At 62.0% G+C, this 115,343-nt stretch carries 93 protein-coding genes, 2 pseudogenes and 1 riboswitch (2 of these 96 only partly in view); of the genes and pseudogenes, 59 read left to right on the top strand and 36 right to left on the bottom strand.

Translation table 11 applies throughout. The annotated features are described in order from the left end of the window. The 7 genes from ACLH0H_RS06805 to ACLH0H_RS06775 form a co-directional block, all read right to left on the bottom strand. On the bottom strand, window positions 1-562 hold the 5' portion of the coding sequence (locus ACLH0H_RS06805) for a glycosyltransferase family 2 protein (RefSeq protein ID WP_411381454.1). 173 nt of this gene lie to the left of the window's left edge; only the first 562 of its 735 coding nucleotides appear in the window; its start codon is at window positions 560-562; its stop codon lies off the left edge, out of view. A 63-nt stretch (window positions 563-625) separates the two neighbouring features. Then, window positions 626-2,293, bottom strand: a complete 1,668-nt coding sequence (locus ACLH0H_RS06800; protein ID WP_411381453.1) for an AMP-binding protein — start codon at window positions 2,291-2,293, stop codon at window positions 626-628. Then, window positions 2,290-2,835, bottom strand: a complete 546-nt coding sequence (locus tag ACLH0H_RS06795) for a hypothetical protein (protein ID WP_411381452.1) — start codon at window positions 2,833-2,835, stop codon at window positions 2,290-2,292. Before ACLH0H_RS06795 ends, ACLH0H_RS06800 begins: the two co-directional genes overlap by 4 nt. Beyond that, complete coding sequence (locus ACLH0H_RS06790; RefSeq protein WP_005784088.1) at window positions 2,832-3,086, bottom strand: acyl carrier protein; 255 nt, start codon at window positions 3,084-3,086, stop codon at window positions 2,832-2,834. The genes ACLH0H_RS06795 and ACLH0H_RS06790 overlap by 4 nt, the downstream gene beginning before the upstream one ends. A 9-nt stretch (window positions 3,087-3,095) precedes the next feature. Next, window positions 3,096-3,365 carry a phosphopantetheine-binding protein gene (locus tag ACLH0H_RS06785; RefSeq protein ID WP_076951775.1) on the bottom strand — a complete coding sequence of 90 codons (270 nt, stop codon included), beginning with the start codon at window positions 3,363-3,365 and terminating at the stop codon, window positions 3,096-3,098. Continuing rightward, window positions 3,343-4,155, bottom strand: a complete 813-nt coding sequence (locus ACLH0H_RS06780) for a lysophospholipid acyltransferase family protein (protein WP_411381451.1) — start codon at window positions 4,153-4,155, stop codon at window positions 3,343-3,345. Before ACLH0H_RS06780 ends, ACLH0H_RS06785 begins: the two co-directional genes overlap by 23 nt. Beyond that, window positions 4,131-4,850 carry a beta-ketoacyl synthase chain length factor gene (locus ACLH0H_RS06775; protein ID WP_411381450.1) on the bottom strand — a complete coding sequence of 240 codons (720 nt, stop codon included), beginning with the start codon at window positions 4,848-4,850 and terminating at the stop codon, window positions 4,131-4,133. Before ACLH0H_RS06775 ends, ACLH0H_RS06780 begins: the two co-directional genes overlap by 25 nt. Window positions 4,851-5,198: 348 nt before the next feature. Between ACLH0H_RS06775 and ACLH0H_RS06770 the strand changes: the two genes are divergently transcribed. Both ACLH0H_RS06770 and ACLH0H_RS06765 read left to right on the top strand, forming a co-directional pair. Further along, window positions 5,199-5,969, top strand: a complete 771-nt coding sequence (locus tag ACLH0H_RS06770) for a ParA family protein (RefSeq protein ID WP_411381449.1) — start codon at window positions 5,199-5,201, stop codon at window positions 5,967-5,969. A 287-nt stretch (window positions 5,970-6,256) separates the two neighbouring features. Continuing rightward, a pseudogene (locus ACLH0H_RS06765) lies at window positions 6,257-6,476 on the top strand (DUF6124 family protein). Between the two features lie 123 nt (window positions 6,477-6,599). Here ACLH0H_RS06765 and trxC read toward each other — a convergent pair. The 6 genes and pseudogenes from trxC to ACLH0H_RS06735 all read right to left on the bottom strand — a co-directional run. Then, the gene (gene trxC / locus ACLH0H_RS06760) at window positions 6,600-7,034 is read right to left on the bottom strand and encodes a thioredoxin TrxC (protein WP_076951780.1); all 435 of its coding nucleotides are present in this window, start codon (window positions 7,032-7,034) and stop codon (window positions 6,600-6,602) included. Window positions 7,035-7,215: 181 nt separating this feature from the next. Then, window positions 7,216-8,679 (bottom strand): protein adenylyltransferase SelO, encoded by a 1,464-nt coding sequence (selO, locus tag ACLH0H_RS06755; protein ID WP_411381448.1) that lies wholly within the window; start codon window positions 8,677-8,679, stop codon window positions 7,216-7,218. Between the two features lie 50 nt (window positions 8,680-8,729). After that, window positions 8,730-12,116 carry a mechanosensitive channel MscK gene (mscK, locus tag ACLH0H_RS06750; RefSeq protein ID WP_411381447.1) on the bottom strand — a complete coding sequence of 1,129 codons (3,387 nt, stop codon included), beginning with the start codon at window positions 12,114-12,116 and terminating at the stop codon, window positions 8,730-8,732. A gap of 49 nt (window positions 12,117-12,165) precedes the next feature. Next, window positions 12,166-13,908 (bottom strand): potassium/proton antiporter, encoded by a 1,743-nt coding sequence (locus ACLH0H_RS06745; protein WP_169375950.1) that lies wholly within the window; start codon window positions 13,906-13,908, stop codon window positions 12,166-12,168. A 245-nt stretch (window positions 13,909-14,153) separates the two neighbouring features. Beyond that, window positions 14,154-15,017 (bottom strand): methyl-accepting chemotaxis protein, encoded by an 864-nt coding sequence (locus tag ACLH0H_RS06740; RefSeq protein ID WP_411382377.1) that lies wholly within the window; start codon window positions 15,015-15,017, stop codon window positions 14,154-14,156. After that, window positions 15,009-15,764: pseudogene (locus tag ACLH0H_RS06735) on the bottom strand (MCP four helix bundle domain-containing protein); the annotation flags it as partial. The pseudogene ACLH0H_RS06735 and the gene ACLH0H_RS06740, both read right to left, overlap by 9 nt. A 294-nt stretch (window positions 15,765-16,058) precedes the next feature. Between ACLH0H_RS06735 and ACLH0H_RS06730 the strand changes: the two are divergent. Further along, entirely contained in the window at window positions 16,059-16,289 is a 231-nt protein-coding gene (locus ACLH0H_RS06730) for a hypothetical protein (protein ID WP_076951786.1), read from the top strand. Then, complete coding sequence (locus ACLH0H_RS06725) at window positions 16,286-16,579, top strand: cell division protein ZapA (protein ID WP_076951787.1); 294 nt, start codon at window positions 16,286-16,288, stop codon at window positions 16,577-16,579. Before ACLH0H_RS06730 ends, ACLH0H_RS06725 begins: the two co-directional genes overlap by 4 nt. A 4-nt stretch (window positions 16,580-16,583) precedes the next feature. Here the strand turns inward: ACLH0H_RS06725 and ACLH0H_RS06720 are convergent, their stop codons facing one another. Then, on the bottom strand, window positions 16,584-18,386 hold the full coding sequence (locus tag ACLH0H_RS06720; protein ID WP_411381446.1) for an acyl-CoA dehydrogenase: 1,803 nt from the start codon (window positions 18,384-18,386) through the stop codon (window positions 16,584-16,586). A gap of 210 nt (window positions 18,387-18,596) precedes the next feature. After that, a complete protein-coding gene (gene putA / locus ACLH0H_RS06715; RefSeq protein ID WP_411381445.1) occupies window positions 18,597-22,550 on the bottom strand; it encodes a trifunctional transcriptional regulator/proline dehydrogenase/L-glutamate gamma-semialdehyde dehydrogenase in 3,954 nt (1,317 codons plus the stop codon). 459 nt (window positions 22,551-23,009) lie between these two features. Here putA and putP point away from each other — a divergent pair, with 459 nt between their 5' ends. The 3 genes from putP (at window position 23,010) to ACLH0H_RS06700 (ending at window position 27,404) form a co-directional block, all read left to right on the top strand. Continuing rightward, window positions 23,010-24,494 carry a sodium/proline symporter PutP gene (putP, locus tag ACLH0H_RS06710; protein ID WP_411381444.1) on the top strand — a complete coding sequence of 495 codons (1,485 nt, stop codon included), beginning with the start codon at window positions 23,010-23,012 and terminating at the stop codon, window positions 24,492-24,494. A 204-nt stretch (window positions 24,495-24,698) separates the two neighbouring features. Next, the gene (locus ACLH0H_RS06705) at window positions 24,699-26,699 is read left to right on the top strand and encodes a type VI secretion system tip protein VgrG (protein WP_411381443.1); all 2,001 of its coding nucleotides are present in this window, start codon (window positions 24,699-24,701) and stop codon (window positions 26,697-26,699) included. A gap of 15 nt (window positions 26,700-26,714) precedes the next feature. Next, complete coding sequence (locus ACLH0H_RS06700) at window positions 26,715-27,404, top strand: DUF4123 domain-containing protein (protein ID WP_411381442.1); 690 nt, start codon at window positions 26,715-26,717, stop codon at window positions 27,402-27,404. On the opposite strand, the gene ACLH0H_RS06695 is transcribed toward ACLH0H_RS06700, so the two are convergent. Next, window positions 27,390-28,667, bottom strand: coding sequence for an O-acetylhomoserine aminocarboxypropyltransferase/cysteine synthase family protein (locus tag ACLH0H_RS06695; protein ID WP_411381441.1), 1,278 nt, complete (start codon window positions 28,665-28,667; stop codon window positions 27,390-27,392). The two genes, ACLH0H_RS06700 and ACLH0H_RS06695, sit on opposite strands and share 15 nt — an antisense overlap. Window positions 28,668-28,915: 248 nt before the next feature. Here ACLH0H_RS06695 and ACLH0H_RS06690 point away from each other — a divergent pair, with 248 nt between their 5' ends. Next, the gene (locus ACLH0H_RS06690; RefSeq protein WP_411381440.1) at window positions 28,916-29,752 is read left to right on the top strand and encodes a 23S rRNA (adenine(2030)-N(6))-methyltransferase RlmJ; all 837 of its coding nucleotides are present in this window, start codon (window positions 28,916-28,918) and stop codon (window positions 29,750-29,752) included. Window positions 29,753-29,920: 168 nt separating this feature from the next. On the opposite strand, the gene msrA is transcribed toward ACLH0H_RS06690, so the two are convergent. From msrA to aceE, 4 genes are all read right to left on the bottom strand, one after another. Then, window positions 29,921-30,568: a peptide-methionine (S)-S-oxide reductase MsrA gene (gene msrA, locus ACLH0H_RS06685; RefSeq protein ID WP_411381439.1), complete on the bottom strand. Its 648-nt coding sequence runs from the start codon at window positions 30,566-30,568 to the stop codon at window positions 29,921-29,923. A gap of 73 nt (window positions 30,569-30,641) precedes the next feature. Beyond that, the gene (locus tag ACLH0H_RS06680; RefSeq protein WP_411381438.1) at window positions 30,642-33,326 is read right to left on the bottom strand and encodes a putative bifunctional diguanylate cyclase/phosphodiesterase; all 2,685 of its coding nucleotides are present in this window, start codon (window positions 33,324-33,326) and stop codon (window positions 30,642-30,644) included. Window positions 33,327-33,642: 316 nt separating this feature from the next. Further along, a complete protein-coding gene (aceF, locus tag ACLH0H_RS06675) occupies window positions 33,643-35,292 on the bottom strand; it encodes a dihydrolipoyllysine-residue acetyltransferase (protein ID WP_411381437.1) in 1,650 nt (549 codons plus the stop codon). Between the two features lie 11 nt (window positions 35,293-35,303). Then, on the bottom strand, window positions 35,304-37,949 hold the full coding sequence (gene aceE / locus ACLH0H_RS06670) for a pyruvate dehydrogenase (acetyl-transferring), homodimeric type (RefSeq protein WP_411381436.1): 2,646 nt from the start codon (window positions 37,947-37,949) through the stop codon (window positions 35,304-35,306). A 383-nt stretch (window positions 37,950-38,332) separates the two neighbouring features. On the opposite strand from aceE, the gene glnE reads away from it, so the two are divergent. From glnE to ACLH0H_RS06610, 12 genes are all read left to right on the top strand, one after another. Then, on the top strand, window positions 38,333-41,272 hold the full coding sequence (gene glnE, locus ACLH0H_RS06665; protein WP_411381435.1) for a bifunctional [glutamate--ammonia ligase]-adenylyl-L-tyrosine phosphorylase/[glutamate--ammonia-ligase] adenylyltransferase: 2,940 nt from the start codon (window positions 38,333-38,335) through the stop codon (window positions 41,270-41,272). Window positions 41,273-41,492: 220 nt separating this feature from the next. Continuing rightward, complete coding sequence (waaF, locus tag ACLH0H_RS06660; RefSeq protein ID WP_411381434.1) at window positions 41,493-42,527, top strand: lipopolysaccharide heptosyltransferase II; 1,035 nt, start codon at window positions 41,493-41,495, stop codon at window positions 42,525-42,527. A gap of 1 nt (window position 42,528) precedes the next feature. Next, the gene (gene waaC, locus ACLH0H_RS06655) at window positions 42,529-43,590 is read left to right on the top strand and encodes a lipopolysaccharide heptosyltransferase I (RefSeq protein ID WP_411381433.1); all 1,062 of its coding nucleotides are present in this window, start codon (window positions 42,529-42,531) and stop codon (window positions 43,588-43,590) included. Beyond that, a complete protein-coding gene (locus ACLH0H_RS06650; RefSeq protein WP_411381432.1) occupies window positions 43,590-44,714 on the top strand; it encodes a glycosyltransferase family 4 protein in 1,125 nt (374 codons plus the stop codon). The genes waaC and ACLH0H_RS06650 overlap by 1 nt, the downstream gene beginning before the upstream one ends. Beyond that, entirely contained in the window at window positions 44,711-45,517 is an 807-nt protein-coding gene (gene rfaP, locus ACLH0H_RS06645) for a lipopolysaccharide core heptose(I) kinase RfaP (protein WP_411381431.1), read from the top strand. Before ACLH0H_RS06650 ends, rfaP begins: the two co-directional genes overlap by 4 nt. Beyond that, entirely contained in the window at window positions 45,517-46,251 is a 735-nt protein-coding gene (locus ACLH0H_RS06640) for a lipopolysaccharide kinase InaA family protein (protein WP_411381430.1), read from the top strand. The genes rfaP and ACLH0H_RS06640 overlap by 1 nt, the downstream gene beginning before the upstream one ends. After that, on the top strand, window positions 46,248-47,003 hold the full coding sequence (locus ACLH0H_RS06635; RefSeq protein WP_411381429.1) for a lipopolysaccharide kinase InaA family protein: 756 nt from the start codon (window positions 46,248-46,250) through the stop codon (window positions 47,001-47,003). Before ACLH0H_RS06640 ends, ACLH0H_RS06635 begins: the two co-directional genes overlap by 4 nt. Continuing rightward, on the top strand, window positions 47,003-48,445 hold the full coding sequence (locus ACLH0H_RS06630) for a lipopolysaccharide kinase InaA family protein (RefSeq protein WP_411381428.1): 1,443 nt from the start codon (window positions 47,003-47,005) through the stop codon (window positions 48,443-48,445). Before ACLH0H_RS06635 ends, ACLH0H_RS06630 begins: the two co-directional genes overlap by 1 nt. A 162-nt stretch (window positions 48,446-48,607) precedes the next feature. Continuing rightward, window positions 48,608-49,588, top strand: coding sequence for a sugar ABC transporter substrate-binding protein (locus ACLH0H_RS06625; protein WP_411381427.1), 981 nt, complete (start codon window positions 48,608-48,610; stop codon window positions 49,586-49,588). Next, on the top strand, window positions 49,588-51,111 hold the full coding sequence (locus tag ACLH0H_RS06620) for a sugar ABC transporter ATP-binding protein (RefSeq protein WP_411381426.1): 1,524 nt from the start codon (window positions 49,588-49,590) through the stop codon (window positions 51,109-51,111). The genes ACLH0H_RS06625 and ACLH0H_RS06620 overlap by 1 nt, the downstream gene beginning before the upstream one ends. Next, complete coding sequence (locus ACLH0H_RS06615) at window positions 51,104-52,054, top strand: ABC transporter permease (RefSeq protein WP_411381425.1); 951 nt, start codon at window positions 51,104-51,106, stop codon at window positions 52,052-52,054. The genes ACLH0H_RS06620 and ACLH0H_RS06615 overlap by 8 nt, the downstream gene beginning before the upstream one ends. Continuing rightward, window positions 52,051-52,977: an ABC transporter permease gene (locus ACLH0H_RS06610; RefSeq protein ID WP_411381424.1), complete on the top strand. Its 927-nt coding sequence runs from the start codon at window positions 52,051-52,053 to the stop codon at window positions 52,975-52,977. The genes ACLH0H_RS06615 and ACLH0H_RS06610 overlap by 4 nt, the downstream gene beginning before the upstream one ends. 6 nt (window positions 52,978-52,983) lie before the next feature. Here ACLH0H_RS06610 and ACLH0H_RS06605 read toward each other — a convergent pair whose 3' ends face one another. Continuing rightward, window positions 52,984-54,372 carry a hypothetical protein gene (locus ACLH0H_RS06605; RefSeq protein ID WP_411381423.1) on the bottom strand — a complete coding sequence of 463 codons (1,389 nt, stop codon included), beginning with the start codon at window positions 54,370-54,372 and terminating at the stop codon, window positions 52,984-52,986. A 75-nt stretch (window positions 54,373-54,447) separates the two neighbouring features. Next, window positions 54,448-56,532, bottom strand: a complete 2,085-nt coding sequence (locus ACLH0H_RS06600; protein ID WP_411381422.1) for a TonB-dependent receptor family protein — start codon at window positions 56,530-56,532, stop codon at window positions 54,448-54,450. Between the two features lie 176 nt (window positions 56,533-56,708). Between ACLH0H_RS06600 and ACLH0H_RS06595 the strand changes: the two genes are divergently transcribed. From ACLH0H_RS06595 to ACLH0H_RS06560, 8 genes are all read left to right on the top strand, one after another. Next, a complete protein-coding gene (locus ACLH0H_RS06595; protein ID WP_411381421.1) occupies window positions 56,709-57,029 on the top strand; it encodes a YceK/YidQ family lipoprotein in 321 nt (106 codons plus the stop codon). Between the two features lie 151 nt (window positions 57,030-57,180). Further along, complete coding sequence (locus ACLH0H_RS06590) at window positions 57,181-58,938, top strand: carbamoyltransferase (protein WP_076951814.1); 1,758 nt, start codon at window positions 57,181-57,183, stop codon at window positions 58,936-58,938. After that, window positions 58,922-60,052, top strand: a complete 1,131-nt coding sequence (locus tag ACLH0H_RS06585) for a glycosyltransferase (RefSeq protein WP_411381420.1) — start codon at window positions 58,922-58,924, stop codon at window positions 60,050-60,052. Before ACLH0H_RS06590 ends, ACLH0H_RS06585 begins: the two co-directional genes overlap by 17 nt. After that, a complete protein-coding gene (locus ACLH0H_RS06580; RefSeq protein WP_411381419.1) occupies window positions 60,052-60,948 on the top strand; it encodes a GNAT family N-acetyltransferase in 897 nt (298 codons plus the stop codon). The genes ACLH0H_RS06585 and ACLH0H_RS06580 overlap by 1 nt, the downstream gene beginning before the upstream one ends. Further along, the gene (locus ACLH0H_RS06575; RefSeq protein WP_411381418.1) at window positions 60,945-62,336 is read left to right on the top strand and encodes a PIG-L deacetylase family protein; all 1,392 of its coding nucleotides are present in this window, start codon (window positions 60,945-60,947) and stop codon (window positions 62,334-62,336) included. The genes ACLH0H_RS06580 and ACLH0H_RS06575 overlap by 4 nt, the downstream gene beginning before the upstream one ends. A 13-nt stretch (window positions 62,337-62,349) precedes the next feature. Then, window positions 62,350-63,306, top strand: a complete 957-nt coding sequence (locus ACLH0H_RS06570) for a glycosyltransferase (RefSeq protein ID WP_411381417.1) — start codon at window positions 62,350-62,352, stop codon at window positions 63,304-63,306. A gap of 51 nt (window positions 63,307-63,357) precedes the next feature. Beyond that, window positions 63,358-64,119, top strand: a complete 762-nt coding sequence (locus tag ACLH0H_RS06565; protein ID WP_411381416.1) for a glycosyltransferase family 2 protein — start codon at window positions 63,358-63,360, stop codon at window positions 64,117-64,119. Window positions 64,120-64,165: 46 nt separating this feature from the next. Continuing rightward, entirely contained in the window at window positions 64,166-65,251 is a 1,086-nt protein-coding gene (locus ACLH0H_RS06560) for a glycosyltransferase (protein WP_411381415.1), read from the top strand. On the opposite strand, the gene ACLH0H_RS06555 is transcribed toward ACLH0H_RS06560, so the two are convergent. Further along, a complete protein-coding gene (locus ACLH0H_RS06555) occupies window positions 65,240-65,806 on the bottom strand; it encodes a toluene tolerance protein (protein WP_411382376.1) in 567 nt (188 codons plus the stop codon). The two genes, ACLH0H_RS06560 and ACLH0H_RS06555, sit on opposite strands and share 12 nt — an antisense overlap. 149 nt (window positions 65,807-65,955) lie before the next feature. On the opposite strand from ACLH0H_RS06555, the gene ACLH0H_RS06550 reads away from it, so the two are divergent. From ACLH0H_RS06550 to ACLH0H_RS06525, 6 genes are all read left to right on the top strand, one after another. Next, window positions 65,956-67,134, top strand: coding sequence for an O-antigen ligase family protein (locus tag ACLH0H_RS06550; protein WP_411381414.1), 1,179 nt, complete (start codon window positions 65,956-65,958; stop codon window positions 67,132-67,134). Window positions 67,135-67,143: 9 nt separating this feature from the next. After that, window positions 67,144-68,952, top strand: coding sequence for a lipid A export permease/ATP-binding protein MsbA (gene msbA, locus ACLH0H_RS06545; protein WP_411381413.1), 1,809 nt, complete (start codon window positions 67,144-67,146; stop codon window positions 68,950-68,952). Between the two features lie 152 nt (window positions 68,953-69,104). Next, a complete protein-coding gene (locus ACLH0H_RS06540; RefSeq protein ID WP_411381412.1) occupies window positions 69,105-69,806 on the top strand; it encodes a sulfotransferase family 2 domain-containing protein in 702 nt (233 codons plus the stop codon). After that, complete coding sequence (gene cysC / locus ACLH0H_RS06535) at window positions 69,799-70,407, top strand: adenylyl-sulfate kinase (protein WP_411381411.1); 609 nt, start codon at window positions 69,799-69,801, stop codon at window positions 70,405-70,407. The genes ACLH0H_RS06540 and cysC overlap by 8 nt, the downstream gene beginning before the upstream one ends. Before the next feature lie 103 nt (window positions 70,408-70,510). Beyond that, the gene (hldE, locus tag ACLH0H_RS06530; protein WP_411381410.1) at window positions 70,511-71,935 is read left to right on the top strand and encodes a bifunctional D-glycero-beta-D-manno-heptose-7-phosphate kinase/D-glycero-beta-D-manno-heptose 1-phosphate adenylyltransferase HldE; all 1,425 of its coding nucleotides are present in this window, start codon (window positions 70,511-70,513) and stop codon (window positions 71,933-71,935) included. Continuing rightward, the gene (locus tag ACLH0H_RS06525; protein ID WP_411381409.1) at window positions 71,928-72,854 is read left to right on the top strand and encodes an NAD-dependent epimerase/dehydratase family protein; all 927 of its coding nucleotides are present in this window, start codon (window positions 71,928-71,930) and stop codon (window positions 72,852-72,854) included. Before hldE ends, ACLH0H_RS06525 begins: the two co-directional genes overlap by 8 nt. Before the next feature lie 137 nt (window positions 72,855-72,991). Here ACLH0H_RS06525 and ACLH0H_RS06520 read toward each other — a convergent pair whose 3' ends face one another. From ACLH0H_RS06520 to ACLH0H_RS06505, 4 genes are read right to left on the bottom strand one after another with little or no spacing between them, the layout of a single operon-like run. Continuing rightward, window positions 72,992-73,951, bottom strand: coding sequence for a metal ABC transporter ATPase (locus ACLH0H_RS06520; RefSeq protein ID WP_411381408.1), 960 nt, complete (start codon window positions 73,949-73,951; stop codon window positions 72,992-72,994). Between the two features lie 41 nt (window positions 73,952-73,992). Beyond that, window positions 73,993-74,805: an aldo/keto reductase gene (locus ACLH0H_RS06515; protein WP_411381407.1), complete on the bottom strand. Its 813-nt coding sequence runs from the start codon at window positions 74,803-74,805 to the stop codon at window positions 73,993-73,995. Next, window positions 74,802-75,977, bottom strand: a complete 1,176-nt coding sequence (locus ACLH0H_RS06510; protein WP_411381406.1) for an NAD(P)/FAD-dependent oxidoreductase — start codon at window positions 75,975-75,977, stop codon at window positions 74,802-74,804. The genes ACLH0H_RS06515 and ACLH0H_RS06510 overlap by 4 nt, the downstream gene beginning before the upstream one ends. Before the next feature lie 55 nt (window positions 75,978-76,032). Then, window positions 76,033-76,368, bottom strand: a complete 336-nt coding sequence (locus ACLH0H_RS06505; RefSeq protein WP_076951831.1) for a DMT family transporter — start codon at window positions 76,366-76,368, stop codon at window positions 76,033-76,035. Between the two features lie 103 nt (window positions 76,369-76,471). On the opposite strand from ACLH0H_RS06505, the gene ACLH0H_RS06500 reads away from it, so the two are divergent. Both ACLH0H_RS06500 and waaA read left to right on the top strand, forming a co-directional pair. Beyond that, window positions 76,472-77,362: a LysR family transcriptional regulator gene (locus tag ACLH0H_RS06500; protein WP_411381405.1), complete on the top strand. Its 891-nt coding sequence runs from the start codon at window positions 76,472-76,474 to the stop codon at window positions 77,360-77,362. A 23-nt stretch (window positions 77,363-77,385) separates the two neighbouring features. Next, the gene (waaA, locus tag ACLH0H_RS06495) at window positions 77,386-78,663 is read left to right on the top strand and encodes a lipid IV(A) 3-deoxy-D-manno-octulosonic acid transferase (protein ID WP_411381404.1); all 1,278 of its coding nucleotides are present in this window, start codon (window positions 77,386-77,388) and stop codon (window positions 78,661-78,663) included. Between the two features lie 54 nt (window positions 78,664-78,717). Here waaA and ACLH0H_RS06490 read toward each other — a convergent pair whose 3' ends face one another. After that, window positions 78,718-80,157, bottom strand: coding sequence for a TolC family outer membrane protein (locus ACLH0H_RS06490; protein ID WP_411381403.1), 1,440 nt, complete (start codon window positions 80,155-80,157; stop codon window positions 78,718-78,720). 195 nt (window positions 80,158-80,352) lie between these two features. Then, window positions 80,353-80,458, top strand: a riboswitch (TPP riboswitch). A gap of 148 nt (window positions 80,459-80,606) precedes the next feature. On the opposite strand from ACLH0H_RS06490, the gene thiC reads away from it, so the two are divergent. Next, window positions 80,607-82,511 carry a phosphomethylpyrimidine synthase ThiC gene (gene thiC, locus ACLH0H_RS06485; protein WP_411381402.1) on the top strand — a complete coding sequence of 635 codons (1,905 nt, stop codon included), beginning with the start codon at window positions 80,607-80,609 and terminating at the stop codon, window positions 82,509-82,511. A 133-nt stretch (window positions 82,512-82,644) separates the two neighbouring features. Then, window positions 82,645-83,934 (top strand): putative hydroxymethylpyrimidine transporter CytX, encoded by a 1,290-nt coding sequence (gene cytX, locus ACLH0H_RS06480; protein ID WP_411381401.1) that lies wholly within the window; start codon window positions 82,645-82,647, stop codon window positions 83,932-83,934. On the opposite strand, the gene ACLH0H_RS06475 is transcribed toward cytX, so the two are convergent. Next, window positions 83,903-84,649 (bottom strand): RsiV family protein, encoded by a 747-nt coding sequence (locus tag ACLH0H_RS06475; protein ID WP_076951837.1) that lies wholly within the window; start codon window positions 84,647-84,649, stop codon window positions 83,903-83,905. The genes cytX and ACLH0H_RS06475 overlap by 32 nt on opposite strands. A gap of 192 nt (window positions 84,650-84,841) precedes the next feature. On the opposite strand from ACLH0H_RS06475, the gene ACLH0H_RS06470 reads away from it, so the two are divergent. From ACLH0H_RS06470 to ACLH0H_RS06435, 8 genes are all read left to right on the top strand, one after another. Then, window positions 84,842-85,459, top strand: a complete 618-nt coding sequence (locus tag ACLH0H_RS06470) for an NUDIX domain-containing protein (RefSeq protein ID WP_411381400.1) — start codon at window positions 84,842-84,844, stop codon at window positions 85,457-85,459. Next, on the top strand, window positions 85,450-85,899 hold the full coding sequence (locus ACLH0H_RS06465; RefSeq protein ID WP_012721893.1) for a DUF1249 domain-containing protein: 450 nt from the start codon (window positions 85,450-85,452) through the stop codon (window positions 85,897-85,899). The genes ACLH0H_RS06470 and ACLH0H_RS06465 overlap by 10 nt, the downstream gene beginning before the upstream one ends. A gap of 97 nt (window positions 85,900-85,996) precedes the next feature. Next, window positions 85,997-86,812: a 3',5'-cyclic-AMP phosphodiesterase gene (cpdA, locus tag ACLH0H_RS06460; RefSeq protein WP_411381399.1), complete on the top strand. Its 816-nt coding sequence runs from the start codon at window positions 85,997-85,999 to the stop codon at window positions 86,810-86,812. Between the two features lie 671 nt (window positions 86,813-87,483). Further along, window positions 87,484-88,092 carry a YqiA/YcfP family alpha/beta fold hydrolase gene (locus ACLH0H_RS06455; RefSeq protein WP_411381398.1) on the top strand — a complete coding sequence of 203 codons (609 nt, stop codon included), beginning with the start codon at window positions 87,484-87,486 and terminating at the stop codon, window positions 88,090-88,092. Between the two features lie 45 nt (window positions 88,093-88,137). Continuing rightward, window positions 88,138-90,042, top strand: a complete 1,905-nt coding sequence (parE, locus tag ACLH0H_RS06450; protein ID WP_411381397.1) for a DNA topoisomerase IV subunit B — start codon at window positions 88,138-88,140, stop codon at window positions 90,040-90,042. Next, window positions 90,042-91,037, top strand: a complete 996-nt coding sequence (locus ACLH0H_RS06445) for an esterase-like activity of phytase family protein (protein ID WP_411381396.1) — start codon at window positions 90,042-90,044, stop codon at window positions 91,035-91,037. The genes parE and ACLH0H_RS06445 overlap by 1 nt, the downstream gene beginning before the upstream one ends. A 73-nt stretch (window positions 91,038-91,110) precedes the next feature. Beyond that, window positions 91,111-93,375 (top strand): DNA topoisomerase IV subunit A, encoded by a 2,265-nt coding sequence (gene parC / locus ACLH0H_RS06440; protein ID WP_411381395.1) that lies wholly within the window; start codon window positions 91,111-91,113, stop codon window positions 93,373-93,375. 176 nt (window positions 93,376-93,551) lie between these two features. Beyond that, window positions 93,552-94,262: a membrane integrity-associated transporter subunit PqiC gene (locus ACLH0H_RS06435; RefSeq protein WP_411381394.1), complete on the top strand. Its 711-nt coding sequence runs from the start codon at window positions 93,552-93,554 to the stop codon at window positions 94,260-94,262. A 206-nt stretch (window positions 94,263-94,468) separates the two neighbouring features. Here the strand turns inward: ACLH0H_RS06435 and ACLH0H_RS06430 are convergent, their stop codons facing one another. Next, window positions 94,469-95,974, bottom strand: coding sequence for an AhpA/YtjB family protein (locus ACLH0H_RS06430; RefSeq protein WP_411381393.1), 1,506 nt, complete (start codon window positions 95,972-95,974; stop codon window positions 94,469-94,471). A 133-nt stretch (window positions 95,975-96,107) separates the two neighbouring features. On the opposite strand from ACLH0H_RS06430, the gene serB reads away from it, so the two are divergent. Next, the gene (serB, locus tag ACLH0H_RS06425) at window positions 96,108-97,322 is read left to right on the top strand and encodes a phosphoserine phosphatase SerB (RefSeq protein WP_411381392.1); all 1,215 of its coding nucleotides are present in this window, start codon (window positions 96,108-96,110) and stop codon (window positions 97,320-97,322) included. Between the two features lie 128 nt (window positions 97,323-97,450). Here the strand turns inward: serB and asd are convergent, their stop codons facing one another. From asd to ACLH0H_RS06410, 3 genes are read right to left on the bottom strand one after another with little or no spacing between them, the layout of a single operon-like run. Beyond that, window positions 97,451-98,311 carry an archaetidylserine decarboxylase gene (gene asd / locus ACLH0H_RS06420; protein ID WP_411381391.1) on the bottom strand — a complete coding sequence of 287 codons (861 nt, stop codon included), beginning with the start codon at window positions 98,309-98,311 and terminating at the stop codon, window positions 97,451-97,453. Window positions 98,312-98,326: 15 nt separating this feature from the next. Then, a complete protein-coding gene (rhdA, locus tag ACLH0H_RS06415) occupies window positions 98,327-99,142 on the bottom strand; it encodes a thiosulfate sulfurtransferase (RefSeq protein ID WP_411381390.1) in 816 nt (271 codons plus the stop codon). A 58-nt stretch (window positions 99,143-99,200) separates the two neighbouring features. Continuing rightward, entirely contained in the window at window positions 99,201-100,736 is a 1,536-nt protein-coding gene (locus ACLH0H_RS06410; RefSeq protein WP_411381389.1) for an HDOD domain-containing protein, read from the bottom strand. Between the two features lie 166 nt (window positions 100,737-100,902). Between ACLH0H_RS06410 and motA the strand changes: the two genes are divergently transcribed. Then, a complete protein-coding gene (gene motA, locus ACLH0H_RS06405) occupies window positions 100,903-101,754 on the top strand; it encodes a flagellar motor stator protein MotA (protein ID WP_016976894.1) in 852 nt (283 codons plus the stop codon). A gap of 3 nt (window positions 101,755-101,757) precedes the next feature. Further along, window positions 101,758-102,774: a flagellar motor protein MotB gene (gene motB / locus ACLH0H_RS06400; protein WP_411381388.1), complete on the top strand. Its 1,017-nt coding sequence runs from the start codon at window positions 101,758-101,760 to the stop codon at window positions 102,772-102,774. A 60-nt stretch (window positions 102,775-102,834) separates the two neighbouring features. Here the strand turns inward: motB and ACLH0H_RS06395 are convergent, their stop codons facing one another. Beyond that, window positions 102,835-103,197 carry a type II toxin-antitoxin system PemK/MazF family toxin gene (locus tag ACLH0H_RS06395; RefSeq protein WP_411382375.1) on the bottom strand — a complete coding sequence of 121 codons (363 nt, stop codon included), beginning with the start codon at window positions 103,195-103,197 and terminating at the stop codon, window positions 102,835-102,837. Between the two features lie 319 nt (window positions 103,198-103,516). Then, window positions 103,517-104,548, bottom strand: a complete 1,032-nt coding sequence (gene rsgA / locus ACLH0H_RS06390) for a small ribosomal subunit biogenesis GTPase RsgA (protein WP_411381387.1) — start codon at window positions 104,546-104,548, stop codon at window positions 103,517-103,519. 109 nt (window positions 104,549-104,657) lie between these two features. On the opposite strand from rsgA, the gene orn reads away from it, so the two are divergent. Both orn and ACLH0H_RS06380 read left to right on the top strand, forming a co-directional pair. Beyond that, window positions 104,658-105,200, top strand: coding sequence for an oligoribonuclease (gene orn, locus ACLH0H_RS06385; protein ID WP_076951854.1), 543 nt, complete (start codon window positions 104,658-104,660; stop codon window positions 105,198-105,200). 174 nt (window positions 105,201-105,374) lie between these two features. Beyond that, a complete protein-coding gene (locus ACLH0H_RS06380) occupies window positions 105,375-105,989 on the top strand; it encodes a trimeric intracellular cation channel family protein (RefSeq protein WP_076951855.1) in 615 nt (204 codons plus the stop codon). On the opposite strand, the gene queG is transcribed toward ACLH0H_RS06380, so the two are convergent. Continuing rightward, the gene (gene queG / locus ACLH0H_RS06375) at window positions 105,983-107,050 is read right to left on the bottom strand and encodes a tRNA epoxyqueuosine(34) reductase QueG (RefSeq protein ID WP_411381386.1); all 1,068 of its coding nucleotides are present in this window, start codon (window positions 107,048-107,050) and stop codon (window positions 105,983-105,985) included. The genes ACLH0H_RS06380 and queG overlap by 7 nt on opposite strands. A 63-nt stretch (window positions 107,051-107,113) precedes the next feature. Between queG and ACLH0H_RS06370 the strand changes: the two genes are divergently transcribed. The 8 genes from ACLH0H_RS06370 to hflK form a co-directional block, all read left to right on the top strand. After that, window positions 107,114-107,974 (top strand): NAD(P)H-hydrate dehydratase, encoded by an 861-nt coding sequence (locus ACLH0H_RS06370; protein ID WP_411381385.1) that lies wholly within the window; start codon window positions 107,114-107,116, stop codon window positions 107,972-107,974. Next, window positions 107,962-108,432 carry a tRNA (adenosine(37)-N6)-threonylcarbamoyltransferase complex ATPase subunit type 1 TsaE gene (tsaE, locus tag ACLH0H_RS06365; protein WP_411381384.1) on the top strand — a complete coding sequence of 157 codons (471 nt, stop codon included), beginning with the start codon at window positions 107,962-107,964 and terminating at the stop codon, window positions 108,430-108,432. Before ACLH0H_RS06370 ends, tsaE begins: the two co-directional genes overlap by 13 nt. A 15-nt stretch (window positions 108,433-108,447) precedes the next feature. Next, a complete protein-coding gene (locus ACLH0H_RS06360) occupies window positions 108,448-109,869 on the top strand; it encodes an N-acetylmuramoyl-L-alanine amidase (RefSeq protein WP_411381383.1) in 1,422 nt (473 codons plus the stop codon). Beyond that, window positions 109,869-111,785, top strand: coding sequence for a DNA mismatch repair endonuclease MutL (gene mutL, locus ACLH0H_RS06355; RefSeq protein WP_411381382.1), 1,917 nt, complete (start codon window positions 109,869-109,871; stop codon window positions 111,783-111,785). The genes ACLH0H_RS06360 and mutL overlap by 1 nt, the downstream gene beginning before the upstream one ends. After that, complete coding sequence (miaA, locus tag ACLH0H_RS06350; protein WP_411381381.1) at window positions 111,785-112,756, top strand: tRNA (adenosine(37)-N6)-dimethylallyltransferase MiaA; 972 nt, start codon at window positions 111,785-111,787, stop codon at window positions 112,754-112,756. Before mutL ends, miaA begins: the two co-directional genes overlap by 1 nt. 94 nt (window positions 112,757-112,850) lie before the next feature. Then, window positions 112,851-113,111, top strand: coding sequence for an RNA chaperone Hfq (gene hfq, locus ACLH0H_RS06345; protein ID WP_016976904.1), 261 nt, complete (start codon window positions 112,851-112,853; stop codon window positions 113,109-113,111). Window positions 113,112-113,123: 12 nt separating this feature from the next. Beyond that, the gene (hflX, locus tag ACLH0H_RS06340) at window positions 113,124-114,425 is read left to right on the top strand and encodes a ribosome rescue GTPase HflX (RefSeq protein ID WP_307387388.1); all 1,302 of its coding nucleotides are present in this window, start codon (window positions 113,124-113,126) and stop codon (window positions 114,423-114,425) included. Window positions 114,426-114,521: 96 nt separating this feature from the next. Beyond that, a protein-coding gene (gene hflK / locus ACLH0H_RS06335) for an FtsH protease activity modulator HflK (protein WP_076951863.1) crosses the window boundary here: on the top strand, window positions 114,522-115,343 show its 5' portion. The gene runs 354 nt beyond the window's last position; 822 of the gene's 1,176 nt are visible here — the first part of the coding sequence; the start codon lies at window positions 114,522-114,524; the stop codon falls past the right edge of the window.

Genomic DNA, 115,343 nt, shown 5'->3' with positions numbered 1-115,343 from the left:
AGGCCAGGCGCACCAGGATATCGGAGTCAAAATCCATGCGCGTGCCAATGTAGGCCGAGTCCATCAGTGCCAGCACCGGCGCCAGCGGGTACACGCGAAAGCCGCACATCGAGTCGCGAATCTGCAGCGACAGGGTGTTGATCCACACCCACACGTGGGTCAGGTAGCGCGCGTACAGGCGGCCTTTGGGCACGCTGTCGTCGTATTCAGGGTAGCCGCAGATCACCGCGTCGGGATGCCTGCGCGAGAGGTCGAGGAACGTCTCGACTTCGCGCAGGTCGTGCTGGCCGTCGGCGTCCACTTGCAGGGTATGGGTATAGCCCAGGCGTGCGGCTTCGCGGAAACCGGCCATCACCGCGCCGCCTTTGCCCTGGTTGCTGGGCAGGTGCAGCAGGGTGACGTTGTCGAGCGTCGCCAGTTGCGCCAATACCGCTGCGCAGGCCGGGCTGCTGCCGTCGTCGACCAACAGGCAGGGCAGGCCATTGTTCAACAGGCGGTGGACCACGGCGGGTACGGCGGCTTCGTGGTTGTAGACCGGGATCAGGGCGCAGGGGTTATGCATGGCGGCCCTCACTGACAGGACCAGCATATGTGCCGAGCGGGCCCGCTTGCCACAAAAGCTTATTCACTTGGCCTCTCCCAGCACTATCCGGCCGCTTGAGCAGGCTGCAACGCAGTTGCGATAAGCGAAGTACAGCTTGCTGCGTTCCGGGTCAAAGCGCAGGTGCAATTCGATGTGATCACCCGGGCGCACCAATTGCTGAAACTTGAGCACTTCCATGCCGGCAAAGGTCGGCGGCAAATCGAGCAGTTGCTGGCCCAGGTTGAATGCCCATTCCACCTGCACCACCCCCGGCAGCACCGGCGTGACCGGGAAGTGCCCGCTGAAGTAGGCGAGGTCCGGCGGGACGCTCAGTTGCAAGGTCCATTCGCCGTCGGCTTCGGCTTGTTCCAGTACTTCGGGCGCTTTCGGCCTGGAGGCCAGCAGCAGCGCCTCGACGTCGGCCTGGGGCAGCTTGCCTTGGCTGTTCAGCGGCAATTGCCGCAGCAAACGCCAGCGCCGCGGCAGCGCCAGTGCTTCGCAATGTTGGCTCAAATGTTGGCGCAGTGTCTGGGTGAGTGCGCGCCGACCCTGATTGCGCAGGGCATGCAAGCCCTCGGCGCTCAGCACCACCAGGGCGCCGAGGGAGGCGCGGTTTTCCTGCACCACCCCCAGACGGGTTTCCGCGACCCATGGGTGGGCCACCAGTGCCTGCTCCAGCATGGGCAGGGAGATGCGTTTTTCTTCCAGCTTGACGATTCGGTCCAGACGCCCGAGCAGCTCGAAACGGCCATCGGCATGGATGCGCGCGGCGTCGGCGGTGTGTTCGATATGCCCGGCGGGCAGGTAGGGCGAAGCGATGCGCAGGGCGCCGTCGGCGTCCTGGCTCAGTTGCACATCCGCGAAAGGCTGCCAGGGCTGCGCGCCTTGGCGCCAGGCGATGCCACCGGTTTCCGAGCTGCCGAGGATTTCGGTCGGCCATTGCTGCAAACGGTCGTACAGGCTGCCGGCGGCTTCCACGGGCAACGCGCCGCCGGACGAAAACACCCGCGACACCTGGCTCAGCGCGGGCCAGTCGAGGTTGTCGCCCATGCGCTTGAGCAGCGCCGGGCTGGCGACCCAGGCAAAGCGTGTGTGCTCGCGGCTGGCGCGCTGCAAATCCTCGGGGAAGGCCAGTTGCTTGCGCACAAACGTGCGACCGGCGCACAGCGGCCATAGCACGCGGAACAGCAAGCCGTAGATATGCTGGGTGGCGACGCTGCCAATGATGCAGGCGTCTTTAAGGTCCGCGCCCCACAGCGTTTCCAGGGCTTCGACTTCGTTGGCCAGCTGGCGCAGGGTCTTGTCGATGCGCTTGGGTTCGCCACTGGAGCCGGAGGTGCACAGGCTCAGTTGGCAGGCATCCAAGTCGAGCACGGCAGCGCTCAGCGGCGCTTGATACAGCGCGTCCAGGTGGGCCGCTTCGGTCAGCCAGGCATCGACTACCGCGTCCCAGCGTTGGCGGGTCTGGGGTTGCAGGTCGGCGGGCAGCAGCACGCTGACCCCGGCGCGCCAGGCGCCCAGCAGGGCAATCGCCAGCAGGCCTGCATCTTCCAGGTGCACGGCCAGACGCCGAATACCCCGCGCCTGCAGCCCCGCCGCCAGGCTCAGGGCCTGCTCCCACAGCTGTGCGTGGCTCATTTGAGGTGCGGTGGTCACCCAACGCTGTTGCAGCGGCTCAAGCAACAAGTGCTCAAGTTTCAACCCATTCATACGCGGCCTCGAACCCTTTGTCGTACCAGCCATTCCACGGCAAACAACAGCCCCATCAACCCATAGGCGATCAGGCCGTTGTACAACGTCCACCAGCTCAGCGGCGCCCACAGGGTAAGGGCGGCGGCGAGCAGGCCATTACACAAAAAAAATACGCTCCACACCACGGTCACCTGGCGGGTATACACCACGGCGTGGGGCGGCAACACCGGATCGGTCATGCGCGCCAGGCGCTCGACCATCGGCGGGCCGTACCTGAGGCTCAAGCCAAACAACGCCAACATGAATGCGCTGACCAGGCTCGGGTACCAGCGCAGCAGCTGCGGGCTGTCGAACCAGGCCAGCGCCAGGCAGAACACGATCACCGCCGATGCCATCCAACGGCTGCCGGGGCGTCGTGCGGCGGTCAGCGCGCGCAGCAGCCACAGGCCGCCCAACAACAGGCCGAACTGCCATGGCGCAAAGTGCTCGGTGCCGAAATACACCGCAAAGGGGTACAGCAGCCCCGCCAGCAACAGGCCAAGGCCAATCAGCCGGCTCATGCGGCCGGTTGGACCAGGCGGTACACCGCCTCAACCACGTCGTTCACGGTACGCACCGCCTTGAATTCTTCGGCGGCGATCTTCTTGCCGGTCTGGCGCTTGATATGGTCGATCAAGTCCACGGCGTCGATGCTGTCGATTTCCAGGTCCTGGTACAGGTTGGCGTCAAGGGTGACGCGGGCAGGCTCCAGTTCAAACAGTTCCACCAAGGCGTCGCGCAGGGTGTTGAAAATATCGTCACGAGTTTGCATGGTCCGGTCTCAAGCTGCCTGTCTGGCTGTGACGAACGCCGCAAGGCAGGCCACGTTGGTGAAGTGATTGCGGGTGTCCTTGGCGTCGGCATCGATTTTGATGCCGTACTTTTTCTGGATCGCCAGGCCCAGTTCCAGGGCGTCTACCGAATCCAGGCCGAGGCCTTCGCCGAACAGGGTTTGCTCGCTGTCGATGTCGTCGACACTGATGTCTTCCAGGCCCAGGGCCTCGATGATCAGCATCTTTATGTCGTGCTCAAGGCGGTGTTGGTCGCTCATCTTCGGCGAGCTCCTTAATAAAATAGTCATGCAGGTAATCGTTGAGCTTGCGTGAGGCCTGGGGCGCGGGCCCCCGTGTTGCGAACGCCTGTGGTTCTATATCGGCACCTACGCGCAAACTGAAGTGAAAACGGCGCTTGGGGATGCGATACCAGGGTTCGGCCTTGGTCAAGGTGGTGGGACTGACCTTGATCACCACGGGGGTGATGATTGTCGCACCCCGCAGCGCAATGGCGGCGGCACCGCGATGAAAGGCGGGTGTGGCGCCGGGCGTGGTGCGGGTGCCTTCGGGAAAGATGATCAGGGTCTGGCCCGCGCGCAGGGCGTCGGCGGCGGCGTCGAGCATGTCCGCGCTGCCATCATTGCTGATGTAGCCGGCGTCCCGTACCGGGCCTCGGGTGAACGGGTTTTGAAACAGGCTCTGCTTGACCACGCAGTTGGTTTGACGCATCAGGCCGATCAGGAACACCACGTCGATCAGCGAGGGGTGGTTGGCGACAATCATCTGGCCGGGACGGCCGAGTTTTTCGGCGCCTTCGATACTGAAGGTCAGCACGCCGGCGCGCTGCATCAGGCGGATAAAGAACCAGAACAGTTTACTGATGGTATGGCGGGCGCGGCGCTGGTGTTTTTCGGCGCTGCCCGGCAGGCAACCGAGCAACGGGAATACCAGCAGGCGCAGGCACAGCCCGCCGACGCCGAACAGCGTGAAGCTGGCGGCGGTGGCGAACAGGCGCCAGTAATAGGCGTCCCGTGGTTTGTCGGTCACGACTTGCGTTGCCAGTTCCATACGCGGTTCTTCCAGGCGTGTTGGCAGGCGACCTGTTCGGTGAGCAGGGTGCGCAGCAGGTTCAGGGCGTGGGGCCACTGGGTTTGAGTGAGTTGGACCGCGCTGCCATTCAGTTCCATTTGCCACTCGTCGCCAGGTGTGAGCAGCAGGCCAACGGCGTAGGGGAAGGGCACATCAACGATCCAGCTGGCATAGGCGTCGGGCGCCTGTTCTTCGGTAATTACCAGCAATACCGCCGGAGCGCCTTCGTTGAGCAGCGCGGCGGCTTCGAGTATGCCGTGCTCCAGACCATCGCCGGCGGCCGCGAGGGCAGTCATTTCGCTGGTCTCATTGCGCAGAATCGACCACAAGCCAATCACCGCGTTGTGCACCGACAGGCTGAACTGGGTTGGCGACAGCGGCTGGTCGTTGGCCAGGTCGCTGAGGATGTCGAGGGTGCGCGGGGTTTCGCCGTGCCGGGACACAAACACCAGGGGCAGCTCCTCAAGGCCCTCGGCCAACGGCCAGCCTACGCTGAACGCCATGCGCGCCAGGCGGCTCAGGCGGCGGCGCTGCATGGCCGGCAGGAAAGACACGTCGGGGGATGCCTGGCTTACGGGCAGCAACACCGGGGCGTGGCACCATGCATGCCAGTCGTCCACGCTATCGAGCCCTGGGGCCCAGGCGCGCCATTGCGCGATGTTGAAAGTGATCACTGAGAAGGTATCCCGCCCCTGCGGGCTTCCATGTGCAGCCGTTGGCCCCCGATACAGGGACAGGGAACGATAGCCGAATGGCGCGCATTATCCCGGTGCCGTGGGGTTCTAGCAAACATTGGTAATGAATTGTGCACGGCTGATTACAAAATAGTCGGAAGAATTCACCGATTGTCCTTTACGTCTCGCTGCATACGTTGTCGGACCGTTCTTTATACCTTGTCGGCTGCGTATGACACTCTGGCCGGCAATGGTTCCGTGAGGCAGTCATGCGTGGAGGAACAAGGTAGCTAACAGTCGCTTTTGCCCTCTACACTCGGACATTCATTGATACACAGAGGTTTTCCCATGCGGCGTGTGGTGTTCAATCAGAAAGGCGGCGTCGGCAAGTCCAGCATCGCCTGCAACCTGGCGGCAGTCAGTGCCAGTGAAGGCTATCGAACCCTGTTGGTGGACCTCGATGCACAGGCCAACTCAACCCAGTACCTCACCGGGCTGACCGGCGACGACATTCCTATGGGGATCGCGGATTTTTTCAAGCAGACCCTGTCTTCCGGGCCGTTTTCGAAGAAGAACAAGGTGGATATCTACGAAACGCCGTTCGACAACCTGCATGTCATCACCGCGACCGCAGAGTTGGCGGACCTGCAGCCGAAGCTCGAGGCCAAGCATAAGATCAACAAGTTGCGAAAGCTGCTGGATGAGTTGAGCGAAGATTATGACCGGATCTACCTGGATACGCCGCCGGCACTCAATTTTTACGCGGTTTCAGCGTTGATCGCGGCTGATCGCGTGCTGATTCCGTTCGATTGCGACAGCTTCTCGCGTCAGGCACTGTATGGTTTGCTGGCTGAAATCGAAGAGCTCAAGGAAGACCACAACGAAGGCCTGGAAGTCGAAGGCATCGTGGTCAACCAGTTCCAGGCCCGTGCGAGTTTGCCGCAGCAAATGCTTGATGAGTTGATTGCCGAAGGCTTGCCGGTATTGCCGGTGTACCTGGCCAGCTCCGTGCGCATGCGCGAGTCGCACCAACAGAACAAACCGCTGATACATCTCGACCCGCGTCACAAATTAACGCAGCAGTTTGTGGAGTTGCATAACCTGCTGGAAAGCGCGTGACCTTACAGGCGCAACAGAACTCCATGTGGGAGCGGGCTTGCTTGCGAAAGCGGTGGATCAGTACCCAATGTGCTGACTGACACACCGCATTCGCGAGCAAGCCCGCTCCCACATTTGGACTGCATTCATGCAAGGAAATAGTCGTATTGCGCAGTTGCCTTCAGCTGCCTCGGAATCCGCTGGCTTGTGCGTTTGGATGGGCTTCTCTTAAGGTTCACGGGCCGCTGAATGTTCAGTGGTCGGGTTTAGTAGCCCGTGGTGAGACGTCCCCTACTCGGAGACGATCCATGCTTAACCTTTATACCGTTGCGCCCAACCTCCCCACCGACCCTCGTCCTCAACAGCTACGAAACCTTCTCTTCCGTGCGCACCTTGCTACTCAACCTGTCCAACGACCTCACCGGCGAGCACCGCGACGTGGCTTTGGCCATCCACCAATTGAGCGAACTCGGCGTACTGCTGGTCGGCCAGATGATGGACCGCGAGGCTCCACTAACCTCACTCTGAAATGCAATCAATGTGGGAGCTGGCTTGCCTGCGATGCAGGCACCTCGGTGATCAGGCGCACCGATTTGGCGCCATCGCAGCGGTGCGGCGGTCCGACAAGCCAGCTCCCACATTTTGACCGAGTTACACGCCTTGGCTACGCAACCAGTTCATCAACTGCGGCAGCGGGAACGCCCCGCTCTGGCGCGCCACTTCCCGGCCATTCTTGAACAGGATCAAACTGGGAATCGAGCGAATCCCCAACTGCGCCGACAACTGCTGGTTGGCCTCGCTGTCCAGCTTGGCCAACCGGCACTTGCCTTCCAATTGCCCGGCCGCCTGCTCAAACACCGGCGCGAACGATTTGCACGGCCCGCACCAATCGGCCCACACATCCACCAGCAACGGCAGGTCGCCCTTGATCTGGCTGGCGTAGTCGCCCTGTTTCAATTCAAAGGGTTTGTTCAACAAAACCGGCTGCTTGCAACGCCCGCACTTGGGCGCGTCACCCAGGCGCTCAGCGGGGATCCGGTTGAGGCCGTTGCAATGCGGGCAGGGTATTACAAGAGGTTCGGACATCGGGGGCTCCTAAGGCGTGGCCAATGGGTTCAATCTGGAGCCGGCAATGCGGTTTATCAAGATCAGATAGAAGGACAACCTATGAACGACGGTCTGAAACTCACGATTGAGCACTGGCCGTTTGTCTCATCGCTACTGACCAAGCCTCAATCCGAGGCGGACTATGACGTCCTGGCGGCGCTCACGACGAACAACTGATCTCCAAATGCTTGCCCCAATCCGGCGGCCGCTGCGCGTACTGCTCCATTCCTGCCTGTTCTTCAAACGGCTTGGAAAGCACTTCATGCAGCCGCCGCACTTCGCTGTAATCCCCTGATTCAGCCGCAGTGATGGCGTTCTGTGCCAAGTAGTTACGCAAGATATACAGCGGGTTCACCGCGTGCATCCGCTCACGACGCTGTTCCTCGCTGTAGTCCCCGTCTCGTTCAACGCGCGCCTTGTACAGCTCGGCCCAGGCGTCAAACCCCGCCAGGTCGACAAAATCATCGCGCAGCTTCGCTACCGCCAGTGCCGCCGATTCATCCCCCAGGCGGCGGAAGAACAGCGTGTAATCCACGCCGCTGTTCTGCATCAGCTTCAAGAGCCGCTCCACCAGCTTCTGGTCGTCGTCCTCGGCGCTGGTCAACCCCAGCCGTCGGCGCATCAAATCCAGATAGTTCGCCTGATACAGCGGCAGGTACAGGCCCAGCGCTTCCGTCAGGGCCTCAACGCTGATAAACGGCGTCAGCGCCTGCGCCAGCGCGCTGAGGTTCCACTGCCCGATCGGCACCTGGTTGCTGAAGGAGTAACGCCCTTCATGATCCGAGTGGTTGCAGACGAAGTGCGCGTCAAAGTCATCGAGGAACGCAAACGGCCCGAAGTCGAAGGTGATGCCCAGGATCGACATGTTGTCGGTATTCATCACGCCGTGACAGAAGCCATAGGCCTGCCATTTGGCGATCAGTTCGGCATTGCGCTCCACAATTGCACGGAACATCGCCAGGTAGGGCTCGGGCTGTTCCTGGCATTCGGGGTAGTGCAGTGAAAGCACATGCTCGGCCAGCGCCTTCTGCTGCTCGGGTTTCTTGGTGTAGTAGAAATACTCGAAATGCCCGAAGCGAATATGGCTGCGGGCCATGCGCAACACCATTGCGCCGCGTTCCTGCTTTTCACGCCACACCGGGGTATCGGAGCCGATAACGCACAACGCGCGGCTGCTGGGGATGCCCAGCGCATGCAGCGCTTCGGAGGCCAGAAACTCGCGGATCGAAGAGCGCAACACCGCGCGGCCATCGCCCATGCGCGAATAAGGCGTTTGCCCGGCGCCCTTGAGGTGCAGGTCCCAGTGCTCGCCGGCCTGGTTATACACCTCGCCCAGCAACAACCCGCGGCCGTCGCCCAGTTGCGGGGTGTAGCCGCCGAATTGATGGCCGGAATAGACCATCGCCCGCGGTTCTGCCTCGGCCCACAGCTTGTGGCCACCGAAAATTTCGGCAAACAGCGGTGTTTCGGCCACGGCCGGGTCGAGGTCGAGCAACGCCATGGCGGCGTTGCTGGCGACCACCAGGCGCGGGTTGTCGAGGGGTTCTGGCAATACGTGGGTTGAGAACGCGTCACCCAAACGGGCGAAGCGGTTGTCGAAAATCAGTTCGTCGAGGGCTTTCACCGGCCACCTCCAGCGGGATGCCCCCAGCAGTTTTGCTGGGGGTAAGTGCGTTAGTCGAGTTTGCTCGGCGGGGGTTCCGGCGCATCTTCGACTTTACCGGCAGGCGGCTCTGGCACGTCCTGGTCGGGCGCGGGCGCGGCGACGATGGTCTTGCGCTCGTCTTCCACCGGCACCAGCTTGTACTCTTGGCCGTGCATATTCTTGAGGTACACCTCCATCTGTCGGAACGAGATGTTGATGTGCTGCTTCTTGAACTCACGGTTGATGTAGCGGTTTACCTCGTCCAGCACCGGGTTACGGTCGCCCAGGTCGCGCACGTGCATGCGCAGTTCGTGGTCGAGGGTGCTTTCGCCGAAGTTGAGGAAATACACCAATGGCTCCGGTTCCTTCAATACCCGAGGGTTTTCCCTGGCGGCCTTGAGGAGCAATTCCTTCACCAGATCCAGATCGGAGCCGTAGTCCACGCCCAGTTTCAGGGTCACGCGGGTGACCGTGTCGGTCAGCGACCAGTTGATCAGTTGCCCAGTAATGAAGGTTTTGTTCGGGACGATGATGTCCTTGCGATCAAAATCCGTGATCGTGGTGGCGCGGATGCGGATCTTGCTCACCGTGCCCGACAGGTTGCCGATGGTGATGGTGTCGCCGATACGCACCGGGCGTTCGAACAGGATCATGATGCCGGAGATAAAGTTGGCAAAGATCTCCTGCATGCCGAAGCCCAGGCCCACCGACAGCGCCGCCACCAGCCATTGCAACTTGTCCCAGCTCACGCCGAGGGTGGACAGGGTCGAGACAAAGCCGACGCCGGCGATCACATATGACAGCAACGTGGTGGTCGCATAGGCGCTGCCCTGGGCCAGTTCCAGCTTGGACAGCACCAACACTTCAAGCAGACCCGGCAGGTTGCGCGCCAAGGCGAAGGTAATGCCGATGATGATCAACGCACCGAGGAAGTCGCCGATGCTGATCGGTACCATGCTGATGTTCGCACCGGTACCGCTGGTGTATTCGTACAGGGTGACGTTATCCAGGTAGGAAAATACCGAGATCAGGTCGGACCACACCCAGTACAGCGCCGCGATGAAGCCGCCGAGCAAGGCCAGGCGGATCAGGCGCAAGGATTGTTCGTTGACCTTTTCGATGTCCAGGGTCGGCTCCTCGACCACCGCTTCGCCTTCGCCGGCTTCCTTGGCGGCCTGGCGTTTGGCCAAGGCGCGGGCATAGGCCAGGCGCCGCGCGGCGACGCTCAGCCAGCGAACGAAGGTGGCTTCGATCACCAGCCAGAACATCAGCAGGTACAGGGTGTTGATCAGCCGGTCGCTGAGCTTGAGCGCGGTGTAGTAATAACCAAACAGCACCGCGATAAACAAGGCGATCGGCAGCGCGGTAAACAGTAAGCCAATTGCTTTGCGAAACAGCGAGGCTTTTTCGTGGGTCGGGCTGTTGAGCAACAGGCGACCCAGCAGCCAGGCCATCAGCGCGTAGCACGTGAGCACAACGCCAATCCCCAGCACGTCGTCGGCCAAGGCCGCCGGCTGATGCTCGGCAATGGCCACCACCGCTACCAAGGCCAGCACGACCAACCCCAGCTTGCGCACCCAGCCTTGCAGGAATTCGACCTGGGGTTTTTCCCAGCGGAAATGCAATTCCGCCACGCCACCCGGCGCCAGGATGCGGTAAGCGGTGTAGAACACCAGCCAGGCCTGGGCGATCTGCAGCAGGGCGGCGCCCAGGTTGGCGTTCTGCCCACGGGCGTCGATCTGCAGCGCATAGCCGCACAGCGCCAAGGCCAGGGACACCGGCATCGCCAGCAGGATATTGATCAGGATGGCCTGCGGTGTATGCCATTGGCTGTCGCGCTTGAAGTGGCCAATGTCCAGGTGAACCTTGCTCAGCCGCTGGTACAGGGCTTTGCGCCGCCATAGCAGGGCGCCGATCAACAGCAACAGCGGCAGGAACAGCAGCGGGCGCTGGGTCAGGCCGTCATACAGTTCACTGACGCTGGAGGCCCAAGGCAGGGTGGCGATCTGCTTGCTCAGGTGCGCCGGGACCGTTTCCAGCCACTCGGTATCCAGCGGCTTGTTGCTGGGGATCCAGAACATCTGCTCGTCCAGCGTCGCGCGCAGGGTTGTGGCGGTGCTGAGCAGTTGTTTCTGGTTCAGTTGCAGGGTGATGGATTCGTTAAGCAGCGCACTCAGCTCACGGCTCAGGCGCTCCAGCAAGTCGCTGCGGGTGATCGCAAGTTCCAGCAAGGTGCGGCGCAGTTGCGGGGTGACGTCTTCCGGCGCCTGGTTTGCCAGCAGGTTATCCACATAGGCGCTGGGGGAGCTGATCAGCTCGCGCTGCTGGTTGACCTCGAACTGGTACAGGCGAATGTTGGCGATGTCGTCCGCCAGGTCGCGGTCCACCGTCAGGCGCGGCAAGGCCTGCTTCTGCTTATAGAGGATCTTGGACAGCAACAGGCTGCCCTTGAGTACGTTGATTTGCTCGTCCAGGGCCGAATCGCTCTGGGTCACGGTGTCCAGTTGCTGCTTGGTCTGCAGGTTTTTCTGGGTCAGGTCGTTGAGGCGGTCGGTGCTTTTGAGCAGATAGTCGGACAGCTTGAGGTTTTCCGCACTTTCAGTGGCCAGCAGGCTGCTGCCCCCGGCTTTCTGCGCTTCGATGGACTGCTGGGTCACGGTCTGCTGTGACTGGGCCAGGCGCTTCTGGTTGATCAGGGTTTGCAGGTCCTGGATCTCTTGCTCCAGGCGCGCGGTTTTTTCCTGGATCAGGTCGTGCTGGCTATTGCCAAGGTCTTGCAGTTGGCTGTTGCCGGCCAGTTCCTGGCGGCGTAGCGGTATCAGCGCGTTCAGGGCCGCGAGCTCGGCGTTCAGTTGGTTGCGCTGGTCACCGCTGAGGGCTTTGCCGTTGTCTTTGCCGGCCTTGAGCGTCGAGTTGATTTGCAGGATACGCGTCTGGCTGCTGCTGATTTCAGTCTGGGCGCGCTCGGGGCGAGTCTGCGCGGCGATGGTCAGGCTGTTGGCTTCGGCCAGTGCCTTTTGCAGGTCGCCTTGCTGGGTGGAGCGCTGCACCAGCAGTTGCTCGAGCTGCGGCACTGGCAGGGTGGCGTAGCGTTGGGCGACCGGAATGACTTTGGTTGCCTTGAGCCGGACCAACTCACGCTGGTTCTCGGTGGTCTGGCGCGGGGCGTCTTCCAGCTGGCGCTTGAGGTCGATCAGGCGCTGTTCGTAGTCCTGCTTGTTGCCCAGGTAGGTCAGGGTCTGTTGCAGGATGGCCTGCAGCGCCTTCATGTCGGCGTCGGGTAGCTTGCGGTCGGGCAGCTTGTCCAGGGTTTGCTGGATAGCGTCGGCGCTGGGCGGGTCGGCGGCGTGAACGGTGCCGACGCAAAGGGTCAGGCCCAGCAGGGCAGTGGCGAGAAAAGTGCGCAGGGTTGGCATAGAGACCGGTCTTGCAAGGTGAAGAATCGGGGCATCGTTGCCCCGCAGTTTAGAGGAAGAGCCCGGGGCCCGGGCGACTTCCTTCGGGGAATCTGACGCCGACTTTGCCGATCTTGTTCCCGTCCATGACCGCGACGGTCCAGATGGTGTTGTTCCATTCCACCTGGTCGCCGACGATAGGGGCGCCGCCGACTTTCTGGGTAATGAAACTGCTCAGCGGCATGTCCGGGTCGATGCCATCGAGCTTCAGGCCATACAGGGCGGAAACCGCGCCCAGCTGGGCGTCGCCTTCCAGCACGAAGTCGCCGAAGAAGCGCAGGTCCAGGCCGCGTTGCGGCGCCTGGCTGAACAGTTTGCCCAAGGCCGGCAGGTTATGTTCGTGACCGATCACGCAGAGCAGATCGCCGACTTCCAGCACCGTACTACCCGACGGGTGGAGCAGTTGCTGGCCACGGAACAGGGCGGCGATCCGCGTGCCCTCAGGCATTTTCAACTCGCGCAGCGCGGCGCCGATGCACCATTTTTCGGCGCCCAGGCGGTAGACGAACAGCTCCCACTCACTGGTGACGTGTACTTCCAGGGCGGCGCGGGAGATGGGCGCCGGGTCCGGCGGTACGGTGACTTTGAGCAGCTTGGCCACCCACGGCAGGCTCGTGCCTTGCACCAGCAGCGAGACCAGCACGATAAAGAACGCCAGGTTGAAGTACAGCTGCGCGTGGGGCAGGCCGGCCATCAGCGGGAACACCGCGAGGATGATCGGGACCGCGCCGCGCAGGCCGACCCAGGCGATAAAGGCTTTTTCGCGGTCATGGAAGGCCTTGAACGGCAGCAGGCCGACCATCACCGACAGTGGCCGCGCGAACAGGATCATCCACAGCGCCAGGCCCAGGGCCGGCAGCGCGATCGGCAGCAAATCATGGGGCGTCACCAGCAGGCCCAGCACCAGGAACATGCCGATCTGCGCCAGCCAGGCCATGCCATCGAGCATGTGCAAAATGCCATGGCGGCTGCGCACCGGGCGGTTGCCGATCACCAGGCCGCACAGGTACACGGCGAGGAAGCCGCTGCCGTGCAGGGCGTTGGTCAGGGCGAAGACGAACAGGCCGCCGGCGATCACCAGGATCGGGTACAGGCCGTTGGCCAGGTTGATGCGGTTGACCATCTGCAGCATCAGCCACCCGCCGCCGAGGCCGACGATACCGCCGATGCCGAATTCGCGGATCAGATGGGTCAGCAGGCTCCAGTGCAGGCCGGTTTCGCCGCTGGCGAGCATGTCGATCAGGGTGACCGTGAGAAACACCGCCATCGGGTCGTTGCTGCCGGATTCGATTTCCAGGCTTGCGGAGACCCGTTCGTTCAGGCCCTTGCCGCCGAGCAGCGAAAATACCGCCGCCGCGTCCGTCGAGCCGACAATCGCGCCGATCAATAAGCCCTGGATGATATTGAGGTCAAACAGCCAGGCCGCGGCCATGCCGGTGAGGCCGGTGGTGATCAACACACCCACCGTGGCCAGCGACAACGCCGGCCACAGCGCCACGCGGAAACTGGCCACCCGTGTGCGCAAACCGCCGTCGAGAAGGATCACCGCCAGGGCGAGGTTGCCCACCAGGTAGGCGGTCGGGTAGTTGTCGAAGATGATGCCGCCGCCATCGACGCCGGCGATCATGCCCACGGCCAGGATGATCACCAGGATCGGAATTCCTAAGCGGGACGAAAGAGAACTCACCAGAATGCTCGCACTCACCAGCAACGCGCCGATCAAGAACAGGCTGTTGATGGTCGTCGCATTCAAAGGCAGTACTCCATGGGCAAACAAGACGGGGCGCAAACTGACCATGCAGTCTGCGTGCCAGCGATTCTAACCTGTTGAATTGCTGCGCTGTCAAAAGATCGTTCCCGCGCTCCGCGTGGGAATGCCTCCTGTGACGCTCCGCGTCACGACTTTGAATGGGACGCAGAGCGTCCAGTGCTGCATTCCCACGCAGAGCGTGGGAACGATCTTTACAGGAGACCGGCGTCGGTTTGGCAGGCTTTATTTCAAAGGCGGAAGCGGCCGACCATCCCGTTCAAATCCACCGCCAGGCGCGACAGTTCACTGCTCGCCGCGCTGGTCTGGCTGGCGCCGGTCGCCGATTGCACCGACAGGTCGCGGATGTTCACCAGATTGCGGTCCACTTCCCGCGCGACCTGGGCCTGCTCTTCCGCCGCGCTGGCGATCACCAGGTTGCGTTCGTTGATCTCGACAATCGCCGTGTTGATGGTATCCAGCGACATCCCCGCGCCTTTGGCGATGTTCAGCGTCGATTCCGCGCGTTCAGTGCTGTTGCGCATCGAATCCACCGCATGTTCGGTCCCGGCCTGAATGCTGCCGATCATCCGCTCGATTTCGCTGGTCGACTGCTGGGTGCGGTGGGCCAGGGCGCGCACTTCGTCGGCGACCACGGCAAAGCCGCGGCCGGCTTCACCGGCGCGTGCCGCTTCGATCGCCGCGTTCAGGGCCAGCAGGTTGGTCTGGTCGGCCAGGCCGCGAATCACGTCCAGCACCTTGCCGATATCACGCGACTCATTGGCCAACTCGCCAATCAGCGTGGCCGTGGCCTGCACGTCGCCGCTCATGCGCTCGATGGCGCTGACGGTTTCCTGCACCAGGTCGCGGCCATCACCGGCGGACAGGGTGGCGTTGCGCGAGGCTTCGGAGGTGCTGACCGCATTGCGTGCAACTTCTTCGACGGCACTGGTCATCTCGTTGACGGCCGTGGCGGCTTGTTCGATTTCGTTGTTTTGCTGGGTCAGACCACGCGCGCTTTCGTCGGTCACAGCGTTGAGCTCTTCGGCCGCCGATGCCAACTGGGTAGCCGAGCCGGCGATGCGCTGCAGGGTGTCGCGCAACTTGTCCTGCATCTTGGCCATGGCGGCCAGCAGGCGCCCGGCTTCGTCGTTGCCGTCGACCTTGATCGGCCGCGTCAGATTGCCTTCGGCCACTTCTTCGGCGGCTTCCAGTGCCTGGGAAATTGGCAAGGTGATGCTGCGGGTCAGCAGCCAGGCGAACAACAGGGTCAGCAGCGTGGCGATCACCAGAAGGCTCACCACCATATTGAAGGCCATGCTGTATTGGTCCTCGGCCTCCTTGTTGGTAGCCAGGGCCATCTCGTTATTGATGTCCAGCAGGCGCGTGAGTACGGCATTGACCTGTTCGGAGTTGCTGAGCAAATCGGTGTTGAGCAAGTGGCGCAGTTCTTCCACCTGGTTGGCCTGCGACAGGCTCTTCATGCGCTCTTCGATCTGGTGATACTGACCGAGCAGGCGCACGTATTCGTCGTAGGCCGCGCGTTCTTCGCGGCTCTCGATCAGTTTTTCGTAGATGCCCTGCGCCGTACGAATCTGTTGGTTGCGCAGTTCAAAGGCTTCCAGGGTTTTTTGCTGGACTTGCGGCTCACGGTTGGTCAGCAGGCGGTACGACAGCACCCGCAGGCGCAGGGTCAGTTGGGTGAATTCATCGAGGGCGCGGATGCTCGGCACGCTGGACAACGTGATGTCTTCGGTGGCGCCACGGATCTTGCTCATCTGGTTCAGGGCGAACACGCCGAGAAACAACATCAACGCGCCGATAAACGCGAAGCCGAGGAAGGCCCTCGGAGCGATATTCATATTACGAAGCGACATGCGGGAAATCCTGAGGAGGAAGCGCGATCCGTGCGGCCATGAAACGGGGTGTCCCTCTCTATCGGACCTGCGACTAAAGTCTAAAGGGAGGTGTGCGTTTTTGTCGCATCTGACGAGGGGTTTGGCCGATTCAGGAACCAGATCGGGTAAATGCAGTCACTAAGGCTCGAAAGTGCGGCCCGGCCCTTAAAAATCGGGCTGCGCGCCGGGGATAACCCTGGCATCCGAGGTGAATTTTCTTTATCGTCACCGCCCTTTGAAAAAGCCCGAGAAATCAAAATGTTAGAAGCATCCCTCAGCCAACTGGAACAACTGGTCAGCGACCTGGTACAGCAAAACCAGGCTCTACTAGGCACCAACGAATCCCTCAAGGCAGAACTGGCCCGCGTCAAGGATGAGAATGACAGCCTGCAACTGAACCTGATGGAACAGGAAGAAAAGCACGGCGCCACCGCCGCCCGTATCCAGGCGCTGGTTGAGCGCGTGAGTGCAGGTCCTGTCAGCGCATGAGCGAAGGGATAAAGGTCGTTTCGATTCTCGGAGAGGATTACTCGATCAAGGCACCGGCCGGGGAAGACAAGACCCTGATGCACGCCGTGACAATGCTCAAGGCGTCCCTTGCCACCACCAAGAAAAAGTACCCGACCCTGATCGGTGACAAATTACTGGTGCTGGCGGCGCTGAACCTGTGCGCCGAGCAGATCGAAATGCAGCAGGCTCACCAGCAGGAACTCGACCGTTACCAAGAGCAAGTCAGCGCCACGGTCGACGTCATCTCCAAAGCGATTGGCCAGCCCTGAGGGCTTAGAACCACTCGTCCTGCATACCGAGGCACGTATCATCGCGTGCCTCGAGAATGGCCAGTTCATGATGGCAGCTCGGGACTTCCCAGGTCAGGAAGTACCGGGCCGCCTGGAGCTTGCCTTTATAGAAGGCCACATCCGCCGCATTGCCCCTGGCCATCCCTTCTTCGGCGCGGATCGCCTGTTCCAGCCAGCGCCAGCCAATCACCGTATGCCCGAACACCTTCAGGTACAGCGCCGAATTCGCCAGGCTGCTGTTGACCTTGCCTTGGGCGAGGTCCGTCAGCAGGCCGATAGTCACGCTTTGCAAGCGGTTGACCAACTGTTCCAGCGGCTCCCTTAGCAGGGTGAGGCCTGGGTATGCCTGCGCACGGGCACCGGTTTCGGCCATCAGTCTTATTAATTGCTTCAAGCCCGCACCACCGTTCTGCCCCAGCTTGCGCCCCAGCAAGTCCAGGGACTGGATGCCGTGGGTGCCTTCATGGATCGGGTTCAAGCGGTTATCGCGGTAATACTGCTCCACCGGGTATTCGCGGGTGTAGCCGTGACCGCCGAGAATCTGGATCGCCAATTCGTTGGCCTTGAGGCAGAACTCCGACGGCCAGGATTTGACGATGGGCGTCAGCAGGTCGAGCAGTTCGTGGGCGTGCTTGCGTTCGTCTTCGGTGGGCAGCGTGGTGGTGTCGTCGAACAGCCGCGCGGCGTAGAGGCCGAGGTCGAAGGCGCCTTCGACGTAGGCTTTTTGCGTCAGCAGCATGCGCTTGATGTCAGCGTGCTGGATGATCGCGACCGGCGCCGTTGCGGGGTCTTTGCTGTCAGGCAAGCGGCCCTGCGGGCGTTCGCGCGCATATTCCAGCGAGTAGAGGTAGCCCGCGTAACCGAGCATCACCGCGCCCATGCCCACGCCGATGCGTGCCTCGTTCATCATCTGGAACATGCAGCTCAACCCCTGGTGCGGCTTGCCCACCAGATAGCCGACGCAGTGGCCGTTATCGCCAAAATTGAGCGCGGTGGACGTGGTGCCGCGCCAGCCCATCTTGTGGAACAGCCCTGCCAGCAGCACGTCGTTGCGCTCGCCCAGGCTGCCATCGTCGTTGACCAGGAACTTGGGCACGATGAACAGCGAAATGCCCTTCACCCCAGCCGGCGCATCCGGCAGCTTGGCCAGCACCATGTGCACGATGTTTTCCGACAGCGGGTGGTCGCCGCCGGAGATGAAGATTTTATTGCCCTTGAGTCGATAGCTGCCGTCAGCCGCAGGCTCGGCGCGGGTACGAATATCCGACAGCGAGGAGCCGGCATGGGGTTCGGTCAGGGCCATGGTGCCGAAGAAGCGGCCTTCGATCATCGGCTGCAGGAAGCGTTTTTTCTGCTCCTCGGTGCCGAAACTTTCGATCAGGTTGGCGGCGCCCATGGTCAGGAATGGGTAGGACGTGGAGGCGGCGTTGGCGGATTGGAAGTGGGCGAAGCAGGCCTGGGACAGCAACGTCGGGAGCTGCATGCCGCCGGCTTCAAAACTGCGGGCCGCGTTGAGGAACCCGGCCTCGAGGAAGGCATCTACGGCCGGTTTCACTTCCGGAATCAGGATGGCTTGGCCGTCTTCATAGCGCGGTTCGTTTTCGTCGTTTTTGCGGTTATGCGGCGCGAAATACTTTTCGGCGATGCTGCGGGCGGTACTGATCGCGGCATCGAAGGTTTCGCGGTTGTGTTCGGCAAACCGCTCGCGCTGGGTCAGGCCCTCGGCATCGAGGACTTCGTACAGCTCGAAAGCCAGATTGCGGGAACTGAGCAGCGTCTCGGACATGGCGGCTTACCTATGGGGGAATAGGGACCGAGTCTAAGTGCGCAAATGGAGGGTGGATAGCAAGATTGATCTGGGTGATGGAAGGACAAAGCGCGGTCGCAAGCTGGAGCACGGTCAATGTGGGAGCGGGCTTGCTCGCGAATACGGTGGATCAGTCATAAATCTGGCGACTGACACTCCGCATTCGCGAGCAAGCCCGCTCCCACAGGGTTAACCGATAGTCATCAGGCTGGCGTTGCCACCCGCCGCAGCGGTGTTGACACTCAACGCACGCTCGATCACCAGGCGCTCCAGCGCAATCGCTGTTTCACCTTGCGACAGACCATGCACCCCGACAATCGCGCCGCCACGCTGGGCCACTTGCTGGCACACCGCACGCAGTTGGTCGGAATCACCATGATGCAGGACCGCGTCGAACACCACCTCGTCCTTGGTCCAGTCGGCCACGCGCTTGACCTTCGCCTGAATGTCCTTCGGCAAGCGTGGGAACAGCGCCTTGGTCAGCTCGGTTTCCGGCCATACCGCCGAACCACCCACCGCCAACACCGCCGCCAGTTGCGTCAGCAGATCGCCTTCCACGTCCGCCAGGCACAGCACATGCTCGCGGGGCAGGATGGCGTAACTGTTGCGCTCGCCGGTCGGGCCGGCCAGTTGGCGGGTGATACCGCTTTGGGACTGCGCGGCGAACTGGTTGCACAGGGCGCTCAGTTCGCTGAACTGATTGCTGTCGGCCCAGGCTTTGAGCGCGGTCAGCGGCTGGCTCATGGCGTCGCGCAGACGTACATCCGGTGCGGCCAATGCGTCGCCGCGTACGAAGGATTGCTCGATCGCATCGGTAGGACGAGTCGACAGCAGGCGGTACAGGTACAGCGGGCCACCGGCTTTCGGGCCGGTGCCCGACAGGCCTTCGCCGCCGAACGGTTGTACGCCGACCACGGCGCCGACAATGTTGCGGTTCACATACACGTTACCGGCATTGACGTTGTCGATCACCTTGGCGATGGTCTCGTCGATGCGAGTGTGCACGCCCAGGGTCAGGCCGTAGCCGGACGCGTTGATCTGGCCGATCAGTTGGTCGATCTCTTTGCGCTTGTAACGCACCACGTGCAGCACCGGGCCAAAGATCTCGCGTTGCAGTTCGTCGAAGCTTTCCAGTTCGATCAGGGTTGGCATCACGAAGGTGCCGCGCTTGATCTCTTCGCCATCAGCGATAGCCACCTGGTACACAGTGCGACCTTTGTCGCGCATGGCCTGGATGTGTTTCTCGATGCCGGCCTTGGCTTCGGCGTCGATTACCGGGCCGATGTCGACGGACAGGCGCTCCGGGTTGCCCAGGCGACATTCGGCCATGGCGCCCTTGAGCATTTCGATTACGCGGTCGGCCGAGTCTTCCTGCAGGCACAGTACGCGCAGCGCCGAGCAGCGTTGGCCGGCGCTGTCGAAGGCCGAGGACACCACGTCGATGACCACTTGTTCGGTCAGTGCCGAGGAGTCGACGATCATCGCGTTCTGGCCGCCGGTTTCGGCGATCAGCGGGATCGGACGGCCCTGGGCGTCCAGGCGGCCGGCGACATTGCGCTGCAGCAGGCGTGCCACTTCGGTGGAACCGGTGAACATCACGCCCTTGACGCGATCATCACCCACCAGGCGCGCGCCGACGGTTTCACCCTGGCCCGGCAGCAGTTGCAGCACGCCTTCGGGAATGCCGGCTTCGAGCAGGATGCGCACGGCTTGCGCGGCGACCAGCGGGGTCTGCTCGGCAGGCTTGGCCAATACCGGGTTACCGGCGGCCAGCGCGGCGGCGACTTGACCGCTGAAGATTGCCAGCGGGAAGTTCCACGGGCTGATGCACACCACCGGGCCCAGTGGGCGGTGGGCGTCATTGGTGAAGTCGTTGCGCGCCTGTACTGCGTAGTAGCGCAGGAAGTCCACGGCCTCGCGCACTTCGGCGATGGCGTTGGCGAACGTCTTGCCGGCCTCGCGCGCCAGCAGGCCCATCAGCGGCTGGATCTCGCCTTCCATCAGGTCGGCGGCGCGCTCCAGGATCGCGGCGCGTTCGGCGGGCGGGGTGGCCTGCCAGATCGGACCGGCGCTGATGGCGCACTGAATGGCGTTGTCGACGTCTTCGACAGTGGCTTCCTGCACATGACCGACCACGTCACGCAGGTCGGACGGGTTCAGTACCGGTGCCGCCACTTCATTGCTGGAGGCGCAACCGAGCATCGGCGCCGCTTTCCAGTGGTTGTGCGCGGTGGCCAGCAGGGCGCAGGACAGCGACGCCAGGCGGTGTTCGTTGGCCAGGTCGATACCCGCCGAGTTGGCGCGGTCGCTGCCATACAAGTCGCGCGGCAATGGAATACGCGGGTGCGGCAAGCCGAAGCCGCCTTCCTGCGTCGCCATTTGCTCGATGTTGGCCACTGGATCGGCCACCAGTTCCTGAATCGAGATGGTGTGGTCGGCGATGCGGTTGACGAACGAGGTGTTCGCGCCGTTCTCCAGCAGGCGACGCACCAGGTAAGCCAGCAGGGTCTCGTGGGTGCCGACCGGTGCGTACACACGGCACGGACGGTTCAGCTTGCCCTCGGAAACCTTGCCGACTACCTGCTCGTACAAGGGCTCGCCCATGCCGTGCAGGCACTGGAATTCGTACTGGCCGGGGTAATAGTTCTGACCGGCGATGTGGTAGATCGCCGACAACGTGTGAGCGTTGTGCGTGGCGAACTGCGGATAGATGACTTCCGGCACCGACAGCAGTTTGCGTGCACAGGCGATGTAGGAAACGTCGGTGTACACCTTGCGGGTGTACACCGGGTAGCCTTCCAGGCCCTCGACCTGGGCGCGCTTGATTTCGCTGTCCCAGTACGCGCCTTTTACCAGGCGGATCATCAGGCGATGGCGGCTGCGGCGTGCCAGGTCGATTACGTAGTCGATCACGTAAGGACAACGCTTCTGGTATGCCTGAATCACGAAACCGATACCGTTCCAGCCGGTCAGTTGTGGCTCGAAGCACAGGCGTTCGAGCAGGTCCAGCGACAGCTCCAGGCGGTCGGCTTCTTCGGCATCGATATTCAGGCCGATGTCGTATTGCTTGGCCAGCAGGGTCAAGGACAGCAGGCGCGGGTACAGCTCATCCATCACCCGCTCGTACTGCGCCCGGCTGTAACGCGGGTGCAATGCCGACAGCTTGATGGAGATGCCCGGGCCTTCATAAATCCCACGGCCGTTGGAGGCTTTGCCGATCGAATGAATGGCTTGTTCGTACGAGGCCAGGTACTTCTGCGCATCGTGTTCTGTCAGCGCCGCTTCACCGAGCATGTCGTAGGAGTAGCGGAAACCCTTGGCTTCGAACTTGCTCGCATTGGCCAGGGCTTCGGCGATGGTTTCGCCGGTGACGAACTGCTCGCCCATCAGGCGCATGGCCATGTCGACGCCCTTGCGGATCATCGGCTCGCCGCTTTTGCCGATGATGCGGCTGAGGGACGAGGTCAAGCCCGCTTCGTTGTGCGTGGCGACCAGTTTGCCGGTCAACAGCAGGCCCCAGGTGGCCGCGTTGACGAACAGCGACGGGCTGTTGCCCAGATGCGGATGCCAATTGCCGGTGCTGATTTTGTCGCGGATCAGGGCGTCGCGGGTGCCTTTGTCCGGGATGCGCAGCAGCGCTTCGGCCAGGCACATCAGCGCCACGCCTTCCTGGGACGACAGGGAAAACTCCTGCAGCAGGCCCTGAACGATACCGGCACGGCCACCGGCACTCTTCTGGTTACGCAGTTTTTCGGCAATCGAGGCCGCCAGCTTGTTGGTGGCTTCGGCCATCGCTGCCGGCAGGCGCGCCTGCTCGATCAGCATCGGCACCACTTCCGGCTCGGGGCGGCGGTAAGCGGCGGTGATCGAGGCGCGCAGGACGGACTGCGGCAGGATGCTTTCGGCAAATTCGAGGAAGCACTGGTGGGCGTGGTCGGCCTGGACTTCGCCAGCATCTTCAGCGCTGCTGCTGCTCAGGCCATTGAGTTCGGTCAGGGTTGCGCCACCCTCCAGTTTCTCCAAGTAATTGAAGATCGCTTGTTTGATCAGCCAGTGTGGCGTGCGATCAATGGAGGTCGCGGCGGCCTTGAGGCGCTCGCGGGTCGGGTCGTCAAGTTTGACCCCAAGGGTGGTCGTAGCCATTTTCTTATCCTCATGGGTGCCACTACCGAGTGGCATCAGCTGGCGCCAAGATTAGCTTTGCGCATGCGCAGGTGCAACCGGGTGCAACCCATTTTCTTCAGGAATTTTTTGAGCGTGGTCGGGGAAAAAACACATCGCCGACCGATTGCGCTTCTGCTTGGTGCGTTTGCTTCTGAGTGGAGCTGTTCTTGCTCCGAAAAGGAGCAAAAACAAGGTGTTTTCCGAGTTTTACAGCAAGGTGCAACTTATTCTCGCAAAACTGGTTGCACCTTATTTGCTTTGTTGAATAGCATTCGCGTCCAAGGTGCAACCACTCAGCGAGTCGGTTCATCGGCTGGCGGCTTTCCTGGGGAAACGCCAGTCATAAATGCGCGGCAAGCAGCTACGTCTTCCTACTTGCAGTAGGTGGCCGTCTGACAGACCGCCGCTACATAAAAACAAAGCCAGGGCGTCACTCTTATGAGCGTTAGTAATCCAACCCTGATCACCTTCGTGATCTACATCGCAGCAATGGTGCTGATCGGCTTCATGGCCTATCGCTCCACCAACAACCTTTCCGATTACATCCTGGGCGGTCGCAGCCTCGGTAGCGTGGTGACAGCCTTGTCGGCCGGCGCCTCCGATATGAGTGGCTGGTTGCTGATGGGCCTGCCCGGCGCGATCTACATGTCCGGCTTGTCGGAAAGCTGGATTGCCATCGGCCTGATCGTCGGCGCCTACCTCAACTGGCTGTTCGTCGCCGGTCGCCTACGGGTACAGACCGAGCACAATGGTGACGCGCTGACCCTGCCGGATTACTTCTCCAGCCGTTTCGAAGATAAAAGCGGCCTGCTGCGGATCATCTCCGCTGTTGTGATCCTGGTGTTCTTCACCATCTACTGCGCTTCCGGCATCGTGGCCGGTGCCCGCCTGTTCGAAAGCACCTTTGGCATGTCCTACGAGACCGCATTATGGGCCGGTGCCGCAGCGACCATTGCCTACACCTTCGTCGGTGGTTTCCTGGCGGTGAGCTGGACAGACACCGTACAGGCCACGCTGATGATCTTCGCGCTTATCCTTACGCCGATCATCGTGCTGCTGGCCACCGGTGGCGTCGACACCACCTTCCTGGCCATTGAAGCCAAGGACCCGACCAACTTCGACATGCTCAAGAACACCACCTTCATCGGCGTCATCTCTCTGATGGGCTGGGGCCTGGGTTACTTCGGCCAACCGCACATCCTCGCGCGTTTCATGGCCGCCGATTCGGTGAAGTCGATCGCCAAGGCGCGTCGCATCTCCATGGCCTGGATGATCCTGTGCCTGGGCGGCACCGTGGCGGTGGGCTTCTTTGGTATCGCCTACTTCTCGGCGCATCCTGAAGTGGCAGGTGCAGTGACCGAAAACCCTGAGCGCGTGTTTATCGAACTGGCAAAAATCCTGTTCAACCCATGGGTTGCCGGTGTTCTGCTGTCGGCCATTCTCGCCGCCGTCATGAGCACCCTGAGCTGCCAACTGCTGGTGTGCTCCAGCGCGCTGACCGAAGACTTCTACAAGTCTTTCCTGCGCAAAAACGCCTCCCAGCTCGAGCTGGTGTGGGTCGGTCGCCTGATGGTGCTGCTGGTTGCGCTGATCGCCATCGCCATGGCCGCCAACCCGGAAAACCGCGTACTGGGCCTGGTGAGCTACGCCTGGGCCGGCTTCGGCGCTGCGTTCGGCCCTGTGGTGCTGATCTCGGTGATCTGGAAACAGATGACCCGCAACGGCGCACTGGCCGGCATCCTGGTCGGCGCGGTCACGGTGATCGTGTGGAAACACTTCGAGCTGCTGGGCCTGTACGAGATCATCCCAGGCTTCATCTTCGCCAGCCTGGCGATCTACTTCGTGAGCAAGATGGGCGTACCGACTGCGGGTATGGTCGAGCGCTTTGATGCGGCGGAAAAAGACTACAACCTCAATAAGTAGTTCGGCGGGCGTTAAGCGCCCCACGAATTGAAAAAAGGCTCGCGTCCTACGGATTGCGGGCCTTTTTTGCGTGTGTGCTTTGCGCCGGTCCTAAGAAAAATCGGACGTGTGCGTGTAGGGCTTTACTGTTTTTCCAGAGGTGTGCTCGGCAGAGCGCAGCGCTGATGCAGAATCCGCTACCCACCCCTCGCAGAGAAACACCGGATGTTCGCTCCTGCCAATCAAAGTGCCTTTACCCTGACCCTCGACGGGGAGCCCAGTGAACTCAAGGTGTTCGAGTTCAGTGGTGTTGAATCCATCAGCCAGCCCTACCGTTTTGATCTGGAGCTGGTCGCCGAGCGGCCCGATCTTGATTTGGAAAGCCTGCTGCATCACCCGGTGTACCTCGGGTTTGATGATCGCGGCCATGGTGTCCATGGTCTGGTCTATCGGGTGGCGCAGGGCGATTCCGGGCGGCGGCTGACGCGTTACCAGATCAGCCTGGTGCCACAGCTGGCGTATCTGGCGCACAGCAGCCACCAGAGGATCTTTCAACATCAGACGGTGCCGCAGATTATCGCCCGGGTTCTGGAAGGGCAGGGCATTCACAGCGATCGTTTCGAGTTCCGGCTGAGCGGCACCTATCCCCAGCGCGAGTACTGCGTGCAGTTTGGCGAGACGGACCTGGCTTTCATTCAGCGGCTTTGCGCAGAGTTGGGCATCCATTATCACTTCCAGCATTCGGCCGAAGGGCATGGGCTGGTATTCGGCGATGACCAGACCGTCTTTGCCCAGGCGGATCAGCCGACCCCTTACACCCCAGGCTCAGAGATGGTGGCGCAAACCCCGGCGATCAAGCGGTTTGCGCTGCAGGTGCAAGCCCGCACCACGGCGGTGAACCTGCGCGACTACGACTTTTGCAAGCCACGCCTGTCGCTGGAAAGCGCGGTGTCCGGCGAGCAGCTGCCCAAGCTCGACGTGCAGGATTACCCCGGCCGCTTCAGCGATCGCGCCCATGGCAAATACCTCGCGCAGCGCAGCCTGGAGCGCCAGCGCAGTGACTATCGCATCGCCCATGGCAGCGGGGATGAGCCCGCTTTGGCCAGCGGCCGGTTCCTCAAGCTGGCCGGCCACCCACGCGACGACTGGAACGGCCTGTGGCTGGTCACGCAAGTGACCCATGCAGGCAAGCAGCCCCAAGTGCTGGAAGAACTCGTAACCGAAGTGGCGGGCGGGGATATGCGCCAGGGGTATCGCAACGAATTTACCGCCACACCCTGGGATGCGGTCTTTCGGCCAGCCTTGCCTGAACAGCCTCGGCCGACCATTGCCGGCTACCAGAACGCAGTGGTCACCGGCCCCGCCGACAGCGAAATCCATTGCGATGAATACGGCCGGGTCAAAGTGCAGTTGGCGTGGGATCGCGCCGGAGAACATAACGAACATTCCAGCTGCTGGCTGCGGGTGGCCAGTGCCTGGGCGCATGATCGCTATGGTTCGGTAGTGATCCCACGGGTCGGCATGGAAGTGCTGGTGGGCTTCGTCAATGGCGACATGGACATGCCGCTGGTGATGGGCTGCCTGGCCAATGCAGCCACGCAGGTGCCCCTCGATTTGCCGGCGGACAAGACCCGCAGCATCTTGCGCAGCCAGAGCAGCCCCGGTGGTGGCGGTTACAACGAGCTGCGCATCGAGGATCGCAAGGGGGCCGAGGAAATCTACCTGCGCGCGCAACGGGATTGGACGCAGCATGTGCTGCATGACCATCGCGTGACAGTAGGCGGTGAGTCGCACCACGAACTGCAAGGCGAAGAACAGCGCATCACTCACGGCAACCGCCTGACCGATCTCAAGCAGGATGACCACTTGGTGGTCGGCGGTTCGCAGCAGGTGCATGCCGGACAAACCATCCGGATTGGGGCAGGGCAAAGCATCGTCATCGATGCGGGCGCGACTGTCACGATTCAGGCCGGCGGGCAATCGATCACGCTGTCTGCGGGCGGCATTTTCAGCAGTGTGCCGATCCAGCTAGGTAGCGCGCCCGTTGCCGCGTCCGCGCCGTTGGTCCCAGGAGCGAAGGCGACGTTGCTGGCCGTGCTTGCTGCACCGCTGAGCCGCGTGCAAGTCGCCAGCCTGAAGCGCAGTGCGCCATTTTGCGAAGAGTGTGAACGTTGCAGGAACGGCCAGTGCGATCTTCCCCGGCACAGCCATGCGATTCAACCTTGAAGGAGCCTTATGCCGATGCATCAACCTATGCCTGGTGAACAGATCTTCGCGGTACTGGGCGCCGCCAGCGACGCCAGGCCCTTGGAGGCTTGGCGGGCACTTGCTGCGGCAGCCGCGCCGCAGCCTGTCTGGGCCGGCACGTCTTATGCGACATGGGATGAGGTGATGCCCTATGTGGGCATCGTCGAGCCGGGCAGCCCTTTCCTTGAATGGGCCGCCTCCACTGAAGCAACGGACTGGGGTTGGCTGGGCATGTCTAGCAGCCCGTTGGAGATGGTGGTTGAGCACCTGCGAAGCCTCACCAAGGTATTTTTGCCCAATGGCCAGGAAGTGTTTTTACGTTTCTGGGATGGCGCCCAGATGCTGCCGATCCTGCAGCGGTTGGGTGATGACATGGGCGAGGTGTTGCCGGTATTCCAGCGTTATGTGATCAATGGCCAGGCGCTGACCGTTGCGACCCGCCCGGTCACGGCCGCCAAGGCAAGCCCATGGTGGCGCGTGCCTGCAGCGTTACTGGAGCACCTGGCCGAGCAATCGCCACAGACCCTTGTCGGCAACCTGTTGCAATGGCTCGAAGAGCAGCGCCCCGACCTGTATACCGCCTTCCCGTCGGCGACCTTGCGGCACAAGGTCGCCTACTTCGTGCGTAGCCGGGAGATCGACCATCAGGCGCTGGCTGACTACCTGGCCTCAGAGTTGGGGTGATCCCAGCGCCTGCTGCAAATCTTCGATCAGGTCTTCAATCGCCTCGATACCCACCGACAGGCGAATCATCTCCGGTTTCACGCCGGCCTTGGCCTGTTCCTGCTCGTTCATCTGGCGGTGGGTCGTCGAGGCGGGGTGGCAGGCCAGGGATTTGGCATCGCCGATGTTCACCAGGCGCTTGAAGATCTGCAGCGCGTCGTAGAAGCGCACACCGGCGTTAAAGCCGCCTTTCAAGCCGAAGGACAGTATCGCCGAGGGTTTGCCTTGCAAGTATTTCTGAGCCAGCGCGTGGTGTGGATGATCCGGCAGGCCCGCGTAACTGACCCACTCCACTTCGGCATGGCCTTGCAGGAATTGCGCGACCTTCAACGCGTTTTCGGTATGACGCTCCATGCGCAGGGCCAGGGTTTCCAGGCCCTGCAGCAACAGGAAGGCATTCATCGGTGCCAGCGCCGCGCCGGTATTGCGCAGCGGCACTGTACGGGCACGGGCGATAAAGGCGGCCGGGCCAAATTTTTCGGTGTAGACCACGCCGTGATAGGCGGGCTCCGGGGTGTTGAGGCCGGGGAATTTTTCCGGGTAATCGGCCCAGGGGAAGGTGCCGCTGTCGACGATCACTCCACCCAGGGAGTTGCCGTGGCCGCCGATGTATTTGGTCACGGAGTGCACCACGATATCGGCGCCGAACTGGATCGGTTTGCACAGGATCGGGGTGGCCACCGTGTTATCCACCACCAGTGGCACGCCACGGTCGTGGGCCACCTTCGCCAAGGCTTCCAGGTCGACAATATTGCCCGCCGGGTTGCCGATGCTCTCGCAGTACACTAGCTTGGTGTTGTGATCGATCAGTTCCGCGATGGCGGCGGCGGTGTCGTCGCGGGCGAAGCGCACTTCGACGCCGAAGCTTGGCAGCAAGTGCGCGAAAAGGGTGTAGGTGCCGCCATAGAGTTGCGGGGTGGTGACGATGTTATCACCGGCGCGGGTAAGGGTCTGAATGGCGTAGTAGATCGCCGCGCTGCCGGCTGACACCGCGAGGGCGGCAATACCCCCTTCAAGCGCGGCAATGCGCTGCTCCAGCACGTCATTGGTGGGGTTCATGATTCGTGTGTAGATATTGCCGGGCACGTCCAGGTTGAACAGGTCGGCGCCGTGCTGGGCATTATCGAACTCGAACGCGACGTTCTGATAGATCGGCACAGCGACGGCCTTGGTGGTCGGGTCCGACTTGAAGCCGTGGTGCAGTGCGATGGTGGCGTCTTTCATGATGGGTAGTGACCTCCCTGGAAGGTATGGGCGCCCCATGCAATGTGGGAGCGGACTTGCCCGCGATAGTCTCGCCGCAGCGCCCAGGTAATACCGCGTCGCCTGCATCGCGGGCAAGCCCGCTCCCGCAGGCCAATAGATTATTTTCAGCGGTGCGTCTGCCGTTGCGACATAAGCACCGCCCGGCACGCCGCCCTGCACCTTTGCTCGCGCAGCAGGTAAACTTCGCCCCCTGCGCAGGAGCAACCATGAATTATCGTCACGCCTTTCACGCCGGCAACCACGCCGATGTCTTCAAACACCTGACCTTGACCCGCCTCATCGCCTTGATGTCGCGCAAGGAGCAGCCGTTCGCCTATCTGGACACCCACGCCGGCATCGGCCTGTATGACTTGCAGGGCGACCAGGCAAACCGCACCGGTGAATACCTGGAAGGCATCGCGCGGCTGTGGGGCCAAAGCGACCTGCCGCCGCTGACCGCCGATTACATGCGTGTGCTGCATGAGATGAACCCGGATGGCGAGTTGCGCTATTACCCCGGCTCGCCGGAATTGGCGCGACGCCTTACCCGCCCGCAGGACCGTGTGCTGCTCAATGAAAAGCACCCGGAAGACGGCGTGCTGCTCAAGGACAACATGAAGGGTGATCGTCGCGTCAAAGTGCACCTGGGCGAAGGCTGGCATGTGCCGCGCGCCTTGCTGCCGGTGCCGGAAAAACGCGCGCTGATGCTGATCGATCCGCCGTTCGAAAAGCTCGACGAGATGCAACGCTGCGCGGCGTCCCTCAAAGAGGCGGTCAGTCGGATGCGTCAGACCGTCGCGGCTATCTGGTACCCGGTAAAGGATCAGCGCCTGTTGCGCCGTTTCTACCAGGACTTGGCCGGCACCGGTGCACCGAAGTTGCTGCGTGTGGAATTGCTGGTACACCCGCTGGACATGCCCAACACCCTGACCGGCTCGGGCCTGGCGATCGCCAACCCGCCGTGGGGCCTGGAAGAGGAATTGCGCCAGCTGCTGCCGTGGTTGTCCAAGAAGCTTGGCCAAACCCAGGGTGGCTGGCAGATGGATTGGTTGATCGCTGAATAGTTAGATCCCAAGCCATACGCAAAACCCAATGTGGGAGCGGGCTTGTGTGGGAGCTGGCTTGCCTGCGATAGCATCACCGAGGTGTGACTGATACACCGAGGTGCCTGCATCGCGGGCAAGCCCAGCTCCCACACAAGCCCGCTCCCACATTTTGAATTGCGCTGGCCTTCAGATCGGGCAGGTCACACCTGTCCCGCCGATCCCGCAATACCCCTGCGGATTCTTCGCCAGGTACTGCTGGTGATACGTCTCGGCGAAGTACACCGTTGGCGCTTCGTCGATTTCGGTGGTGATCTGGCCCAGGCCGGCCTTGGTCAGTTCCGCCTGGTAGGCGTCGGCGCTGGCTTTGGCGGCTTCCAGTTGCTCCGGCGTGGTCGCGTAGATCACCGAGCGGTACTGGCTGCCAATATCGTTGCCCTGGCGCATGCCCTGGGTGGGGTTGTGCAGTTCCCAGAACATCTTCAGCAAATCTTCGTATTTCACCTTGGCCTGGTCGTACACCACCAGCACCACTTCGCTATGGCCGGTCAGGCCCGAGCAGACTTCTTCATAGGTCGGGTTTGGCGTGTAGCCGCCGGCATAACCCACCACGGTGCTGACCACGCCGTCGCGTTCCCAGAACTTGCGTTCCGCGCCCCAGAAGCAGCCCAGGCCGAAGATCGCAAAGCCGACGTCATCCATGAACGGCCCCAACAGCGGGTTGCCGTTAACAAAGTGAGTCTCTGGCAGCGTCATCGGGGTTTCACGGCCAGGCAACGCTTGTTCTTGAGTAGGCAGCACGTTTTTGTTCACCAGAATTTCCGAGCGCAAGACCATGATCAGTCCTCCCAGTCAGAGTTGAGTTAGGTATGGAATCCGACCGTCAGTGTGCCCGAGTGTTGCCGCGCTGTCAGGCGATTGGCCCGCGCGGGTAGCGTTTAAGCTTCTCGAGCAGCTCTGCGCCGGGGATTGGCCGGTCGAACAGGTAGCCCTGGCCCACATCGCAACGGTGCCGGCGCAGAAAGGCCAGTTGCTCGGCGGTTTCGATGCCTTCGGCCACTACCTTGAGCTTGAGGTTGTGGGCCATGGCGATCACGGCCGAGGTGATTTCCATGTCGTCCTGGTTATCCGGGATTTCGTGGATGAAGCTGCGGTCGATCTTGATGATGTCGATGGGGAATTTTTTCAAATAGCTCAGCGACGAGTAGCCGGTGCCGAAGTCGTCCATGGCCAGGGTCAGGCCAAAGCTTTTCAGCTGGTCCAGTTGCAGGCGCGTGTCCTCGGTGGCTTCCAGCAGCAGGCCTTCGGTGAGTTCCAGCTCCAGCAGGTTGGGCGGCAGGTCTTCCTCCTTGAGGATCGCGGCAATCGAGGCCACCAGGTCCGGGTCGGAGAATTGCTTGGGCGACAGGTTGATTGCTACCTGCAGGTTGCCCATGCCGGCGGCGCTCAGGCGTTTGCTCATGCGGCAGGCCTGGCGCGCGATCCATTTGCCGATGGGGATGATCAGGCCGGTCTCTTCAGCCACGCTGATGAACTGGTCGGGACGGATCATGCCCTTTTCCGGGTGGTTCCAGCGCAGCAGCGCTTCCATGCCCAGCAGGCGACCGCTGCGCAGGCACAGCTTGGGCTGGTAGAACACGTCCAGCTCGTTCTGGGTGAGGGCGCGGCGCAGGTTGTTCTCGACGAACAGCTTGTAGCTGGCCTCGGCGTTCAGCGCCTCGGTGAACACCTGTACCTGGTGTTTGCCGTTGGCCTTGGCCTTGTGCAGGGCCAGGCCGGCGTTGCGCATCAAGGTCTGCGGGTCGCGGCCATGCAGCGGCGCGCAGGCCAGGCCCACGGAGCCGGTGACGCTGATCAACTGGTTGTCGACGAACATCGGTTTGTCGAGGGTCGCCAGCAATTGGCTGGCCACCTGCTGGCCGCTTTCCAGGTCGGTGTCATCAAGCAATACCGCGAATTCGTTACTGGCGAACCGCGCCAGGCTGCCACCGGCGCTCAGGCTGTTACGCAGGCGGCGGGCCAGGCTGATCAGCAGCTTGTCGCCGGTCTGGTGGCCCAGGCTGTCGTTGATGCGCTTGAAGTTGTCGATGTCCACCAGCAACAAACTGATGGGGCTGTCGCTGTCACGGGCAAAGCGCTCATCAAGGTTGCGGATGAAGGCCGGACGGTTGCCCAGGTTGGTCAGGTTGTCGGTATAGGCCAGGCGCTCGATGCGCTGCTGGGCCAGCTTGGCCTGGGTGATGTCCTCGTAGATGCCGATGTAGTGCGTCAGCTCACGGTTGTCGCCATACACTTTGGAAATCGACAACTGGCCCCAATAGGGTTCCAGGTTTTTGCGTCGGCTCTTGAATTCGCCTTGCCAGCTGTTGCTCTTGGCCAGTGCCGAGGGAGCGTCGAACAGTAACTCGCTTAGGTTTTCCAGGGCCGGCAGTTGCGCCAGGCGATGGCCATGGACTTCTTCGGCGCTGTACTGCGTGATGGCGGTAAAGCTCGGGTTGACGTACTCCACCACGCCGTCGCAGTTGACCAGCATAAAGGCGTTGGCGCTTTGTTCCACGGCCCGCTGGAACAGGTGCAAGGCGCTGGTGGCGGTGCGCCGGTTGTGGTTGTTGATGACCTGCGCGAACTGGTCGGCCAGCTCGCCGGCAAAGGCGATTTCGTCGGCCTGCCAGGCGCGCGTACTGCCGCTTTGCTCCAGGCACAGCACACCGACGACCTGGCCGTCGACGCGGATGCTCGCGTCGAGTATGGCGTGGATGTCTTTGTTCTCGGCCATTTCACGGGTGCGCGGGTCGCGCAATGCGTTGGTGGTGTCGATGGCCCGGCTGGTGTGCAAGGCTTCCAGGTAATCGGGAAAGCAGCTGGCGTCAATGGGCTCGGGCATGTGGTGTTGCTGATCGTCGCGGTGATAGGCCGAGATCGGTACCAGGCGCTGACCCTCAAGGTTCCAGATGCTCGCGCAATCGATCTGGTAGACATCGCAGGCGCTGCGGGTGATCAGCTCGGCGGCTTCCTGCAGCGAATTGTTGATGGTGTAGCGCTGGCGGGCCAGCAGCAGGATCAACTCCTGCTGGGCGCGCACCCGCTCCAGGTGTTGCAATTGTTCCTGCTGCGCGCGCTGGTTGAGTTCCAGGGCGATTTGCAGGCGGCTGTTCTGGTTTTCCAGGTCTTGCGTGGGCAAGGCTGCGGGAATTTCGCTGAACAGGCCATCGACCACCATCAGATAGCCGCGCAGCAGGTGGCGATTGTGCTGTTTGTAGGCTTCGCCCATTTCCAGCAGGCTCAGCGGGCCGTCGTTGGTGTGCAACGTGTAGCGCACCAGGTAATGGGGGCTCAGGGCCAGTTGCTGCTGGATGGTGTCGTGCAGTTGATAGCGCGCCTGGGGTTCCATCAGGCTGGCGTAGGGCGTGCCGAGCAGGGCGCACAGCTCGACCGCCGGCAGGCCGAATTGGCGCTCGCAATTGGGGTCGAGGTAGAGGAGGGCCCAGCTTGCCTCATTAAGCCGCTCGAAACGCAGCATACCGAGGCGCGAAGGCACCGGTAACTGTGTCACTACCTCGGCCGCCATTCGGGCGACATCGGGTTGGCTTTTCATGGGGCGGACTCACTTGAAATTACGCGCACGGCGCCGGGCTCACGCCCTCTTTTCTGTTGCCTGCGGCAAGGTTGCATCATGCGGCGCGGGCTGACAAGAGAGGATGAAGGCTAAGTGCTATAAGGGGGGTATCGGCCGCGAAAGGGATTTCTATAGTCAAGATGATGGAAGCTGTACAAACCTGTCTTGTGTGTCCAGCTTTACGCACCAGAACAGGCAAAAAAAGCCCGGCCAAGTGGCCGGGTTGAGGTACGAGCGTGGCGCTCGGAAATCGGTGCAACCAGGCTTCCTCGGTCAAGAGGAGGCCTGTTGGTACTTACAGCAGGATGGTGCGGATGTCGTTCAGCAGCTGGCTCAGACGCTGAGTGAAGCGAGCGGCGGCGGCACCGTTGATCACACGGTGATCGTAGGACAACGACAGCGGCAGCATCAGCTTCGGTTGGAACGCTTTACCGTCCCACACAGGCTGGATAGTGGCCTTGGATACACCCAGGATCGCCACTTCCGGCGCGTTGACGATTGGCGTAAAGCCAGTGCCGCCAATGTGGCCGAGGCTGGAGATGGTGAAGCACGCACCTTGCATATCGTCTGCGGTGAGCTTCTTGTCACGTGCCTTGGCAGCCAGTGCAGCCGCTTCGGCAGCGAGTTGCAGCAGGCTTTTCTGGTCGACGTTCTTGATGACCGGTACCAGCAGGCCATCCGGGGTGTCGACGGCGAAGCCGATGTGTACGTATTTCTTGCGGATGATTGCCTTGCCGCTCGGCGCCAGCGAACTGTTGAAGTCCGGCAGTTCCTTGAGCAGGTGCGCACAGGCCTTGAGCAGCAGTGGCAGCACGGTCAGTTTCACGCCGGCCTTCTCGGCCACGGCTTTCTGCGCAACGCGGAAAGCTTCCAGATCGGTAATGTCGGCCTGGTCGAACTGGGTCACGTGCGGAATGTTCAACCAGCTGCGGTGCAGGCTCGACGCGCCGATTTGCATCAGGCGGGTCATCGGCACTTCTTCGGTTTCGCCGAAGCGGCTGAAGTCCACAACCGGGATCGGCGGAATGCCCGAACCACCGGTAGCCGCGCCGCCAGCCGGTGCTTCCTTGGCTTTTTGCATCATGGCTTTGACGTAGACCTGCACGTCTTCCTTCAGCACGCGACCGTGCGGGCCGGTGGCCGACACAGCGTTGAGCTCGACACCAAACTCACGGGCCAACTGGCGTACAGCCGGGCCTGCGTGAACCTTGGCACCGCTTGGCGCTGGCGCGGCAGCCGCCGGGGCCGGTGCGGCCTCGGTTTTTGCAGCAGCAGGTGCAGGGGCGGCAGCGGCCGGAGCAGCTTCAGCCTTGGCGGCAGGGGCAGCAGCGGGAGCTGGCGCAGCGGCAGGTGCAGCGCCTTGTACTTTCAGCTTGAGAATGAAGTCACCGGTGCCGACTTCGTCTTCCAGCTTGACCGCGATGCTCTCCACCACGCCGGCAGCCGGCGACGGGATTTCCATGGAAGCCTTGTCGGACTCCAGGGTAATCAGCGACTGGTCGGCTTCGACGGTGTCGCCGACCTTGACCAGCAACTCGATGATCTTGGCCTTGCCCGACGAGCCGATGTCCGGGACGTGAATGTCCTGGACCGTGGCTTCTGCTGGTGCAGCAGCCGGGGCCGCTGGGGCCTCGGCGGCAGCAGGCTTTTCAGCAGCCGACGCAGGCGCTTCAGTGGCAGCAGGAGCCGCCTTGGGTGCCGCATCGGCGGTGCCTTCGATTTCCAGCTCAAGCAGTTCGTCGCCTTCTTTCAGACGGTCGCCCAGCTTTACTTTCAGGCTCTTGACTACGCCGGCTTTGGGAGCAGGGATTTCCATGCTCGCCTTGTCCGACTCAAGGGTCAGGATGCTCTGGTCGGCTTCGACGGTGTCGCCGACCTTCACAAACAGCTCGATTACTTCACCTTCACCGCTGCCGATGTCAGGTACGCGAATGAGTTCGCTCACAAAAAGTCTCCTCAGCAGTCCAGTGGGTTGCGTTTTTCCGGGTTGATCCCGAACTTGACGATGGCATCGGCCACCACCTTGGGTTCGATCTCACCACGGTCAGCCAAGGCTTCCAGGGCTGCCAACACCACGAAGTGACGGTCAACTTCGAAGAAGTGACGCAGCTTCTTGCGGCTGTCACTGCGGCCGAAACCGTCGGTGCCCAGGACTTTGAATTCCTTGGACGGGACCCACTGGCGAATTTGTTCAGCAAACAGCTTCATGTAGTCGGTGGAGGCAATGACCGGACCTTTACGACCGTTCAGGCACTCTTCGACATAGCTCAGTTGTGGCTTCTGGCCTGGATGCAGGCGGTTGTTGCGCTCTACGGCCAGGCCGTCGCGACGCAGTTCGTTGAAGCTGGTGACGCTCCACACGTCGGCGCCGACGTTGAACTCGTCACGCAGGATCTTCGCCGCTTCACGCACTTCGCGCAGGATGGTGCCGGAGCCCATCAGCTGTACGTGGTGCGCCGCTTCCCTGGTGTCTTCTTCGAGCAGGTACATGCCCTTGATGATGCCTTCTTCCACACCGGCCGGCATGGCTGGCTGCTGGTAGGACTCGTTCATCACGGTGATGTAGTAGAAAACGTCCTGCTGTTCTTCGGTCATCTTCTTCATGCCGTCCTGGATGATCACCGCCAGCTCATAGCCGTAGGTTGGATCAAAGGTGCGGCAGTTCGGGATGGTGGCAGCCAGGATGTGGCTGTGACCGTCTTCGTGTTGCAGGCCTTCGCCGTTCAGCGTGGTGCGCCCGGCGGTGCCGCCGATCAGGAAACCACGGGTACGGCTGTCGCCGGCGGCCCATGCCAGGTCGCCAATGCGCTGGAAGCCGAACATCGAGTAGAAGATGTAGAACGGCAGCATCGGCTGGTTGTGGCTGGAGTACGACGTACCGGCAGCGATGAAGGAGCTCATGGCGCCCGCTTCGTTGATGCCTTCTTCGAGGATCTGGCCTTTCTTGTCTTCCTTGTAGAACATCACCTGGTCTTTATCGACTGGCTCGTAGAGCTGGCCGACCGAGGAGTAGATGCCCAACTGACGGAACATGCCTTCCATGCCGAAGGTACGGGCTTCGTCCGGGATGATCGGCACGATGCGCGAACCGATTTCCTTGTCCTTGACCAGCTGCGCGAGGATCCGCACGAAGGCCATGGTGGTGGAGATTTCACGGTCGCCCGAACCGTCCAGGATAGCCTTGAGGGTATCGAGTGGCGGCGTCGGGATGCTGATGCTTTTGGCGCGGCGCTGCGGCACGAAACCGCCCAGCGCGGTGCGACGCTCGCTGAGGTAGCGGGCTTCGGCGCTGTTCGGCTCCGGCTTGAAGAACGGCAGGTTCTCCAGCTCTTCGTCCTTGACCGGGATGTCGAAGCGGTCGCGGAACAACTTCAGGCTGTCGACATCGACTTTCTTGGTGTTGTGCGCGGTGTTCTTCGCTTCGCCGGCACCCGTGCCATAACCCTTGATGGTCTTGGCCAGGATGACAGTCGGTTGTTCTTTGTGGTTGACCGCTTCGTGGTACGCCGCGTAGACCTTATACGGGTCGTGGCCGCCACGGTTGAGCTTCCAGATCTCGTCGTCGGACAGGTCGGCAACCATCGCCTTGAGTTCAGGCGTGTTGAAGAAGTGTTCACGCACGAATGCGCCGTCTTTGGCCTTGTAGTTCTGGTACTCGCCGTCGATGACTTCGTCCATGCGACGTTGCAGGATACCGTCGACGTCCTTGGCCAGCAGTGGGTCCCAGAAGCGGCCCCAGATGACCTTGGTCACGTTCCAGTGAGCGCCGCGGAACACGCCTTCGAGTTCCTGGATGATCTTGCCGTTGCCGCGAACCGGGCCGTCGAGGCGCTGCAGGTTGCAGTTGATGACGAAGATCAGGTTGTCCAGCTTCTCGCGGCCGGCCAGTGAGATGGCGCCCAGGGATTCTGGCTCGTCACACTCGCCGTCGCCCAGGAAGCACCAGACTTTCTGCTTGCCTTCAGGGATGAAGCCACGGGCTTCCAGGTACTTCATGAAGCGTGCCTGGTAGATCGCTTGAATAGGGCCCAGACCCATGGACACGGTCGGGAACTGCCAGAAATCAGGCATCAGCCAAGGGTGCGGGTAGGACGAGAGACCCTGACCGTCGACTTCCTGGCGGAAGTTGTTCATCTGCTCTTCGGTGATGCGGCCTTCCATGAACGCACGGGCGTAGACGCCTGGCGAGGTGTGGCCCTGGAAGTAGATCAGGTCGCCGCCGTGTTCGTCGGTCGGGGCCTGGAAGAAGTAGTTGAAGCCGATGTCATACAGGGTTGCGCTGGAAGCGAAGCTGGAGATGTGACCGCCCAGGTCAGAATCTTTCAAGTTCGTGCGCATTACCATCGCCATGGCGTTCCAACGTACCAGCGAGCGAATGCGGCGTTCCATGAACAGGTCGCCAGGCATGCGTGCTTCGTGGGTAACGGGGATGGTGTTGCGGTATGGCGTAGTGATGGCGTAGGGCAGTTGCGAGCCGCTGCGGGTCGCGAGTTCGCCCATACGGGTCATCAGGTAGTGAGCACGGTCTTCGCCTTCTTTGTCGAGAACCGATTCCAGGGCGTCCAGCCATTCCTGGGTTTCGACGGGATCGAGGTCTTGCATGGCTTGCTCCAGGGCGGAAAGGCTACCAGAATCGGTTGCCTGAAGTTTGCGACTGGCCTTGTGGGCAGACGACATAAATTCTTGGATGACCGAAGGTTGCTTCGGCGTCCTGTAGTTTTACTACAAATCGTCGGCCATTTCAGCCTTTCGAATGTATATACGAGTAGTAAAACTACACAAGACTGAGCGTATGGCTCGGTCTGGCTGGTGAGCATAATCGTTATTGTTGATCTTTTGCGAACAAGAAAAGGTAGATGTTTAATGTTCCCTGCCAACAACTGTGATTTTTCAGCTATTTATAACCTTTGTTCGACAGTCCTGCATGTAGCGCCGGTATCACGTCCACGGCAACAAGCCATTTACGCGCCGATCAAGGATAGACCATGAGCCTGCCAACATTGGCCGAATTGCCAGCCATTCTCTTGCCAAAAGCCCAGCGGGCCGAGCAGTCATTTCGTGACGCCGTGGCCGCGCTGGAAGACGATCATGGACTTTCTGCGTGGACGTCGCAACGGTGGGCCGACTTTGCCCGTGTGTGCGCCGCCAGTGATTTCGTCATTGAACAGAGCCTTCGTGACCCTTTGATGTTGCTTGAGCTGGTGGCCTGTGGCGAATTGGACCGCGGCTTCGCGCCTGGCGAGCTGTGCAGGCAGCTGGCTGGCGCCGTGCAACAAGCCGAAACAGAAGACGAACTGGGCCGTGCGCTGCGTCGCCAGCGTACCCGCCAGCAAGTGCGCATTATCTGGCGCGACCTGACCCGCCAGGCGGATCTGGTGCAAACCTGCCGCGATCTGTCCGACATGGCCGACGCCAGCATCGACCAGGCCTACCAGTGGCTGTACCAGCGCCACTGCGTGCAGTTCGGCACGCCTACCGGCCGGCGCAGCGGCGAGCCGCAGCACATGGTGATCCTCGGCATGGGCAAGCTCGGTGCGGTGGAGCTGAACCTGTCGTCGGATATCGACCTGATCTTCGCTTACCCCGAAGGCGGCGAGACGGTCGGTGTGAAACGGTCACTGGACAACCAGGAATTTTTTATCCGGCTTGGTCAAAAACTGATCAAGGCCCTTGACCCGATGACCGTCGATGGCTTCGTGTTCCGCGTCGACATGCGCCTGCGCCCCTACGGTTCGGCCGGTGCGCTGGTGCTCAGCTTCAATGCGCTGGAGCAGTATTACCAGGACCAGGGCCGTGACTGGGAACGCTACGCCATGATCAAGGCGCGGGTGGTGGCGGGCGACCAGGTGGCGGGCGCGCAGTTGCTCGACATGCTGCGACCGTTTGTCTACCGCCGCTACCTGGACTTCTCCGCCATTGAAGCGCTGCGCACCATGAAGCAGTTGATCCAGCAGGAAGTGCGGCGCAAGGGCATGGCCGACAATATCAAGCTGGGGTCGGGTGGCATCCGCGAAGTGGAATTTATCGCCCAGGCATTCCAGCTGATCCACGGCGGCCGTGACCTGAGCCTGCAGCAGCGGCCGCTGCTCAAGGTGCTCGGCACCCTGGAAGGCCAGGGCTACCTGCCGCCGGCGGTGATTGCCGAACTGCGCAACGGTTATGAATTCCTGCGCTACACAGAACACGCGATCCAGGCGATTGCCGACCGCCAGACGCAAATGCTCCCGGACAGCTCGGAAGACCAGGCGCGCATTGCCTTTATGCTCGGGTTTGCCGACTGGGCCGCGTTCCATGAGCGCCTGATGCACTGGCGCGGCCGGGTGGACTGGCACTTCCGCCAGGTAATCGCCGATCCGGATGAAGAAGAAGGCGAAGAAAGCGAATTGGTCGTAGGCGGTGAATGGTTACCGCTGTGGGAAGAATCCCAGGATGACGAGGCGGCCTGCCGCCAACTGGCCGAAGGGGGGTTCACCGACGCAACCAAGGCCCTCAAGGCGTTGGCCGGTCTGCGCAACAGCCCGCAGTTGCGTGCCATGCAGCGCCTGGGCCGCGAACGCCTGGACGCGTTTATCCCACGTCTGCTTGCCCAGGCGGTCGAACATGCCAACCCCGACCTGGTGTTGGAGCGCGTGTTGCCGCTGGTGGAAGCCGTCGCCCGGCGTTCCGCCTACCTGGTACTGCTCACGGAAAACCCCGACGCTCTGCGCCGGCTGTTGACCCTGTGCGCCGCCAGCCCGTGGATCGCCGAGCAGATCACGCGCTTTCCGCTGTTGCTCGACGAACTGCTCAACGAAGGCCGCCTGTTCAAGCCGCCCTTGGCGCCTGAGCTGGCGGCCGAACTGCGCGAGCGCCTGACGCGCATTCCCGAGGACGACCTCGAGCAGCAGATGGAAGCCTTGCGTCATTTCAAGCTGGCCCACCGCCTGCGCGTGGCGGCTTCGGAAATCGCCGGCAGCCTGCCGTTGATGAAAGTCAGCGACTATCTCACCTGGCTCGCCGAAGCCATTCTCGAACAGGTGCTGGCCCTGGCCTGGCGCCAGACCGTAGCGCGGCATGGCTCGCCACAACGCCTGGACGGCACCCTGTGCGATCCCGGGTTCATCATTGTCGGCTACGGAAAAGTCGGCGGGATCGAACTGGGGCATGGTTCGGACCTGGACCTGGTGTTTATCCACGACGGCGACCCGCAGGCCGAAACCGACGGCGCCAAGCCGATCGATGGCGCGCAGTTCTTCACGCGCCTGGGCCAGCGCATCATTCACCTGCTGACCACCCAGACCAACTCCGGCCAGCTGTACGAAGTCGACATGCGCCTGCGGCCTTCCGGCGCCTCCGGGCTGTTGGTCAGTTCGCTCGGGGCGTTCGACCGCTATCAAAAAAATGAAGCCTGGACCTGGGAACATCAGGCCTTGGTTCGCGCCCGGGTGTTGGTGGGAAGCCAGGATGTGGGCCAGGCGTTCGAGCAAGTGCGCGCCAACGTGCTGGGGCAGGAACGGGACCTGGCGAAGCTGCGCCAGGAAGTCAGCGAGATGCGCGCCAAGATGCGTGACAACCTGGGTACCAAGGGCACGGCGGCCGGTACCGGCGCCAATGCCTTCGAAGCCACGGCGGCGTTTGACCTCAAGCAGGACGCCGGAGGTATCGTCGATATTGAATTTATGGTGCAATACGCAGCTTTGGCGTGGTCTGCACAACATCCATCGTTGCTGCGCTACACCGACAATATCCGCATTCTTGAAGGCCTGGAGCAGGTGGGGTTGATGCCCGCCGCCGATGCCCATCTGCTGCGCGAGGTGTACAAGGCCTATCGGTCCGCCGCGCACCGCCAGGCCTTGCAGAACGAGGCCGGTACGGTTGCCGGGGATCAGTTCGCCGACGAGCGGCGGCAGGTGATGCGAATCTGGAAGGAACTGGGTTTAAGCTGAAACTTGATGAATTGAGCGACGCCGATCTGATGTGGAAACAGGCTTTATGTGGGAGCGGGCTTGCTCGCGAAGCAGGCGCTGCGGTCTGTCTATCGAACCGCGGTGATGCCTTCGCGAGCAAGCCCGCTCCCACACGAACCGGTGTTCACACAAACCCGGTCTTATAGTCATTACCGAGGCGGGGAGGCATAAGCCTCCCCGCATCGTTTGTGGAAACTACATGAATATTCTGATCGTTGGGCCCAGTTGGGTCGGTGACATGGTAATGGCGCAAACACTGTTTCAGTGCCTGCGCATGCGCCACCCAGACTGCCAGATCGACGTGCTCGCCCCCGAGTGGAGCCGACCGATCCTTGAACGCATGCCCGAAGTTCGCCAGGCCTTGAGCTTCCCGCTCGGCCACGGTGCCCTCGAGCTGGCGACCCGCCGGCGCATCGGCAAATCCCTGGCCGGCCAGTACGACCAGGCGATCCTGTTGCCCAACTCGCTCAAGTCAGCGCTGGTGCCGTATTTTGCCGGCATCCCCAAGCGCACCGGCTGGCGTGGCGAGCTCCGCTACGTGCTGCTCAATGACGTGCGCACCCTGGACAAGACCCGCTATCCGCTGATGATCGAGCGTTTCATGGCCCTGGCCTATGAGCCGGGCGCCGAGCTGCCCAAGCCATATCCACGCCCGAGCCTGCGGATCGATCCGGTCAGCCGCGACGCCGCGCTGGCCAAGTTTGGCCTGGCGCTCGACCGCCCGGTCCTGGCGCTGTGCCCAGGGGCTGAGTTTGGCGAGTCCAAGCGTTGGCCGGCGGAACACTATGCCCAGGTGGCCGAGGCCAGGATCCGCGAAGGGTGGCAGGTGTGGTTGTTTGGGTCGAAGAAGGACCATCCGGTGGGTGAAGATATTCGCCAGCGCCTGATTCCCGGCCTGCGCGAAGAAGCGGTCAACCTCAGCGGCGATACGTCGCTCGCCGAGGCCATCGACCTGCTGTCCTGTGCCGATTCGGTGGTGTCCAACGACTCCGGCCTGATGCACGTCGCCGCTGCCCTGAACCGCCCATTGGTGGCGGTGTACGGCTCGACTTCGCCTGGGTTCACGCCGCCATTGGCCGACCAGGTCGAAGTGGTGCGCCTGGGCCTGGATTGCAGCCCGTGTTTCGATCGCACCTGCCGGTTCGGTCACTACAACTGCATGCGCCAGTTGCTGCCGCAGCCGGTGAACGAAGCCTTGCAGCGGTTGCAAGGCTCCGTGGTCGAGGTCCGTTAGTTTGCGCGTCCTGGTAATCAAGACCTCATCCCTGGGCGACGTGATCCATGCCTTGCCGGCACTGACCGACGCCGCGCGGGCGATCCCCGGCATTCAATTCGACTGGGTGGTGGAAGAGGGCTTCGCCGAAATCCCCTCCTGGCACCCGGCGGTGGACAAGGTGATCCCGGTGGCGATCCGGCGCTGGCGCAAAAACCTTTGGCAAACCCTCAAGAGCGGCGAGTGGCGACGCTTCAAGCAGCGCATCCAGTCGACCAAATATGACTTGGTGATCGATGCCCAGGGCCTGCTGAAAAGCGCCTGGCTGACTCGCTACGTGCGTGCACCCGTCGCCGGTTTTGACAAAAGCTCGGCCCGTGAACCGATCGCCGCGCGTTTCTACTCCCGGCGCCTGGCCGTGGCGCGTGGGCAGCATGCGGTGGAGCGCGTGCGCCAATTGTTCGCCGTGGCGCTGGGTTATGACTTGCCCAAAGGCCTGGGCGACTACGGCCTGAGCGTCGAGAAGCTGCTTGGCCTGCCACCGAAGAAACCCTTCGTGCTGCTGCTGCACGGCACCACCTGGGACACCAAGCATTGGCCCGAAGCCTACTGGCGCGAGCTGGCCGAACGCATCGGACGCCTGGGCGTGGAGGTGAAATTGCCGTGGGGCAATGCCGACGAAAAAGCCCGCGCCGAACGCCTGGCACAAGGCCTGCCACACGCCGAAGTGCTGCCCAAGCTGAACCTGGCCGGTGTCGCGCGTGTACTGGCCGGGGCCCGTGCCTGCGTGGCGGTGGACACCGGGCTTGGTCACCTGGCCGCGGCGCTGGATGTGCCGACCATTTCGCTGTTCGGCCCGACCAACCCCGGACTCACCGGTGCCTACGGCAAGGGCCAGATCCACCTGGCCAGCGACTGGCCCTGCGCGCCGTGCCTGCAAAAACACTGTACCTATCAACCGACGGCCGACGACCTGCGTCGGTTCGACGTCAAGCGCGAGTCGCCCCTGTGCTTCACGCGCCTGAACCCTGAGCGTGTGGCAAGCCGACTGAGCACGTTGTTACTGGCTGAGGAGCTGCACTGATGCAACTGGCTTTCGTGTTGTACAAATACTTCCCCTTCGGTGGCCTGCAGCGTGACTTCATGCGCATCGCCCTGGAGTGCCAGCAGCGCGGTCACCGGATTCGTGTCTATACGCTGATCTGGGAAGGCGACGTCCCGCCCGGCTTCGAAGTGCTGGTGGCGCCGGTCAAGGCGTTCTTCAACCACCGGCGCAACGAAAAACTCAGCGCCTGGATGGAGGCTGACCTGGCCAAGCGCCCGGTGGACCGCCTGATCGGATTCAACAAAATGCCCGGCCTGGACGTGTACTACGCCGCCGACGGCTGTTTTGAAGACAAGGCGCAAAACCTGCGGCACTCGCTGTACAAAAGCTTTGGCCGCTATCGCCACTTTGCCGAGTACGAGCGCGCGGTTTTCGCCAAGGACGCCAAGACCGAAATCCTGATGATTTCCGAAGTGCAGCAGCCGCTGTTCATCAAGCACTACGACACGCCGCTGCAACGCTTTCACCTGCTGCCGCCGGGCATTGCCCAGGACCGTCGCGCGCCGCCGAATGCGGCCGAGATTCGCCAGGGTTTCCGCAAGGAATTCAACTTGGGCGATGACGACCTGCTGCTGGTGCAAATCGGTTCCGGCTTCAAGACTAAAGGCGTCGACCGCAGCCTGAAAGCCGTGGCGGCATTGCCGGCTGAACTCAAGAAACGCACGCGCTTGTTTGTAATCGGCCAGGACGACCCCAAGGTATTCCAATTGCAAAGCGCCACGCTGGGCCTGGGGGATAACGTGCAGTTCCTCAAAGGGCGCAGCGATATCCCGCGTTTCCTGTTGGGCGCCGACCTGTTGATCCACCCGGCGTATAACGAAAACACCGGCACCGTATTGCTCGAAGCCCTGGTGGCCGGGTTGCCGGTGCTGGTCTCGGCCGTGTGTGGTTATGCCCATTACATCGCCGAGGCCGACAGTGGCCTGGTGCTGGATGAGCCGTTCGAACAAACGCAGCTCAACGAGTACCTGGCGAATATGCTCACCGACACTGCACAGCGCGCGGCCTGGAGCCGCAATGGGTTGGCCTTCGCCGAGACGGCCGACCTCTACAGCATGCCGCAGCACGCGGCGGATGTGATTCTGGCGGAGCCAAAACGATGAAGTTGATTCTTGCCGAACCATTCAAGACGTTATGGGCCGGGCTTGATGCCTTTGCCGAAGTCGAGAAACTGCAAGGCCAGGTATTCCGTGAGCTGGCGGCGCGTCGCACATTGCGTACCGAGGTCGCTGGCCGTCCGTATTTCGTGAAGATCCACCGCGGCATCGGTTGGGCCGAAATTTTCAAGAACCTGATCACCGCCAAGCTGCCGGTGCTGGGCGCCGGCCTGGAATGGGATGCCATCCATCGCTTGCAGGAACTGGGCGTGCCCAGCATGACCGGCGTGGCCTTCGGCGAGAAGGGCAGCAACCCGGCGGACCAGCATTCGTTCATCATCACCGAAGAACTGGCGCCGACCATCAGCCTGGAAGACCTGACCGTCAACTGGGCGGCCAAACCGCCTGCGCCCGCGCTGCGCCACGCCCTCACGGCCGAGTTGGCGCGCATGGTCGGCGACATGCACCGAGGTGGCGTGAACCACCGCGATTGCTACCTGTGCCACTTCCTGCTGGACACCGCCAAGCCCATCGACGCCAGCGACATCAAGCTGTCGGTGATCGACCTGCACCGTGCCCAATTGCGTGCGCATTTGCCGCTGCGCTGGCGCGACAAGGACCTCTCGGCGCTGTATTACTCGGCGCTGGATATCGGCCTGACCCGTCGCGACAAGCTGCGCTTTCTCAAGGGCTACTTCCGCCAGCCGCTGCGCCAGATCCTGGCCGAGCAGTCGGCGTCGTTGAGCCTGATGCAGCGCAAGGCCGACAAGCTCTACGCGCGCAAGCAACGCTACGGAGATGCGATCTGATGGCGGGTTGGATCCTGGAACCGGCGTACGCGAACCTGGCGGATGATTTTGGCAGCCTTGAGGCGGTCTTCGCCCTGCAAGGCGAGCGGCTGACCCGCGATCCGCTGTCGGAAGTGATCCGGGTGGAGCGCGGCGGGGTCAATTACTACGTCAAGCGCTACGTCGGCGCCGGTAAGGGCTTGCGGCGTTACCTGGGCAAGCCGCGGGTGAAATCCGAATGGCAGAACCTCAAGCGGTTCGCCAAATGGGGCATTCCCACGGCCGACGTGGTTGCCTGGGGCCTGGAGCGCAAGGGCCTGGCCTATGACCGTGGCGCGATGATCACCCGCGAGTTGCCCAGGACAGAAGACCTTTCGGTACTGGCCGAGCGTCACGATGCACGCCTGCGCGACTCCAAGTGGGTCAATGCGGTGAGCCGCCAGCTCGCCGAATACACGCGCACGATGCACGATCATCGTTTTACCCATAACGACTTGAAGTGGCGCAACCTGCTCATCGATGATCAGGCGACGCTGTACCTGATCGATTGTCCCAATGGTGATTTCTGGCGCGGTTTCTGGCTCAAGTACCGCATCACCAAGGACCTGGCGTGCCTGGACAAGGTTGCCAAGTATCACTTGTCCGCCACCCAGCGCCTGCGTTTCTACATGCAGTACCGTCAGCGCCGGCACCTCAGCGCAGCGGACAAACAGCGTATTCGCCATGTGGTGAAGTTTTTCGAGGGACGTGAATGAGTGATGATTTCCTGGCGGCTGAAGACCGTGCGCTGTTGGAGCGCAACGGCCTGGCGACGTTCGACGCTCTGTGGGCCAAGCAACTGGAGGCGGTCGACGAGCCCAATACCAGTCGCGGCGGCTGGAGCAGTGTGTTTCGCCTGGAGCTCGACGGCCACGGTTACTACCTCAAGCGCCAGAGCAATTACCTGACGCGCAGCCTGCACCGGCCTTTTGGCGAGCCGAGTTTCTCCCGCGAATTTCGTAACATCAGCCGCTATCGCAAGCTCGGTGTCCCGGCGTTGCAAGCGGCGTTCTACGGCGAGCGCAAAGTCGCGGGTGAACACCGCGCGATGCTGCTCACGCGCGCGCTGGACGGCTGGAACGACCTGGATTCGCTGCTGGAGCAGTGGCCTTCGCTGAGCGATGCCCAGCACCGCGCGATCCTGCTGGCCTGCGGTCAACTTGCGCGCCGGTTGCACAGCGTCGGCCAGGTGCATGGCTGTTTTTACCCCAAGCATATTTTCCTGCAGGCGACCGGCGACGGTTATGCCGCGCAGTTGATCGACCTGGAAAAAACCCGCCCGCTGCTGTTCGGCTGGCGGGACCGGGTCAAGGATCTGGAGCCGTTGTTGCGTCGCGCGCCCCAATGGTCCGATGCACAGGTGCGCCAACTGTTGGCGGCGTATCTGCAGCAGCCGGCGGACGGTACGCTGGTCGATACGTGGTTCCAGCGCCTGAATACCCGTCGTAGCCACAAGGAGAACCGCTGATGCGTTTGTCTGAGCTGAAAACCGCCGGTCGCACTCCGGATCTGCCCCTGACCCTTGAGCTGGCCGATGCGGCGGGTCCGGGTCAGTTGCAACTGCTGAGCCTGCTGCGCGTACTGCCGGGCGAGCGCTACGTAGGCGCTGCGGTATGGCGCGGGCGTCCGGTGCTGGCCAAATTGCTGGTAGGCAGCAGGGCGGCGAGACAGTTTCAGCGTGAGCTCAGCGGTGTGCGCCTGCTCGCCGAGCAAGGCCTGACCACGCCGTTGCTATTGGCCGATGGCTTGCAGGAAGGCGAGGGCGGCTGGCTGCTGTTCGAGTTTATCGAAGGCGCCGAAAGCCTGGCCGATGCCTGGCACGCCGTCGAAAACCTGCCGCCGTTGGCCGATGAGCAAACGGCGGTGCTTGCCGAAGCGCTGGGCGCGATTGCCCGGATGCACGCCAAAGGCCTGTGGCAGGAAGACCTGCACCTGGACAACCTGCTGCGTCAGGACGGCAAACTGTACCTGATTGACGGCGCCGGGATTCGTGTGGAAGAGGCGGGCAAGCCCCTGTCGCGCAATCGCGTGCTGGAAAACCTCGGGGTGTTTTTCGCCCAGTTGCCGAAGAACCTCGAACCGTTCAACGAAGAGCTGCTGGTGTATTACCTGCTCGGCAACGGCGAACACGCCTTGCCGATGCAAGCGTTGGAAAAGCAGGTGCGCAAAGTCAGTGCCTGGCGCCTGAAGGATTTTCTCAACAAGGTCGGCCGTGAATGCACCCTGTTCAGTGTGCTGCGCGGGCCGTTTGCACTGCGTGCCATCCGTCGCGAGGAAGAAGCCGCGATGCTGCCGGTGCTGGCGCAGGCTGACGCGTTGCTCAGCCAGGGCCATCTCTTCAAGACCGGTGGTGCCGCCACGGTGGCCAGGGCCGAAGTGGCGGGGCGCGCATTGGTGATCAAGCGCTACAACATCAAGGGGATCGCCCATTGGTTCAAGCGCTTCTGGCGCCCGAGCCGCGCCTGGCATTCCTGGCGCGAAGGCAATCGCCTGACGTTTCTTGGCATCGCCACGCCCAAGCCGCTGGCGGTGCTGGAAAAGCGCTTTTTCTGGCTGCGCGGCCGCGCCTACCTGGTGACCGAACTCATCACCGGGCCGGACATCATCGAGCGCTTCGCGCCCTATGTCGACAAGGGTGACGCGCCGGAAAACGAACTGCTGGCCCTGGACCATTTGTTTGCCGAGCTGATCCGCGAACGCATCAGTCATGGTGATTTCAAGGGGCACAACCTGTTCTGGGACAAGGATCACTGGTCGCTGATCGACCTCGACGCCATGCGCCAGCACAGCTCCGATGCCAGCTTCGCCCCGGCGTTTGCCAAGGACCGGGCGCGGTTCATGCGCAACTGGCCTGAAAGCAGCGCGTTGTATCAACTGATCGATCAGCGCCTGCCCAAACAGATCGGGTAATGGGTGTTGCCTGGGCAACAGTGATTGGGCAGTTGTGCCTGGGAACGACAGTTCGTTTTCGTTCATGGTTTTTATCTTGCTGATTTAACTGAATAAAATTCCTGGCATGAGCTCTGCATTGCCACTGGGTGAACCCTTTCACCGGTGGCTCAGGAGCCCTGTATGCCTTCCAGCCTTTCCACGCTTTCCCGTTTGATCTGCCTCGGCGCCGCTCTGTTGCTGGGCGGCACAACCCACGCAGCCGACGGCGACGATGCCGTGCCGTCCCTGGCCGGCAAACGTATCGCTGTGAGCATGACCGGTACCAGTCATTATTTCGATATCAAGGCGTTCCAGGCCCAGGTCGATGAGATCAAGCGCCTCGGTGGTACCCCCATCACGCTTGATGCCGGGCGCAATGACAAGAACCTGGTCACCCAGCTGCAAACCGTGGTCACTCAGAAGCCCGATGCGGTGATCCAGACCCTTGGCACCCTCAGCGTGATCGATCCCTGGCTCAAGCGCATCAGCAAAGCCGGCATTCCGTTGTTCACCATCGATGCACCGTCGCAATACAGCCTCAACAACACCACCTCGGATAACGTCGCCACCGGCAAGGCACTGGCCGATCAGTTGATCAAGGATGCCGGCGGCAAGGGCAAGATCCTGGTGTTCAACGGCTTCTATGGCGTGCCGGTGTGCGCGATCCGTTATGACCAGTTGAAGCTGGCGCTCAAGGATTATCCACAGCTGGAAATCATCCAGCCCGAGCTGCGCGACGTGATCCCCAATACCGTGCAGGACGCGTACTCCCAGGTCTCGGCACTGCTCAATAAGTACCCGGCGGGCAGCGTCTCGGCGATCTGGTCGGCGTGGGACATTCCACAATTGGGCGCGAGCAAGGCGTTGATCGATGCCAAACGCACCGAAATCAAGACCTATGGCGTCGACGGCACCCCTGAAGTGCTCGCTCTGGTCGGCCAGGCGAACTCACCGGTCGGCGCAGTAGTGGCGCAACAGCCGGCGCTGATCGGCAAGACCGCCGTGCAGAACGTTGCGCGCTACTTGGCCGGGCAACGTGACTTGCCCAGGGAGACCCATGTGGCCACGTTGCTGACCACCGCTGGCAACCTGGCGCAGGTCCAGCAATTGCGGGGTGACTGATGACGGCGTTGCACCTGCAAAACCTGCATAAGCGCTTTGGCGCCACGTTGGCGCTGGATGATGCGAGCCTCAAGGTCGAGCGTGGCACCATCCATGGGTTGGTGGGCGAAAACGGCGCCGGTAAGTCGACCTTGATCAAGGTGCTGGCCGGCATCCACAAGGCCGACGCCGGGCAAGTGAGTATCGGCGGTCAAACGTATGGTGCGTTGTCACCGCGCCAGGTCGACGCATTGGGGGTGCAGTTCATCCACCAGGAGCGCCTGTTGCCGGCGAGTTTTACCGTGGGGGAGGCGTTGTTTTTTGGCCATGAATTACGCCGAGGCCCGTTTGTGGACCGGCGTCGGCAGCAGCGCGAGGCGCAGCGTTTGCTGGGGGAGTACTTTGACCTGCAGCTGCCGGCCGGCGCGCTGGTGGGCGAATTGAACAGCGCCGAGCGCCAGGTGCTGCAGATCACGCGGGCGTTGATCCGCCAGCCCAAGATCCTGATATTCGACGAACCCAGCGTGGCGTTGGTCAAGCGTGAAGTCGACCAGTTGCTGCGCATCGTCAAGCGCCTGCGCGACCAGGGTTTGTCGATTTTGTACATCTCCCATTACCTGCAGGAAATCGACAGCCTGTGCGATGAAGTCACGGTGTTGCGCAATGGTCGGGACGTGGCGGTGGTGCAGCCACGGCACACTTCCAGTGCTGACATTGCGCGGCTGATGGTCAATCGCGAAGTGCAGGACATGTACCCCAAGGCCAAAGTCGAGCTGGGCGAGCCATTGCTGCAAGTGCGCGGGTTGAGCCTGGCGCGGCGCTATCGGCAGATCGACCTGCATGTGCGGCGCGGTGAAATCGTCGGTCTCACCGGGTTGGTGGGTTCGGGCGCCAAGGAGTTACTCAAGACACTGTTCGGCGTCGAGCAGGCCGACAGCGGCAGCATTCATCTGAACGGGCGTTTGCTGCGCCTGCATTCGCCGGGCCAGGCGATTGCCGCAGGGTTTGCCCTGGTGCCGGAAGAGCGGCGCAGCCAGGGAATCTCCCCGCTGTTGTCGGTGTTGGAAAACCTCACGCTGGCGAGCCTTGGCAGGTTCACTCGCTGGGGGCTGTTGAGTCGCGCCAGGGAGCAGGCGGAAAGTGTGCGGCTGATCGATGAACTGGCGATCAAGACGTCTGGCCCGCAGGCGGCGGTCAGCCAACTCAGCGGCGGCAACCAGCAGAAAGTCGCCCTGGGCAAGTGGCTCAGTCGCCGTTCAGCTGTGTACCTGCTGGACGAACCCTGCGTGGGGGTGGATGTGGGGGCCAAGGTCGAGATTTATCGGGTGATCGGGCGCCTGGTGGAGCAGGGCGCTGCAGTGTTGGTGCTGTCTTCGGATCTGCCTGAGCTACTGGGCATCAGCGATCGAATCCTGGTGTTGCATCGCGGTGAAATCGCCGGTGAATTTCGGGCGGGTGAGGCTGACAGTGATCAGTTGCTGGCGTGTGCCACCGGGGCAGTACCGGCGGCGGCTACGTCGGTGCGGGAGGTTGAACATGCTTGAAGCACTGCTGCGGCGTGGGTCGGTGGGCGTATTTCTGGCGATCCTGTTGGGGTTCGCCGTGGCGGCACCGAACTTCTTGTCGCTGGGCAACCTGGCCAATGTGTTCAGCCAGTCAGCGATCCTGGGAGTGCTGGCTTTTGGGTTGACCTGCGTGATTATCGGCGGTGGCTCGAATGTCGTCGCCGGTGGGCTCGACTTGTCGTTGGCGGCCAACCTGGGGTTGTGTGCGGCGGTGTTCAGCCGTCTCAACAATGCCGGCCTGGAGCTTTGGGTATCGCTGTTGCTGACCCTGGCATGCGGCCTGGGGGTCGGCCTGCTCAATGGGCTGGCCGTGGTGGTGCTGCGTTTGCCGCCGTTGTTGGCGACCCTGGCGAGCATGAACGTGCTGGCCGGGTTGGAACTGGTGCTGACCGAAAACACAGTGGTCTCCACTGACTCGCCGTTGCTGGATCTGCTCAGCGGCGGGGCGTGGCTGGGCGTGCCGGCCCTGGCATGGGTGCTGCTGGTGATGGCCGGGCTGCTGACCTTGCTGATCCAGCATTCGCCCTACGGGTTGCGCTTGCACGCGGTCGGAGAGTACCCCCAGGCTGCCGAGGCGGCGGGTATCCGCGTGCCCCGCTATGTGTTGTCGAGCTATCTACTGTCGGGTCTGTCTGCCGCCGTGGCCGCGCTGTGTTCGGCGGCTTTTTTCAGCGGCAGCACCACGGGTTCAGGCGATATGCTGCTGTCGGTGGTGGCGATTGCCTTTCTCGGTGTGGTGTTTTCCCGGCGCCTGGTGGCGAGCATTCCGGGCACCTTGCTGGCGGCGCTGTTGATCGGGTTTTTGATCAATGGCTTTCAATTGCTTAACGTCTCGAGCTTTTGGGTCAACGGCGTGCAGGGCGTTTTGATCCTGCTGGTCGTCGCAGCGTCCAGCGCGTTGAACCGGAGGGCGACGGCATGAGCGCACGCGCATTATTGCCGCTGACATTGCCACTGGTGTTCACGCTGATCGTCGTGGTGTTTGCGCTGCAGGCGCCGGGCTTTCTCAGTGTCGGCAACCTGCAAAGCCTGGTGCTGAATAATTTCGTGCTGTTGGCGATTGTCGCCATCGGCATGACGTACGCCGTGGCGGCCGGCGGTATCGACCTGTCGGTGGGCACGTCGCTGGATTTCGCCAGTTTCAGCTTTGTGGTGCTGCTCAATGCCGGTCATGGTTGGGCGTTCGCCGCGACAGGCGCGCTGATCGCGGCGCTACTGGTGGGCGTGGTGAATGCAGGCCTGATCGCCGGGCTGCGCATCAGCCCGTTCCTTGCCACCCTGGGCACGTTGTTTATCGGCACCAGCGCCCAGCAATTGCTCTCGGACGGTGGCCAGCCGATCTACATCGCCCAAGGCTCGAAGCCTGAGCTGACGGGTCTTACCCCGTTGCTGATTGTCTTGGGGCTGGGGCTGTTGTACGGGCTGGCGCTCGCGCGCGGACGCCTGGGGCGTGAGTTGCTGGCTCAGGGCACCCAGCCGCTGCTGGCGTATTACTCAGGGGTGTCGGTGCGACGCATTGTCACCGTGGTTGCCCTGGCGACCGCGCTGGCCTGCGGTGTGGCGGGCGTGCTGCTCGGCTCGACGGTCAGCGCGTACGTGCCGCTGTCCGGCAATGCGTTTTTGCTCAACGCGATTGGCGCGGTGTTCATCGGTACTACACTGAGCCGACAGGGCCGGGCGAATATTCCCGGGACCCTGCTGGGCGTGCTGTTCATCAACGTCATCGCCAATGGGCTGCTGCTGATTGGCTGGAATTTCTACTGGCAGCAGGTGGCGACCGGCGTGCTGATCTTTGCAGTGTTGACCTTCAGCTTTGCCAGTCGGCGCCTGCTTGAGCGCTATTAGTCGAGGCTATTGTGCGTTGACCAGTGTCGTATGGGTTTTATATTTGCCTTGGATGACGTCCTGGGTGGTAAAGAAATACCCGTAGTCCTGCAGGTACATGACGGTGCTGGTGGCCTGGTAGTTATCACCCGTGATAGTGCAGTTGAGCGCCTTCGCATTGCCACTGAGTGTCGAGTTGATGCTGCTGGCTGGCAGTTCGCGCGCCACGACGCAGGTCGAATCGCGGGACAGCACGCGATCCTCTTCGGCGGTGTTGCGATTGAGCTCCTTGAGTGTGAACCCCAGCGTTGCACCGATCGGCATCTGCTTCCAGTCGCCGGTAAAGCTCAGTTGCTCAACATTGCTTGCGGCCGAAACTTTCATCCCGTGCAGTTCGAAATCGCTTTGGAAGGTCAGGCTGAACAAACCTCGGAATGTAGTGATGCGGGTGCTCGAAAATTGGGTGGCCCGGCGGATTTTAAGCGGGCTGTTCCCGGCCGCAGGCTCAATGAACACGTCAGTGCGCAAGCTGGAAGAGCCCAAGTCACGCTTCTCCAAAAGATGGCGCAGAGGCTTGGCTGTCACGGGCATGCCCAATGCGGCGATCGCGTCTGTCACCGCTGCCGGGACAGGGGCGGGTGTCAGGGATTGCGGGAGCTTTGTGCGCGCAACGGCGACCGGCAACTGCGCGGTTGCCGGTGAGCACGCGGCCTTGAGCAGGGTCCGGGTGTCCGCTTCGGCGCTGCTGAAGGGCTGGTCTACGGGGATGGCGACTACGTTGCCGAAGGTCACCGTGTTTTTCGGGGTGAGGCTGAAGGCGGCCAGGGTGCGATAGGTCTGGCGGCTGCAACTGACCTCCCAGTGCATGCGCGTCTGGGCATAGGGCATCTTCTTGAGTTTGTTGATCAGGATGAGCGGCTCATCGTAGGCGCCCCAGAACTCGAGTTTGTCGCCCACGGTCTTGAGGCTGGCACGGTCGATCAACAATTGGCGTTGGGTGCCCGTAGTGCTGACGAGGCGCCAATCCGGGCGCGGCGTGCGGGCGCAGGCGTCGGTAAAACTGGTGTTCTGTTGCAGCTCGCCAATTACCGCCGGCATCAGGTTGCGCATGACGGTAATGCGCGTGGGTTGGCCATCGGGCCGCGGGGTCCCGGGGGCCTCCATGAACAGCAGGCTCCCGCTGGGGGTGGTACAGGACGCTTGAATTTGCGCGATGTCCGGCACGGCGGCATTGTCGGTCAGCGTGACTTGGACCTGGTAACTGAGGTCATCGCCATCGCGCATGATCGAGTCGGCCATCAGCGGCTTCTTGAGCATGTCTTTATACGGGGCGTCGGCCTTGTCGCCGCTTTTGAGGCCTTGCACGCCGCAACCACTGAGCAGGCCGAGGGCGACGATAACCGCGATGTGTTTCATGTGCGTTCCTTGCAGACCGGAAGTTTGATCAGGCCTTTGGACCGCCCGCATCACGTTTTGTGCGAGGCGCGCTGATCAGAATGCGTACTGCGCGCCTGCGCCTGCATACCACGAGCGCCCTGGCGCTGCTTCGTAATAGCGGTTGTTGCCGTCGCCGACGATGACCGAGCCGACGTACTGGCGGTCCAGCAGGTTGTCCAGGCGCAAGGTCTGGTGAAAGGTCCAGTGTTCAACGTTCTGCTCGAAGCGCGCACGCCAGTTGAACACGCTGTAGGCCGGTGCGGCGTGTTGGCTGTTGGTGTCCTCGACGTAGACCTTGCTCCGGTAAATCCCTTCGATGGCAGTGCTGATCCAGTCGCGGGGTTTCCAGTTCAGTTCGGCAAACACTGTGGTTTGCGGCACGCCGGGCAGGTAGTTGCCCTTGTCGACGGAGGTTGCGCCGCCGCTGACAAAGTCACTGTCGTAGATGGCCTGCAGGCGGGTGAAGGCGAGGTTGGAGGTCCAGTGTTCGCTGAGCTGGCTCTCGATGCCCAGTTCGAAGCCGCGGCGCAGGGTGCGGCCGGCGTTTTGATAGCTGGTGCGGCCACCCAGGGATTGATAAACCACCAGCTCATCCTCGGTGGTGATCTGGAAAACGGCGGCGTTGATTCGCGTGTTGTCGACCTGGGCCTTGAGTCCCACCTCGTATTGGGTGCTCTGCGAGGGCTTCAGGCCAAAGTTGAAGCCCTCGACACTGCCCGGCGCATAGGCCAGTTCGGCCTGGGTCGGTGTTTCGAAGCCTTTGCCTGCGCTGACATAACCATGCAGCTGCGGGGTGAAGGCGTACATCACGCTCATCGATGGAGTGTTTTTTTGGTAAGTCTTGTTGCCGCTGGAATTGCCGTTGCTGAGGAATTGATCGTCCACCGCCAATTCCATGGTGCTGTGACGAATGCCGGCTTGCAAAGTCCAGCGGTCCAAGGCCCAGTTGGCCTGGATGTAAGGGTCGAGGCTGCGCGCGGTGTCAATTTCATCACGACGTAGCTGGCCTTTCACGCCAAGGGTGTTGCCGCTGTAATTCTGGTAGCCGTGGCGACTGTCTTCGCTCTGGTCGAAGTCCAGGCCGGTGATGATCATCAACTCGCCCGGCGCGCTTTCTACGGGCTGCATCCAGCGCACGCTGGCGCCGTAGAACTTGCGGTCGAATTGCACTACGCCGCCGCCGCGTTCGTTAGCGGGCGTGCCTTTGGGTATCGACAAGTACTGAATCACGCTCCGGCGCCCCGTATACGCATTCACCTGCAGCGTCGCATCGCCGATGTAGCGCTCGTAATTCATCCCCACTTGCTGATGATCGATGCTTTTGCGCGTGTTGTAGGTCAGCGCATTCGCACTCACCGAACGCGGATCGGCCTTGTACGCCGCCCAGGTCTGCCCCAGCGGGTCCTGCGTGCCGTTTTGTTCCAGGCTGCTGTAGATCAGCGCCAGCTTGCTGTCGTCATCCGGCTGGACGTTGAGCTTGGCGAAAGTCTGGTCGCGGCGCGCGCTGCTGTGGTCGCGGTAGCCGTTGGTGTCCATGCGTGAGGCGTCGAGCACGAAGCCTGCGCCCTTCGCTGCGCCCTCGGCGGTCAGGTGGTGCTTGCTCAAACCGTCGCTGCCCACCAGGGTTTCGGCGCCGATGCGCGGCGGGCCCTCACCGTCGCGGGAGAACATCTGGATCACCCCGCCGGCATTGCTGCCATACAGCGTGGCGGCCGGGCCGCGCAGCACTTCGATGCGCTCGGCGGTGTCGAGGTTGAAGGTGGCCGCCTGGCCTTGGCCGTCCGGGGTGCTGGCGGGAATGCCGTCGGCGATCAATTTGATGCCGCGCACGCCGAAGGCCGAACGGGCGCCGAAGCCACGGGAAGAAATCTGCAGGTCCTGGGCATAGTTCTGGCGGTTCTGCACCACCAGGCCGGGTACACGGGCCAGGGCTTCGGAAGCGTTGATGCCCAGTTGACCCTCACTGATCTGCTCGCGACTGATGCCGTCGACCGAGTAGGGCAGGTCGAAGGCCGGGCTGGCGCTGCGTGAGCCGGTGACCACGCTGGGGTCGAGGACCAGCGGTGCGTCATCAGCCAGTGCGGCATTACTCAGCAGCAGGCCGGGAAGCAACAGGGTGCAGCGCGTGAAGGTATTCATGAGTCAGCCGGCATCCGTGGCGCAATGGGGGATAAACGCGCAAAAGGACGCAAGTTTAATGGCTCGGTGATCTTTTGCCATTCTCGGAAGTTTCTTACGCGCCCTGTCGGTGTGCCGAAGCTGAACCGACGGGGGGGCGGGTGCTAGCGTGGCGAACGATTGATCGGAGACTCGCCATGACACTAAGAACACTCGCAGTACTGGGCATCGTTTCATTGGCGGTCAGCGGCTGCGGCACGTTCAATACGGTGTTTCGCGACGACATTGCCGCCACCCGTGAACTGCGCAAGCAAAAAACCTACTGCGAAGCCATTCCTCGTATCTACAGCGGCGTAGCGTTCGATTTTTGCCTGCTGCACGCCGCGCCTGACCCCACGGGGGTGCTCATTCCCCTGGCGCTGGCTGATATCGTCGTATCAGGTGCGCTGGACACGGTCGTGCTGCCCTATACGATCTATCGGCAAACCGAAGACGGCAACATCAGAATCTATCGCTGACCCGGCCAACGCATCTTGCCACTTGCCGCTAACAGCTCCCCCCTGCTTTTAAGCTATAATCCCGCCCTTTAGCTGTTTCCTGCCCAGGCGGGAAGCACACTTTTTTCAGGCGCAACCCGCCTGCATGCAGACTAAAAGAGGCGAGACCCCTGTGGCATTGACGATTCTTGGCCTGTCCGGCGCCCTTAGCCATGATCCTTCCGCAGCCCTGTATATCGACGGCAAGCTGATCGCGGCCGCCGAAGAAGAGCGCTTCGTACGCGACAAACATGCAAAGAACCGCATGCCCTACGAATCGGCGAAGTTCTGCCTGGAACAGGCCGGCATCAAGCCCTCCGACGTTGACGTGGTAGCGATCCCTTTCGCGCCGATCAGCCTGTTCGGCGAGGCGCGCTGGCACTACGCCAAGCGTTACTGGTACGCCCCGGACCGCGCCCTCGACGCGATCCTGATGGGTAACCGTCGCTACAAACGTTATCGCAACAAGATCGTCTGGTGCCTGGAGCAACTGGGCTTCGATCCGAAGAAAATCAAGATCGAACCGGTTGAACACCACCTGGCCCACGCTTCCAGCGCCTATCACTGCTCCGGGTTCCAGGAGAAAACCGCGATCCTGGGCATCGACGGTAAAGGTGAGTACGCCACCACGTTCTTCGGCTACGGCGAAAACGGCAAGATCCACAAGATCAAGGAATTCTACGATCCGGACTCCCTCGGCGGCCTGTATGGCGCGATCACCGAGTTCCTCGGTTTCGAGATGCTCGACGGTGAGTTCAAGGTCATGGGCATGGCCCCGTACGGCGATGCCAGCAAGTACGATTTTTCGCGCCTGGCCTCCTTCGAGAACGGCGAGCTGGTGATCAACACCGACTACGCCAACGTGATCGGCCTGCGCCGTTATAAAGAGAAGGGCAAGGGTTTCTACTTCTCGCCCAAACTGATCGAGTGGCTGGGGCCCAAGCGCGAAGGCGACATCGCCGACGAGCCGTACATCCACTACGCCGCTAGCATGCAGGCGCTGTTCGAGAAACTGGCCCTGCAGATGATCGACCACTACCTGGGCGACATCCTCAAGGACACCGGCAAGCTGGCCTTCGCCGGCGGCTGTGCGCTGAACGTGAAGCTCAACCAGAAGATCATTGCCCGTGACGACGTCAAGGAGCTGTTCGTGCAGCCGGCGTCCGGCGATGCCGGTACCGCGGTCGGTGCGGCGGCCTACGTGTCCCATGCCCGTGGGGTGCCGGTCGAGAAGATGGAGCACGTCTACCTCGGCCCGTCCTACAGCAACGAAGACGTGATCGCCGCCTGCGCCAGACATGAGAGCAAGCCGAACTGGCGCAAGATCGAAAACATGCCCCAGCGCATCGCCAAGATCATGGTCGACGGCAACCCGGTGGCCTGGTTCCAGGGCCGCATGGAGTTTGGCCCGCGTGCCCTGGGCGGTCGTTCGATCATCGGTTGCCCAAGCGCGACCGGCGTGGCTGACCGCATCAACCACCAGATCAAGTTCCGTGAGCGCTGGAGGCCTTTCTGCCCGTCGATGCTCGACACCGTCGCCCCGCAGATGATCAAGGTCGATCACCCGGCGCCGTTCATGACCTTCACCTTTGAAGTGTCCGAAGAGTGGAAGACCCGCGTGCCGGAAGTGGTGCATGAAGACGGTACTTCCCGCGCCCAGGTGCTCAAGCGCGAATACAACCCGCGCTACTACGACATGATGAAAGAACTCGAAGTGCTCACCGGCAACGGTGTGTCCCTGAACACCTCGCTCAACCGCCGTGGCGAAGCGATGATCTGCTCGCCGACCGACGCGCTGAACATGTTCTTCGGTTCCGACCTGCAGTACCTGATCATGGAAGACATCCTGGTCGTCAAAGACGGCGTGGACCCTTATGACGCGCTCGGCTGACCGCCACGTCCTGCAGTTCTGCCACGGCTATGACGGGCCGTTTCTCGATTGCGCGCGGCAGTACGCCAGCCTGTTCGCAGACTCGGGCTACAAGGTGACCACGGTGTTCCTCACCGGGGTCGCCGACCCTGAGGTGGCGGCCGCTTGCGCCAGTGATGAAGTGTTGTTCATGGAGTACAGCTCGAAGGCCATTCGTGGCCTCAAGCTGGGCGCCATCGCCGAGATGCGCAAGATTGCCGCCTCGCGCCATTTCAGTTTCTGCATCGCGCACCGCGCCAAGCCGATCTATATCGCACTGCTCGCCACGCGGTTGCAAGTGATAGGGGTGCATCATGCCTTTGGCGACTACCAGCGCCGCGGCCGTCGGCTGTTTGCCTCGATTTTCCACAAGCGCCTGAGCTTGCTGGCGGTTTCCGACGCCGTGCGTGACGACATCCGGCGCTGCCTGCCGAAATGGCCGCAGGCGCGTATCCAGACTTTGTATAACCGCATCGATGTCGAGGCCCTGCAAGCGCTGCAGGTTTCCAGGGATGAAGCGCGCGACGCCCTTGGATTGTCACCGGATGAATGGGTGGTCGGCAATGTCGGCCGCCTGCACCCGGACAAGGACCAGGCCACGCTGCTCAAGGGCTTTGCCCTGGCATTGAAGCAGTTGCCGGCTGAAAGCCGTTTGGCGATCCTCGGCACCGGGCGCCTGGAGCAGGACCTGAAGGCACTGGCCCGCGAGCTGGGGATTGCCGACAAGGTGCTGTTCCTTGGCCAGGTGCCGGATGCGCGCCGCTATTTCCGCGCGTTTGATGTGTTTGCATTGAGTTCCGACCACGAGCCCTTCGGCATGGTGCTGCTTGAAGCGATGGCGGCCGGCGTCCCCTTGCTCGCCACCGCCTGTGGCGGCGCGCGCGAAGTGGTCGAAGGCGTGGGCATCCTGTTTCCCTTGGGCGACGCCGAGCACCTGGCCCAAGGGCTGGAACACCTGGCCGCGATGGATCAGCAGCAGCGACGCCAGTGTGCCGAGCTGATGCTGGAGCGCCTGCATGCACGATTCTCGGATCAGGCGGTACGCGCTGCCTTCTGGCAATTGCCGCCTGTCATTGAACTGACTGCGAGGGCTTGATGCTCAATCGATTCCAAGGCTGGCGCGAGCGCGGCTGGTCCGTCGTCGATGCGCCGGCTTACAGCGAGGCCTGGCAACGTTTTGGCGGCAGCGTCGCGACGCATCCGCAGGTGATCGAGCGCCTGGCCGGCCTGGCGCAGATTCCGGTGCGTTACCTGGCCTGGGAGCAGGCCGGTGAACTCAAGGCGTGCATCGCCACCTGGGGGCGCGACTTGGCGCTGTCCAAGGATGTGCTCAAGCGAAGCGGCAAGAAGGGCCTGTTCGACCTCGGCAATGCCGAGCTGATCCTGCCGGCCGCCGCCGATGCGCAGGCGCCGCTGCGCCAGCGTGCGCGCTACCTGTCGACGCTGAACGAGGGCCGTTTCAGTGGCCTGAAGCTTCAGGCCGAGCAGTTGGCCATGGCGCGTACCCCCGAAGAACTGTCGAAAAAGTTTCGCTACAACCAGCGCCGCGAACTGCGCTTACTGGAAGAAGCGGGCGGCCTGGTGCGGCCTGTCAGTGAGTTTTCCAGCGTGGAGTTGGCGTCCATCTACTGCGACCTGTTCCTGCGCCGCTGGGGCTTCGCCGCCACGGGCGCCGAGCGCATGACCGAGGTGATCGAACTGATGCGTGAATGGTTGATCGGTTCGGTGATTTTTCTCAACGACGCGCCCATCGCCATCCAGTTGGTGTACCGGGTCGAGTCGCCGCAATGGATCAGCGTGGAGTACGTCAACGGTGGGGTTGACCCCGAAACCCGCGCCTTCAGCCCAGGCAGCGTGCTGAGTTTTGTCAACACCCAAAGCGCCTGGGAGCAGGCCCGCGAAGTCGGCAAGCCACTGCGTTTTTCCTTTGGCCGTGCCGACCGTGAATACAAGGACCGTTGGTGCAACCCCGTGCAGGTATTCAGCGTATGACCCGCAAGCAGCAATTACTCAAGCGTCACCGGCGCAACAAGCGCACGGCGTTGATGGTCGGCGTGTTGCTGCTGGTGGTGCTCGGCATCCTTGTCGCCTGGTGGCTACCGTTGCTGTTGGCGCTGTTGGCCTGGGTCGCCCATGAAGCCTGGTTTGCCGACCATCTGTTCTATGCGCCCAACGAAGATTACCAATACCGTTTCTCGGCAGATGCCGAGCTGGCGGGTGTGCGCCTTGATGGCGACCGTTTGCTGCTCGATCAGCCGATGGCGCTGGAGGCAGGCGCGACGCTGGTGCTGGCGATCAAGGTCAAGAGCACCTGGTTGGGGCGTTTGCTCGACCCTGGCGTCGAACTGGCGGGTGACCGGCAAACCTTCGAGCGTGGCGTGAACGGCGTGCGTTACCTGAACCTCAGCGGCCTGGCGCCGATGTTGGCGGCGGGTGAGTTGCGTCTGCGCGGGCGGCATTGCCGATTGCTCGGCTCACCCCGCCTGTGGGCCTGGTCCCATCCGGATTACCGCGCACAACGGGTGATGGTCATCGCCCCGCATGCCGACGACGCCGAATTGGCCGCCTTCGGCCTGTACAGCCAGGCTGAAAAACCCTGGATCGTCACCCTGACCGCGGGGGAGATTGAAGCCGAACATTATGAGCGGATGGGCCTGGATGCGGTCGAGGCCTCGCGCATCAAGGGCCGCCTGCGCGCCTGGGACAGCATCGCCGTGCCGCTTTGGGCCGGTGTGCCGCAGGCCCATTGCGTGCAACTGGGCTACTTCTGCCTGCAATTGCAAGCGATGCAGGCCGCGCCGGACCTGCCGTTCGCCTCCCGTGAAGCAGAGCTGACGGACGTTCGACCCTTTCGCCAGTTCAATCCGTTCCCCTTGCCGTCGGACAGCGACGGCCTGCCCACCTGGAACAATTTGCTGGCCGATCTGCGCCACGTGCTGTCGATGGCGCGCCCCGAAGTGATCGTGTTGCCGCATCCGGTGCTGGACCCGCACCCCGATCACCTCTGTGCGCAACAAGCGGTGCTGCAAGCCTTGCAGGGCCTGGAGTGGCAGCCGACCACCGTGCTGGGCTACGCCAATCACCTGCATGACAACGACCGCTGGCCCATGGGCGACGCCGGTGCCGGCATTGCATTGCCGCCGCTGTTCGACGCCACTGAAGAACTGATCCCCTGCTGCCTTCCCCTGACCTTGGTGCAGCAGCGCGACAAGGCCATGGCGCTGGGCATGATGCATGACCTGCAACCGGCGGCGCCGTTCAAGCGCCGTGTACGGCGTTGGCTGCAGCGGATGTTGGCGGGGCGTGCGCGTTCGCCTTATGGTGAGAACGAGTTTTTCCGCAAGGCCGTACGACGGCATGAGTTGTTCTGGCGTTTGTGAAAAAGGGAATGTAATGAAAGTCTTGTTTCTGGTGCAGAAAGAGCAGCGCGCCATCCTTGATCGCCTGTACGAGGGCGTGGCCGAACATTGCGACTGCGATATTCGCTGGTTGAGCAGCGATGAGCAGCGCAACCTGCGCGGCTACTTTCGGCGTGAAGTCGATGTGGCCCGTTACGACCGCATTGTGTTCTTTCTGCGGTTCAAGCAGGAGATCCGTCAGGCCGGATTTATCCGTACCTTGCCAAACTTGGTGATCCTCGAGCACGACGCTTACCAGAACTACATTCCCTGCAAATACACCGGCAAGTTCAGCGCCCATTACCGTCGGCTGCCCTGGGCGCGGGTAATCAGCTCGGGCTTCATGGTGACCGAACGCCTGCGCGCCGAAGGCTTTGACGCGGTATTCGTGCCCAAAGGCTACGACCAGGCCCTGCTGCAGCCCCAGGACCGCGAGCGGGATATCGAACTGGCGTTTGTCGGCAGTACCAACAGCGTGGCCTATAGTGGTCGCAAGGCACTGCTCGATGAGCTGGCACGGGTTGAACCTTTGGTGGTGACGCGCACCAAATCCGGTGAGGAATATTGTGCGACCCTCAACCGGATCCGATTTTTCGTCAGCGCCGATGTGGACATGGGCGAGTACATGATCAAGAACTTCGAAGCCATGGCCTGTGGCTGTGTATTGTTGGCGTTCGACCAGGGGGCCGAGGAAAACGCGGCCTTGGGGTTCGAGGACATGGTCAATGTGGTGTTCTACAAGGACATACCGCAGTTGCAGGCAAAACTCGCAGTGCTGCGGTCCAACCCGCAATTGGCGGCAGATATTGCGCGTTGCGGGCAGGCGCTTGCCGTTAGCCAGTTCAGCTTTGCGCGTATCGGCCAGCGCATTGTCGAAGCCCTCAAGGCGCCGTTGCGGCCCCGTGCTACCTTAAGCGTGTTGGAAAGGTTGCGTCTGAAGCTGGGCGTTTGATATCGGCTAACTGGCCGCAAATGATGGCTATGTGATATTATCGAGGCGTTAATGCAATTCTCCGATCAAAGCGACATAACGCTCGTGGTGACCAGTTGCGGTCGCTTCGATTTGTTGAAACGCACGCTCGAGAGCTTCGATCTGTTCAATACGGCGGCGATACGCGAAGTCTTCATTACCGAAGACTCCGGTGACGACGCCGTGCGCCATGCGGTTCCCGAGCACTGGTACAGTCATTGCACTTTCCTGATCAACCGCCCGAAACTTGGGCAGTTGGCGTCCATCGACCTGGCTTACGAGTCGGTCAAGACCCCCTACATATTCCATTGCGAGGATGACTGGGCGTTTTATCGACCGGGCTTTGTCGAGGACTCCAAGACGGTGCTGGAGCAGCGGCCCGATATTTTGCAGGTGTGGCTGCGCAACTATGTTTACGACTTGCAGGTGCACAGCCCCTATATCCATTTGGGGCCGCGCGAAGTGATTGGCGGGGTGCCGTGTTATCCCCTGCTGTCCGACAAGCCAGAGTGGCAGGGTTTTTCGCTGAACCCCGGGTTGCGACGCATCAAGGAATATCGCTTGTGCGCGCCCTATGCCGGGTTCGAAGGGGAGAAGGGGCTATCGAAGCGTTACGCGCAGCTGAACCTGGCGGCCGTGACTCTGGAAGGCGATGCGGTTCTGCATACCGGTTTCGGTTTGCATGTGGCGACGGCGGAAGAGCGCTTGACCAAGGCGCGGCGCAAGCGGCGAGAGCGGATCAAGCTGGCGGCCATGCTGGTACTGGGTGTCGGTATCGGCTGGCTGATCCATTAAGTAAATACGACAAGCCACCACAACGCCGCAAAAGGTCATTTTTTCGATGAGTATCCTCAATATCATGTGGGCCGGTGGTTCTGCATTCGCCTCAGTGCAGAAGGTCCACCAGCAGATACTTTCCCACGCGGTTTGCCGTGCACCGATCACTACCTGGTTGCTTCAAGGCCGCTCGCAAGAGAGTGAGCCGGCAGTGGAGTGGAACCTCTCTTCCGCCCGACTCAAAGGCAGGCATCTTTGGAAGTTATTGATGCCCTGGATGCGCGCGCGTTTCCAGAAGGCGTTGCCGGACGATCTTGAAGTTGTATTGCTCGACGGCGTAGGCGTGGCCCGGGTGATGTTGCCGGTGCTCAAGCACTTGCCACATGTGCGCGCCGTGGTTGTGTTTCATGGCGTCACGCGCATGCGCCGGGCGGACCAGAAGCTGTTTGCGCAGCTTCCAGCGGCGCAACTGACCCTGGCGGCCGTGTCGCAAACCTTGGCTCACTCGATCGAGCGTTTCCTGCAACGGCCCGTGACGGTGCTGCGCAGTGCGTTTGATCCGGTGGCGTTTCGTGCCGCCGCGCTATCCCGGGCGCAGGCGCGCGCTCGCCTGGGCCTGCCGTTGGAAGGCTCGCCCGTGCTCGGGGCGGTTGGCCGATTGGTCGACGGCAAGGGGTTTGGTTGTTTGCTGGACGCGTTCGCCGCTGTGTCGGCGGATCAACCGGACGCGCGCCTGGTCATTATCGGCGAAGGAGACGCGCGGCCTGCGCTTGAGGCGCGTATCGCGCAGCTTGGCTTGCAGGACAAGGTTTCGCTGCCGGGTCATCTGCCGGACGCGGCGACGCTGTACCGGGCTTTTGATTGGGTGGCCATTCCGTCGACGCAAGAAGGCTTGGGGTTGATCCTGCAAGAGGCGGTAATGGCAGGGGTTCCGGTGCTGACCAGCGAATTGGCCGTGTTCCGCGAGCAGTTGGCGGACGCCGGCTGGTACGCCCCTTCCGATGATGCGCAGGCTTGGGGTCGCTTGATGGAGCGTGCGTTCGCCACGTCTGTCGAGGGCGTGCTCGAGGCTCAGTCACGCGCATTGGCGCCGGAGCAAGCCTGGAAGGACTTCAGCGAAACCTCCCAGCGCCTGTTTTCATGCCGCTAGCAGCGCTTGCTCCAGTGCTTGCATTGGAAAGCGTTCGTTCAGCTTCTCGCGCGCAATATAACGTGCGAAATGCTGCAAGTTGCGCCGTGCGAGTTCCGGATTAAGCGGCGCGCGCAAAAAGCGCATGTCCGCGACGTCGATCAGCCCCATTTCGTTATCAGGTGTAACAACGATATTGCCCAGGTGCAGGGAGCGGAAGTAAATTCCCGCGCCGTGCAGGCGGCGGATGAGCGCCACCAGCGGGTCGAGGTTCGATTGCCAGTCAAAGCCTTTTTTGTTGGAAATCTGGCGCAGTGTTTCACCGGGCAGCGGGCGGTACAGCACCGCAGTCATGCCGGGCGCGGCCAGTTGAAAGAACGCGAGGACGGTCAAGGTGGGGATGCCGCGCTGTTGCAGTTGCGCCACGTTGTCGATGAAGCGCTTGGAGTAGGGGCGAAACAGAGCTGACGAAAACAGGCGCTTGCGGCGAAACAGTTTGAGGATATTCCCGTCGGCCAGCAGGTAGACCTTGGGGCCGTAGCTGTCCTTTTCGAGGATTCGGGCACCTTCAATCATCGCGGTTAAATCGGCTTGGGGAAGCCTTGAACATTGCATCGTCGGAAAGCCTTGTGGGGAGTCGCGGGCACAGTGATCGGTAATAATGCCGAAAGTTTTGGGTTTTAACCATGCCGGGTTGGCAGGTTGAACGTATTCAGGAGCGGGTGATGCAAGCAAGTCGTTGGGCGCAGGTATGGATGTTTTCCGGGTTACTTTGGTTTTTGCTTGCGATTGCCTTCGCACCGACCAACAAGCTTTATCAACAAGGCTTGACCCTGTTTCTGTGGTTGCCCGCCATGGTGTTTGCCTGGTCTGCGCGCGAACGCCTCAAGGAAGTCTGGCGTGAGCAGCGCTGGATTTGCCTGATGGTGGCCGCGTTGGCCGCCTGGGGCGCAATCAGCCTGGTGTGGACCAATGCGCAAGACCCGTCGCGCGAGGCTAAGCGCCTGCTGTATATCGGCGTGTTCCTGCTGTTTTTTCCGGTGTTTGCCTGCGGCCGGAGCGAGCAAGTCATCCGTGTGATGCAGTGGGGTGGTTTCGGCTTGGCCCTGTCTTCGCTGGTGGCGATCGTCAAGTTCTATGGCCTTGAGCATAACGCCTGGTACGCGCGCCTCGAGGGCTTGGGCCAGTTGTCCCATCCGATCCTGGGTGCCTATGTGATTGGCCTGGCTGCGGTCTGGTTGTTGCACTGGCTGCCGCGCGGGCGATGGATGCAAGTGGCTTGGGTGGCGTCCATCGCGCTGCTCGGGCTCTTTGTGGTGCTCAGCCAAAGCCGTGGTGCCGCGCTGGCGTTGCTGCTGACCGTGGTGGCGATGCCGGCCTGGTGCCGCGACCGCCGTACCGCGGTGATTGCGATCGGGGCGGTGATTGCGGCGCTGGCGGTGTTCTTCGCCATGCAGTCGCTGATGCTGTCCCGGGGTGTCTCGTACCGGCCGCAAATCTTCATGGCGGCCGTTCAGATGATTTCCGAGCGCCCGTGGACCGGCTTGGGCCTGGGGGGGGATTACAAGGTACTCGCCGATGGCATTTATTTTGACCATGCCCACAACTTGTTCTCCCACGTCGCGATCGAACTGGGCCTGCCTGGCCTGCTGTTATGGTGCGGCCTGTGGTTCGGCGTGTTGTGGCAAGCCTGGAAGGCCCGCGACACGCTCTACGGCAAGGGCGTCATCGGTATGTGGGTGTTTTCGTTCCTGGCCATGCAGTTCGACGCGGCCAGCCTGACGGGCACCCCGCGGGCCGAGTGGTTTATCTCGTGGCTGCCGATTGCGCTGGCCAGTGTCTTGGTCTGGGTTCGGGCCAACCCCGACGCATGTGATAAAGTTCGCGTCCTACCCAATCAGTGAGCTCGACACATGAGTGACGCACCGCCCAAAGCGGACCAGGAATCCAGCCTGAAAATCTATTTAAGGCTGCTGGGCTATGTGAAACCTTACATCGGCATGTTCATGCTGAGTATCGTGGGCTTCGTGATCTTTGCTTCCACCCAGCCGATGCTCGCCGGGATCCTCAAGTACTTCGTGGATGGCTTGAGCAACCCCGACGTGGTGTTCCTGCCCAACATACCCTTGTTCAAGGACCTGAAGCTGCTGATGGCCGTGCCGCTGCTGATCATCCTGATCGCCGCGTGGCAGGGCCTCGGCTCGTTCCTGGGCAACTACTACCTGGCCAAGGTTTCCCTGGGCCTGGTGCATGACCTGCGCGTCCAGTTGTTCAACAAGCTGCTGGTACTGCCCAACCGTTATTTCGACACGCACAATTCCGGGCATCTGATTTCCCGCATCACCTTCAACGTGACCATGGTCACCGGCGCCGCTACGGATGCGATCAAGGTCGTGATCCGCGAAGGCCTGACGGTGGTGTTCCTGTTCGGCTACCTGCTGTGGATGAATTGGAAGTTGACCCTGGTGATGCTGGCTATCCTGCCGCTGATCGCGGTGATGGTTGGCAGCACCAGCAAGAAATTCCGCAAGCAGAGCAAGAAGATCCAGGTGGCCATGGGCGACGTCACCCACGTGGCCTCGGAGACTATCCAGGGTTACCGCGTGGTGCGCAGCTTCGGCGGCGAAAGCTACGAGGAGCGCCGTTTCGCCGCCGCCAGCCAGGGCAATACCGACAAACAGCTGCGCATGAACAAGACCGGCGCGGTCTACACGCCCATGCTGCAACTGGTGATCTACACCGCCATGGCCACCCTGATGTTCCTGGTGCTGCTGCTGCGCGGCGATGCCACGGCGGGCGACCTGGTGGCCTACATCACCGCTGCGGGCTTGTTGCCCAAGCCGATCCGCCAGTTGTCGGAAGTCAGCTCGACGATCCAGAAAGGCGTCGCCGGTGCCGAGAGCATCTTCGAACAGCTCGACGAAGAGCCGGAAGTCGACAGCGGCACCGTGGAGCGTGATCGTGTCAGCGGTCGCCTGGATGTGCGCAACCTGAGCTTCACCTACCCAGGTACCGAGCGCGAAGTGCTGAAGAACATCAGCTTCACGGCCGAGCCTGGGCAGATGATCGCTCTGGTCGGGCGCTCAGGTAGCGGCAAGTCCACGCTGGCCAGCCTGATTCCGCGTTTCTACCATCACGAAACCGGCGACATCCTGCTCGATGAAGTGGAGATCGAAGACTACCGCCTGCGCAACCTGCGCCGGCATGTGGCCCAGGTCACCCAGCACGTCACGTTGTTCAACGACACAGTGGCCAACAACATCGCCTACGGCGACCTGGCGGATGCCCCGCGCGCAGACATCGAAAAAGCCGCCACCGATGCCTACGCCATGGATTTCATCGCCGAGCTACCCAATGGCCTGGACACCGAAGTCGGTGAAAACGGCGTGCTGCTGTCCGGCGGCCAGCGTCAGCGCCTGGCCATCGCCCGCGCACTGCTCAAGAATGCCCCGCTGCTGATCCTGGATGAAGCGACTTCGGCGCTCGACACCGAGTCCGAACGTCACATCCAGGCCGCGCTGGACAAAGTCATGAAGGGCCGCACTACCCTCGTAATCGCGCACCGACTGTCCACCATCGAGAAGGCCGACATGATTCTAGTGATGGACCACGGTGAAATCGTCGAGCGTGGTACACACGTGCAACTGCTGGCCATGGGCGGCTATTACTCGCGCCTGCACGCCATGGGCCTGGATGAGCCGGTAACGGCCAACATCACCTGATAGGCCGGGGTGCGCAATGCACCCCGGCGTTTGTATCAGGCCCCTTACAGGCTTGACCAAAGCCAAATAATTCCCAGCCTGGCGTTTGTTATGTTGGCCTTCTCGATTCGAATGACGAACGAGAGGGCTAATCTTCTTGCGTGGGTAATGGAATGCTGCAACGTCTGTTCTGGAAACTCCTTCCCAAACCCCAACGGGTGTTTCTGCTGGGGCGATTGTCGGTGGTGGACCGCCAGGCGGTGAATAAATCCCTGTCTGGGGCGATCGCGCTTCCCCGCGCGTTCGAACGGTACCAATGCGTATTCATTCACGTGCCAAAATGCGCCGGCAGCAGCGTCTGCGCGGCGTTGCTCGATGGGCGCTGGCCTGGCCACCTGCCGTATTACTGGTACCAACAGCAATTTCCCGAACACTGCGCACGCAGCTTCAAGTTTGCCTTTGTGCGTGACCCGTTGGAGCGCGCTTACTCGGCCTACACCTACTTGCGCAGCAACATGGGCGCGCGCGATCTACACGCCCAGGCATTGGTGTGCAGCTATCGCGACTTCGATCATTTTGTCGCCAACTGGCTGCATTCGGACAACTTGCGCCGCCAGCTGCACTTTGCTCCCCAGACCGACTTTCTGGTTGATCACATGGGCCGGGTGGCCATGGATTTCCTGGGGCGCCAGGAATCCCTGGAGCAAGACTTCGCACGGTTGTGCGAACGCCTCGGCGTGACGTCGTCGCTACCCCATCTCAACGTTTCACGCGGACGGCGCAGCGAGTCGGTCAGGGACTTCTGCACCCTGCGTACGCGTCGCTTGGTCCGGCGTGCCTATCAGCGTGACTACGAGGTCCTGGGTTATGAATAATCCGTCGCTCTGCCAGTCTGGCGCATCCATTCGGCCCTTTGCCCTGTCGCTGTCGACGGCCGCGCGGGCGGCGCTCAAGCACCAGCAGCCTTGCTGCCTGTGGCTGACGGGATTGTCCGGGTCCGGCAAGTCGACCCTGGCCAATGCACTGGAAGTGCAGCTCAACGAGCAGGGCCGGCACACCTTTGTGCTCGACGGCGATAACGTGCGCACCGGATTGTGCAACGACCTGGGCATGAGCGATGCGGCGCGCAAGGAGAACATCCGGCGTATCGGCGAAGTGGCGCGGCTGATGGTCGACGCGGGATTGATCGTGATCGTCTCGGCGATTTCTCCGTTCAGCGCCGACCGCGCGACGGCCAGGGCATTGTTCGCTGAAGGACAGTTTCTTGAGGTGTATATCAGCACCCCGTTTGATGTGTGCGCGCGGCGCGATCCCAAGGGCTTGTACCGCGCGGCGCTGGACGGACGCATCAAGGCCTTCACCGGGCTCGACAGCCCCTATCAGGCGCCGCTTGCAGCCGATTGCGTGATCAACACCGATGAGGTCGAGCTGGCGGACGCAGTGGCGCATGTCCTGGGGGCTCTGTTCAAAAAATGAGCAGATTTTTCGCCTGATGCATCCCGGATAAAGCTCTCGAACTAGGCGGCGCTCACCCTGTGCTAATATCGCGCCCCTGTTCATTTTGTATGTGGGTTGCTCCATGAAGTTGTCCATGCCGCGATTCGATCAAGCCCCTGTCTTGGTGGTCGGCGATGTCATGCTCGACCGTTACTGGCATGGTGGTACCTCACGGATTTCCCCTGAGGCGCCGGTACCGGTAGTCAAGGTCGAGCAAATCGAAGACCGTCCAGGTGGCGCTGCCAACGTCGCCCTCAATATTGCCGCCCTCGGCGCCCCGGCCTCACTGGTCGGCGTGACCGGCGACGACGAAGCCGCCGACAGCCTGGCCAACAGCCTGCGCGGTGCCGGCGTGCGCGCGCTGTTCCAGCGCATTGCCCACCAGCCGACCATCGTCAAGCTGCGGGTCATGAGCCGTCACCAGCAATTGCTGCGTATCGATTTCGAAGAACCCTTCGCCACCGACGCCCTGGCCCTGAGCGGCCAGGTCGACGAGTTGCTCGAAGGCATCAAGGTGCTGGTGTTGTCCGACTACGGCAAAGGCGCCTTGAAAAATCACCAGATGCTGATCCAGGCCGCCAAGGCTCGCAACATTCCGGTATTGGCCGATCCCAAGGGCAAGGACTTCTCGATTTATCGCGGCGCCAGCCTGATCACGCCGAATCTCAGCGAGTTCGAAGCCATCGTCGGCGGTTGCGCCGATGAGCACGACCTGGTAACCAAGGGCGCCGCGCTGATGGCCGATCTCGATCTCGGCGCCTTGCTGGTCACCCGTGGCGAACACGGCATGACCCTGCTGCGCCCTGGCCACCCGGCGATGCACCTGCCGGCACGTGCGCGCGAAGTGTTCGACGTCACCGGCGCCGGTGACACCGTGATTTCCACCCTGGCCGCTTCGATTGCGGCCGGCGAAGAGCTGCCCCACGCCGTGGCCCTGGCCAACCTGGCGGCGGGCATCGTGGTGGGCAAGCTGGGTACCGCGGCCATCAGCGCGCCCGAGCTGCGCCGTGCGATCCAACGCTCCGAAGGCTCGGAGCGCGGCGTGCTGACCATCGAGCAATTGCTGTTGGCGATTGACGATGCCCGCGCCCATGGCGAAAGCATTGTGTTTACCAACGGCTGCTTCGACATCCTGCACGCCGGCCACGTGACGTATCTGGAACAGGCCAGCGCCCAGGGCGATCGCCTGATCGTGGCTGTCAACGACGACGCTTCGGTCAGCCGCTTGAAAGGCCCCGGCCGCCCCATCAACAGTGTCGACCGGCGCATGGCGGTGCTGGCGGGTCTGGGCGCGGTGGACTGGGTGATCAGCTTCCCTGAAGCGACCCCGGAAAACCTGCTGGCCCAGGTCAAGCCGGACGTGCTGGTCAAGGGCGGCGATTATTCCGTCGAGCAAGTCGTCGGCGCGGACATCGTCAGCGCCTACGGCGGCAAGGTCAAAGTCCTGGGGCTGGTCGAGAACAGCTCGACCACCGCCATCGTCGAGAAGATCCGCAACCATGAGTAAATGGGTGCTGATCACTGGCGGCGCGGGCTTTATCGGCTCGCACCTGGTCGATGCGCTACTCGCCAAGGGCTACGGCGTACGGGTGTTGGATAACCTGTCCACCGGCAAGCGCAGCAACCTGGCGTTGGACAACCCGCGCGTCGAGCTGCTGGAAGGTGATGTGGCCGATGCGGCACTGGTGGCTCGTGCCGCCGTCGGTGCAACGGCGGTGGTGCATCTGGCGGCGGTGGCTTCGGTGCAGGCCTCGGTGGATGACCCGGTCAGCACGCACCTGAGCAATTTCGTGGGCACCTTGAATGTCTGCGAAGCCATGCGCAAGGCCGGTGTCAAACGCGTGGTGTACGCCTCCAGTGCGGCGGTGTATGGCAACAATGGCGAAGGCGCTTCGATTGATGAAGAGACCGGCAAGGCTCCGTTGACGCCCTATGCGTCCGACAAGCTGGCGGGTGAATACTACTTCGACTTCTACCGCCGCCAGCATGGCCTGGAGCCGGTGGTCTTCCGCTTCTTCAATATCTTCGGGCCGCGCCAGGATCCGTCATCGCCGTATTCCGGCGTGATCAGTATCTTCAGCGAGCGCGCGCAGCAGGGCGTGCCGATTGCCGTGTTTGGCGATGGCGAGCAAACCCGTGATTTCATGTACGTGGAAGACCTGGTGGATGTGTTGGTGCAGGCTATTGAAGCGCCAGCGGCGCCAGTGGGCGCGATCAATGTGGGCTGGAACCGTACCACCACGCTCAAGCAGGTGCTGCAGGCGTTGGAAGAAATAGTCGGCACGTTGCCGGCGGTGACCTATGGGCCGGCGCGCTCTGGGGATATCCGGCATTCGCGGGCGAACAACCAGCGGTTGCTTGCCAGCTTTACGCTGCCCGAGCCTACCCCCCTGAAGATGGGCCTTGAGCGCTTACTCAAAGGCTGAGCGCAGTTAAATGTGGGAGCGGGCTTGCTCGCGAAGGCGGTGTATCAGTCACTGAATACTTGGCTGACCCACCGCCTTCGCGAGCAAGCCCGCTCCCACAGTTGGATCGCGGTGTGTCAGGTTATAAGCAAGCGGCTTCAGGCCTTGGCTTTTTTCTTCGGCACGATCTTGCGCAGCACCCGTTGTGCCAGGCGCTTGAGTTTCGATTCCTTCTCCGGCACTGCCAAACCTTGCTGGCGCAGCCAATCCTTCCAGCGAATCCGCTCCTCCCGCACCAGCCAGCCTTCCTGCCGGGCGAAGCTTTCCGCCAGGTACAAACCGCGCGTGCTCGCCGGGTACAGCTGGTCTTTCTTGACGGTGTACAGCTCTGCCACGGGCTGGCCGTCTTTGAGGGGCATCAGGTACAGGTCGGGGCGCTGGCGGTCCAGGCGCGCGACCAGTTGGTCACCCTCCAGGCGCTCGTCCACATGGAACAGGCTCAGGGATTTGGCTTCCTTGGGCACTTCCAGGCGCAGGTCGTAGATCAATTGCAGCGACGCGGTAGGCAGGTGCACATAGGCACGCGGGCGTTCAATCAACTGCGTGGTGGCGCACCGCACCGGGCGGGCCGCACCCGACAAGGGGCTCAGGCGAAAGGGCAGGGCTTCGCGGTAGTGCAGCGCAGCGGAGTAGGGTGCCGGCAGCCAGGTGTCGTTGAAGCGCCCGCCGAGCCAGCCTTCCGGCGTTTCCAGCAGGCACTCTTCGGCGATTTCCTGGATGGCGGTGTGCAGCGGCAGGTTCAGTTCATGGGCAGGCACATAGCCGGAGATCAGCTTGAGCACCACATCGCCACGGTCCTGGCGCCGCTGGCGGACCAGCACCCAGTAATCGCGGTTCTGCCAATGCAGGGTCAGTCGCACCGACACCCCGAGGTTGGCCAGTTCCAGGGCGAAACGCTCGGGATCGGCGACGTCCACCGGCTTGCGCCGTTGCAGGGTCTGGGCAAAATTGAGCGGCATGCCGACGCTCTGGTAACTCAGGCCTTCCGGGGTGGCTTCGACGTGCAGCGGCAGTGTCTTGAAGTTGCTGGGGTTCTTTCTTATGAGCGTTCGCGGCATGTCGGCTCCTTTTTGCGACGGGGTCGGCCGCGTCGGCGGCATCAGAGTTGACGGATGACCTTGGCAGCGGTCGCCACGTTATGGGCCAGGTGCAGCGGATTAATGGTCCCGACAATAGCACTGGCGACGCCCGTTTGCGCAAACAACAACATGAAACTGGCTTGAATTGGATCCACTCCGGGTTCCAGGCAAACGTGACCGCTGGCCAGGGCTTTTTTCACCAGGATGCCCTTGCCATGCGCCGCCGCATAATCAATGACGGCTTTCTCGGTCTGTTCGTTCAAATTGTAGGTAACCATCGCGCAGTCGCCTTGTTCCAGGGCCTTCAGCCCGCCTTCGACGGTCTTGCCGGAAAAGCCGAAACTGCGGATCTTGCCTTGCTGTTTCAACTCGGCCAGGGTTTGGTAGACCTCGCAGTCGTCAAGGATGTGCAGGTCGTTGCCGTCGGAGTGCACCAGCACCAGGTCAATAAAATCAGTTTCAAGTCGTTTCAAGCTGCGTTCGATCGACAGGCGGGTGTGTGCCGCGCTGAAGTCGTGGCTGGACACGCCGTTCTCGAACTCTTCACCGACCTTGCTGACAATCACCCAATCCTTGCGCTGGCCACGCAGCAGTGGCCCCAGGCGTTCCTCGCTCATGCCATAGGCCGGCGCGGTATCGAGCAGGTTGATGCCCAGTTCGCGCGCCTGGCGCAGCAGCATGCGGGCTTCGTCGTCACCGGGAATCTGGAAACCGCTGGGGTATTTCACCCCCTGGTCGCGGCCCAGCTTGACAGTGCCCAGGCCCAGTGGCGAAACGCGCAGGCCGGTGCTGCCCAAATCGCGATGCAGGTCATGCAGGGTGGGCAGGCTCATGGCAGCAATTGCTCCCAGACAGGTACGCCGAGGGCGGGTTTTGGCAGGTCAGGCAAGGGCGCGCTGACGCTTGGGCGGATGCCGTCACGTTCCAGGCTATTAATCACCCGATCGGCGAAGTCCGGCGCCAGCGCCAGTTTGGTCGGCCAACCCACCAACAGGCGGCCTTGCTCGGCGATAAAGGCATTGTCGGGTCGGCTAAGGCCCGACTGCAGCGGCTCCGCGCGGTCGACGCGCAGGGTAGCCCACCGGGTCTGGCGCATGTCGATCCACGGCAGCAATTGCGCCAGCTCTTTCTGGGCGGTGGCGATCTGTTCTTCCGGCGTGCGCGCCACGCCATCGGCTTCGGCGATATCGCCGCCCATGTACCAGACCCAGTTGCCATCGGCCGCCGGGTGGGTGGTGACGGTGATACGCGGCTTGGTGCCGCCGCCCAGGCAGTGGGCATACAACGGCTTCAGGCCGGGGCCTTTGGCGATGATCATGTGCAATGGACGCTTTTGCATGGCCGGCTGGCTCAAGCCCAGCGCGCTCAGCAGGTCGGCCGTGCCCGCGCCGGCACTCAACACGATGCGCTGGGCGCGGATCTCGCGACCGTCCACCTTCAAGCCTACTAACACGTCGCCTTCGCGCAGCGGTTCGATCTGCTGCCCGGCGAGCAAACCATTGCCGGCCAGTTGCGCCAGGCGTTCGATCAGGCTTGGTACATCGACGACCAATTCCGCCAGGCGATAGACCTTGCCCTTGAAGCGGCGATCTTGCAGCGCCGCAGGCAAGTCCTCGCCCTTGACCTGATCGACACGGCCGCGCACCGCCTTGCTGGCAAAGAAGCTGGTGAGGTTGCCGGCGAGGGTACCGGGCGACCACAGATAATGGGCCTCGGACAGTAGACGTACGCCGGACAGATCCAACTCGCCGTGGCCCGCCAACGCTTCACGCCAGCGGCGCGGCATGTCGGCAATGGCTTCGGAGGCGCCGGTCAGCGCGCCGTGCAGGGCGTATTTCGCACCGCCGTGAATGATGCCCTGGGATTTCACGCTTTGCCCGCCACCCAGGCTGGCGCTTTCTACCAGCACCGTGGAGAACCCCTGGCGGCGCAGGCGCGCATTCAGCCAGAGGCCGGCAACCCCGGCGCCGACAATCAGAACGTCGGTGGAAATAACGGATGGCATGGGCGACCTCAGTGTTCAAGACAAGGGGCGCAGTATACAGCCTGTTGACGGGTGGTCAGTGCCCGGCGGTTTTCGAGAACAATTGGATCACCACCACGCCCAGCACAATCAGGCCCATGCCCAGCATCGCCGGAACATCCAGCTTCTGACCGTAGATAAACAACGCCGCGATGCTCACCATCACAATGCCCATCCCGGCCCACACCGCGTAGGCCACGCCGACCGGTACGGTGCGCACCACCAGCGTCAGCATCCAGAACGCGATGCCGTAGCCGACGATCACCAGCAGCAGCGGGATCGGTGTGCTCCAGCCCTTGATGGCTTTCATGGAAACGGTGGCGATCACTTCCGAGCAAATGGCGATGGCCAGGTAGCAGTAGGCGGCGTTCATGGGTGAATCCTCGGGATAAAAGCAATCAGATAAGACCTGCATTCTAGAGTTCTTTGAGATGCGGTAAAGTCATTACCTATCCGAATCAGAGATAGGTTGAGCCATGAGCGTGCAATGGGATCTGGAGCAGATGCGCTTGTTTGTCAGCGTGGCCGAGCAGCGCTCGTTTTCGGCGGTAGCGCGCCAGCAGCGCAAGGCTCAATCGGCGGTCAGCAATGCGATAGCCCTGCTGGAGGCGGACCTGGGCGTGAGCCTGTTCGAGCGCAGCAGCGGCCGCCAGCCTCGGCTGACCGAAGCCGGCAGCGTGTTGCTCGAAGAGGCACGCGAAGTACTGCGCCAGTGTGAACGGCTCAATGGTCGGGCGCTGTCACTGACGCGTGGCGAAGAGGCTTGCCTGCGCCTGGCCCAGGATGAGGCGATGCTGTTCCAGCCGGTACTCGATAGCCTTGAGGCGCTGGCGGTGCGGTACCCGCTGCTGGAAGTGCAATTATCCAGCGCCGCCCAGGGCGATGTGGCGCGCAAGCTGGTGGAGCGCAAGGCGGACCTGGGCCTGTTGTTCTATCACGACCAGATCCCCGAAGCCCTGGATCGGCGGGTGGTCGGCAGCGTGGAGATGGTCACGGTATGCGGTGTCAACCACCCGCTGGCCAAGGAAACCTACGTGACGTGCCAGCACCTGGCGCAGTTTCGCCAGTTGCTGATGTCGACCCAGACCAGTGTCTACCCCGGCAGTGAAGCCGCCAGTCCGCTGGTGTGGCGTGCGGACAGTTTCTACGTATTGGCCGAATGGTTGATGAGTGGCCTGGGCTGGGCCTGGCTGCCCCGGCATATCGTGCAGTACCCGACCTACCAGCAACAAATGGTCGAATTGCGCAGCGAGTGGACGCCGCCGGCCCTGGTGGTCGAGCTGGTCTGGCGGCGCGACGAGCACCTGGGGCCTGCCGCGCGGTTCCTGGCCAAACGATTTGCCGAGTGCCTGCAGGCGATCGACTGAAAAAGCCGATAAACTCCGCCGCCATGAATAGAACTCTCTACAGCTGTCTGTTTTACTTGGCGCTGCCCCTGGTGGCTTTACGTCTGTGGCTGCGTGCGCGCAAGGCGCCGGCCTATGCCAAGCGCGTCGGCGAGCGCTTCTCGTATGGCTTGCCGCCGATGCAGCCAGGTGGGATCTGGGTGCATGCGGTGTCCGTAGGCGAAAGCATTGCTGCGGCGCCGATGGTGCGCGGGCTGCTGGAGCGTTATCCGCAGTTGCCGATCACCATCACCTGCATGACGCCCACCGGTTCCGAGCGGATTCAGGCGTTGTTTGCCAATGAACCGCGCATCCAGCACTGTTATTTGCCCTATGACCTGCCGTGCGCGGCCAGGCGTTTCCTTGATCGCGTGCAGCCCAGACTGGCGGTGATCATGGAGACCGAGCTGTGGCCCAACCATATCCACGCCTGCGCCCAGCGCGGGATTCCAGTGGCGCTGGCCAACGCGCGGCTGTCGGCGCGCTCCGCCAAGGGTTATGCACGCTTCGCCAAGCTGACCGCGCCGATGCTGGCGCAGATGAGCCTGTTCGCCGTACAGACGCAAGCCGAAGCCCAGCGTTTCCTGAGCCTGGGGGCCCGGCCGGAAACCGTCGACGTCACCGGTTCGATCAAGTTCGACCTGACCATCGACCCGCAGCTGCCCGTGCGTGCCGCCGCATTGCGCGCGCAGTGGGGCGCGAGCGAGCGGCCGGTCTGGATCGCCGCCAGCACCCATGAAGGCGAAGATGAAGTGGTGCTGGCGGCCCATCGCCAGTTGCTCGAAAGCTATCCCAATGCGCTGCTGATTCTGGTGCCGCGCCATCAGGAACGCTTCGGCCCGATGTTCGAACTGTGTGAGCAGCAAGGCTTTGCCACGGTGCGGCGCTCCAGCGGCATGCCCGTCAGCGCGCAAACCAACGTGCTGCTCGGCGATACCATGGGTGAGCTGCTGTTTCTCTACGCCTTGGCCGACAGCGCCTTCGTTGGCGGCAGCCTGGTGGCGACCGGCGGGCATAATCCATTGGAGCCGGCGGCGTTGGCGTTGCCGGTGATCATGGGGCCGCATGTATTCAACTTCCTTGAGATCACCGCGATGATGCGCGAAGCCGGCGCGTTGCGACAGATCGATGACGCCCAGGGGCTGGCCGAAGCCGTGCGCCAGCTGTTCGAACTGCCGCAGGATGCACGCCGGATGGCGCAGGCGGGGCTGAAGGTGATGCAGGCCAATCAGGGGGCTTTGAAGCGCCTGCTGGACGGCTTGGACAAACTACTCAGCTACTGAATCAACACGGACGAGAATGTGGGAGCTGGCTCCCACAGGGAATTTTCGGTGTTATCAGTTATTCGGGCGGGCCTTGAGCTGCTCGGCGGCGGCCTTGGCCAGGTCCGGCGGCAGGAAGTCGCGGTCCGGGTTGTAGTCGGCCTTGAGGTAACGTGCCAGGTCCTGCAAATCCCCTGGGTTCAGGGTGCCGGCCGCCTGCTTCAAGCGCAGGTTGTCCAAGATGTAATCGTAGCGGCTGTTGTTGTAGTTGCGCACCGAGGCATAGAGCTGGCGCTGTGAGTCGAGCACGTCGACGATATTGCGCGTACCCACCTGATAACCGATTTCCGTGGCCTCCACCGCGCTCTGGTTAGAGATGATCGACTGGCGGCGCGCCTGTACCTGCTCCACATCGGTGTTCACCGCGCGGTGCAGGTTGCGCGTGTTTTCCACCACTTGGCGGCGCAGGCCTTCGCGTTGCTGCTCGGTCTGGCCCAGGCGCGAGTAGGATTCACGCACCTGCGAGCTGGTCAGCCCGCCGCTGTAGAGCGGGATGTTCAGGCGCAGGCCGATGGTGCGTTGTTCCACGTCACCTCGGTAAGGCGTGCCGAAGGCATTCGGGTTGCTGAAGCCAAGGGCGTCGTTGTCCCCTTTTTCGTACTGCGCCACGGCGTCCAGGGTCGGCGCATGCCCGGCCTTGCGCTGCCTGAGGGTTTCTTCGGCAGCAGTGACGGCGTAGTTGCTGGCGAGCAGGTTCAGGTTCTGGCGGCCGGCGGTTTCAACCCAGGCCTTGGCGTCGTTCGGCAATGGCGGTAATACGGGCAGCGTGTGCACGATGCCCTGGATCGAATTGTACTGGCGGTTGGTCAGGGTGATCAGCGCCTCGAACGCGTCTTCCACCTGACGCTGCGCCAGGATCCGGTTGGCGCGGGCGGTGTCGTAGCTGGCCTGGGATTGCAGCACGTCGGTCTTGTCCGACAGGCCCACGTCGAAGCGTTCGTTGGATTGGTCCAGTTGGCGCCTGAAGGCGTTTTCTTCAGCCTTGGTCGAGGCCAGGTTGTCTTGGGCGCGCAGCACGGCGAAGTAGCTTTCGGCGCTTTGCAGGATCAGGTTCTGTTCGGTGGCTGACAGTTGCAGCGCGGCCTGCTCGTTGGTGGCTTCGGCCGCCTGCAACTGGAACCAGCGATCGGCGCGGAACAACGGCTGGCTCAAGGTCGCGCGCCAGGAGTGGGCATCGCGGTTGGCGGTGGCCGCCGGCGTGTCGATCTGGGTGCGCACGTTATTGATATCGGCACCGCCCGACAGGTTAGGCAGCAGCCCGGCTCGGGCCTGGGGCACCACTTCCTTTTGCGCGCCGTATTGAGCGCGAGCGGCGGCCAGGTCGGCATTGTTGTCCACGGCTTCCTGGTAGACGCTGACCAGGTCGGTTCTGGCGGACAAGGGCGCTTCAGCTGCCCAGACCAGTCCGTTGGTCGCACAAGACACGGCAACAGCCAGTGAGAGTTTGCGCAGCATGAGGCGATCCCTGAATTAATATTACGGCTATAATTTGTCGGCCAAGGCTACGGTGACGGATTAAGAGCGTCAAGCCTTGAGGCAGCTGGGGAGTGTAGTGGCGCTTACCCCGCGCAACAATCCTGTAATCACGCCATTCATCACGCTGAATGCACCGCTATTGGCAATTTGCCCGCGCCATGGTCTAGACTGGCCACGTTCTTGTCGGGGTGCCTTGTTGGAAGGCTGAGATCGGTAAATACCGGATCCCGTTGAACCTGATCAGGTTAGCGCCTGCGTAGGGAACAAGATTTCTCGTCACCCGGCGAGTCCTCTTGTGCTTCGTCCGGGATGCTGTTCGACTACCGAACAGCCCTCGTGCACCGAGCACAGCACTGGTTCCAGTGCGTCCATCCGTCCCAGGTTCGCTCCGACAAAAATCCACCGCCTGGATAGTTGGAGAGCCCGTGATGAGCACAGAACTAAAAAATACAAAGCTGAAAAACACCGTGCACCTGAGTGAATCGGCCAAGGTCGATGCAGGCTCCGTGCAGCCCTTCACCCGTTCGCAGAAAATCTATGTGCAGGGCACTCGCCCGGACATCCGCGTGCCGATGCGTGAAGTCAGCCTGGACGTGACCCCCACCGATTTCGGTGGTGAGATCAACGCCCCCGTGGTGGTCTACGACACCTCCGGCCCGTACACCGACCCCAACGTAATCATTGATGTGCGCAAAGGCCTGGGCGATGTGCGCTCGCCGTGGATCGAGTCCCGTGGCGACACCGAGCGCCTGTCCGGCCTCAGTTCGCACTTCGGCCAACAGCGTTTGAGCGACGCCGAGCTGACCGCCCTGCGCTTTGCCCACGTGAAGAACCCGCGCCGCGCCAAGGCCGGCGCCAACGTCACGCAGATGCACTACGCGCGCAAAGGCATCATCACCGCCGAGATGGAATACGTCGCCATCCGCGAAAACATGAAGCTCGAAGAGGCCCGCGCCAGCGGCCTGCTCGACCAGCAACACGCCGGCCACAGCTTCGGCGCCAGCGTGCCGAAAATCATTACCCCGGAATTTGTGCGCGAAGAAATCGCCCGTGGCCGCGCGATCATCCCGGCCAACATCAACCACACCGAGCTGGAACCGATGATCATCGGCCGTAACTTCCTGGTCAAGATCAACGGCAACATCGGCAACAGCGCTTTGGGGTCTTCCATCGAAGAAGAAGTGGCGAAGCTCACCTGGGGCATTCGCTGGGGCTCGGACACGGTGATGGACCTGTCCACCGGCAAGCACATCCACGAAACCCGTGAATGGATCATCCGCAACTCGCCGGTGCCGATTGGGACCGTACCGATCTACCAGGCCCTGGAAAAAGTCGGTGGCGCCGCCGAAGACCTCACCTGGGAGTTGTTCCGTGACACCTTGATCGAACAGGCCGAGCAGGGCGTCGACTACTTCACCATCCACGCCGGCGTGCTGCTGCGCTACGTGCCGCTGACCGCCAAGCGTGTCACCGGCATCGTGTCCCGTGGCGGCTCGATCATGGCCAAATGGTGCCTGGCGCACCACAAAGAGAACTTCACCTACACGCATTTCGACGAAATCTGCGAAATCATGAAGGCTTATGACGTCAGCTTCTCCCTCGGCGATGGCCTGCGCCCGGGTTCGATTGCCGACGCCAACGACGCCGCGCAGTTCGGCGAGCTCGAAACCCTCGGCGAACTGACCAAGGTCGCCTGGAAGCACGACGTGCAAACCATGATCGAAGGCCCTGGCCACGTGCCGATGCAGTTGATCAAGGAGAACATGGACAAGCAGCTCGAATGCTGCGACGAAGCGCCGTTCTACACCCTGGGCCCGCTGACTACCGACATTGCGCCGGGCTACGACCACATCACCTCCGGCATCGGCGCGGCGATGATCGGCTGGTTCGGTTGCGCGATGCTGTGCTACGTCACGCCCAAGGAACACCTGGGCTTGCCGAACAAGGATGACGTGAAAACCGGGATTATCACCTACAAGATCGCCGCACATGCCGCCGACCTTGCCAAAGGCCATCCCGGCGCGCAGATCCGCGACAACGCCTTGAGCAAGGCGCGTTTCGAGTTCCGCTGGGAAGACCAGTTCAACCTCGGCCTGGACCCGGACACTGCGCGGTCGTATCACGACGAAACCTTGCCAAAGGATTCGGCTAAGGTCGCGCACTTTTGCTCGATGTGCGGGCCGAAGTTCTGCTCGATGAAGATCACCCAGGAAGTGCGTGAGTACGCGGCCAACCAGCGGATTGACGCGGTGGACGTGGACGTGGCCAAGGGCCTGGCCGAGCAGGCGGAGCGGTTCAAGCAGGAAGGGAGTCAGCTGTACAAGAAGGTCTGATCCCATGATCGTTCCCACGCTCTGCGTGGGAATGCATCCTGTGACGCTCCGCGTCACAAAGGCGGACGCAGAGCGTCCAAAGCGGCATTCCCACGCGGAGCGTGGGAATGATCAGCCCCTCAGAGATATCCCCTTGAGCATTCAACCCAGCACCTATTCCCCTGATATCGCGGTGCCTGCTGACAAACGCGTCTTCGGCGCCCGCGATCTGTTTTCCCTGTGGTTCTCCCTCGGCATCGGCCTGATGGTCCTGCAAACCGGTGCTTTGCTCGCACCCGGCCTTGGCCTGTCCGGCTCATTGCTGGCAATCTTCCTCGGCACCCTGGTCGGCGTACTGCTGTTGGCTGCCGTCGGCGTGATCGGCAGCGACACCGGCCTGTCCGCCATGGCCGCGCTCAAGCTCAGCCTCGGCGCTAAAGGCGCGAGCCTGCCGGCGTTGTTGAACCTGCTGCAACTGATCGGCTGGGGCTCATTCGAGATCATCGTGATGCGCGACGCCGCGAGCCTGTTGGGCACGCGGGCATTCGGCGAAGGCAGCCTGCTGATCAGCCCATTGCTGTGGACCCTGTTCTTCGGTGGCCTGGCGACCCTGCTGGCCGTCAGCGGCCCACTGACCTTCGTGCGCCAGATCCTGCGCAAATGGGGTATCTGGCTGCTGCTCGCCGCTTGTTTGTGGCTCACCTGGAACCTGTTCGCCAAAGCCGACCTCGCCACGCTCTGGAGCCAGGCGGGTGACGGTTCGATGCCGTTTGCGGTGGGGTTCGATATCGCCATTGCCATGCCGCTCTCGTGGCTGCCGCTGATCGCGGATTACTCGCGCTTCGGTAAACGCGCGAAAAGTGTCTTTGGCGGCACTGCCCTTGGGTTCTTTATCGGTAACTTCTGGCTGATGAGCCTGGGCGTGGCCTACACCCTGGCATTTGCGCCGAGCGGTGAAGTGAACGCGCTGCTGCTGGCGTTAGCCGGCGCCGGCCTGGGAATTCCGCTGCTATTGATCCTGCTGGACGAGTCGGAGAACGCTTTTGCCGATATTCACTCGGCGGCGGTCTCCAGCGGGATATTGTTGCGCTTGAAGGTCGAGCACCTGGCATTGGCGATCGGCGTGATCTGCACCCTGATCGCCTGCTTTGCGCCGTTGGCCCAGTATCAGAACTTCCTGTTGCTGATCGGCTCGGTGTTTGCGCCGCTGTTTGGCGTGGTGCTGGTGGATCACTTCATCCTGCGCCGCCGTGGCCAGGGTGTGATCGCCAACCTGCGCTGGCCGGCGTTGTTGGCCTGGCTGGGCGGCATCGCCACCTATCACCTGCTGTCGAACCTGTACCCGGATGTCGGCGCAACCCTGCCGGCACTGGTGCTGGCAGGGCTGCTGCAGTTCGTCCTCGGCCGGGCCTTCAGCGGCGCGCGGGCACCAGCTCAGGCTTGAGGATGCCGTCGAGGCGCGAGTAGGGAATCTGCAACTCGACGTGGCCCAGGGCGTACGGCGCGATGGTGCTGGTGGGGTACTTGAGGATCACTGCGCCGTAGGTCAGCGCCACGTTCGGGGTTTTCTGGAAGGGGTAAGTTTTCACGAACTCCGGCTCCAGGCTCAGGCGGGTGCTGATCAGCCAGCTGTTGTGGGCCACCTGGGCAGCTTTCCAGAACGCGTCTTCCTTGCCGGGCAAGAGCATGTCGGTCAGCGACAAGGCTTTTTGCTGCTGGCGTGAATAGTTGATGAACGCGCGGCCCGGCTCGCCGTGGGTGGCGCCCTGGTCGAGGTAGCTGGACAGTTCGATGATCACCAAGCCGTCATGCTGCTCGCGTACCTTGGCCTGCAAGTACATGCTGTTGCGTGGCGCGGCGGTGCGCAGGAACTGCTCGCTGTAGCTCGCAAGGCTGGTCGGCAGCGGGTCGCTCGGGGAGGTCTGGGTCATTTCCAGCAGGCGCTGTTCGATCAAGGCGTCCAGCTTGGGTTCCTTGGCAAAGTGCACGGTGTCGATATTCACCAACGGGCAATCGGCGCTGGCGCAGCCTGGCTTGCTTTGCTCGGTGGCATCGCGGGTGGCTTCCAGCGGCGTGCGCCAGTTGGGTTGGAACAGGCTTTGGCAGGCACCGAGGGTCAAGGCGATGCAGGCCACGGAGGCAATTTTTAACAGCGACATGGATGTCCTTCGTCTAACGATAAGAGCGAAATTGTGCAGCTTCGACTACCGGCAAGGCAGTCAGTTCGCCACTAAGCTCATTAGAGTGAGTTTGAGGTCCGCCGTCTATCCCGGCAACCGGAAAGAGGCTGCATTAACGGGCATGAGCGCGTTAGGATGGCGCGAAATGCGCAGGCTCAACGAGGACAGGATATGACGGACTTTGCAAGATCGACGCCGGGCAAGATCGAAATGGTACAGCGCGACAATGCCTATACGGGCTTCTACAAGCTGGATCGCGTGCAACTGCGCCACGAAAAATTCGATGGTGGCATGAGCCGGGTGATCAATCGTGAAGTCTTTGTACGTCATGATGCCGTATGCGTGCTGCCCTACGATCCACAGCGCGATGAAGTGGTGTTGAACGAGCAGTTTCGCGTGGGCGCCATGGGGCGCACCGACAACCCCTGGCTGATCGAGATGGTCGCCGGCCTGATCGACAAGGACGAGCAACCGGAGGAGGTTGCACACCGCGAAGCCGAAGAGGAAGCTGGGCTGACGTTCTCCGCGCTGTGGCCGATCACCAAGTATTTCCCGTCGCCCGGCGGCAGTACCGAATATGTGCACTTGTACCTAGGCCGTTGCGACAGCGCCGGCGTGGGGGGCGTCCATGGATTGGAAGAAGAAGCTGAAGATATCCGTGTCACCGTCTGGGCGTTCGAAGATGCCCTGCAAGCGGTGCGTGACGGCAAGATTTCCAACGCAGCCAGCATCATCGCCCTGCAATGGCTTGCGCTTAATCGCGCGGAAGTGAGGGGGTTATGGCAGTAAAGGCACGGGAACGTTATCGAGTCGACCTGATCGGGCTGCAAGCGGCCTGTGAGGCCAACTATGCGCGGTTGATGCGCCTGCTCCCCGACATGCGTCACGCCCCCGAGGCGCGGCGCATCGGTGTGACCCATGGCGACCAGATGCTCGGCGTGCTGGCGCTGGAAGTCATTGTCAATTGCCCTTACACCACCACCTTGCGTGTGCGCCAGGAGCACAGCCTGCCCTGGCTGCCGGTGCCGCAACTGGAAGTGCAGGTGTACCACGACGCACGAATGGCCGAAGTGATCAGCGCCGAACATGCACGACGCTTTCGCAGCATCTATCCTTACCCCAACGTGTTCATGCACCAGCCCGATGAGAAAGCACAGCTCAATGTGTTCCTCGGCGAATGGTTGAGCCACTGCCTGGCCCTGGGTCACGAGTTCGAAGCTGTTCGGTAGATGTGAACTGCGTCGGGTTCCTGGGTTTCCTCTTTGTGTCCTGCCCCAGCATAATCACGCCAAACGTCCATTCCTGTGATTGCCTTGGGAGAGCGCCTTGCCGAGCGTATCCACCGTGAGCCCCGATGCACCGGTATTGCTGGTGCAACTGTCCGACAGCCATTTGTTTGCCGAGGCCGATGGCGCGCTGCTGGGCATGAATACCCGTGAAAGCCTGCAGCGGGTGATCGAGTTGGTGCGCGCGCAGCAGCCATGGATCGACCTGGTACTGGCCACGGGTGATCTGTCACAGGACGGCACGCTTGAGTCGTACCGGCAGTTTCGCGACATGACCGCGCCGCTGGGTGCTCCGACACGCTGGATTCCGGGTAATCATGACGAGCCGCCGATCATGGCCCGGGCCGCCGCGCACAGTGATCTGCTGGAACCGGTGGTCGATATCGGCCACTGGCGCGTCACCCTGCTGGACTCCGCCGTTCCCGGTTCCGTGCCGGGTTACCTGCAAGACCAGCAACTGCAATTGCTGGCCCAGGCCTTGAGTGAGGCGCCGAACCGTCACCACCTGGTGTGTTTTCACCACCATCCGGTACCCATCGGTTGCGCCTGGATGGAGCCCATCGGCCTGCGCAACCCCGATGCGTTGTTTGCCGTGCTCGACCGTTTCCCGCAGGTGCGGGCGGTGCTCTGGGGGCATGTGCACCAAGAGATCGACCGCGAACGCAACGGCGTGCGCCTGCTGGCGTCGCCATCCACCTGCATCCAGTTCGCGCCGGGCAGCGAGGATTTCAAGGTCAGCGAGCAGGCGCCGGGTTATCGCTGGCTGCGGTTGCATGCCGACGGGCGGTTGGAGACGGGTGTGGAGCGGGTGCAGGATTTTGTATTTACACCCGATTACGCCAGCAGCGGCTATTAAAAGCTGCAAACACGGTTTGAAAAGGTGGGAGCTGGCTTGCCTGCGATGGCGGTATGCCAGTTAACACCTCTGTGACTGAAACACCGCCATCGCAGCATAGGTATCTACACAATTTTCAGAGGCTGGCGAATTCTCCTGTGGCGAGCGGGCTTGTCCCGCGTTGGGCTGCGCAGCAGCCCCAAAACCAGGCGCAGAGGAAAGACTGATACTCCGCATTCGTCTTCATTGGGGCCGCTGCGCAGCCCTAAAACCAGCCTCTGCGGAATGTCTGACACACCGCATTCTGCTTACTGGGGCTGCTTCGCAGCCCAACGCGGGGCAAGCCCGCTCGCCACAACAGCCCGTTCGCTGGGTTTTCAGCGTCGAGCCAAAGTTGTGTAGTGAGCGGGCTTGTCCCGCGCTGGGTGGCGAAGCCGCCCCAATAAGGACACCGCAGTGTTCCAGATGAAACCAGATCGTCTGGTTTGGGGCTGCTTCGCAGCCCAGCGCGGGACAAGCCCGCTCACTACAGGGATACTTTTCAGTCGTTGAAAGTTGTGTAGATACCTATGGCCATCGCAGGCAAGCCAGCTCCCACACGGGATCTTCTGTGTCCTTTGGAAAGAGGGCATCACACGCCATCCCGATCCCTGTAAACTGCGCCCCTTTGGCTGAGTCACGGAGAGCCCGGCATGTCGGCTTCGATCCTGTATATCCACGGTTTCAACAGCGCGCCGGCATCCAACAAGGCCAGCCAGCTGATCAGCGTGATGGACAACCTCGGCCTGGCCGACCAACTGCGCGTACCGGCGTTGCATCACCATCCCCGTCAGGCGATTCCTCAGCTCGAGGAGGCCATTGCAGAACTGGGGCGGCCACTGCTGGTCGGCAGCTCACTCGGCGGCTACTATGCAACCCACCTTGCCGAACGCCATGGCCTCAAGGCGCTGTTGGTGAACCCGGCGGTCAGCCCCCATCGGATGTTCGACGGTTACCTGGGCACCCAGAAGAACCTCTACACCGACGAAACCTGGGAACTGACCCACGATCACGTCACGGCGCTGGCCGAGCTGGAAGTACCGGCGCCCCAGGATGCCGCGCGTTATCAGGTGTGGTTGCAGACCGGGGATGAAACCCTGGATTATCGCCTCGCCCAGCACTACTACCGGGCCTGTGCCTTGCGCATCCAGGCCGGTGGCGACCATGGTTACCAGGGTTTTGCCCGCCAGCTGCCGGCGTTGTTGAGCTTTGCCGGCTTTGGCGCAGATCAGTATCAATCCTTCGATTTTGCAGCACTGTAAACATCGCAGGTTACTTTTTAATCGAACGACTCACGACGAGACACCATGGCCACTCCCAGCGCTAGCTCTTATAACGCCGACGCCATCGAAGTCCTCTCGGGCCTCGACCCGGTGCGCAAACGGCCCGGCATGTACACCGACACCAGTCGGCCGAACCACCTTGCCCAGGAAGTCATCGACAACAGCGTCGACGAAGCCTTGGCCGGGCACGCCAAATCGGTGCATGTCATTCTTCATGCGGACCATTCCCTTGAAGTGTCCGACGACGGACGCGGCATGCCGGTGGACATTCACCCTGAAGAAGGCGTGTCGGGCGTCGAGTTGATCCTCACCAAGCTGCACGCCGGCGGCAAGTTCTCCAACAAGAACTACCAATTCTCCGGCGGCCTGCACGGTGTGGGTATTTCGGTGGTCAACGCCCTGTCGAACCATGTGCGGGTGAAGGTCAAGCGCGACGGCAACGAGTATGAGATGACCTTCGCCGATGGTTATAAAGCCACCGACCTGCAAGTGATCGGCACCGTTGGCAAGCGCAACACCGGCACCAGCGTGTATTTCGCGCCGGACCCCAAATACTTCGATTCGCCGAAATTCTCCATCAGCCGCCTCAAGCATGTGCTCAAGGCCAAGGCCGTGCTGTGCCCGGGCCTGCTGGTCACCTTTGAAGACAAAGGCACCGGCGAGAAGGTCGAATGGCATTACGAAGACGGCCTGCGCTCTTACCTGGAAGATTCCGTCAGCGAGTTCGAACGCCTGCCCAACGAGCCGTTCTGCGGCAGCCTGGCCGGTAATAAAGAAGCCGTCGACTGGGCACTGCTGTGGTTGCCAGAAGGCGGCGACAGCGTGCAGGAAAGCTACGTCAACCTGATCCCCACGGCCCAGGGCGGCACCCACGTCAACGGTTTGCGCCAGGGTTTGCTGGATGCCATGCGCGAATTCTGCGAATACCGCAGCCTGCTGCCGCGCGGCGTGAAGCTGGCGCCGGAAGACGTATGGGAGCGCATTGCGTTCGTGCTGTCGATGAAAATGCAGGAGCCGCAATTCTCCGGCCAGACCAAGGAGCGCCTGTCGTCGCGCGAAGCGGCGGCGTTTGTCTCCGGCGTGGTCAAGGACGCGTTCAGCCTTTGGCTCAACGAGCATCCCGAGCTGGGCCTGGCCTTGGCCGAGTTGGCGATCAACAACGCCGGCCGTCGTTTGAAGGCCAGCAAGAAGGTCGAGCGCAAGCGCATCACCCAGGGCCCTGCACTGCCCGGCAAGCTGGCTGACTGCGCCGGACAGGACCCGATGCGCTCCGAGCTGTTCCTGGTGGAAGGTGATTCCGCCGGCGGTTCCGCCAAACAGGCACGGGACAAGGAATTCCAGGCGATCCTGCCGTTGCGCGGCAAGATCCTCAATACCTGGGAAGTCGATGGCAGCGAAGTCCTCGCCAGCCAGGAAGTGCACAATATCGCCGTGGCCATCGGCGTCGACCCTGGCGCGGCGGACATGAGCCAGCTGCGCTACGGCAAAATCTGCATCCTCGCCGACGCCGACTCCGACGGCCTGCACATCGCCACGCTATTGTGCGCGCTGTTCGTCCAGCACTTCCGACCGTTGGTGGATGCCGGTCACGTCTACGTCGCCATGCCGCCGCTGTACCGTATCGACCTGGGCAAGGAGATTTTCTACGCCCTGGACGAAGCTGAGCGCGATGGCATCCTCGACCGCCTGGTGGCCGAGAAGAAACGCGGCAAGCCACAGGTCACGCGATTCAAGGGCCTGGGCGAAATGAACCCGCCGCAACTGCGCGAAACCACCATGGACCCGAACACCCGGCGCCTGGTGCAGTTGACCCTGGAAGACTTTGCCGCCACCTCGGAAATGATGGACATGCTGCTGGCGAAGAAACGCGCGCCGGACCGCAAGTCCTGGTTGGAGTCCAAAGGCAACCTGGCCGAGGTGCTGGGCTGATGCGTGCAGGTTTCGCCCTGGCGATCCTGATGTTGTGCGGGTTGGCGGCCACCCAGGTGGCTGCCGCGCCCGCGGCTGAGCTCAAGCTGATCTCCGAGCACCCGGTGGACGGCATGCGCGGCGGCAACCTGTCGGGCCTGGCCTTGTGCGGTAACGCGTTGTGGACGGTTTCCGACCGCGACGACGACCAGATCTACCGCCTGGATACGCATGCGCCGACCTGGCAAGCCGAGGCGGTCAGGATCGACGTGCCGCCGGTGCCCGAATCCGGGTTGCCGTGGGGGCTACGTTCGCGCACCAAGGCTGCCTCGTTCATTCGCGGTGGTGACCTGGATTTTGAAGGTATCTCCTGCGATGCCGCCGGCAACCGCTACATCGTCAGCGAAGCCCACGCCGCGGTGCTGCAAGTGCCGCTGGCGGGCGCGCCGCAATGGTTGAACATTGCTCCGGCGATGGTGCGTGAAGCGCGGGCCGGCGGCATGTTGCTGCACTTCAACGCGTTGTTTGAAGGCCTGGCGATCAGCCCCGAGGGCAACCAGATCTGGCTGGCCGCCGAGCGTGAGCGGCGCGGGCTGATTTCGATCAAGCCTGCGCAGGGCCTGTGGGACTGTGATGGGCCTTGTGTGCTGATGAGCGAGGCGGGCCGGCAAGTGCAGCCGGCCAAGTTCACCGATGCCAAGGCTGTGTCCAAGGATTTCGCCGACCTGGCGCTGTTCAAGGGCAAGCTGTTTACCCTGGAGCGCAATGCGTTCCAGATTTGCCGGCGCGATCCCGTCACGGCCAAGGTCGAGCTGTGCTGGTCGTTTGCCGACGAAACCCTGATGCCCGAGCGACGTTACCCCCAGCCCTACGGCCTGGCTGAAGCCCTGGTGGTGGACGCCGAAGGCGCCTGGCTGGGCATTGACAACAATTTCGGCCCGCGTGCCGATGGTGAAAAGCGCCCCATGGTCTATCGTTTCGCCGCCCCTGCCGGTGGCTGGAGCGCCCAGCCATGAGCCCCGGCTTTTTTGACTTGACCCGGTGCAGCGGCAGTTCCGCTGCGCCTTACCCGACCATGATGAGGCCCGCATGAGTGACATCCTCGCAGACAGCTTAGACGGCGTAGAACGCCGGTCGCTGGCTGACTTCACCGAAAATGCCTACCTCAACTACTCCATGTACGTGATCATGGACCGTGCCTTGCCGCATATCGGCGACGGCCTGAAACCCGTGCAACGGCGCATCATCTACGCCATGAGTGAGTTGGGCCTGGATGCCGATTCCAAGCACAAGAAGTCGGCGCGTACCGTCGGTGACGTGCTCGGCAAGTTCCACCCCCACGGTGACTCGGCGTGCTATGAAGCCATGGTGCTGATGGCCCAGCCGTTCAGCTACCGCTACACGCTGGTGGACGGCCAGGGTAACTGGGGTGCGCCGGATGATCCCAAATCCTTCGCCGCGATGCGATACACCGAGGCGCGCCTGTCGCGTTACTCCGAAGTACTGCTGAGTGAGCTGGGGCAGGGCACGGCGGACTGGGGGCCAAACTTCGACGGTACACTCGACGAGCCGCTGGTGTTGCCGGCACGTTTGCCGAATATCCTGCTTAACGGCACTACGGGAATTGCGGTCGGCATGGCCACCGACGTGCCGCCGCACAACCTGCGCGAAGTCGCCACGGCCTGTGTGCGGTTGCTGGATGAGCCTAAAGCCACGGTCGAGCAGCTCTGCGAGCATATCCAGGGCCCGGATTACCCGACCGAAGCGGAAATCATCACGCCGCGCGCCGATCTGCTGAAGATGTACGAAACCGGCAAGGGCTCGGTGCGCATGCGCGCCGTGTACCACATCGAGGATGGCGACATTATCGTCACGGCGCTGCCGCACCAGGTGTCCGGCGCCAAGGTGCTGGAGCAGATCGCTGCGCTGATGCAGGCAAAACCGTCGAAATTGCCGCAAGTGGCAGACCTGCGCGACGAGTCGGACCACGAAAACCCATGCCGCATCGTGATTATCCCGACCAACAGCCGGGTCGACCACGAAGTGCTGATGCAGCACCTGTTTGCGAGCACGGAGCTGGAGTCCAGCTACCGGGTCAACATCAATATCATCGGCCTGGACGGCAAGCCGCAGCTGAAAAACCTGCGCAACCTGCTGGTGGAGTGGCTGGAGTTCCGGGTGAACACCGTGCGCCGCCGCCTGCAATTCCGTCTGGATAAGGTCGAGCGTCGTCTGCACCTGTTGGACGGCTTGCTGATTGCCTATCTCAACCTGGATGAAGTGATCCATATCATCCGCACCGCAGAGCACCCGAAAGCCGAGCTGATCGCGCGTTTCGCGCTGAGTGAGATCCAGGCTGACTACATCCTCGACACCCGCTTGCGCCAATTAGCGCGCCTGGAAGAAATGAAGCTGCGCGACGAACAGGACGCGCTGCTCAAGGAACAAGCCAAGCTGCAAGCCTTGCTGGGCAGCGAAGCCAAGCTGAAGAAGCTGGTACGCACTGAGCTGATCAAGGACGCTGAAACTTATGGCGACGACCGCCGCTCGCCGATTGTCCAGCGTGCCGAAGCGAAAGCTCTGACAGAAACAGAGCTGCTGCCAAATGAGAAAATTACCGTCGTTCTGTCGGAAAAGGGTTGGGTTCGCTCCGCCAAAGGGCATGATATTGATGCAACCGGGCTATCGTACAAAGCTGGCGACGGGTTCAAGACCGCCGCGGCCGGGCGTTCCAATCAGTTTGCGGTGTTTATCGATTCCACCGGGCGCAGTTATTCGGTACCGGCCCACACATTGCCGTCCGCACGGGGGCAGGGCGAGCCGTTGACGGGGCGCCTTACGCCGCCGCCGGGTGCGAATTTTGAATGTGTGCTGCTGCCGGACGACGACGCGCTGTACGTGATCGCCTCCGACGCGGGCTACGGTTTCGTGGTCAAGGGTGAAGACCTGCAGGCCAAGAACAAGGCGGGCAAAGCGCTGCTGAGCCTGCCGAACAACGCCAAGGTGATCCTGCCGCGGCCGGTGGATGACCGCGAGAGCAATTGGCTGGCGTCGGTGACCACCGAAGGGCGCTTGCTGGTGTTCAAGATCAGCGACCTGCCGCAATTGGGCAAAGGCAAGGGCAACAAGATTATCGGTATTCCAGGGGAGCGCGTGGCCAGTCGCGAAGAGTACGTGACCGACATCGCAGTGATCCCGGAAGGTTCTACCCTGGTGCTCCAGGCCGGCAAGCGCACGTTGTCATTGCGCCCTGACGACCTTGAACACTACAAGGGCGAGCGTGGTCGACGCGGTAACAAACTGCCTCGGGGCTTCCAGCGTGTGGATGCTTTATTGGTGGAAACGCCTGCGTAAGGCGTATTAGAGCCCTCGATCTACGATTTAACGCGTAGATCGACGCTTTGGCGCTGGAGTCATGGCGCATATTCACGGATGATATGGCCTTTCCAGCGCCGGCGTGGCCGAGCGTGTTTAGGTTATTTTTAGTATTACATTGTGGTTTGCCTTGTGGCAGCCACCTGGATGGGATGATGACTGCTCCACGCCTTCCTTTTATTTTCATGCTCGCTGGCCTTTTGGGGCTGGCGGGTTGCAGCACGCATCAGCCGGTGTCGCTGTACCAGCTGGACAGCGGAAGTCCGGCTCAACCCGCGCAGACCGCCGGCATGGCTGTCTTGTTGGGCCCGGTGGTCGTAGCCGACTACCTGCAACGCGAAACCCTGCTGCAACGTCAGAACGACGGCAGCCTGCAAGGTTCCACCGATGGTCGTTGGGCGGGCAGCTTGTCCTCTGACATCAACCAGCTGATGTTGCGCCAGGTGGCGGGTCACCTGGACAGCCAGCGCGTCGTGCTTGCACCCGCGCCCACCGGCTTTACCCCGGATGTGCAGGTGTTGTTGACCATTACCCGGCTCGATTCGGGTAAGTCGCAACCGGCGATCCTCGATGCACAGTGGCGCTTGATCGACCGCCGTGGCCAGGTGCGCGATAACCGCATCGTGCACCTGCAGGAGGAACACGCCGGCACCACCGCCTCCCAGGTCCAGGCCCAGGGCGTGTTGTTGCAGCACCTGGCGCAACAGTTGTCGGTGGCGCTCAAGCCATTGGCCAACCAACCGCCGATTGCCGAATCGCCACGCAAGCAAAGCGCCCCGGTGCAGGCCAAGCCGACCGAGCCGCAGAAGCCAAAGATGCCGATGGCGACGCCGATCCGTACGGATATGGAAGTGTTCAGGTTCTGATCTGAATGACACGCAAACAAAAGGCCCGCTGATTCAGCGGGCCTTTTTTGTTTGTGCGCAATTTGAAGGACACTGAAGATCCCCTGTGGGAGCGGGCTTGCTCGCGAAAGCGGTGGGTCAGCCGGTACATCTGGTACTGATACACCGCATTCGCGAGCAAGCCCTCTCCCACACAAGCCCGCTCCCACAGGGTCCTGCATTATTTATCAAGGCTTGGCCCGGGTCTCATGCATCCGCGCCAACTGCCGCTCTAGCATCGACGGGTACGGCTCCATCAACCGCTCCACACAACTGGCGCCTTCCGGACTGGCAATCGGGCGAATGCGTGCGCGCTGACGGATCAGCGTGTCTTCGCTGATCTTGCGCTCCACCAGCAGCAGGTTGCGGCTGTGTTGGGACAAGGCGAGGGCATCCTGGGCGATCTCAGTCAGCAGCAGATCGATCTGGCTCATGCCAAATAGATCGTCGCCTACCGTCAGGCCCAGTTGCAATTGCAGGGTGATGCCGCTGTCGGCCACTTCGATCTGCAATTCATGGCCCAAGGCGCGCAGCAACTCGCCGCAGCAGATCGCATTGGTCAGGTAGTCTTCACCGCTGTCTTCGCTGTGGAACAACATCAGGGTGCTGCCATCGTTCAGGGTATGCAGTTCGCTCTGGTACAGCGAGGCAGCCTGATCGAGGCAGTCACGGTAGCGTTCCAGCAGTTCGGTCAGGCGCGCGCGCGGCAGGCGACGCAATTGGTCCTGGGCGCCCAGCTGCACCGCGAGTACGGCACTGTACTGGGGTTCGGTGTTTCTGACTGGGGCCGGTTTCGGGGCGACGGCCGGGGTGCCGTCCGAAGTGTCGCGCAGGTCGGCGAAAGGGTCTTCGTCGTCCAGTTCGTCTTCTTCGGCGATGAACACCTTGCGGGTCGCAGGCTTCAAGCCGGCCACCGGCGCCTCTTGCACGGCAAATTCGGGTTCGTCGTCGTAGTCGGTGTCGTCGAACTCAGGCTCGGGCTCGGCTTCGTGCACCACCGGTTCCGGGGCGAAGCTGGCGTGCAGCTGGCGGGCGAGGTCGCCGATTTCATCCTGGCGGTCGGTGGCCGGGGTGTGTTCGTCGATATCCCGTAGCCAGATGCGCAGTTGCATCAACGGCGTGGAGATATGCCGGCCCAGGCGCAAGCTCAAGGCCAGGGCCAAGGCCAGCAGGATCGCGCTCAAGATGCCCATGCTTTGCAGGCTGATGGTCATCGGCTGCTGGAATTGCTGCATGTCCAGGCTGATGCGCAGTTGGCCGGCCTTTACATCCTGAAACGTGATATTGCTCTGGTACAAGCCTTCGGCTTCGCCCAACAGGCCGTTTTTCGGGCGCTGCCCGGCTTCGGCCATGATCCGGTTGTCCACGCTATAGATGGCGGCGTGGGCCACCAGCGGGTTCTTGGTCAGGTTGTTGAGCAGCACGTTGAGGCTGAGGATGTCGTTGGACACCAGCAGCTCGGTCGCCGAAGTGGCGGTCTGGGTGGTCAGGCTTTCGCCCAGGGCGTCGGCCTGCTCGTGCATGGCCTGCTTGAACTGCAAACCCATCACGCAGGCGTAGATCACCAGCGCCAGGGCGACCAGGATCACGTTATGGCTGGCGATGCGTAATGCGATCGGTACACGGCGGTGGCGCAGTGCCCGGAAGATCAGCAGGAAGAAGTTGTCGGTTTTTACTGGCGTAGGCCGGTTCACTTGAGCTCGGCTCTTGGTCCGTGAAGTTGACGCGCAGTATAGCGACAGCCCTAGAACCGGCAAAGCGCTGGCTGTGCCCGATGGTCACTGAAAGTGGGTAGAATGCGGTTTTTTTCCAGCCTGGGGGTGCGCCTTGCGCGAAATTGTCCTGATAAACATCACCGGTGTTGACCGACCGGGTCTCACCGCAGCCATTACCGGTGTTCTGGCCCAGGGTGGTGTAAACATTCTCGACATCGGCCAGGCGGTGATCCACGACACGCTGTCGTTCGGCATTCTGGTGGAGATCCCGAGCACTGAACAGGCGTCCTCGGTGCTCAAGGACATTCTGTTTACGGCATACAAACTGGACCAGCAGGTTCGTTTTACCCCAGTGTCCGAGGAAGACTACCGGCATTGGGTGGCCGGTCAGGGCAAGAAACGCCACATCGTGACGCTGCTGACCCGCAAGGTCACGGCAGAACAACTGCAGCGCGTCAGCTCGATCACCGCGCAATATGGTTTGAATATCGACCACATTGACCGTCTGTCGGGTCGCATGCCGCTGGACACCCCCGCCGACAAAGGCAAGGGCTGCATCGAGTTTTCCGTGCGCGGCGAGCCGGCCGACCCGCAAGCCCTGCGCGCCGAGTTCCTCAGCGTGGCCCAGGAGCTCAACGTCGATATTGCCTTCCAGGAAGACTCGCTGTTCCGCCGCAACCGCCGCCTGGCGGTGTTCGATATGGACTCGACGCTGATCGAAGCCGAAGTCATCGACGAATTGGCCAAGGCTGCCGGTGTAGGCGAACAGGTTTCGGCCATTACCGAGCGTGCCATGGCCGGCGAATTGGACTTCCGTGCAAGCTTTAAAGAGCGCCTGGCGCTGCTTAAAGGCCTGGACGTGAGCGTGCTGGACTCCATCGGCGCATCGCTGCGCCTGACCGAAGGCGCCGAGACCTTGTTCGCCGAGCTCAAGCGCCTGGGCTACAAGACCGCGATCCTGTCCGGTGGTTTCACTTATTTTGCCAAGCAGTTGCAGGCCAAGCTGGGCATCGACTATGTATTCGCCAACGAGCTGGAAGTGGTGGACGGCAAGGTCACCGGCGTGGCCGTGGAGCCGATTGTCGACGCACAGCGCAAGGCGGATCTGCTCAAGGAATTGGCGCACAAGGAAGGTTTGCGCCTGGAGCAGACCATTGCGGTCGGCGACGGCGCCAATGACTTGCCGATGCTGGCGATTGCCGGGCTGGGCGTTGCGTTCCGTGCCAAGCCGTTGGTGAAGCAGTCGGCCAAGCAGGCGATTTCGACGTTGGGGCTTGATGGTGTGTTGTATCTGCTGGGCTTGCGCGACCGCGACGGGCAGCTTTAACGCCCTGCTAAAACACTGTAGGAGCGAGCTTGCTCGCGAGGAGCTTGAGAACACTGCGGGCAGTCAGAAAGCCCGCGTTATCGTTAGCGTCCCTTCGCGAGCAAGCTCGCTCCTACAGAGGATCTACATCAGGCTTTAGGTAAGGCGATGCCTTGCCCCATTTGCACCGGCGAACCCGCCACCAGTTCTTCAGCCCACTTCACCTGGTCCGGCCCGAACAGCACGATCGCCGTCGAACCCAGCTTGAAGCGGCCCAGTTCCGCACCTTTCTCCAGATGAATCGGCGCACGCGCCGCTTCGTCGTAGCGGAACGTCTTCAGCTCACGCTTGGGCGGCGTTACCAGGCCGGCCCATACGGTTTCAATCGAGGCCACAATCATCGCGCCCACCAATACCACAGCCATCGGGCCGCGTTCGGTGTCGAACAGGCAGACAACCCGCTCGTTACGCGCAAACAGTTCCGGCACGTTTTCGGCGGTGGTCTGGTTCACCGAGAAGATCCGGCCCGGTACGTAGACCATCTCGCGCAAGGTGCCGGCCAGCGGCATGTGCACGCGGTGGTAGTCCTTGGGCGACAGGTAGATGGTGGCGAAGTCGCCGCCCATGAACGGCGCGGCTACGGCTGCATCGCCGCCGAGCAACTCCAGCACGCTGAAGCTATGACCTTTGGCCTGGAACACCCGACCATGCTCGATCGGACCGAGCTGGCTGACCGCGCCATCGGCCGGGCTCAAGACAGCGCCTGGGGTTTGATCCAGCGGGCGAGCGCCGTCCTTGAGCGCGCGCGTGAAGAAGGCGTTGAAGTGCTCATAGGCGGTCATGTCTTCGACCAGGGCCTGGGACATGTCCACTTGATAGCGCTTGGCGAACCAGGTGGTGAAGGCGTTCTTGAACCAGCGTACGCGGCACTCGGCAATGCAGCCGGCCAGGCGCGACAGCAAGTGGTGCGGCAGCAAGTACTGGCTGAGGATAAACAACTGCTTTTTCATAACTGTCCTTGAACCTTAAATCTCGACGGGGGTGTCGGGGTGGTTGCCCCATTCGCCCCAGGAACCGGCATAACCTTTGACCCGCGGATAACCGAGCGCCTTGGCCACCAGGTAGGTGAAGCCAGAGCGGTGGTGGGTCTGGCAATGGGTGATGATTTCTTTATCTTTGGTCAGCCCCAGGTCTTCGAGGATCTGCGGCATGTCGCGGCGGATACGCAGGTTGCGCGCCTGGTCCATGCCGGCGGTCCACTCGAAATTCACGGCGCCGGGAATGTGCCCACCTTTGGCGGCGAGCACCTTTTCACCGGAATACTCCAGCGGACCCCGCGCATCCCAGATGCCCAGGTCGGCCGCGCCCAGGCGGCTTTGCAGGTATTCGCGGGTGGCGGTGGGGCCGTCGTGCAGCGTGAGGCTGACCGGGCCGCCGACGGGCGCGGGCACATCGGTGGAGACGGGGTGTTTCTCTGCCAGCCAGGCCAGCAGCCCGCCGTCCAGGTAGTGGTATTTCTGGTGGCCGATCACGTCGAGCAGCCAGATGAAACGCCCGGCCCAGCCGCCGCCTTCGTCGTCGTAGACCACGTAGGTCGTGTCCGGAGTGTGGCCCAGTTCACCGAACAGGGTTTCCAGGTCGGCTTTGGCCGGCAGCAGCCCAGGAGCAGGCGCCTGGCCCAACTGGGTGCGCTTGGGATCAACAAAATGCGCGCCGGGGATATGCCCTTCGGCGTAGCGGACGGCACTGGTGAGGTCCACCAGGATCAGGTGTTCGGCCTGCAGGCGACCGAGCAGGTCGCTGGGTTCGATCACCAGCGGCAAGCCAGAGAAGTCAGGCATGTGAGGTCTCCTGGGCACAAAGGTTGGCGATAAAAGAGGGACGATTGTAGCGCAAGCATCAGGTGCTGCGGTTGGTAAAGCAGTGCAGGGCCTTCTCGATGCATTGGGCGGTTTTGCCGAAGGCTTGCACCGTGGTTTCCGAAAACGGCCCGCCGCCCTGGTCAGCCACCATCAGCATCACGACCTTGCCGTTGCAACTCAGCGAGCGCAGCAGCAGGTGTTCGCCGGTAAACAGCCGGCGCAGGATCGGCGGCAGCAGGGCCGAGAACTGCGCATGGTTGTCAGGGTTGAGGCGCACCTGAGCGGACTTTTCCAATAGACGCTGCAATAGCGTGCTGTTGACCACGTCCAGGCTGAGGTTGGCGGCGTCCTTGGGCAGGCCGTCGACCTGATGCACGCGCAAGGTGCTCTGGGCACGATCCGTCATCAGCAGCATGACCCGCTGCATGCCACTGGCCACTAACGCCTCCTTGGCGCAGGTGGTCAGGTGCATGGCGTTGGCAAAGCGGCTCGGCTCCACCAGCAGCTCGGTGCAGCGCTTGCGCCACACGGCCAGGGACTCGGCAGTGGGCGGCGGCGCCGGCAGCAGGCCGCGATGGATCTTCTGCACGTGCCACGGCCAGATCAGCGACAGCGCCGGGTGCCACAGGTCGGGCATCAACGTGGTGCGGGCACTGGTGACGGCTTGTTGGTGGACCTGTTGCTGAACGTCGCCCAAGGGTTGTTGCAGGTACAGCGCAGTCAGGTACTGCCAGCGTTCGGTATGCGGGCAGGTCCAGGACTCCTGAGCCGACATCGCCAGGCCGTTGGCCAGCAACACGGTGTTGGCCGGCTGGTTCAACCAGCGGCGCAGGTTGGGTTCGGCGTCAAGCAGTTGTTGATGACGCAGCGGGTCATCTTCGCGGGCGATATGCAGTGCCTTGACCAGCAGGCGTTGTTCGCTCAGCAGCAATTTATAGCCTTGGGATACCCAGACCGGCAGGTGCCAGGCTTCAGTCAGGCCGACGCACAGGTCCAGCAGGCGCACGCCGAACAAATCATGCTCGACCTCGCGGGCCGGCTGGTTCTTGTGGATAACCCGCAGCTCCCATTCTTCCAGGAGTTTGGGGTAGGCAACCGCCATCGGCCACATGGGTGAAAGAAACAGCAGGCTGCCCCAATGAATGTCCTGCCACAACCGCGCCAGGCGGCTGCCAAACAAACCGTTGGCTTGCTGCGAAGCGTGCTGGCTCACCAGCAGCAATTGGCGCAACGCCACCGGAATCTCGTGGGCCGGAACCGCAGGCAGGCGCGCCAGCAGTTCTTCGGCGCGCTTGAGGCCCAGGCGGTTAAGTGCCACTTCGAGGTTTTCCGCCGGTTCCGCCAGGCTGCCATGGGTGTGGCTGTTGGCCTCGCGCATTACGCTGAGCACGAGGGCCGGGCTGTCTTGCATCAGCTCGGCAATATCTCGCAACGAGCTGCGGCTGTCGCGGATGCCTTTGCACACACGGTCGTGGCTGGCCTGGGGAACAGGCAGGAGCACCTCGTCCAGGCGCTTGATCCAAGCGGCGAGAGAGGTGGGTTTTGCAGTGGGGACTGTCGTTTCATTGGCCATGGTTGGGGCGCGATCATCACTTGCTGGCAACACGCCCGGAGCGGGCCGAACTGGCTTTTCGCCTTAACGGGCTATAGTCTGGCGCAGTTTTGCCGATAAGAGGAACAAGAGTTTTCAGTTCCCCCCAATATGTCCATGAACCCGACGGCGCAAGTACTCATCTCCTATGGCTAAAATTATCGGCATCATCGTCGTCATCGCAAGCGTGCTTGGTGGCTACGTCCTGTCCCACGGTAAAATTGCTGCGCTGATCCAGCCCTTCGAAGTGTTGATCATCGGTGGTGCGGCGTTCGGCGCTTTCTTGCAGGCGAACCCTGGCTACATGACCATGCACGTGGTCAAGAAGTCGCTGGGCATGTTCGGTTCGCGCTTTACCCACACTTTCTACCTGGAGGTGCTGGGCCTGGTCTACGAGATCCTCAACAAGAGCCGCCGCGAAGGCATGATGGCCATCGAGGCCGACATCGAAGACGCCGCCGCCAGCCCGATCTTCGCCAAGTACCCGGCCGTGCTCAAGGATGAGCGCATGACCGCCTATATCTGTGACTACCTGCGCATCATGTCCTCCGGCAACATGGCCCCCCATGAACTGGAAGGCCTGTTCGACATGGAACTGTTCAGCCTTAAAGAAGAGCTGGAACACCCTTCGCACGCCGTGACCGGTATCGCCGACGGCATGCCCGGCTTCGGTATCGTAGCGGCGGTACTCGGTATCGTGGTGACCATGGCGTCGCTGGGCGAGGGCGACCAGGCCGCGATCGGCATGCACGTGGGTGCGGCGTTGGTAGGTACCTTCTTCGGTATTCTCGCGGCCTACGGCTTCTTCGGCCCCCTGGCGACCTCCCTGGCCCATGATGCCAAGGAAGAAATCAACTTGTACGAGTCGATCAAGGCCAGCCTGGTCGCTTCGGCTTCCGGCATGCCGCCATCGCTGGCGGTGGAATTCGGTCGCAAGGTGCTGTACCCCAAGCACCGCCCAAGCTTCGCCGAGCTGGAACAAGCGGTTCGCGGTCGCTAAGCCATGGAAAACAACCAGCCGATAATCATCAAGCGCGTCAAGCGCTTCGCTGCGGGGCACCACGGCGGCGCCTGGAAAATCGCCTTCGCCGACTTTGCGACGGCGATGATGGCGTTCTTCCTGGTGCTGTGGCTGATGTCCACCGCCACGCCGGAACAGAAGATCGCCATCGCCGGCTACTTCAAAGACCCGATTGGCTTTTCGGAAAGCGGCACGCCCTTCGTGATCGACCTGGGCGGTTCGCCGCAATTGGCGCCGGAGCGCACCATCAACCCGGAAGTGCAGACCGAGTCGCCGCAGGAAAAAATCCCGATCGAGCGCGATACTGTGGAAGCGATGGCCGAGCAGGTCGAGCAGGAACGTCTTGAACTGTTGCTGCAGGAACTGCAGAACAAGGTCGAGGAAAACCCGCAACTGCTGAAGTTCAAGGATCAGATTTCGTTCGAAATTACTCCGGATGGCTTGCGCATCCAGATTACCGACGCCGCCAACCGCCCGATGTTCGACTCCGGCAGCGCGCGCTTGAAGCCGTACTTCGAAGACATCCTGCTGGCCATGGCCGACACCATCAAGGCGGTGCCGAACAAGATCAGCATCAGCGGCCATACCGACGCCAAGCCCTACTCGGGCCAGGGCGACTTCGGCAACTGGGAACTCTCGGCCAACCGCGCCAACGCCGCACGCCGCGCGCTGGTGGCCGGCAGCTACCCGGACCCGCAAGTGGCGCGGGTGGTGGGGTTTGCGTCTTCGCAGCTATTTGACGCGAAGGACCCGTTCAACCCGATCAATCGGCGTATCGACATCGTGGTACTGACCAAGAAAGCCCAACGTGCGATCGAAGGTGACCAGCCGCCACCGCAGCCGACCCCAGGCGCGGGCGCGCCAGGCGAAGTGCCCGCCGACCCGAACGCCATTCCCCCAGGGCAGCAGCCGTTGCCGGCGCATGAGCTGCGTCAGAAGCTGAATCTGTTTGATGATGGCGGGGTGAAGGATCCTACGGTGCCTGGTACGGGGTCGTAGAACACTAGCGACAATCCCAACTTAAAACGCCCCGACTCATCGGGGCGTTTTCAGTTCTGGCTAGAGCGGGAGGTAGGCTTTGACACCACTGATCACTCCTCGCATGTCGTCGGTACACAGGCGTGGTACGAAGTATTCTCGCCCTTTGGATCGGCTTTTTCTATGGAGCTTGTCGAGGCGCTCGAAGCTTACGGTGTAAATCATGTCGCACTTCACCCACAGTTCCTTGTAGCCATCAGATTGAAGTGGGTTAGTACGTAATAAGTGGTGCCAGTCGTACTGTACCTCAGGTGCGGTAGAGGAGATCGGCACCACCGTGCAGAGCTTGCGATTGTGCGTAGCGGTAGGAGATATCACCACGACTTTGCGGATTTTGAGCATTTCTGGTGCGACGAAACCTCGCGTGAAGTCGCAGAGGAGCACGTCGCCCTGTTTGGGGTGATAGTAAAGAGCCAATCGTTAATGCCCCACAAAAAGCAAAGCCGCCCGAAGGCGGCTTCATTCGACACGCAGTGGAGCTTGCTTCGCCCCTTCTGCGCCGCTGGATCAACCCCGAAAAGGATCCAGACTCCTGCCAGCTTGCGCTGGTGACGGAGAGATTATGAGCATCAGACGTTTCGAATTCAAGCTGGCTTGCGTCGACGCGCCACCCAGTTGTGCCGAATTCTTGATGCCAGCGCCCGTTAAATCAATGGATAAGGGCGCTTTGCGATGCCATTTATATGTATCAGGAAATGGCCACTCAGTAACTGCTCTCGGGCAAACTCGCAATAATCGACCGATAGCTGTTCATCCGCTGCTGCTGCACGCGGCCGTCTTCCAGCGCCTTGAGCAACGCACAGCCCGGCTCGCGGTCGTGCTTGCAGTCGCGGAAGCGGCAGGTGCCGATCAGGTCGTTGAATTCGATGAAGCCCGCTTCCACATCGCTGCGGCTGACGTGGCCAAGGCCGAATTCTCGGATGCCGGGGGAGTCGATCAGCTCGCCGCCGCCGGGGAAGTGGAACAACCGCGCGGTGGTGGTGGTGTGGGTGCCCTGGCCGGACAGTTCCGACAGCGGGCCCACGCGGGTGTCGACTTCCGGCAGCAGGCTATTGACCAGCGAGGATTTACCCACGCCCGACTGGCCGACAAACACGCTGATGCGTCCGTCCAACTGCTGTTGCAGCTGTTCCATGCCGTTGCCGTGGTGCGCCGAGACTTCCAGCACCGGGTAACCGAGGGTGCGGTACACCACGAGCAAGGCGTTGAGCGCCGGGGCGTTCTGCTCGTCGATCAGGTCGAACTTGTTCAGCAGCAGCAGCGGGCGAATGCCGGCATGCTCGGCCGCGACCAGGTAGCGGTCGATCAGGTTGGCATGCGGCTCGGGCAGCGGCGCGAACACGATCACGATCATGTCGACGTTGGCCGCCACCGGCTTGAGCTGACCGCGGCTGTCGGGGCGGCGCAGTTCGGTGGTGCGCGGCAACTGGGCGACGATCACGCCGATGCCCTGGTTGCCGGCACGCCAGACGACTTTGTCGCCGGTGACCAGCGCCGGCAGGTTGGCGCGCAAGTGGCAACGAGACACCGAACCCGCGAGTTCGCCTTCAAGTGCCTCGACTTCGACCTGCACACCGAAGTGCGCGATCACCAGGCCCGTCTGTTCGGGCCCCAGGTCGCCGCCCTCGAGCGCTTCCACGGCGGAGGACTCACGTTTGGCGGCGCGCGCGGCGCGCTCACCCTGAATCTTTTCGATGCGCCAGTTTTGGCGACGATTGAGCTGGCGTTTGGCCATTGGTGTTCCGTGTCGATAATGCAAAGGTTTAGATGAAACGGTCGCGAGTCTAGCACGGCCCTGCCTGCTAAACTGCGCAGCTACGCCAAGGTGCCAAGAGAATCAAGCCATGCAAAACCCACAGAACCTGATTTGGATCGATCTGGAAATGACCGGTCTGAACCCCGACACCGACGTCATCATCGAGATGGCGACCATTGTCACCGACAGCAACCTCAATACCTTGGCCGAAGGTCCGGTGATCGCGATCCATCACAGTGATGAAGTGCTGGCGACCATGGATGAATGGAACACCCGCACCCACGGCAACTCCGGCCTGACCCAGCGCGTGCGCGACAGCCGCATCAGCATGGCCGAAGCCGAAGCCGAAACCATCGCCTTCCTGGAAAAATGGGTGCCGAAGGGCAAGTCGCCGATCTGCGGCAACAGCATCTGCCAGGATCGCCGCTTCCTCTATACCCACATGAAGGCGCTGGAAAGTTACTTCCACTATCGCAACCTGGACGTGTCGACGTTGAAGGAGCTGGCTGCACGCTGGGCGCCAGAGGTTAAAGACAGCTTTCATAAAGGCAGCACGCATTTGGCGCTGGATGATATTCGCGAGTCGATTGCCGAGTTGCAGCATTATCGCAAGCATTTCATCAAGGCGTGATTCGCTTCTTGTCGGTCCTTGTAGTGAGCGGGCTTGCCCCGCGCCGGGTGGCGAAGCCGCCCCAATAACGACACCGCCGAGTTCCAGATAGAACCAGGTCGCCTGGTTTGGGGTGGCTTCGCCGCCCAGCGCGGGGCAAGCCCGCTCACTACACCATTCGCAAGGATCGCCCTCATGCTGCTGATGCTCTACCTCATCGCCATTACCGCCGAAGCCATGACTGGCGCCTTGTCGGCCGGGCGGCGTGGCATGGATTGGTTTGGCGTGGTGCTGATCGCCTGCGTGACGGCGTTGGGCGGCGGTTCGGTGCGCGACGTGCTGCTGGGGCATTACCCGCTGACCTGGGTCAAGCACCCGGAATACCTGGTGCTGACCTCCATCGCTGCGCTGGTGACGATCTTCGCCGCGCCGCTGATGCGGCATCTGCGCTCACTCTTTCTGGCGCTGGACGCCGTAGGCCTGGTGGCCTTTACGCTGATCGGCTGCATGACCGCCCTGGAAATGGGCCACGGCATGTTGGTGGCGTCGGTCAGTGGCGTGATCACCGGCGTGTTCGGCGGCATCCTGCGAGATATCTTCTGCAACGACATCCCGCTGATTTTCCGCCGCGAGCTCTACGCCAGCGTGTCGTTCCTCGCCGCTTGGTTCTACTTGCTATGCCTGTACCTGGAACTGCCTGGCGAACAAGCCATCCTGCTGACGCTGTTCAGCGGCTTTCTACTGCGTCTGCTGGCAATCCGTTTTCATTGGGAAATGCCCAAGTTCGTCTACAACGACGACGTTCACTGACGCGCGGCGTGCTGGTCCAGTGCCCATTCAACGTGTTCGCGCACCAACTCCGACGGATAATTCCGCCGCGCCTTCAACGCTTCCAGCACGGGGATGCTCGATGGCGCGTTGCCCAGGCCTACGGCGAGGTTGCGTAGCCAGCGCTCGTAACCGGCGCGACGCAGGGGCGAGCCTTCGGTGCTGCTGAGGAATTTATCCTCGTCCCACATGAACAGTTCGGCCAGTTGCGCGTTGTCCAGATTGTGCCGCGGCTTGAAATCGCCTTCGGCGGTGGATCGGGCGAAACGATTCCATGGGCAAACGATCTGACAGTCATCGCAACCGAACACGCGGTTACCGATCAATGGGCGCAGGTCCTCGGGGATCGCGCTCTTGAGCTCAATGGTCAGGTAGGAAATGCAGCGCCGCGCATCCAGCACATAAGGGCCGACGAAGGCATTGGTGGGGCAGATGTCCAGGCAGGCGGTGCAGCGCCCGCAATGTTCGGTGCCGTGGGGCGGGTCGACCGGCAACGGCAAGTCGACAAACAGTTCGCTGAGGAAAAAATAACTGCCGGCCTTGCGATTGAGTACCAGGGTGTTTTTACCGATCCAGCCCAGGCCGGCTTGTTCGGCAATGGCTTTTTCCAGTACCGGCGCGCTGTCGACAAAGGCGCGAAAGCCAAAGGGGCCGATCTGGGCCTGGATGCGGTCCGCCAGTTGCTGCACGCGTTTGCGGATCAGCTTGTGGTAGTCGCGACCCAGGGCGTAGCGCGAGATGTAGGCTTTTTCCGGCTGGGCCAGCTGTTGCGCCATGTGTGTGTCGCCGGGCAGATAATCCATACGCAGCGAGACCACGCGCAATGTGCCCGGTACCAGCTCATCGGGGTGGGAGCGTTTGCTGCCATGGGCGCCCATGTAGTCCATTTCGCCGTGGTAACCCGCGTCGAGCCAGCGTTGCAGGTGCTGTTCGTGCTCGGCCAGATCCAGGCCGCTGATGCCGACTTGTTGAAAGCCCAGCTCGCGGCCCCAGTCTTTGATCGATTGGGCGAGGGCGGGCAGATCGGTGGTGATGGCAGGCATGAGACAAGGGAAACCGCAGGTTAGATAGGTATAATTCTGCCAGACATCGGAGCTTGAAGACGCATGCCGCAGACAAAACACGCAATAACCGACGTACAGCGCCTTTTACACGGCCATTTGCCGCAACTGCCTGCACGTTCCCCGGATGCTCATAAAGGCCAGTTCGGCCATCTGCTGGTCATCGGCGGTGACCGTGGCCTCGGCGGCGCAGCACTGCTAAGCGCCGAAAGCGCCTTGCGCAGTGGTGCGGGCATGGTGTCGCTGGCGACGCGCATCGAGCATGTTCCCGCCGCGCTGGCGCGTTTGCCGGAAGTCATGAGCGTGGGGGTGAGTTCGGCCAATCAATTGATGGGCCTGCTGGAAAAAATCTCGGTCATCGTGATCGGGCCGGGGCTCGGCGACGCATCCTGGGGCAAAAGCCTTCTCTCTGTCGCCGCCAACGCGCAACAACCGCAAGTCTGGGACGCCGACGCCTTGAACCAACTGGCCACCGGCAGCGTCAGCCTGCCGGCCAACTGCGTGATCACCCCGCATCCGGGCGAAGCCGCGCGATTGTTAGGCATCTCGACAGCCGAGGTTCAGGCCGATCGCCTTAAGGTGGCGCGCGCGTTGAGCCAGACATTCAACGCGGTGGCTATCCTCAAGGGTGCTGGCAGTTTGATTGCCAGCCCGGACGGACGTGTTTCACGATGTGACCAAGGCCATCCGGCGATGGCGACGGCCGGGCTAGGCGATGTGTTGGCCGGCCTGGTAGGCGCACTGCTGGCCCAGGGCATGCCCGCCTATGAAGCAAGCTGCCTGGCGGTGTGGTTGCACGCCACGGCGGGGGATCGCCAGGGCACCTTTGGTCGCGGTCTGGCCGCCAGCGACCTGATACCGGCCATTCGTCAATTGTTGGAGGAACAGTCACCGTGCCTGAAGTAATTGTTTTCCTGGCCGATGAAGAAGCCATGGTCGCATTCGGCCAGGGCATTGCCCAGGTCACGAACGGAGCAGGGCTGATCTTTCTGGAAGGCGACCTGGGGGCGGGCAAGACCACCTTGTCACGGGGCGTCATTCGCGGACTGGGTCACACCGGGGCGGTAAAAAGCCCGACGTTTACCTTGGTGGAACCCTATGAGATTGGCGACGTGCGCGCGTTCCATTTCGACCTCTATCGCCTGGTCGATCCCGAGGAGCTGGAATACATGGGCATCCGGGATTACTTCGATGACGATGCGTTATGCCTGATCGAGTGGCCAGATAAAGGCACAGGCTTTTTGCCAAAGCCGGACCTGACCATTACCATTACGCCGCATGAGCACGGACGTCAGTTGAAGTTGTTGTCCCAGAGCGTGCGCGGCCAGTCGTGGTGCGCCGCTTTGGCATTGGAATTCAAATAATTGGTGGGGTTAGGTATGCGCTTTCGCGCGTTGGTTGCTGTCGTGGGGGTGTTGCTTGCGGCAATGACTGTCAATGCTCTGGCTGCTTCTCAGGTGAAAAGTGTTCGCCTGTGGCGAGCGCCGGATAACACGCGACTGGTGTTCGATCTGTCTGGCCCGGTCCAGCACAGTGTCTTTACCCTGACGGCGCCCGATCGCCTGGTGATCGACATCAACGGTGCAACGCTGGGCGGGCCGTTGAACGTGTCCACCGCTAACACTCCGATTACCGCGATGCGCTCGGCTCAGCGTACGCCGACCGACCTGCGCGTGGTGATCGACCTGAAAAAGGCCGTGACTCCAAAAAGCTTCTCCCTGGCGCCAAACGCCCAGTACGGCAACCGACTGGTGGTCGACCTGTTCGACAACGCCGCCGATGCCGCGCCGCCGCCTGCGCCGACGCCGAGCGTGGCCACCGTGCCGGCCGTGCCGGTCAACCCGTCGCAGCCGCAGGTCAAGCTGCCACCGCCGCCGCCGGCGCCAGCCGGTAAGCGCGACATCATCGTGGTGATCGATGCCGGCCACGGCGGTGAAGACCCCGGCGCGTCCGGTTCGCGCGGCCAGCATGAAAAAGACGTGGTGCTGGCCATCGCCCGCGAACTGCAGCGCCAGGTCAACGGCATGAAAGGCTACCGCGCCGAGCTGACCCGCACCGGCGACTACTTCATTCCGTTGCGTGGCCGTACCGAGATCGCCCGCAAGAAGGGCGCCGACCTGTTTGTCTCGATTCACGCCGATGCCGCGCCGTCGGCTGCGGCCTTCGGCGCCTCAGTGTTCGCCCTGTCGGATCGCGGCGCGACCTCCGAGACCGCGCGTTGGCTGGCCGACAGTGAAAACCGTTCCGACTTGATCGGCGGGGCCGGCAACGTGTCCCTCGATGACAAGGACAAAATGCTCGCCGGCGTGCTGCTCGACTTGTCGATGACGGCCTCGCTGACGTCCAGCCTGAACGTGGGCCAGAAGGTCCTGAGCAATATCGGGCGGGTGACTTCGCTGCACAAGCAGCGCGTGGAGCAAGCCGGATTCATGGTGTTGAAGTCGCCGGATATCCCGTCGATCCTGGTGGAAACCGGGTTTATCTCCAACTCCAACGAGGCCTCGAAGCTGGCCAGCGCCAGCCATCAGCAAGCCCTGGCGCGCTCGATCAGCGCCGGCATTCGCCAGTTCTTCCAGCAGAACCCGCCGCCGGGCACTTATATCGCCTGGCTGCGTGACTCCGGCAAGATCGCCCAGGGCCCGCGCGACCATCGCGTGCAGCCTGGCGACACCCTGGCCATGCTGGCGGTGCGTTTCCAGGTGTCGGCCGCGACCTTGCGCAGTGCCAACAATCTGCGCACGGATGAGTTGAAGGTCGGCCAGGTATTGACCATCCCTGGCACTGAATTGGCGGCACAGTAATGAGCGAATCAAGCTTGAACAGCGGGTCGCGTATCGAACTGCTCAGTCCGCGCCTGGCCAACCAGATCGCGGCGGGTGAGGTTGTCGAGCGTCCCGCCTCGGTGATCAAGGAACTGCTGGAAAACAGCATCGACTCCGGCGCCGGGCGTATCGATGTCGATGTGGAGCAGGGCGGCGTCAAGCTGCTGCGGGTACGTGACGATGGCAGCGGCATTTCCGCCGATGACCTGCCGCTGGCCCTGGCGCGTCACGCCACCAGCAAGATCCGCGACCTGGAAGACCTTGAGCGCGTGATGAGCCTGGGCTTTCGTGGTGAAGCCCTGGCGTCCATCAGCTCCGTCGCGCGCTTGACCCTGACGTCGCGCACCCGCAGCGCCGAACAGGCCTGGCAAGTGGAAACCGAAGGCCGCGACATGGCGCCTCGGGTCCAGCCGGCAGCCCACCCGGTGGGCACGTCGGTGGAAGTGCGCGACCTGTTCTTCAACACCCCGGCGCGGCGTAAATTCCTCAAGGCCGAAAAAACCGAATTCGATCACCTGCAGGAAGTCATCAAGCGCCTGGCCCTGGCCCGTTTCGACGTGGCGTTTCACCTGCGCCACAACGGCAAGACCATTCTTAGCCTGCACGAAGCCCATGACGACGCCGCGCGTGCGCGCCGGGTGTCGGCGATTTGCGGCGCAGGGTTCCTGGAGCAGGCGCTGCCGATTGAAATCGAGCGCAATGGCCTGCGCCTGTGGGGCTGGGTCGGGCTGCCGACCTTTTCCCGTAGCCAGGCGGACTTGCAGTATTTCTTCGTGAACGGCCGCGCGGTGCGCGACAAACTGGTCGCCCACGCGGTGCGCCAGGCGTATCGCGATGTGCTGTTCAACGGGCGGCACCCGACGTTTGTACTGTTCTTCGAGGTCGACCCGTCGGTGGTGGACGTCAATGTGCACCCCACCAAGCACGAAGTGCGCTTCCGTGACGGACGCATGGTGCACGACTTCCTCTATGGCACCTTGCACCGCACCCTGGGCGATGTGCGCCCGGACGATCAGCTGTCGGCGCCGATCGTGACGGCGATGGTCCGGCCGAGTGGGCCGGAAGCCGGCGAGTTCGGACCCCAGGGCGAAATGAGCCTGGCGGGCAACCTGCTGCAATCGCCGCAACCGCAACCTTCCTATGCCACACCAGGTTCTGGCGCGGGCTCGGGTTATCAGTACCAATACACGCCGCGCCCGCAATCGACGGTGCCGGTGGCCGAGGCCCAGGCTGCGTATCGCGAATTTTTTGCGCCGTTGCCAGGTGCCGAGCCGGGCGCTGCGGTCGCCTTGCCCGAAGGCGGCGGCGACATTCCACCGCTGGGTTATGCGCTGGCGCAGCTCAAGGGCATCTATATCCTTGCGGAAAACGCCCACGGGCTGGTGCTGGTGGACATGCACGCCGCCCATGAGCGGATCATGTACGAGCGCCTCAAGATTGCCATGGCCAGCGAAGGCCTCAGCGGCCAGCCGCTGCTGGTACCGGAATCCCTGGCGGTCAGCCAGCGTGAGGCCGATTGCGCCGAAGAACACCACGCGGTGTTCCAGCGGCTGGGCTTTGAACTGCAACGCCTGGGGCCGGAAACCCTGGCGATCCGCCAGATTCCCGCGCTGCTCAAGCAGGCCGAGGCCAACCGCCTGGTCGCCGACGTATTGGCCGACTTGATGGAGTACGGCACCAGCGACCGTATCCAGGCGCACATCAACGAACTGCTGGGTACCATGGCCTGCCATGGCGCCATCCGCGCCAATCGCCGTCTGGCCCTGCCGGAAATGAACGGCCTGCTGCGTGACATGGAAAACACCGAGCGCAGCGGGCAATGCAACCATGGCCGACCGACCTGGACCCAAATGGGCCTGGACGATCTGGACAAACTGTTCCTGCGCGGCCGTTGATGAGTGCCTTGCCCCCTGCGATCTTCCTGATGGGCCCCACGGCCGCCGGCAAGACCGACCTGGCCATCGAGCTGAGCAAGGTGCTGCCATGCGAGCTGATCAGTGTCGACTCCGCGCTGGTCTACCGAGGCATGGACATCGGAACCGCCAAGCCTTCAAAGGAGCTGCTGGCCCAGTATCCGCACCGTTTGATCGACATCATCGACCCCGCGATGAGCTACTCGGCGGCGGATTTTCGTACCGACGCCCTTGCGGCCATGGCTGAAATCACCGCGCGCGGCAATATTCCGCTGCTGGTGGGCGGCACGATGCTCTATTACAAGGCTTTGCAGGAAGGCCTGGCGGACATGCCGCCGGCGGATCCCCAGGTGCGCGCCGAGCTTGAAGACGAGGCTGCACGCCTTGGCTGGCAGGCCCTGCACGACCAATTGACGGCGGTAGACCCCGTGTCGGCCGCGCGCATTCACCCCAATGACCCCCAACGGCTGAGTCGCGCCTTGGAAGTCTGGCGTGTCAGTGGGCAGACCATGACCGAGCACCGGCAGCGACAATCTGCGCAAAGTGCTGACGCAGGCGCATCTGGACACTCGCAATTGCCCTATACTGTGGCCAATCTGGCCATTGCTCCGGCAAATCGCCAGGTGCTGCATGAACGAATTGCACAAAGATTCACAAATATGTTGGAACAGGGGTTTGTGGACGAGGTCGTAGCTTTGCGTTCCAGAGGTGACCTGCATCCAGGGTTGCCTTCGATACGTGCCGTAGGCTACCGCCAAGTCTGGGATCATCTGGATGGCAAGCTGACGTCAGCCGAAATGCAGGAGCGTGGCATCATTGCCACACGCCAATTGGCGAAGCGCCAGTTCACCTGGTTGCGCAGCTGGAGCGATTTGCACTGGCTGGACAGCCTGGACAGCGACAATCTGTCACGCGCCTTGAAATACCTGGGAACGGTCTCCATATTGAGCTGAGTCCTTGCAATTGCCGTCTATCCTTGGGGGTGTGACGGCCTTGAGCTATCTATTTTCCGATTTTTTATTATTGATCCTTAAAGGAGTGCGGCACATGTCAAAAGGGCATTCGCTACAAGACCCTTACTTGAATACTTTACGTAAAGAGAAAGTGGGGGTTTCCATCTACCTGGTCAACGGCATCAAGCTGCAAGGCACGATCGAGTCGTTCGACCAGTTCGTGATCCTGCTGAAAAATACCGTCAGCCAAATGGTTTACAAACACGCTATCTCGACCGTCGTCCCTGTTCGTCCGATCCGTCTGCCTAGCGCAGCAGGTGATGAAGCAGCTGACGCTGAGCCAGGTAACGCCTGATAGGAGTCTCCTTTGTTCTTTGAGCGCCACGGTGGTGGTGAGCGAGTCATCCTCGTTCACTTGGATGGACAGGACCCTGAGGCGCGCGAAGATCCGCAGGAGTTTCAGGAGTTGGCAAATTCGGCCGGCGCCGAGACCGTTGCGTTTTTTAACGTGCCGCGTCATCGGCCAACCGCCAAATACCTGATTGGCAGCGGCAAGGTCGAGGAACTGCGCGACCTGGTCCACGCCGAAGAAGCCGATCTGGTGATCTTCAATCACACCCTCACGCCCAGTCAGGAACGTAACCTCGAACGTGTCTTCGAGTGTCGCGTGATCGACCGTACCGGCCTGATTCTCGACATTTTCGCCCAGCGCGCCCGTACCCATGAAGGCAAGCTCCAGGTCGAACTGGCCCAGCTTGACCACATGAGCACGCGGCTGGTCCGCGGCTGGACTCACCTTGAGCGCCAGGGTGGCGGTATCGGCATGCGTGGCCCGGGTGAAACCCAGCTCGAAACCGACCGACGCCTGCTGCGGGTTCGCCTGCGCCAGATCAAGGGCCGTCTCGAGAAAGTGCGCAGCCAGCGCGAGCAGTCGCGACGTGGCCGCTCGCGTGCGGATATCCCTACCGTGTCCCTGGTGGGCTATACCAACGCCGGTAAATCCACGCTGTTCAACAATGTGACGAAATCCGACGTGTACGCGGCCGACCAATTGTTTGCCACCCTCGACCCGACCCTGCGCCGTCTGGATCTGGACGACCTGGGGCCGATTGTCCTGGCTGACACGGTGGGCTTCATTCGTCACTTGCCGCACAAGCTGGTCGAGGCATTTCGGTCTACGCTCGAAGAGTCGAGCAATTCCGACTTGCTGTTGCACGTGATCGATGCGGCCGAACCGGATCGCATGTTGCAGATTGAACAGGTGATGCTGGTGCTGGGCGAGATTGGCGCCCAGGACTTGCCGATCCTGGAGGTCTATAACAAACTCGATTTGCTTGAAGGTGTTGAGCCACAAATCCAGCGCGATGAGAATGGCAAGCCCCAGCGGGTCTGGCTGTCGGCGCGTGATGGCAGTGGTCTTGAGTTGCTTGAACAAGCCATCGCCGAGTTGCTCGGCGGCGATTTGTTCGTGGGCACCTTGCGCTTGCCGCAGCGTTTTGCTCGACTGCGTGCACAGTTTTTCGAGCTGGGCGCGGTACAGAAAGAAGAACACGACGAAGAAGGGGTCAGCTTGCTGGCCGTTCGATTGCCGCGCTCGGAACTGAATCGGCTGGTCAGCCGTGAAGGTGTTGTTCCGGCAGAGTTTCTCGAACAACACACTTTGCAATAAAAGCCTCCTAAAGCGGTTGTGCCGCAGCGGCAGGCATTCTGTAGCATTGGTCGGCGCGCCGTGGGTGCGTCTTTGCTTTATCAGATGGAGAGCGCTATGGCTTGGAATGAGCCGGGTGGCAACTCGAATAATCAGGATCCTTGGGGTGGTAAACGCCGCAATAATGGCGACCGCAAGGGGCCACCGGATCTCGACGAGGCCTTCCGAAAGCTGCAGGAAAGCCTGAATGGGTTGTTCGGTGGTGGAAAAAAACGTGGTGGTGACGGCGGCGGTCGGACAAGCAAGGGCGGTGGCTATGGCCTGCTGGGCCTGGGTCTTGTCGTGCTGGCGGCCGTGTGGCTGTACAGCGCCGTTTACGTAGTGGACGAGCAGGAGCAAGCCGTGGTGCTGCGCTTCGGCAAGTACTACGAAACCGTCGGCCCGGGCTTGAATATCTACTTCCCGCCGATCGACAAGAAGTACATGGAGAACGTCACGCGTGAGCGTGCCTACACCAAGCAGGGCCAGATGCTGACCGAAGACGAGAACATCGTCGAAGTGCCGCTGACCGTGCAGTACAAGATCAGCAACCTGCAGGACTTCGTGCTGAACGTCGACCAGCCGGAAATCAGCCTGCAGCACGCCACTGAAAGTGCACTGCGCCACGTCGTCGGTTCTACCGCGATGGACCAGGTGCTGACCGAAGGTCGTGAGCTGATGGCCAGCGAAATCAAGGAGCGCCTGCAGCGGTTCCTCGATACCTATCGCACCGGTATCACTGTGACCCAGGTGAACGTACAGAGCGCAGCCGCACCGCGTGAAGTGCAGGAAGCCTTCGACGACGTGATCCGTGCCCGTGAAGACGAGCAGCGTTCGCGCAACCAGGCTGAAACCTACGCCAACGGCGTCGTGCCGGAAGCCCGTGGTCAGGCCCAGCGT

Source organism: Pseudomonas sp. MPB26 (assembly GCF_046605355.1).
Lineage (GTDB): Bacteria > Pseudomonadota > Gammaproteobacteria > Pseudomonadales > Pseudomonadaceae > Aquipseudomonas > Aquipseudomonas cedrina.
This window is presented reverse-complemented; position numbering and strand designations above follow the sequence as displayed.

What these genes read in the sequence shown, in the direction of transcription:
- ACLH0H_RS06475 (WP_076951837.1), bottom strand. Translation starts at nt 84,649, where the DNA reads ATGTCGCTGTTAAAAATTGCCTCCGTGGCCTGCATCGCCTTGACCCTC.
- ACLH0H_RS06520 (WP_411381408.1), bottom strand. Translation starts at nt 73,951, where the DNA reads ATGCCGCGAACGCTCATAAGAAAGAACCCCAGCAACTTCAAGACACTG.
- waaA (WP_411381404.1), top strand. Translation starts at nt 77,386, where the DNA reads ATGAATAGAACTCTCTACAGCTGTCTGTTTTACTTGGCGCTGCCCCTG.
- ACLH0H_RS06730 (WP_076951786.1), top strand. Translation starts at nt 16,059, where the DNA reads ATGTTAGAAGCATCCCTCAGCCAACTGGAACAACTGGTCAGCGACCTG.
- parC (WP_411381395.1), top strand. Translation starts at nt 91,111, where the DNA reads ATGAGTGACATCCTCGCAGACAGCTTAGACGGCGTAGAACGCCGGTCG.
- ACLH0H_RS06380 (WP_076951855.1), top strand. Translation starts at nt 105,375, where the DNA reads ATGCTGCTGATGCTCTACCTCATCGCCATTACCGCCGAAGCCATGACT.
- rfaP (WP_411381431.1), top strand. Translation starts at nt 44,711, where the DNA reads ATGAAGTTGATTCTTGCCGAACCATTCAAGACGTTATGGGCCGGGCTT.
- ACLH0H_RS06490 (WP_411381403.1), bottom strand. Translation starts at nt 80,157, where the DNA reads ATGCTGCGCAAACTCTCACTGGCTGTTGCCGTGTCTTGTGCGACCAAC.
- ACLH0H_RS06435 (WP_411381394.1), top strand. Translation starts at nt 93,552, where the DNA reads ATGACTGCTCCACGCCTTCCTTTTATTTTCATGCTCGCTGGCCTTTTG.
- queG (WP_411381386.1), bottom strand. Translation starts at nt 107,050, where the DNA reads ATGCCTGCCATCACCACCGATCTGCCCGCCCTCGCCCAATCGATCAAA.
- rhdA (WP_411381390.1), bottom strand. Translation starts at nt 99,142, where the DNA reads ATGCCTGACTTCTCTGGCTTGCCGCTGGTGATCGAACCCAGCGACCTG.
- ACLH0H_RS06780 (WP_411381451.1), bottom strand. Translation starts at nt 4,155, where the DNA reads ATGGAACTGGCAACGCAAGTCGTGACCGACAAACCACGGGACGCCTAT.
- motB (WP_411381388.1), top strand. Translation starts at nt 101,758, where the DNA reads ATGGAAAACAACCAGCCGATAATCATCAAGCGCGTCAAGCGCTTCGCT.
- putA (WP_411381445.1), bottom strand. Translation starts at nt 22,550, where the DNA reads ATGGCTACGACCACCCTTGGGGTCAAACTTGACGACCCGACCCGCGAG.
- ACLH0H_RS06635 (WP_411381429.1), top strand. Translation starts at nt 46,248, where the DNA reads ATGAGTGATGATTTCCTGGCGGCTGAAGACCGTGCGCTGTTGGAGCGC.
- ACLH0H_RS06515 (WP_411381407.1), bottom strand. Translation starts at nt 74,805, where the DNA reads ATGAGCCTGCCCACCCTGCATGACCTGCATCGCGATTTGGGCAGCACC.
- thiC (WP_411381402.1), top strand. Translation starts at nt 80,607, where the DNA reads ATGAGCACAGAACTAAAAAATACAAAGCTGAAAAACACCGTGCACCTG.
- ACLH0H_RS06600 (WP_411381422.1), bottom strand. Translation starts at nt 56,532, where the DNA reads ATGAATACCTTCACGCGCTGCACCCTGTTGCTTCCCGGCCTGCTGCTG.
- ACLH0H_RS06505 (WP_076951831.1), bottom strand. Translation starts at nt 76,368, where the DNA reads ATGAACGCCGCCTACTGCTACCTGGCCATCGCCATTTGCTCGGAAGTG.
- ACLH0H_RS06790 (WP_005784088.1), bottom strand. Translation starts at nt 3,086, where the DNA reads ATGCAAACTCGTGACGATATTTTCAACACCCTGCGCGACGCCTTGGTG.
- ACLH0H_RS06720 (WP_411381446.1), bottom strand. Translation starts at nt 18,386, where the DNA reads ATGTCCGAGACGCTGCTCAGTTCCCGCAATCTGGCTTTCGAGCTGTAC.
- ACLH0H_RS06540 (WP_411381412.1), top strand. Translation starts at nt 69,105, where the DNA reads ATGCTGCAACGTCTGTTCTGGAAACTCCTTCCCAAACCCCAACGGGTG.
- aceE (WP_411381436.1), bottom strand. Translation starts at nt 37,949, where the DNA reads ATGCAAGACCTCGATCCCGTCGAAACCCAGGAATGGCTGGACGCCCTG.
- ACLH0H_RS06595 (WP_411381421.1), top strand. Translation starts at nt 56,709, where the DNA reads ATGACACTAAGAACACTCGCAGTACTGGGCATCGTTTCATTGGCGGTC.
- ACLH0H_RS06650 (WP_411381432.1), top strand. Translation starts at nt 43,590, where the DNA reads ATGCAACTGGCTTTCGTGTTGTACAAATACTTCCCCTTCGGTGGCCTG.
- ACLH0H_RS06740 (WP_411382377.1), bottom strand. Translation starts at nt 15,017, where the DNA reads ATGCAGGACAAGTTGCGCGACACCCTGCAGCGCATCGCCGGCTCGGCT.
- asd (WP_411381391.1), bottom strand. Translation starts at nt 98,311, where the DNA reads ATGAAAAAGCAGTTGTTTATCCTCAGCCAGTACTTGCTGCCGCACCAC.
- ACLH0H_RS06560 (WP_411381415.1), top strand. Translation starts at nt 64,166, where the DNA reads ATGAGTATCCTCAATATCATGTGGGCCGGTGGTTCTGCATTCGCCTCA.
- orn (WP_076951854.1), top strand. Translation starts at nt 104,658, where the DNA reads ATGCAAAACCCACAGAACCTGATTTGGATCGATCTGGAAATGACCGGT.
- ACLH0H_RS06615 (WP_411381425.1), top strand. Translation starts at nt 51,104, where the DNA reads ATGCTTGAAGCACTGCTGCGGCGTGGGTCGGTGGGCGTATTTCTGGCG.
- hfq (WP_016976904.1), top strand. Translation starts at nt 112,851, where the DNA reads ATGTCAAAAGGGCATTCGCTACAAGACCCTTACTTGAATACTTTACGT.
- ACLH0H_RS06510 (WP_411381406.1), bottom strand. Translation starts at nt 75,977, where the DNA reads ATGCCATCCGTTATTTCCACCGACGTTCTGATTGTCGGCGCCGGGGTT.
- ACLH0H_RS06640 (WP_411381430.1), top strand. Translation starts at nt 45,517, where the DNA reads ATGGCGGGTTGGATCCTGGAACCGGCGTACGCGAACCTGGCGGATGAT.
- ACLH0H_RS06470 (WP_411381400.1), top strand. Translation starts at nt 84,842, where the DNA reads ATGACGGACTTTGCAAGATCGACGCCGGGCAAGATCGAAATGGTACAG.
- ACLH0H_RS06700 (WP_411381442.1), top strand. Translation starts at nt 26,715, where the DNA reads ATGCATCAACCTATGCCTGGTGAACAGATCTTCGCGGTACTGGGCGCC.
- ACLH0H_RS06410 (WP_411381389.1), bottom strand. Translation starts at nt 100,736, where the DNA reads ATGGCCAATGAAACGACAGTCCCCACTGCAAAACCCACCTCTCTCGCC.
- ACLH0H_RS06785 (WP_076951775.1), bottom strand. Translation starts at nt 3,365, where the DNA reads ATGAGCGACCAACACCGCCTTGAGCACGACATAAAGATGCTGATCATC.
- putP (WP_411381444.1), top strand. Translation starts at nt 23,010, where the DNA reads ATGAGCGTTAGTAATCCAACCCTGATCACCTTCGTGATCTACATCGCA.
- ACLH0H_RS06465 (WP_012721893.1), top strand. Translation starts at nt 85,450, where the DNA reads ATGGCAGTAAAGGCACGGGAACGTTATCGAGTCGACCTGATCGGGCTG.
- ACLH0H_RS06500 (WP_411381405.1), top strand. Translation starts at nt 76,472, where the DNA reads ATGAGCGTGCAATGGGATCTGGAGCAGATGCGCTTGTTTGTCAGCGTG.
- miaA (WP_411381381.1), top strand. Translation starts at nt 111,785, where the DNA reads ATGAGTGCCTTGCCCCCTGCGATCTTCCTGATGGGCCCCACGGCCGCC.
- msrA (WP_411381439.1), bottom strand. Translation starts at nt 30,568, where the DNA reads ATGGTCTTGCGCTCGGAAATTCTGGTGAACAAAAACGTGCTGCCTACT.
- ACLH0H_RS06695 (WP_411381441.1), bottom strand. Translation starts at nt 28,667, where the DNA reads ATGAAAGACGCCACCATCGCACTGCACCACGGCTTCAAGTCGGACCCG.
- glnE (WP_411381435.1), top strand. Translation starts at nt 38,333, where the DNA reads ATGAGCCTGCCAACATTGGCCGAATTGCCAGCCATTCTCTTGCCAAAA.
- ACLH0H_RS06445 (WP_411381396.1), top strand. Translation starts at nt 90,042, where the DNA reads ATGCGTGCAGGTTTCGCCCTGGCGATCCTGATGTTGTGCGGGTTGGCG.
- ACLH0H_RS06625 (WP_411381427.1), top strand. Translation starts at nt 48,608, where the DNA reads ATGCCTTCCAGCCTTTCCACGCTTTCCCGTTTGATCTGCCTCGGCGCC.
- ACLH0H_RS06370 (WP_411381385.1), top strand. Translation starts at nt 107,114, where the DNA reads ATGCCGCAGACAAAACACGCAATAACCGACGTACAGCGCCTTTTACAC.
- hldE (WP_411381410.1), top strand. Translation starts at nt 70,511, where the DNA reads ATGAAGTTGTCCATGCCGCGATTCGATCAAGCCCCTGTCTTGGTGGTC.
- ACLH0H_RS06690 (WP_411381440.1), top strand. Translation starts at nt 28,916, where the DNA reads ATGAATTATCGTCACGCCTTTCACGCCGGCAACCACGCCGATGTCTTC.
- ACLH0H_RS06525 (WP_411381409.1), top strand. Translation starts at nt 71,928, where the DNA reads ATGAGTAAATGGGTGCTGATCACTGGCGGCGCGGGCTTTATCGGCTCG.
- ACLH0H_RS06555 (WP_411382376.1), bottom strand. Translation starts at nt 65,806, where the DNA reads ATGATTGAAGGTGCCCGAATCCTCGAAAAGGACAGCTACGGCCCCAAG.
- ACLH0H_RS06605 (WP_411381423.1), bottom strand. Translation starts at nt 54,372, where the DNA reads ATGAAACACATCGCGGTTATCGTCGCCCTCGGCCTGCTCAGTGGTTGC.
- ACLH0H_RS06705 (WP_411381443.1), top strand. Translation starts at nt 24,699, where the DNA reads ATGTTCGCTCCTGCCAATCAAAGTGCCTTTACCCTGACCCTCGACGGG.
- ACLH0H_RS06680 (WP_411381438.1), bottom strand. Translation starts at nt 33,326, where the DNA reads ATGAAAAGCCAACCCGATGTCGCCCGAATGGCGGCCGAGGTAGTGACA.
- mutL (WP_411381382.1), top strand. Translation starts at nt 109,869, where the DNA reads ATGAGCGAATCAAGCTTGAACAGCGGGTCGCGTATCGAACTGCTCAGT.
- motA (WP_016976894.1), top strand. Translation starts at nt 100,903, where the DNA reads ATGGCTAAAATTATCGGCATCATCGTCGTCATCGCAAGCGTGCTTGGT.
- cysC (WP_411381411.1), top strand. Translation starts at nt 69,799, where the DNA reads ATGAATAATCCGTCGCTCTGCCAGTCTGGCGCATCCATTCGGCCCTTT.
- ACLH0H_RS06570 (WP_411381417.1), top strand. Translation starts at nt 62,350, where the DNA reads ATGAAAGTCTTGTTTCTGGTGCAGAAAGAGCAGCGCGCCATCCTTGAT.
- ACLH0H_RS06725 (WP_076951787.1), top strand. Translation starts at nt 16,286, where the DNA reads ATGAGCGAAGGGATAAAGGTCGTTTCGATTCTCGGAGAGGATTACTCG.
- mscK (WP_411381447.1), bottom strand. Translation starts at nt 12,116, where the DNA reads ATGCCAACCCTGCGCACTTTTCTCGCCACTGCCCTGCTGGGCCTGACC.
- trxC (WP_076951780.1), bottom strand. Translation starts at nt 7,034, where the DNA reads ATGTCCGAACCTCTTGTAATACCCTGCCCGCATTGCAACGGCCTCAAC.
- parE (WP_411381397.1), top strand. Translation starts at nt 88,138, where the DNA reads ATGGCCACTCCCAGCGCTAGCTCTTATAACGCCGACGCCATCGAAGTC.
- rsgA (WP_411381387.1), bottom strand. Translation starts at nt 104,548, where the DNA reads ATGGCCAAACGCCAGCTCAATCGTCGCCAAAACTGGCGCATCGAAAAG.
- ACLH0H_RS06550 (WP_411381414.1), top strand. Translation starts at nt 65,956, where the DNA reads ATGCAAGCAAGTCGTTGGGCGCAGGTATGGATGTTTTCCGGGTTACTT.
- ACLH0H_RS06455 (WP_411381398.1), top strand. Translation starts at nt 87,484, where the DNA reads ATGTCGGCTTCGATCCTGTATATCCACGGTTTCAACAGCGCGCCGGCA.
- ACLH0H_RS06565 (WP_411381416.1), top strand. Translation starts at nt 63,358, where the DNA reads ATGCAATTCTCCGATCAAAGCGACATAACGCTCGTGGTGACCAGTTGC.
- ACLH0H_RS06610 (WP_411381424.1), top strand. Translation starts at nt 52,051, where the DNA reads ATGAGCGCACGCGCATTATTGCCGCTGACATTGCCACTGGTGTTCACG.
- ACLH0H_RS06580 (WP_411381419.1), top strand. Translation starts at nt 60,052, where the DNA reads ATGCTCAATCGATTCCAAGGCTGGCGCGAGCGCGGCTGGTCCGTCGTC.
- ACLH0H_RS06620 (WP_411381426.1), top strand. Translation starts at nt 49,588, where the DNA reads ATGACGGCGTTGCACCTGCAAAACCTGCATAAGCGCTTTGGCGCCACG.
- ACLH0H_RS06800 (WP_411381453.1), bottom strand. Translation starts at nt 2,293, where the DNA reads ATGAATGGGTTGAAACTTGAGCACTTGTTGCTTGAGCCGCTGCAACAG.
- ACLH0H_RS06770 (WP_411381449.1), top strand. Translation starts at nt 5,199, where the DNA reads ATGCGGCGTGTGGTGTTCAATCAGAAAGGCGGCGTCGGCAAGTCCAGC.
- ACLH0H_RS06360 (WP_411381383.1), top strand. Translation starts at nt 108,448, where the DNA reads ATGCGCTTTCGCGCGTTGGTTGCTGTCGTGGGGGTGTTGCTTGCGGCA.
- ACLH0H_RS06585 (WP_411381420.1), top strand. Translation starts at nt 58,922, where the DNA reads ATGACGCGCTCGGCTGACCGCCACGTCCTGCAGTTCTGCCACGGCTAT.
- waaF (WP_411381434.1), top strand. Translation starts at nt 41,493, where the DNA reads ATGAATATTCTGATCGTTGGGCCCAGTTGGGTCGGTGACATGGTAATG.
- ACLH0H_RS06630 (WP_411381428.1), top strand. Translation starts at nt 47,003, where the DNA reads ATGCGTTTGTCTGAGCTGAAAACCGCCGGTCGCACTCCGGATCTGCCC.
- msbA (WP_411381413.1), top strand. Translation starts at nt 67,144, where the DNA reads ATGAGTGACGCACCGCCCAAAGCGGACCAGGAATCCAGCCTGAAAATC.
- ACLH0H_RS06575 (WP_411381418.1), top strand. Translation starts at nt 60,945, where the DNA reads ATGACCCGCAAGCAGCAATTACTCAAGCGTCACCGGCGCAACAAGCGC.
- ACLH0H_RS06795 (WP_411381452.1), bottom strand. Translation starts at nt 2,835, where the DNA reads ATGAGCCGGCTGATTGGCCTTGGCCTGTTGCTGGCGGGGCTGCTGTAC.